The sequence below is a fragment of the Streptomyces sp. DS1-CR2 genome (assembly GCF_055760475.1).
In genome coordinates, this window is record NZ_CM147085.1 from 6,225,954 (window position 1) to 6,341,296 (window position 115,343).

97 protein-coding genes and 1 pseudogene (1 of these 98 only partly in view) are annotated in these 115,343 nt (G+C 70.2%); 61 read left to right on the forward strand and 37 right to left on the reverse strand.

Going from position 1 to position 115,343, the window contains the following annotated elements:
• Positions 1-90 precede the first annotated feature (90 nt).
• Positions 91-603, reverse strand: a pseudogene (locus ACY0PA_RS29700) (peptidoglycan DD-metalloendopeptidase family protein); the annotation flags it as partial.
• A gap of 284 nt (positions 604-887) precedes the next feature.
• On the opposite strand from ACY0PA_RS29700, the gene rpsB reads away from it, so the two are divergent.
• The 10 genes from rpsB to ACY0PA_RS29750 all read left to right on the forward strand — a co-directional run bounded on the left by rpsB (position 888) and on the right by ACY0PA_RS29750 (position 12,224).
• The gene (gene rpsB / locus ACY0PA_RS29705) at positions 888-1,814 is read left to right on the forward strand and encodes a 30S ribosomal protein S2 (RefSeq protein WP_473080592.1); all 927 of its coding nucleotides are present in this window, start codon (positions 888-890) and stop codon (positions 1,812-1,814) included.
• A gap of 92 nt (positions 1,815-1,906) precedes the next feature.
• Positions 1,907-2,743, forward strand: a complete 837-nt coding sequence (tsf, locus tag ACY0PA_RS29710) for a translation elongation factor Ts (RefSeq protein WP_100595085.1) — start codon at positions 1,907-1,909, stop codon at positions 2,741-2,743.
• 210 nt (positions 2,744-2,953) lie between these two features.
• Positions 2,954-3,727, forward strand: coding sequence for a UMP kinase (gene pyrH / locus ACY0PA_RS29715; RefSeq protein ID WP_473080593.1), 774 nt, complete (start codon positions 2,954-2,956; stop codon positions 3,725-3,727).
• A 123-nt stretch (positions 3,728-3,850) separates the two neighbouring features.
• Positions 3,851-4,408 carry a ribosome recycling factor gene (frr, locus tag ACY0PA_RS29720; RefSeq protein WP_473080594.1) on the forward strand — a complete coding sequence of 186 codons (558 nt, stop codon included), beginning with the start codon at positions 3,851-3,853 and terminating at the stop codon, positions 4,406-4,408.
• Between the two features lie 8 nt (positions 4,409-4,416).
• Positions 4,417-5,658, forward strand: coding sequence for a phosphatidate cytidylyltransferase (locus ACY0PA_RS29725; RefSeq protein WP_473080595.1), 1,242 nt, complete (start codon positions 4,417-4,419; stop codon positions 5,656-5,658).
• Positions 5,659-6,187: 529 nt separating this feature from the next.
• Positions 6,188-7,294: a dual-specificity RNA methyltransferase RlmN gene (rlmN, locus tag ACY0PA_RS29730; RefSeq protein WP_473080596.1), complete on the forward strand. Its 1,107-nt coding sequence runs from the start codon at positions 6,188-6,190 to the stop codon at positions 7,292-7,294.
• A 209-nt stretch (positions 7,295-7,503) separates the two neighbouring features.
• Positions 7,504-8,589 (forward strand): thiamine ABC transporter substrate-binding protein, encoded by a 1,086-nt coding sequence (locus tag ACY0PA_RS29735; RefSeq protein WP_473080597.1) that lies wholly within the window; start codon positions 7,504-7,506, stop codon positions 8,587-8,589.
• A 101-nt stretch (positions 8,590-8,690) separates the two neighbouring features.
• The gene (locus tag ACY0PA_RS29740; RefSeq protein ID WP_473086473.1) at positions 8,691-10,337 is read left to right on the forward strand and encodes an ABC transporter permease; all 1,647 of its coding nucleotides are present in this window, start codon (positions 8,691-8,693) and stop codon (positions 10,335-10,337) included.
• The gene (locus ACY0PA_RS29745; RefSeq protein ID WP_473080598.1) at positions 10,337-11,392 is read left to right on the forward strand and encodes an ABC transporter ATP-binding protein; all 1,056 of its coding nucleotides are present in this window, start codon (positions 10,337-10,339) and stop codon (positions 11,390-11,392) included. Before ACY0PA_RS29740 ends, ACY0PA_RS29745 begins: the two co-directional genes overlap by 1 nt.
• Positions 11,393-11,402: 10 nt before the next feature.
• Positions 11,403-12,224, forward strand: a complete 822-nt coding sequence (locus ACY0PA_RS29750; RefSeq protein WP_473080599.1) for a maleylpyruvate isomerase family mycothiol-dependent enzyme — start codon at positions 11,403-11,405, stop codon at positions 12,222-12,224.
• 21 nt (positions 12,225-12,245) lie between these two features.
• On the opposite strand, the gene ACY0PA_RS29755 is transcribed toward ACY0PA_RS29750, so the two are convergent.
• From ACY0PA_RS29755 to ACY0PA_RS29780, 6 genes are all read right to left on the reverse strand, one after another.
• Complete coding sequence (locus ACY0PA_RS29755; RefSeq protein WP_473080600.1) at positions 12,246-13,385, reverse strand: LOG family protein; 1,140 nt, start codon at positions 13,383-13,385, stop codon at positions 12,246-12,248.
• Between the two features lie 32 nt (positions 13,386-13,417).
• Positions 13,418-13,825, reverse strand: coding sequence for a VOC family protein (locus ACY0PA_RS29760; protein WP_405478225.1), 408 nt, complete (start codon positions 13,823-13,825; stop codon positions 13,418-13,420).
• Between the two features lie 152 nt (positions 13,826-13,977).
• Positions 13,978-15,144, reverse strand: coding sequence for a hypothetical protein (locus tag ACY0PA_RS29765; protein WP_473080601.1), 1,167 nt, complete (start codon positions 15,142-15,144; stop codon positions 13,978-13,980).
• Positions 15,126-15,872: an ABC transporter ATP-binding protein gene (locus tag ACY0PA_RS29770; protein WP_473080602.1), complete on the reverse strand. Its 747-nt coding sequence runs from the start codon at positions 15,870-15,872 to the stop codon at positions 15,126-15,128. The genes ACY0PA_RS29765 and ACY0PA_RS29770 overlap by 19 nt, the downstream gene beginning before the upstream one ends.
• Positions 15,873-16,066: 194 nt before the next feature.
• The gene (locus ACY0PA_RS29775; RefSeq protein WP_329569844.1) at positions 16,067-17,446 is read right to left on the reverse strand and encodes an aspartate aminotransferase family protein; all 1,380 of its coding nucleotides are present in this window, start codon (positions 17,444-17,446) and stop codon (positions 16,067-16,069) included.
• A complete protein-coding gene (locus tag ACY0PA_RS29780; protein ID WP_100595184.1) occupies positions 17,431-17,928 on the reverse strand; it encodes an Lrp/AsnC family transcriptional regulator in 498 nt (165 codons plus the stop codon). The genes ACY0PA_RS29775 and ACY0PA_RS29780 overlap by 16 nt, the downstream gene beginning before the upstream one ends.
• Positions 17,929-18,109: 181 nt before the next feature.
• Here ACY0PA_RS29780 and ACY0PA_RS29785 point away from each other — a divergent pair, with 181 nt between their 5' ends.
• On the forward strand, positions 18,110-19,549 hold the full coding sequence (locus ACY0PA_RS29785; RefSeq protein WP_473080603.1) for a gamma-aminobutyraldehyde dehydrogenase: 1,440 nt from the start codon (positions 18,110-18,112) through the stop codon (positions 19,547-19,549).
• A gap of 309 nt (positions 19,550-19,858) precedes the next feature.
• Here the strand turns inward: ACY0PA_RS29785 and ACY0PA_RS29790 are convergent, their stop codons facing one another.
• The 4 genes from ACY0PA_RS29790 to ACY0PA_RS29805 all read right to left on the reverse strand — a co-directional run bounded on the left by ACY0PA_RS29790 (position 19,859) and on the right by ACY0PA_RS29805 (position 22,399).
• Positions 19,859-20,248: a hypothetical protein gene (locus ACY0PA_RS29790; protein WP_473080604.1), complete on the reverse strand. Its 390-nt coding sequence runs from the start codon at positions 20,246-20,248 to the stop codon at positions 19,859-19,861.
• 153 nt (positions 20,249-20,401) lie between these two features.
• Positions 20,402-20,683: a hypothetical protein gene (locus ACY0PA_RS29795; protein WP_473080605.1), complete on the reverse strand. Its 282-nt coding sequence runs from the start codon at positions 20,681-20,683 to the stop codon at positions 20,402-20,404.
• Complete coding sequence (locus tag ACY0PA_RS29800; protein ID WP_473080606.1) at positions 20,662-21,342, reverse strand: glycerophosphodiester phosphodiesterase; 681 nt, start codon at positions 21,340-21,342, stop codon at positions 20,662-20,664. Before ACY0PA_RS29800 ends, ACY0PA_RS29795 begins: the two co-directional genes overlap by 22 nt.
• Before the next feature lie 13 nt (positions 21,343-21,355).
• A complete protein-coding gene (locus ACY0PA_RS29805) occupies positions 21,356-22,399 on the reverse strand; it encodes an adenosine deaminase (protein ID WP_473080607.1) in 1,044 nt (347 codons plus the stop codon).
• A 368-nt stretch (positions 22,400-22,767) separates the two neighbouring features.
• On the opposite strand from ACY0PA_RS29805, the gene ACY0PA_RS29810 reads away from it, so the two are divergent.
• Positions 22,768-23,520, forward strand: a complete 753-nt coding sequence (locus ACY0PA_RS29810) for a DUF4190 domain-containing protein (RefSeq protein ID WP_473080608.1) — start codon at positions 22,768-22,770, stop codon at positions 23,518-23,520.
• Between the two features lie 25 nt (positions 23,521-23,545).
• On the opposite strand, the gene ACY0PA_RS29815 is transcribed toward ACY0PA_RS29810, so the two are convergent.
• Positions 23,546-24,172, reverse strand: coding sequence for an NADAR family protein (locus ACY0PA_RS29815; RefSeq protein ID WP_473080609.1), 627 nt, complete (start codon positions 24,170-24,172; stop codon positions 23,546-23,548).
• Between the two features lie 206 nt (positions 24,173-24,378).
• On the opposite strand from ACY0PA_RS29815, the gene ACY0PA_RS29820 reads away from it, so the two are divergent.
• From ACY0PA_RS29820 to ACY0PA_RS29845, 6 genes are all read left to right on the forward strand, one after another.
• Complete coding sequence (locus ACY0PA_RS29820; protein ID WP_473080610.1) at positions 24,379-25,908, forward strand: gamma-aminobutyraldehyde dehydrogenase; 1,530 nt, start codon at positions 24,379-24,381, stop codon at positions 25,906-25,908.
• A 70-nt stretch (positions 25,909-25,978) separates the two neighbouring features.
• Complete coding sequence (locus tag ACY0PA_RS29825; RefSeq protein WP_473080611.1) at positions 25,979-27,226, forward strand: ABC transporter substrate-binding protein; 1,248 nt, start codon at positions 25,979-25,981, stop codon at positions 27,224-27,226.
• Positions 27,227-27,276: 50 nt separating this feature from the next.
• The gene (locus ACY0PA_RS29830; protein WP_473080612.1) at positions 27,277-28,449 is read left to right on the forward strand and encodes an ABC transporter ATP-binding protein; all 1,173 of its coding nucleotides are present in this window, start codon (positions 27,277-27,279) and stop codon (positions 28,447-28,449) included.
• Positions 28,446-29,378 (forward strand): ABC transporter permease, encoded by a 933-nt coding sequence (locus tag ACY0PA_RS29835; RefSeq protein ID WP_473080613.1) that lies wholly within the window; start codon positions 28,446-28,448, stop codon positions 29,376-29,378. The genes ACY0PA_RS29830 and ACY0PA_RS29835 overlap by 4 nt, the downstream gene beginning before the upstream one ends.
• The gene (locus ACY0PA_RS29840) at positions 29,378-30,175 is read left to right on the forward strand and encodes an ABC transporter permease (RefSeq protein ID WP_473080614.1); all 798 of its coding nucleotides are present in this window, start codon (positions 29,378-29,380) and stop codon (positions 30,173-30,175) included. Before ACY0PA_RS29835 ends, ACY0PA_RS29840 begins: the two co-directional genes overlap by 1 nt.
• 13 nt (positions 30,176-30,188) lie before the next feature.
• Positions 30,189-31,616: an NAD(P)/FAD-dependent oxidoreductase gene (locus tag ACY0PA_RS29845; RefSeq protein WP_473080615.1), complete on the forward strand. Its 1,428-nt coding sequence runs from the start codon at positions 30,189-30,191 to the stop codon at positions 31,614-31,616.
• Positions 31,617-32,212: 596 nt separating this feature from the next.
• On the opposite strand, the gene ACY0PA_RS29850 is transcribed toward ACY0PA_RS29845, so the two are convergent.
• The gene (locus ACY0PA_RS29850) at positions 32,213-32,893 is read right to left on the reverse strand and encodes a phosphatase PAP2 family protein (RefSeq protein ID WP_473080616.1); all 681 of its coding nucleotides are present in this window, start codon (positions 32,891-32,893) and stop codon (positions 32,213-32,215) included.
• A 273-nt stretch (positions 32,894-33,166) separates the two neighbouring features.
• On the reverse strand, positions 33,167-34,501 hold the full coding sequence (gene gabT / locus ACY0PA_RS29855) for a 4-aminobutyrate--2-oxoglutarate transaminase (protein WP_326773881.1): 1,335 nt from the start codon (positions 34,499-34,501) through the stop codon (positions 33,167-33,169).
• Between the two features lie 267 nt (positions 34,502-34,768).
• Here gabT and ACY0PA_RS29860 point away from each other — a divergent pair, with 267 nt between their 5' ends.
• The 18 genes from ACY0PA_RS29860 to ACY0PA_RS29945 all read left to right on the forward strand — a co-directional run bounded on the left by ACY0PA_RS29860 (position 34,769) and on the right by ACY0PA_RS29945 (position 59,474).
• On the forward strand, positions 34,769-37,171 hold the full coding sequence (locus tag ACY0PA_RS29860; RefSeq protein WP_473080617.1) for an ATP/GTP-binding protein: 2,403 nt from the start codon (positions 34,769-34,771) through the stop codon (positions 37,169-37,171).
• Positions 37,172-37,310: 139 nt separating this feature from the next.
• Positions 37,311-39,008, forward strand: a complete 1,698-nt coding sequence (locus ACY0PA_RS29865) for a PucR family transcriptional regulator (protein WP_473080618.1) — start codon at positions 37,311-37,313, stop codon at positions 39,006-39,008.
• 170 nt (positions 39,009-39,178) lie between these two features.
• Positions 39,179-40,624, forward strand: coding sequence for an aldehyde dehydrogenase family protein (locus ACY0PA_RS29870; protein ID WP_100595112.1), 1,446 nt, complete (start codon positions 39,179-39,181; stop codon positions 40,622-40,624).
• A gap of 279 nt (positions 40,625-40,903) precedes the next feature.
• Complete coding sequence (locus tag ACY0PA_RS29875) at positions 40,904-42,844, forward strand: acyl-CoA dehydrogenase family protein (RefSeq protein ID WP_473080619.1); 1,941 nt, start codon at positions 40,904-40,906, stop codon at positions 42,842-42,844.
• Positions 42,845-42,913: 69 nt separating this feature from the next.
• The gene (locus ACY0PA_RS29880) at positions 42,914-43,300 is read left to right on the forward strand and encodes a hypothetical protein (RefSeq protein WP_473080620.1); all 387 of its coding nucleotides are present in this window, start codon (positions 42,914-42,916) and stop codon (positions 43,298-43,300) included.
• Between the two features lie 103 nt (positions 43,301-43,403).
• A complete protein-coding gene (gene secA, locus ACY0PA_RS29885) occupies positions 43,404-46,103 on the forward strand; it encodes a preprotein translocase subunit SecA (protein ID WP_473086474.1) in 2,700 nt (899 codons plus the stop codon).
• Positions 46,104-46,191: 88 nt separating this feature from the next.
• On the forward strand, positions 46,192-47,463 hold the full coding sequence (dxr, locus tag ACY0PA_RS29890; RefSeq protein ID WP_473080621.1) for a 1-deoxy-D-xylulose-5-phosphate reductoisomerase: 1,272 nt from the start codon (positions 46,192-46,194) through the stop codon (positions 47,461-47,463).
• 8 nt (positions 47,464-47,471) lie between these two features.
• Positions 47,472-48,764: a M50 family metallopeptidase gene (locus tag ACY0PA_RS29895; protein ID WP_473086475.1), complete on the forward strand. Its 1,293-nt coding sequence runs from the start codon at positions 47,472-47,474 to the stop codon at positions 48,762-48,764.
• Positions 48,765-49,008: 244 nt separating this feature from the next.
• Positions 49,009-50,166, forward strand: coding sequence for a flavodoxin-dependent (E)-4-hydroxy-3-methylbut-2-enyl-diphosphate synthase (gene ispG / locus ACY0PA_RS29900; protein ID WP_473080622.1), 1,158 nt, complete (start codon positions 49,009-49,011; stop codon positions 50,164-50,166).
• 304 nt (positions 50,167-50,470) lie between these two features.
• The gene (locus ACY0PA_RS29905) at positions 50,471-51,319 is read left to right on the forward strand and encodes a GNAT family N-acetyltransferase (protein ID WP_473080623.1); all 849 of its coding nucleotides are present in this window, start codon (positions 50,471-50,473) and stop codon (positions 51,317-51,319) included.
• 161 nt (positions 51,320-51,480) lie between these two features.
• The gene (locus ACY0PA_RS29910) at positions 51,481-52,203 is read left to right on the forward strand and encodes a DUF1684 domain-containing protein (protein ID WP_473080624.1); all 723 of its coding nucleotides are present in this window, start codon (positions 51,481-51,483) and stop codon (positions 52,201-52,203) included.
• A 55-nt stretch (positions 52,204-52,258) separates the two neighbouring features.
• Entirely contained in the window at positions 52,259-53,779 is a 1,521-nt protein-coding gene (locus ACY0PA_RS29915) for an ABC transporter substrate-binding protein (protein WP_473080625.1), read from the forward strand.
• A complete protein-coding gene (locus ACY0PA_RS29920) occupies positions 53,779-54,744 on the forward strand; it encodes an ABC transporter permease (protein ID WP_473080626.1) in 966 nt (321 codons plus the stop codon). Before ACY0PA_RS29915 ends, ACY0PA_RS29920 begins: the two co-directional genes overlap by 1 nt.
• Positions 54,741-55,559, forward strand: a complete 819-nt coding sequence (locus ACY0PA_RS29925) for an ABC transporter permease (RefSeq protein ID WP_473080627.1) — start codon at positions 54,741-54,743, stop codon at positions 55,557-55,559. Before ACY0PA_RS29920 ends, ACY0PA_RS29925 begins: the two co-directional genes overlap by 4 nt.
• Positions 55,556-56,356 (forward strand): ATP-binding cassette domain-containing protein, encoded by an 801-nt coding sequence (locus ACY0PA_RS29930; protein WP_473080628.1) that lies wholly within the window; start codon positions 55,556-55,558, stop codon positions 56,354-56,356. The genes ACY0PA_RS29925 and ACY0PA_RS29930 overlap by 4 nt, the downstream gene beginning before the upstream one ends.
• Positions 56,353-57,117 (forward strand): ABC transporter ATP-binding protein, encoded by a 765-nt coding sequence (locus ACY0PA_RS29935; RefSeq protein WP_473080629.1) that lies wholly within the window; start codon positions 56,353-56,355, stop codon positions 57,115-57,117. The genes ACY0PA_RS29930 and ACY0PA_RS29935 overlap by 4 nt, the downstream gene beginning before the upstream one ends.
• 40 nt (positions 57,118-57,157) lie before the next feature.
• Positions 57,158-57,700, forward strand: coding sequence for a GNAT family N-acetyltransferase (locus ACY0PA_RS29940; RefSeq protein ID WP_473080630.1), 543 nt, complete (start codon positions 57,158-57,160; stop codon positions 57,698-57,700).
• Between the two features lie 79 nt (positions 57,701-57,779).
• The gene (locus tag ACY0PA_RS29945; RefSeq protein WP_473080631.1) at positions 57,780-59,474 is read left to right on the forward strand and encodes a proline--tRNA ligase; all 1,695 of its coding nucleotides are present in this window, start codon (positions 57,780-57,782) and stop codon (positions 59,472-59,474) included.
• A gap of 123 nt (positions 59,475-59,597) precedes the next feature.
• On the opposite strand, the gene ACY0PA_RS29950 is transcribed toward ACY0PA_RS29945, so the two are convergent.
• From ACY0PA_RS29950 to ACY0PA_RS29960, 3 genes are all read right to left on the reverse strand, one after another.
• Complete coding sequence (locus tag ACY0PA_RS29950; RefSeq protein WP_473080632.1) at positions 59,598-60,491, reverse strand: aminoglycoside phosphotransferase family protein; 894 nt, start codon at positions 60,489-60,491, stop codon at positions 59,598-59,600.
• A 65-nt stretch (positions 60,492-60,556) separates the two neighbouring features.
• A complete protein-coding gene (locus ACY0PA_RS29955; RefSeq protein ID WP_473080633.1) occupies positions 60,557-61,030 on the reverse strand; it encodes a ferritin-like domain-containing protein in 474 nt (157 codons plus the stop codon).
• A 1-nt stretch (position 61,031) separates the two neighbouring features.
• On the reverse strand, positions 61,032-61,544 hold the full coding sequence (locus tag ACY0PA_RS29960) for a hypothetical protein (RefSeq protein ID WP_473080634.1): 513 nt from the start codon (positions 61,542-61,544) through the stop codon (positions 61,032-61,034).
• Positions 61,545-61,727: 183 nt separating this feature from the next.
• Between ACY0PA_RS29960 and rimP the strand changes: the two genes are divergently transcribed.
• The 9 genes from rimP (at position 61,728) to ACY0PA_RS30005 (ending at position 73,450) form a co-directional block, all read left to right on the forward strand.
• Complete coding sequence (gene rimP, locus ACY0PA_RS29965; RefSeq protein ID WP_473080635.1) at positions 61,728-62,240, forward strand: ribosome maturation factor RimP; 513 nt, start codon at positions 61,728-61,730, stop codon at positions 62,238-62,240.
• Positions 62,241-62,242: 2 nt separating this feature from the next.
• Positions 62,243-63,232, forward strand: a complete 990-nt coding sequence (nusA, locus tag ACY0PA_RS29970; protein WP_399972238.1) for a transcription termination factor NusA — start codon at positions 62,243-62,245, stop codon at positions 63,230-63,232.
• 79 nt (positions 63,233-63,311) lie between these two features.
• The gene (locus tag ACY0PA_RS29975) at positions 63,312-63,590 is read left to right on the forward strand and encodes a YlxR family protein (protein ID WP_473080636.1); all 279 of its coding nucleotides are present in this window, start codon (positions 63,312-63,314) and stop codon (positions 63,588-63,590) included.
• A 146-nt stretch (positions 63,591-63,736) separates the two neighbouring features.
• Positions 63,737-66,847, forward strand: coding sequence for a translation initiation factor IF-2 (infB, locus tag ACY0PA_RS29980; RefSeq protein ID WP_473080637.1), 3,111 nt, complete (start codon positions 63,737-63,739; stop codon positions 66,845-66,847).
• A gap of 141 nt (positions 66,848-66,988) precedes the next feature.
• On the forward strand, positions 66,989-67,282 hold the full coding sequence (locus ACY0PA_RS29985) for a DUF503 domain-containing protein (protein WP_116509238.1): 294 nt from the start codon (positions 66,989-66,991) through the stop codon (positions 67,280-67,282).
• Positions 67,283-67,315: 33 nt separating this feature from the next.
• The gene (rbfA, locus tag ACY0PA_RS29990; RefSeq protein WP_473080638.1) at positions 67,316-67,783 is read left to right on the forward strand and encodes a 30S ribosome-binding factor RbfA; all 468 of its coding nucleotides are present in this window, start codon (positions 67,316-67,318) and stop codon (positions 67,781-67,783) included.
• On the forward strand, positions 67,780-68,688 hold the full coding sequence (gene truB, locus ACY0PA_RS29995; protein WP_473080639.1) for a tRNA pseudouridine(55) synthase TruB: 909 nt from the start codon (positions 67,780-67,782) through the stop codon (positions 68,686-68,688). Before rbfA ends, truB begins: the two co-directional genes overlap by 4 nt.
• Positions 68,689-68,914: 226 nt before the next feature.
• A complete protein-coding gene (locus ACY0PA_RS30000) occupies positions 68,915-72,373 on the forward strand; it encodes a serine protease (RefSeq protein ID WP_473080640.1) in 3,459 nt (1,152 codons plus the stop codon).
• 123 nt (positions 72,374-72,496) lie between these two features.
• The gene (locus ACY0PA_RS30005) at positions 72,497-73,450 is read left to right on the forward strand and encodes a bifunctional riboflavin kinase/FAD synthetase (protein ID WP_473080641.1); all 954 of its coding nucleotides are present in this window, start codon (positions 72,497-72,499) and stop codon (positions 73,448-73,450) included.
• 51 nt (positions 73,451-73,501) lie between these two features.
• On the opposite strand, the gene ACY0PA_RS30010 is transcribed toward ACY0PA_RS30005, so the two are convergent.
• The 8 genes from ACY0PA_RS30010 to eccE all read right to left on the reverse strand — a co-directional run bounded on the left by ACY0PA_RS30010 (position 73,502) and on the right by eccE (position 85,269).
• Positions 73,502-74,500, reverse strand: coding sequence for an oligopeptide/dipeptide ABC transporter ATP-binding protein (locus ACY0PA_RS30010; RefSeq protein WP_473080642.1), 999 nt, complete (start codon positions 74,498-74,500; stop codon positions 73,502-73,504).
• Complete coding sequence (locus tag ACY0PA_RS30015) at positions 74,497-75,498, reverse strand: ABC transporter ATP-binding protein (RefSeq protein ID WP_473080643.1); 1,002 nt, start codon at positions 75,496-75,498, stop codon at positions 74,497-74,499. The genes ACY0PA_RS30010 and ACY0PA_RS30015 overlap by 4 nt, the downstream gene beginning before the upstream one ends.
• Positions 75,495-76,442, reverse strand: a complete 948-nt coding sequence (locus ACY0PA_RS30020; protein WP_473080644.1) for an ABC transporter permease — start codon at positions 76,440-76,442, stop codon at positions 75,495-75,497. Before ACY0PA_RS30020 ends, ACY0PA_RS30015 begins: the two co-directional genes overlap by 4 nt.
• A complete protein-coding gene (locus tag ACY0PA_RS30025) occupies positions 76,439-77,515 on the reverse strand; it encodes an ABC transporter permease (protein WP_453777183.1) in 1,077 nt (358 codons plus the stop codon). The genes ACY0PA_RS30020 and ACY0PA_RS30025 overlap by 4 nt, the downstream gene beginning before the upstream one ends.
• Before the next feature lie 76 nt (positions 77,516-77,591).
• Positions 77,592-79,493, reverse strand: a complete 1,902-nt coding sequence (locus tag ACY0PA_RS30030) for an ABC transporter substrate-binding protein (protein ID WP_473080645.1) — start codon at positions 79,491-79,493, stop codon at positions 77,592-77,594.
• A 330-nt stretch (positions 79,494-79,823) separates the two neighbouring features.
• Positions 79,824-82,721, reverse strand: coding sequence for an SCO5717 family growth-regulating ATPase (locus ACY0PA_RS30035; RefSeq protein WP_473080646.1), 2,898 nt, complete (start codon positions 82,719-82,721; stop codon positions 79,824-79,826).
• A gap of 338 nt (positions 82,722-83,059) precedes the next feature.
• Positions 83,060-83,908, reverse strand: a complete 849-nt coding sequence (locus ACY0PA_RS30040) for a hypothetical protein (protein WP_473080647.1) — start codon at positions 83,906-83,908, stop codon at positions 83,060-83,062.
• Positions 83,908-85,269, reverse strand: a complete 1,362-nt coding sequence (gene eccE, locus ACY0PA_RS30045) for a type VII secretion protein EccE (RefSeq protein WP_473080648.1) — start codon at positions 85,267-85,269, stop codon at positions 83,908-83,910. Before eccE ends, ACY0PA_RS30040 begins: the two co-directional genes overlap by 1 nt.
• 179 nt (positions 85,270-85,448) lie before the next feature.
• Here eccE and eccB point away from each other — a divergent pair, with 179 nt between their 5' ends.
• The 3 genes from eccB to ACY0PA_RS30060 are packed head-to-tail and all read left to right on the forward strand — an operon-like array spanning position 85,449 to position 88,878.
• On the forward strand, positions 85,449-86,984 hold the full coding sequence (gene eccB / locus ACY0PA_RS30050; protein WP_473080649.1) for a type VII secretion protein EccB: 1,536 nt from the start codon (positions 85,449-85,451) through the stop codon (positions 86,982-86,984).
• Between the two features lie 14 nt (positions 86,985-86,998).
• Positions 86,999-88,279 carry a type VII secretion-associated serine protease mycosin gene (mycP, locus tag ACY0PA_RS30055; RefSeq protein ID WP_473080650.1) on the forward strand — a complete coding sequence of 427 codons (1,281 nt, stop codon included), beginning with the start codon at positions 86,999-87,001 and terminating at the stop codon, positions 88,277-88,279.
• Entirely contained in the window at positions 88,276-88,878 is a 603-nt protein-coding gene (locus ACY0PA_RS30060) for a hypothetical protein (protein ID WP_473080651.1), read from the forward strand. The genes mycP and ACY0PA_RS30060 overlap by 4 nt, the downstream gene beginning before the upstream one ends.
• 3 nt (positions 88,879-88,881) lie before the next feature.
• Here the strand turns inward: ACY0PA_RS30060 and ACY0PA_RS30065 are convergent, their stop codons facing one another.
• The 4 genes from ACY0PA_RS30065 to ACY0PA_RS30080 form a co-directional block, all read right to left on the reverse strand.
• On the reverse strand, positions 88,882-89,430 hold the full coding sequence (locus ACY0PA_RS30065) for a hypothetical protein (RefSeq protein WP_473080652.1): 549 nt from the start codon (positions 89,428-89,430) through the stop codon (positions 88,882-88,884).
• 38 nt (positions 89,431-89,468) lie between these two features.
• Positions 89,469-91,730, reverse strand: coding sequence for a hypothetical protein (locus ACY0PA_RS30070; RefSeq protein WP_473080653.1), 2,262 nt, complete (start codon positions 91,728-91,730; stop codon positions 89,469-89,471).
• On the reverse strand, positions 91,730-92,239 hold the full coding sequence (locus ACY0PA_RS30075; protein WP_473080654.1) for a hypothetical protein: 510 nt from the start codon (positions 92,237-92,239) through the stop codon (positions 91,730-91,732). The genes ACY0PA_RS30070 and ACY0PA_RS30075 overlap by 1 nt, the downstream gene beginning before the upstream one ends.
• 167 nt (positions 92,240-92,406) lie before the next feature.
• Complete coding sequence (locus tag ACY0PA_RS30080) at positions 92,407-93,123, reverse strand: hypothetical protein (protein WP_473080655.1); 717 nt, start codon at positions 93,121-93,123, stop codon at positions 92,407-92,409.
• Between the two features lie 277 nt (positions 93,124-93,400).
• Between ACY0PA_RS30080 and ACY0PA_RS30085 the strand changes: the two genes are divergently transcribed.
• The 7 genes from ACY0PA_RS30085 (at position 93,401) to ACY0PA_RS30115 (ending at position 99,734) form a co-directional block, all read left to right on the forward strand.
• Positions 93,401-93,562, forward strand: coding sequence for a hypothetical protein (locus ACY0PA_RS30085; RefSeq protein WP_473080656.1), 162 nt, complete (start codon positions 93,401-93,403; stop codon positions 93,560-93,562).
• A gap of 249 nt (positions 93,563-93,811) precedes the next feature.
• Positions 93,812-94,288, forward strand: coding sequence for a hypothetical protein (locus ACY0PA_RS30090; protein ID WP_473080657.1), 477 nt, complete (start codon positions 93,812-93,814; stop codon positions 94,286-94,288).
• The gene (locus ACY0PA_RS30095) at positions 94,285-96,036 is read left to right on the forward strand and encodes a hypothetical protein (RefSeq protein ID WP_473080658.1); all 1,752 of its coding nucleotides are present in this window, start codon (positions 94,285-94,287) and stop codon (positions 96,034-96,036) included. The genes ACY0PA_RS30090 and ACY0PA_RS30095 overlap by 4 nt, the downstream gene beginning before the upstream one ends.
• A 23-nt stretch (positions 96,037-96,059) precedes the next feature.
• The gene (locus ACY0PA_RS30100; RefSeq protein ID WP_473080659.1) at positions 96,060-97,340 is read left to right on the forward strand and encodes a S8 family serine peptidase; all 1,281 of its coding nucleotides are present in this window, start codon (positions 96,060-96,062) and stop codon (positions 97,338-97,340) included.
• A 99-nt stretch (positions 97,341-97,439) separates the two neighbouring features.
• On the forward strand, positions 97,440-97,778 hold the full coding sequence (locus ACY0PA_RS30105; protein ID WP_473080660.1) for a WXG100 family type VII secretion target: 339 nt from the start codon (positions 97,440-97,442) through the stop codon (positions 97,776-97,778).
• Positions 97,779-97,831: 53 nt separating this feature from the next.
• A complete protein-coding gene (locus ACY0PA_RS30110) occupies positions 97,832-98,131 on the forward strand; it encodes a WXG100 family type VII secretion target (RefSeq protein ID WP_473080661.1) in 300 nt (99 codons plus the stop codon).
• A 190-nt stretch (positions 98,132-98,321) separates the two neighbouring features.
• Positions 98,322-99,734, forward strand: coding sequence for an outer membrane protein assembly factor BamB family protein (locus ACY0PA_RS30115; RefSeq protein WP_473080662.1), 1,413 nt, complete (start codon positions 98,322-98,324; stop codon positions 99,732-99,734).
• Between the two features lie 132 nt (positions 99,735-99,866).
• On the opposite strand, the gene ACY0PA_RS30120 is transcribed toward ACY0PA_RS30115, so the two are convergent.
• From ACY0PA_RS30120 to eccCa, 6 genes are all read right to left on the reverse strand, one after another.
• Positions 99,867-100,187: a DUF397 domain-containing protein gene (locus ACY0PA_RS30120; protein WP_473080663.1), complete on the reverse strand. Its 321-nt coding sequence runs from the start codon at positions 100,185-100,187 to the stop codon at positions 99,867-99,869.
• 113 nt (positions 100,188-100,300) lie between these two features.
• Positions 100,301-100,840, reverse strand: a complete 540-nt coding sequence (locus tag ACY0PA_RS30125; RefSeq protein ID WP_473080664.1) for a hypothetical protein — start codon at positions 100,838-100,840, stop codon at positions 100,301-100,303.
• The gene (locus ACY0PA_RS30130; RefSeq protein ID WP_473080665.1) at positions 100,837-101,472 is read right to left on the reverse strand and encodes a hypothetical protein; all 636 of its coding nucleotides are present in this window, start codon (positions 101,470-101,472) and stop codon (positions 100,837-100,839) included. Before ACY0PA_RS30130 ends, ACY0PA_RS30125 begins: the two co-directional genes overlap by 4 nt.
• Entirely contained in the window at positions 101,442-102,602 is a 1,161-nt protein-coding gene (locus tag ACY0PA_RS30135; protein WP_473080666.1) for a DUF6571 family protein, read from the reverse strand. The genes ACY0PA_RS30130 and ACY0PA_RS30135 overlap by 31 nt, the downstream gene beginning before the upstream one ends.
• 41 nt (positions 102,603-102,643) lie before the next feature.
• Positions 102,644-102,769: a hypothetical protein gene (locus ACY0PA_RS30140; protein WP_473086621.1), complete on the reverse strand. Its 126-nt coding sequence runs from the start codon at positions 102,767-102,769 to the stop codon at positions 102,644-102,646.
• A gap of 158 nt (positions 102,770-102,927) precedes the next feature.
• Positions 102,928-106,896 carry a type VII secretion protein EccCa gene (gene eccCa / locus ACY0PA_RS30145; RefSeq protein WP_473080667.1) on the reverse strand — a complete coding sequence of 1,323 codons (3,969 nt, stop codon included), beginning with the start codon at positions 106,894-106,896 and terminating at the stop codon, positions 102,928-102,930.
• Between the two features lie 314 nt (positions 106,897-107,210).
• On the opposite strand from eccCa, the gene eccD reads away from it, so the two are divergent.
• From eccD to ACY0PA_RS30175, 6 genes are all read left to right on the forward strand, one after another.
• On the forward strand, positions 107,211-108,725 hold the full coding sequence (gene eccD, locus ACY0PA_RS30150; RefSeq protein WP_473080668.1) for a type VII secretion integral membrane protein EccD: 1,515 nt from the start codon (positions 107,211-107,213) through the stop codon (positions 108,723-108,725).
• Positions 108,726-108,952: 227 nt separating this feature from the next.
• Entirely contained in the window at positions 108,953-109,240 is a 288-nt protein-coding gene (rpsO, locus tag ACY0PA_RS30155) for a 30S ribosomal protein S15 (protein WP_116509164.1), read from the forward strand.
• 378 nt (positions 109,241-109,618) lie between these two features.
• A complete protein-coding gene (locus ACY0PA_RS30160; protein ID WP_473080669.1) occupies positions 109,619-111,835 on the forward strand; it encodes a polyribonucleotide nucleotidyltransferase in 2,217 nt (738 codons plus the stop codon).
• A complete protein-coding gene (locus ACY0PA_RS30165) occupies positions 111,832-113,211 on the forward strand; it encodes a M16 family metallopeptidase (protein WP_473080670.1) in 1,380 nt (459 codons plus the stop codon). The genes ACY0PA_RS30160 and ACY0PA_RS30165 overlap by 4 nt, the downstream gene beginning before the upstream one ends.
• Positions 113,212-113,247: 36 nt before the next feature.
• Positions 113,248-114,003, forward strand: a complete 756-nt coding sequence (dapB, locus tag ACY0PA_RS30170; protein WP_399972369.1) for a 4-hydroxy-tetrahydrodipicolinate reductase — start codon at positions 113,248-113,250, stop codon at positions 114,001-114,003.
• Positions 114,004-114,011: 8 nt separating this feature from the next.
• On the forward strand, positions 114,012-114,464 hold the full coding sequence (locus tag ACY0PA_RS30175) for a tetratricopeptide repeat protein (RefSeq protein WP_100595170.1): 453 nt from the start codon (positions 114,012-114,014) through the stop codon (positions 114,462-114,464).
• Between the two features lie 72 nt (positions 114,465-114,536).
• Here ACY0PA_RS30175 and ACY0PA_RS30180 read toward each other — a convergent pair whose 3' ends face one another.
• Together ACY0PA_RS30180 and ACY0PA_RS30185 are read right to left on the reverse strand one after the other, a co-directional pair.
• Entirely contained in the window at positions 114,537-115,097 is a 561-nt protein-coding gene (locus tag ACY0PA_RS30180; RefSeq protein ID WP_473080671.1) for a hypothetical protein, read from the reverse strand.
• A gap of 103 nt (positions 115,098-115,200) precedes the next feature.
• Positions 115,201-115,343, reverse strand: the 3' portion of a protein-coding gene (locus tag ACY0PA_RS30185; RefSeq protein ID WP_473080672.1) for a hypothetical protein. It continues 121 nt past the right edge of the window; 143 of the gene's 264 nt are visible here — the last part of the coding sequence; the start codon falls outside the window, past its right edge; it ends in the stop codon at positions 115,201-115,203.

Sequence of the window (115,343 nt, forward strand, 5' to 3'; positions counted from 1 at the left end):
CACGGCACCTGCGCGAACGGCCGACCGGACCGGCAGCAGCGGGACCAGCGACGGCGGGTCGGCCCAGGGCGCGCCGCCCGTCCCCGTCCCCGGGGCACCCGCCCCCGGCACCGGCAGCAGTCGCGACGGACCCTGGCGCAACAGCCGGGGTGGCAGTAGGGACAGTGGGTCGAGGTAGGTGTCACCCCGTAGCAAGCCCCAGTGCAGGCAGGACGTCGGGCCGCAATGGTCTGTCGCGGGCTCCAGCGCGCCCAGTACCTCGCCCGGCGCTACCCGGGCGCCCTTCTTCACCGATGGCGTCACCGGTTCATACGTAGTCCGTAGCGGTGGATCGCCCGTTCCTGACAGTTCCACCGCCACCACCCCTCTGCCCGCCACGCGGCCCGCGAACGACACCCGGCCCCGCGCCACCGCTCTGACCGGGGCGCCGACCGGCGCGGCCAGGTCCACGCCGCGGTGGCCCGCCCCGTACTCCGTCGCCGGCGGGGCCCAGCCCCGTACGATCGGGGGCCGCGTCCCCACCGGCCAGGTGGCGCCCACGGCCGGTACCGGCGGGGGCGGCACGAGGCCCGCCAGCGCCGCGGTCATCGTCAGCATCAGCATCAGTCGCATGCACTGAACGGTCCCGTCCCGACGCGATCCGCGGGGATCATGGACCGGAACTGTGGACTACCGACCGGTTGTGGACAGCGGCGTCACCCGGCACCTCGCGGGTCCCGTACACTTCTGATGGCGATCGGGGTCACCCGATCGACTTCGCACGCCCCAACACCAGGTCATTCGTGACGGTGTCCGCGCTCCTCGGTCCCTCGTGGCACAGCGCGCGGGGCGTCAGGCGCGACAGCAATCCTGCGGTCGCGGCAACCGAGAACCCAAGGAGTACGGCCATGGCCGTCGTCACGATGCGGGAGCTGCTGGAAAGCGGCGTCCACTTCGGTCACCAGACCCGTCGCTGGAACCCGAAGATGAAGCGCTTCATCTTCACCGAGCGCAACGGCATCTACATCATCGACCTGCTCCAGTCGCTGTCGTACATCGACCGCGCCTACGAGTTCGTCAAGGAGACCGTCGCCCACGGCGGCACGGTCATGTTCGTCGGTACGAAGAAGCAGGCGCAGGAGGCGATCGCCGAGCAGGCGACCCGCGTCGGCATGCCCTACGTCAACCAGCGCTGGCTGGGCGGCATGCTCACCAACTTCTCGACCGTCTACAAGCGTCTGCAGCGCCTCAAGGAGCTTGAGCAGATCGACTTCGAGGATGTGGCCGCGTCCGGCCTCACCAAGAAGGAGCTGCTCGTCCTCTCCCGCGAGAAGGCCAAGCTGGAGAAGACCCTCGGCGGTATCCGCGAGATGTCCAAGGTGCCCAGCGCCGTCTGGATCGTGGACACCAAGAAGGAGCACATCGCGGTCGGTGAGGCCCGGAAGCTCAACATCCCGGTCGTCGCCATCCTCGACACCAACTGCGACCCCGACGAGGTCGACTACAAGATTCCGGGCAACGACGACGCGATCCGCTCCGTCACCCTGCTCACCCGCGTGATCGCCGACGCCGTCGCCGAGGGCCTCATCGCCCGCTCCGGTGCCGCCACTGGCGACAAGAAGCCGGGCGAGAAGGCCGCGGGCGAGCCGCTCGCCGAGTGGGAGCGCGACCTGCTCGAGGGTGACAAGAAGGCCGACGAGCAGCCGGCCGCCGAGGCTGAGGTCCAGACCTCCGCCGAGACGGAGAAGGTCGCCGACGCCGAGGCCGAGGTCGTCACCGAGGTTGCCACCGAGGCTGTCGCCGAGGCTCCGGCCGCGGACGCCGAGCAGGCCTGAACCTCACCGGTTCGGTAGTTGACGGCGGGGGCCGAGTCGGCCCCCGCCGTTCACCCGTAGATCTTTCAGACTTCGAGAGAGAATTTCAGATCATGGCGAACTACACCGCCGCTGACGTCAAGAAGCTCCGCGAGCTCACGGGCGCCGGCATGATGGACTGCAAGAAGGCGCTCGACGAGGCCGACGGCAGCGTCGACAAGGCTGTCGAGGCCCTGCGCATCAAGGGCCAGAAGGGCGTCGCCAAGCGCGAGGGCCGCTCCGCCGAGAACGGCGCTGTCGTCTCCCTCATCGCCGACGACAACACCTCCGGTGTCATCCTCGAGCTGAAGTGCGAGACGGACTTCGTCGCCAAGGGTGAGAAGTTCCAGGCCGTCGCGAACTCCCTGGCCGCCCACGCCGCCAAGACGAACCCGGCCGACATCGCGGCGCTCCTCGCGTCCGAGATCGAGCCCGGCAAGACCGTCCAGGCGTACGTCGACGAGGCCAACGCCAACCTCGGCGAGAAGATCGTCCTCGACCGCTTCGCGCAGTTCTCCGGCGCCTACGTCACCGCGTACATGCACCGCACCATGCCCGACCTGCCCCCGCAGATCGGTGTTCTGGTCGAGCTGGACAAGGCCGACGCCGACCTCGCCAAGGGCATCGCGCAGCACATCGCCGCCTTCGCGCCGAAGTACCTCTCCCGTGAGGACGTCCCGGCCGAGGTCGTCGAGTCCGAGCGCCGTGTCGCCGAGGAGACCACGCGCGCCGAGGGCAAGCCCGAGGCCGCTCTCCCGAAGATCGTCGAGGGTCGCGTCAACGGCTTCTTCAAGGAGGCCACCCTCCTCGGCCAGCCGTACGCGCTGGACAACAAGAAGTCCGTGCAGAAGGTCCTGGACGAGGCCGGTGTCACCCTGAAGCGCTTCTCGCGCATCAAGGTCGGCATCTGAGTCCGTACCGCGACAGCCGGAAGACACCGCTAGGGTCGACGAGATCCCAGTAGGGTCGACAGCAGTCTCCCGCGTACGCCGCCACGCGCGCGTCCGCGCCGGGCGACCGCAGATGTGACGAGGAGGCCATTGCCGAGCATGGGATGCGAACAACACCCCACCGGCAATGGCCTTCTTTGTATGTGTGCCAAGTAAAGAGGCGAGATCACCATGACCACCACCACCAAGGCCGACAAGGGCGACAAGAGCGACGACGGCAAAGGCGCGGGGCGCTTTTTGCTGAAGCTGTCCGGCGAGGCGTTCGCCGGTGGCGGGGGTCTGGGCGTCGACCCCGACGTGGTGCACAAGATCGCCCGTGAGATCGCGGCCGTCGTGCGCGACGGCGCGCAGGTCGCCGTCGTCATCGGCGGCGGCAACTTCTTCCGCGGCGCCGAGCTCCAGCAGCGCGGCATGGACCGGGCCCGCTCCGACTACATGGGCATGCTCGGCACCGTCATGAACTGCCTCGCGCTCCAGGACTTCCTGGAGAAGGAGGGCATCGACAGCCGCGTGCAGACCGCCATCACCATGGGGCAGGTCGCCGAGCCGTACATCCCGCTGCGCGCCGTGCGCCACCTGGAGAAGGGCCGCGTCGTCATCTTCGGCGCCGGTATGGGCATGCCGTACTTCTCCACCGACACGACCGCCGCCCAGCGCGCCCTGGAGATCGACGCCGAGGCGCTGCTCATGGGCAAGAACGGGGTGGACGGGGTCTACGACTCCGACCCGAAGACCAACCCCGAGGCCGTGAAGTTCGACGCGCTCAGCTATGGCGAGGTCATCACCCGTGACCTCAAGGTCGCCGACATGACCGCGATCACCCTGTGCCGCGACAACAAGCTGCCCATCCTCGTCTTCGAACTGCTCGCCGAGGGCAATATCGCGCGAGCGGTCAAGGGTGAGAAGATCGGCACGCTCGTGGGCGACCACGGAACGCGGGCCTGACACGACCCCCTGCCAGGGGATGGACAATGTCCTGCCGGTCGGACACCGTGCAGGAAAGACACACGACGCAGCCGGCCGCCCTGGGGCATGCCGGGCCTCACTCAAGACACGCAGGAGCAAGTGGTGATCGAAGAGACCCTCCTCGAGGCCGAGGAGAAGATGGAGAAGGCCGTCGTGGTCGCCAAGGAGGACTTCGCCGCGATCCGCACCGGCCGTGCGCACCCGGCGATGTTCAACAAGATCGTGGCGGATTACTACGGCGCGCTGACCCCGATCAACCAGCTGGCCTCGTTCTCCGTGCCCGAGCCGCGGATGGCCGTGGTGACCCCGTTCGACAAGAGCGCGCTGCGCAACATCGAGCAGGCGATCCGCGACTCGGACCTCGGCGTCAACCCGAGCAACGACGGCAACATCATTCGTGTGACGTTCCCGGAGCTGACCCAGGACCGCCGCAAGGAGTACATCAAGGTCGCCAAGACCAAGGCCGAGGATTCCAAGATCTCGATCCGCTCCGTCCGCCGCAAGGCCAAGGAGACGATCGACAAGTTCGTCAAGGACGGCGAGGTCGGCGAGGACGAGGGCCGCCGCGCCGAGAAGGAGCTCGACGACACCACCGCGAAGTACGTCGCACAGGTGGACGAGCTGCTCAAGCACAAGGAAGCCGAGCTGCTCGAGGTCTGAGGAATTCCGTGAACGACTCTTCCTGGGGAGCGCCGACCGGAGCCGGGTACTGGGGGCTGCCCGACCAGGGGCCCTCCCAGGGGGCTTCCCCGGCGGGTCCCGCGTACGAACAGCATGCGGTTGAGGAGACTCGGCCGATGCCCATCGTGCCCGAAATGCCCGAGGTGCCCACCGGTGGTCGTGACCAGGACGACGATCGGGGGGCTGCTCGGCCGAGCGGTCCCCTGTTCCGCGACGAGTCGCAGGGCGGGAGCCGGCACGAGGACCCTCGCGGGGGCCAGCACGAACCGCAGCATCAGACACAGCACGAACCGCAGCATCAGACGCACCGCCCGACGCAGCACCAGACGCCGTATGTGACGCCGCACGAGGCGCAGCACGAGAGCCGGCAGGAGCCCATGCCAAGCGCCGCACAGCCCGCCCCCGCACCGAAGAAGAGCGCGGGCCGTGACCTCGGGGCCGCCATAGGAGTCGGGGTGGGGCTCGGCGCGGTGATCGTCGCCTCACTCTTCATCGTCAAGGCCGTGTTCATCGGCGTGATAGCGGTGGCCGTCGTCGTCGGCCTCTGGGAGCTCACCTCGCGGCTCGAGGAGCGCAAGGGCATCAAGGCGCCGCTCGTCCCGCTCGCGGTCGGCGGCGCGGCGATGGTCGTCGCCGGATACGTCCGCGGCACCGAGGGCGCCTGGGTGGCGATGGCGCTCACCGCGCTCGCGGTCCTGGTCTGGCGCATGACGGAGCCCCCCGAGGGTTACCTCAGGGACGTCACGGCGGGTGTCTTCGCCGCGTTCTACGTCCCGTTCCTGGCAACGTTCGTGGCACTCATGCTCACCGCGGACGACGGGCCGCGGCGCGTCCTGACGTTCCTGCTGCTGACGGTCGTCAGTGACACCGGCGCGTACGCGATCGGCTGGCGCTTCGGCAAGCACAAGCTCGCCCCGCGCATCAGCCCCGGCAAGACCCGCGAGGGCCTGGTCGGCGCGGTGACGTTCGCGATGGCCGCCGGCGCGCTGTGCATGCAGTTCCTGATCGACGACGGGGTCTGGTGGCAGGGCCTGCTACTCGGGCTCGCGGTTGCGGCCAGCGCCACGCTCGGCGACCTCGGCGAGTCGATGATCAAGCGCGACCTGGGGATCAAGGACATGGGCACGCTCCTCCCCGGGCACGGCGGGATCATGGACCGCCTCGACTCCCTGCTCCCGACGGCGCCGGTGGTCTGGCTGCTCCTGGTGATCTTCGTCGGTGCCGGCTGACCGGCCCGATCATCCAGGCTGACCTGCGCGGATTCAGGTGACGGGCTCGTTGTCCACAGGGCGGCGGGCCCGTTGTCGTACGTCTGTGGCACTGGAAGGGCTATGCCTGAGGCCGGAGAACTGGCAGCGATGCGGCGGGATTTGGCCCCCGACCTAACTCCAGCAGCTGCGTGAAGACGTACGAGAGCCGGTGCATCGTCGAAGGCACGCTCCCGCCGGCCGGGACGACCTGCCGGCAGGACGAGCCCCCTTCCCCGCGCCCAAGCCGGCCGGCGACGGCGGCGCCACCGGCGGCGGGACGGCCGGCACCGTCCACTGAGTCGGGTGGCCAGTAGAGCGCCAACCTGCATGGATGCTGCGCGAGAGCCGGGAGCCAGGAGTCGGGAGCCGAGAAGCCGGGAGGCCGGGACCGGGAGCCGAGAGGCCGGGCCGTGTGTCGTCCGAGGGTGGCCGATGACGCCCGGCGACGACCGCCCCGCACTTCCTGTGCCCCAGGTCACGCAAATGGATCTGCGACACTGGAAGCGTTATGCCTGCACCCGGAGAACTCACTTTCGTTGCCCCGCGCGGAGCCAAGAAGCCGCCGCGGCACCTCGCCGACCTCTCGCCCGCCGAGCGGAAGGAGGCCGTTGCCGCGATCGGTGAGAAGCCGTTCCGCGCCAAGCAGCTGTCGCAGCACTACTTCTCGCGGTTCGCGCACGACCCCGCGGAGTGGACCGACATCCCCGCCGGTTCGCGCGGCAAACTGCAGGAGGCGCTGCTTCCGGAGCTGATGACGGTCGTCCGGCATCTGTCGACGGACCAGGACACCACCCGCAAGACCCTGTGGCGGCTCTTCGACGGCACGCTCGTCGAGTCCGTCCTGATGCGCTACCCGGACCGGGTCACCATGTGCATCAGCTCGCAGGCGGGCTGCGGAATGAACTGCCCGTTCTGCGCCACGGGACAGGCCGGCCTCGACCGGAACCTGTCGACGGGTGAGATCGTGCACCAGATCGTCGACGGCATGCGCGCGCTGCGCGACGGCGAGATCCCGGGCGGCCCGGCCCGCCTGAGCAACATCGTCTTCATGGGCATGGGCGAGCCCCTCGCCAACTACAAGCGGGTCGTCGGCGCCATCCGCGCGCTCACCGACCCCGAGCCCGACGGCGTCGGCCTCTCGCAGCGCGGGATCACCGTCTCGACCGTCGGTCTGGTCCCCGCCATGCACCGGCTCGCCGACGAGGGCCTCAAGTGCCGTCTCGCCGTCTCGCTGCACGCCCCCGACGACGAGCTGCGCGACACCCTCGTCCCGGTCAACACGCGCTGGAAGGTCCGCGAGGTCCTCGACGCGGCGTGGGAGTACTCCGAGAAGTCGGGCCGTCGCATCTCCATCGAGTACGCGCTCATCCGCGACATCAACGACCAGGCCTGGCGTGGTGACAGGCTCGGCCGCCTGCTCAAGGGCAAGCGGGTCCACGTCAACCTGATCCCGCTGAACCCGACGCCGGGCTCGAAGTGGACGGCCTCGCGCCCCGAGGACGAGAAGGCCTTCGTCGAGGCCATCGCGGCCCACGGCGTCCCGGTCACCGTCCGCGACACCCGTGGCCAGGAGATCGACGGGGCGTGCGGCCAGCTCGCCGCCACCGAGCGGTAACCTGACTGGCGTACGTACATCTTCATATTCCGACAGGGGAGCGCCACAGCGCTGAGAGTGCGGCATCGGCCGCAGACCCTCTGAACCTTGCCCAGGTCATTCTGGGTAGGAAGTTCGGTCGCCACTCAAGCTGTTGTGCCCTGCCCGGGAATCGTCCGCGATCCTGGGCAGGGCCGCGTCTCTTCCTGGTCACCCAGGAGGGAACTTAAGTGAGCACCACCATCAAGGCCACGGCCGTCGCCGTGGCGGCCGGTCTCGGACTCGTCACGCTCTCCGCGTGCGGGGGATCCGGGTCCGGCAAGGACTCTGCGGACTCCAAGACCGTCACCCTCGTCAGCCATGACTCGTGGGCCGTCTCCAAGAGCGTGCTCAAGGACTTCGAGAAGCACTCCGGCTACAAGGTCACGGTCCTGAAGGACGGTGACGCGGGCGAGGCCGTCAACAAGGCCATCCTGTCCAAGGACAATCCGCAGGGCGACGTCCTCTTCGGCGTCGACAACACGCTCCTGTCGCGCGCCCTCGACAACGGCCTCTTCCAGCCGTACGAGGCCACGGGCCTGGACCAGGTGGGGACCGAGTACCAGCTCGACAAGGACAAGCACCGCGTCACCCCGATCGACACCGGCGACATCTGCGTCAACTACGACAAGAAGTACTTCGCCGATCACAAGCTGACGCCGCCCGCCTCGTTCGACGACCTCGCCAAGCCGGCGTACAAGAACCTGCTCGTCACGGAGAACGTGTCGACGTCGTCGCCCGGTCTCGGCTTCCTGCTCGGCAGCGCCGCGCAGTACGGCGACGAGGGCTGGCAGGGCTACTGGAAGAAGCTCAAGGCCAACGGCGTGAAGGTCGTCGACGGCTGGGAGCAGGCGTACAACGAGGAGTTCTCGGGCTCCGCCGGTGGCAGGAAGGCGGGCGGTGACCGGCCACTCGTCGTGTCGTACGCGTCGTCGCCGCCGGCCGAGGCGATCTACTCGGACCCGCAGCCGAAGACCGCCCCGACCGGGGTCGCGGCCGGCACCTGCTTCCGCCAGACCGAGTTCGCCGGCCTGCTGAGCAACGCGAGGAACGAGAAGGGCGGCAAGGCGCTCCTCGACTTCCTGATAGCGAAGGAGTTCCAGCAGGACATGCCGCTGAACATGTTCGTGGACCCGGTGACGAAGGACGCGGCCCTGCCCGCCGACTACGCGAAGTACGACGTCAAGGTCGACGCCCCGAAGACCATGGCGCCGAAGAAGATCGCCGACAACCGTGACGCCTGGGTCAAGTCGTGGACCTCACTCGTACTCAAGTGACGCCGCCCGCACGGCCTCCGATAAAGCAACCGGTAAAGCCCCCGGTGGAGCGCTCGGCGAAGTCCCTTAAGGGGCGCGGGAGCGCGGCGCGGCTCGGCCTGATGGCCGTGCCCGTCGCGTTCTTCGCGCTGTTCTTCGCCTATCCGGTCGCGGCGATCGTCTCCCGCGGCCTGAAGGCAGGCGGCCACTGGCAGTTGGGGCGGATCGCCGATGTGCTGGGGCAGCCCGACATCCGGCACGTCCTGTGGTTCACGACCTGGCAGGCGCTCGCGTCGACGGTGCTCACGCTGCTGATCGCGCTCCCCGGCGCGTACGTCTTCGCGCGCTTCGAGTTCAGGGGCAAGCAGGTCCTGAGGGCCGCCGTCACCGTGCCGTTCGTGCTGCCGACCGTCGTCGTCGGCACGGCGTTCCTGGCGCTGGTCGGCCGCGGCGGGCTGCTCGACAGCCTGTGGGGCGTACGCCTCGACACCACCGTGTGGGCCATCCTGCTCGCCCATGTCTTCTTCAACTACGCCGTGGTCGTCCGCACCGTCGGCGGACTGTGGTCACAGCTCGACCCGCGGCAGGAGGAGGCCGCCCGGATGCTGGGCGCCTCCCGCTGGACGGCCTGGCGGAAGGTGACGCTGCCCGCGCTCGGACCCGCCGTCGCGGCCGCCGCACTGATGGTCTTCCTCTTCACGTTCACGTCGTTCGGCGTGGTCCAGATCCTCGGCGGGCCGACCTTCTCCACCCTCGAAGTGGAGATCTACCGGCAGACCGCGCAGATCTTCGACCTCTCCTCGGCGGCCGTCCTCACGATCGTGCAGTTCGCCGCCGTCGGGATCATCCTCGCCGTGCACGCCTGGAGCGTGCGCCGCCAGGAGAGCGCGCTGCGCCTCGTCGACGCGGCGCACACCGCCCGGCGCCCGCGCGGCGCGAGCCAGTGGGCGCTGCTCGCCGGGGTGGTCGCCACGGTCGCGGTGCTGATCCTGCTGCCGCTCGGCGTGCTCATCCAGCGCTCGTTCGACGGTCCCGACGGCTTCGGGTTCGCCTACTACAAGGCACTGACCTCGTCCGACAGCGGCGTGTTCCTGGTGCCGCCGATCGAGGCGATCGGCAACTCCCTCACATACGCGCTCGCCGCGACCGCCATCGCCGTCGTGATCGGCGGACTCGCCGCCGCGGCCCTGACGCTCCCCCGCTCTCGGCTCCGCTCGAGCGGGGGGACCCCCATGGCCGGCCGTCTCGTACGGGGCTTCGACGCGCTCCTCATGCTGCCGCTCGGCGTCTCCGCCGTCACCGTCGGCTTCGGATTCCTGATCACCCTGGACAAGCCGCCCCTCGACCTGCGCGGCGCGTGGATCCTGGTGCCGCTGGCCCAGGCCCTGGTCGGGGTGCCCTTCGTCGTCCGCACCATGCTGCCGGTCCTGCGCGCGGTCGACGGGCGGCTGCGCGAGGCCGCCGCCGTCCTCGGCGCCTCGCCGCTGCGGGCCTGGCGCGAGGTCGATCTGCCGATGGTACGCAGGGCGCTGCTGATCGCCGCCGGGTTCGCGTTCGCCGTGTCGCTCGGCGAGTTCGGGGCGACCGTGTTCATCGCCCGCCCGGACAACCCGACCCTGCCCGTCGCCGTGGCGCGGCTCCTCGGGCGCGCCGGTGACCTCAACTACGGCCAGGCGATGGCCCTTTCGACGATTCTCATGGTGGTGTGCGCGGTGTCGCTGCTGCTGCTCGAACGCATCCGCACGGACCGTACGACGGGGGAGTTCTGATGGCCCTGCTGACTCTGGACGACGCGACCGTGCGGTTCGGTGGCCCGTCCAAAACGGCGCATGCGGCGCTCGACCGGGTCGGTCTGGAGGTCGCCGAGCACGAGATCGTCTGCGTGCTCGGCCCCAGCGGCAGCGGCAAGTCGACGCTGCTGCGGGTCGTGGCCGGGCTCCAGGGGCTCGACGGGGGCCGCGTGTTCCTCGACGGCCGCGACCAGGCGGGTGTGCCCGCGCACCGGCGGGGCGTCGGCCTCATGTTCCAGGACCACCAGCTGTTCCCGCAGCGCGACGTGGGCGGCAACGTCGCCTTCGGGCTGCGGATGCACGGCGCCTCCCGCTCCGGACAGCAGGACCGTGTGCGGGAGTTGCTGGAGCTTGTCGGGCTGCCCGGAGCCGGGCGGCGCGCCGTCGCCTCGCTGTCCGGTGGCGAGCAGCAGCGCGTCGCTCTCGCCAGAGCGCTCGCTCCCCGCCCTCGTCTGCTCATGCTCGACGAGCCGCTCGGTCAGCTCGACCGCTCGCTGCGGGAGCGCCTGGTCGTCGAACTCAGGGAACTCTTCGGCGAGTTGGGCACGACCGTGCTCGCCGTGACGCACGACCAGGGCGAGGCCTTCGCGCTCGCCGACCGCGTCGTGGTGATGCGCGACGGACGGATCGCCCAGTCCGGTACGCCACTTGAGGTGTGGCGCCACCCTGCCGACGAGTTCGTGGCGCGCTTCCTCGGCTTCGACAACGTGGTCGAGGCCACGGTCGCCGGTGAGGCCGCGGACACGCCGTGGGGCAAGGTCCCCGTCCCCGCGGGCTCCCCGCAGGGCCGGGGCCGGATTCTGGTCAGGCCCGCGGGCGTACGCCTTGTGCCCGCCGCCGAGGCCCAGTTGACGTGCACGGTCACCGCGCGCACCTTCCGCGGCACGCATGTCGCCGTACACCTCCAGGCCAGGGAAGCGCCCCGCCTCGAAGCGGCCTGCGCGCTGCGGGACGCGCCGGAGCCGGGGGGCGAGGTCGGGGTGGCGTTCGACGCGGGCGAAATCGTGGTGCTGGACGGTGCCGCTCCCGCATAGGGTCCGGCACATGACCGACACCCCTGCACTCGCGCCCTCACCCGCCCCAGGACTCCTGACGCATGACCGCTACTGCGACGAAATCATCGCCCAGACCGCCCTGTTGACGGACCACCTGGCGGGCGCCGACCTCTCGGTGACGGTGCCGACGTGTCCTGACTGGACCCTGCGCGACCTCGCCCTCCATGTGGGCCGCGCCCACCGCTGGGTCGAGACGATCGTACGGACCAGGTCCGCCGGTCCGGTCTCGGAGGAGCAGGTGCCGCACTTCACCGGCGGCGACGACCCGGCCGCCCTCGCCGACTGGCTCACGGAGGGAGCCGCGCTGACCGCCGGCGCGCTGCGCGCCGCGGGTGCGGACACAGCCGTATGGACCTGGGCCTGGGAGCATTCCACCGGATTCTGGGCCCGCCGCATGACCCATGAGACCGTCATCCACCGCGCGGACGCGGCGCTCGCGGCGAAGACCGACTACGACGTGGTGCCCGAGATCGCGGCCGACGCGGTCGACGAATGGCTGCAGATCGTCCAGTACTTCCAGCGGGCCGACCCGTCGGACAACGCGGCGGAGCTGCGCGGCGCCGGCCGCAGCCTGCACCTCCACGCCACCGACACTCCGGCGGGCCTCGACGCCGAGTGGCTGATCGACCTTGGCGAGGGCGGCTTCACATGGCGCCGCGGCCACGAGAAGGCGACCGTCGCGCTGCGGGGGCCGCTGACCGACGTGCTGCTCGCCTTCTACCGGCGCGCGCCCCTCGACGGCGGACGCGTGGAGGTCCTGGGGGAGCGGGAGCTGCTGGAGTTCTGGCTGGAGCGGGCGACCTTCGGATAGGGCCGCCCAGCTGAGTCCGGCTCAGCCCAGCTTCGCGAGCGCGTCCGCCGCTTCCTCCACCGTGTCCACCAGCGCGATCCGCGCGTCCATCGAGCGTTCCCGGGCCAGGGCCGTGAGCAGCGGCCAGGCCGGCAGGTGCTCCGTCCAGTGGGCGCGGCCGACGAGGATCATCGGGGTGGGCTCGCCCCGGGACTCGTAGTAGTTCGGCGTCGCGTTGTCGAATATCTCCTGGACGGTGCCGGCCGCGCCCGGCAGGAAGACCACGCCCGCGTTCGAGCGGGCCAGGAGACCGTCCTCGCGGGTGGCGTTCGCGAAGTACTTCGCGATGTGCCCGGCGAAGGCGTTCGGCGGCTCGTGGCCGTAGAACCAGGTCGGGATGCCGACCGAGTCGCCGCCGCCGGGCCAGCGCGAGCGCACCGCGAAGGCGGCCGACGCCCACGCCGTGACCGACGGGGTGAACGAGGGTGCGGCGGACAGGAGCTGGAGCGCCTCGGTCAGCATTCCGTCGTCGAACCGTGCCGCGTACGCGCCCAGGTTCGCCGCCTCCATCGCGCCCGGACCGCCGCCCGTGGCAACGGTGACCCCGGACCGCGCGAGCGTCCTGCCGAGCCGCGCCGCGCCCGCGTACCCGTCCGTGCCGCGCGCCATCGCGTGACCGCCCATGACCCCCACCACCCTTGCGCCGGCGAGGAATTCGTCGAGGGCGTCGGAGACGGAGTCGTCGTGCACGGCCCGCAGCATCGACGCGAAGACATCGCGGTCGGCCTTGGTCTGCTGGAACCAGTCGTACGCGCGGGCGTCCGGCGTCGACTCGTAGCCGCCCTCCGCGAGACCCGCGAACAGCTCGTCGGGGGAGTAGAGACGGCCCCGGTACGGGTCGAAGGGGAGGCCGGGGACCGGCGGGAAGACGAGTGCGCCGGTGGCGCGGACCCGGGCCGCGGCGTCGGGCCCCATCGGACAGCCGAGGAAGACGGCGCCCTCGGCGTCCAGGGTGAGCAGCTCGTCCGTACGCTCCGTCAGGTCGACGGCCTGCACGCGGCGCCCGGCGAGCGAGCCGTGCGCGGCCACGACCTCGTCGAACTCGTCGAGCGTCTCGATCTCACGGCCGGCGTCCGTGTGCGGGATCGCGGGCCTGCGCGGGGCGGGTTCAGGGGTCTGCACCCGCCCATGCTAGGCGGCGGTACTTCCGGGCATCAGCCCTGGACGGCCGCCGGGTCCATCCACATGATCTCCCAGGTGTGGCCGTCCGGGTCGTCGAAGGCGCGGCCGTACATGAAGCCGTGGTCCTGCTTCTCGCCGGTCTCGGTGCCGCCCGCGGCGATCGCCTTGTCGACGAGCTCGTCGACCTTCTCGCGGCTCTCGGCGCTCAGACACAGCAGCACCTCGGTGTTCTTGGTCGGGTCGACGATCGTCTTCTTGGTGAAGCCGGCGTACTTCTCCTTGGTGAGGAGCATCACCACGATGTGCTCGCTGACCACCACGGCGGCGCCGGTCTCGTCGGAGAACTGCGGGTTGATCGAGTACCCGAGCTCGGTGAAGAACTTCTTCGACGCGTCGAGGTCGTTCACGGCGAGGTTCGGGAAGATCATCTGCTGGTACATGGCGGGTCCGTCTCTTTCGTTCGCTGGTGTCGGTGCGGCGTCCGCTGTGCCGTACGCAGTGTTAGACGGGCGGCCCGCCCGTAACTCATCGCCCGCCGCGCACTTTCCTTCGATCTCCTTCGGGGGCCCGCTGGAGGTGGTGCGGGCCGCGCTCAGGCGGCGAGCGGGAGCGCCGCCAGTTCCGCGACCATCCACGTCAGCGGGCCGAACACGGCGAGCAGTGCCGCCGCGCGCAGCCCGGCCGCACCCCGCAGGAGACTCACGGGGGCGCCGAGCCGGAGCAGGGCGGCCATGGTGTCGGAGCGGGCGTGCTTGGCCTCGATCGCGGCCGTCAGGAGCGTGGCGACCGTACAGCCCATGACGAGGACGGCGCCGAGCGCGGACAGCGGACCGAGGTCGGGCTGACGTCCCGACCAGAGGGTGAGCCCCGCGTACGCACCGGAGGCCACGGCGCAGACCACGCCCAGGGGGCGGCCGATGCGTCGGGCCTCCTCCTGGAGCACCCGGCCCGCCAGGAGCCGCGCCGCTCCGGGCCGCACCGCCTGAAGGGCCCGGCCGCACTGGTACGTGAGCCCGGGACCCGCGAGAGCGAGGCCGAGGGCCGTCAGCGTCCAGCCGGCCAGCACGCCTGCCGGGCTGCCGCCCAGGCCGCCCGGCATGGGGAACCCCGCGGTGGCCTGCGCGCGGGAGGCGTACGTCTCCACGGCGAGGCCCGTAGCCAGCAGGGCCACGCCCCAGGGCAGACCGGTCGGCGCGGGCACCGGGGCGGCGGGATCGCGCGGATCCGGCTGCGGCTCGCCGGCCTTGGCGGCGCGCGGGCGCAGCACGACGGCGGAGGCGGCGGACGCGGCGAGCGGGACCAGGGCGAGCAGGGTCAGGGTGGCGCCCAGGGGCAGGGAGCGGTCGGCGGCGAGGAGGCCGCGGGCGGCGCCGTCGAAGGGCAGTCCGGAGAGGTCGCCGCGCAGGTGCAGGAAGAACAGCAGCGCCAGCATCGAGCCGAGCGTGCAGGAGACCGCGGTGGAGATCGCCGAGATGAGGGTGAGGCGCGCAGGCCCCAGGCCGACCGCGGACAGGCCGGGACGCGGCCGGGTGCCCGGGTCGGTGCGGGCGACGGCGACCGCGAGGTGGACGGTCGCGGCGATCGGCACCAGGCACCAGGCGAGGCGCAGTACGGATCCGGTGGAGGCGTCGGGGTGGCCCAGCGCGTAGCCGAGCGTGCACAGCAGGAGGAAACCGGTGCCGGCGGAGGCGGCCGCGACCAGGAGCCTGCGGAGCTGGACGACGGGCCGGCCCCCACGGGCTAGACGGAGAGCGAGCACGCGGCCCGGCCTTCCGCGTCGGTGCTGCCGGGTACCCCGGGCAGATGGACCGTGTTCACGCGGCGCCCGTCGAGGAGCGACATCGAGCGGTCGGCCAGGGCGGCCACCTCGGTGTCGTGCGTGGCGAGGACGACGGTGATGCCGTGCGAGCGGGCCGCGGCCATCAGGGTGCGCAGGACGTGGGCGCGGTCGGCGCGGTGCAGGGGCGCCGTGGGCTCGTCGGCGAAGAGCACGGAGGGCGCGGTGACCAGGGCGCGGGCGATGGCTACGCGCTGGCGCTCCGACTGGATCAGGGCGTGCGGGCGCTTGCGGGCGCACATCCCGATGTCGAGCCGCTCCAGCCACTCCAGGGCGGAGGCCTTGGCGGCGCGGCGGCTGCCGCCGCGCATCATCAGGGCGAGCGCCGTGTTCTCCCAGGCGTTCAGCTCGGGCACGAGGTGCGGCTCGGGGTCGATCCAGGCGAAGCGGTCGCGGCGCAGCCGTTCCCGGACGAGCGAGCCCATGGTGTGCACGGGGGTGCTGTTGAACCAGACCTCGCCCTGCTGCGGCAGGAGCTGGCCGGAGAGGCACTGCAGGAGCGTTGTCTTGCCGCTGCCGCGCGGTCCTGTGACGGCGAGGATCTCGCTCTCGCGGACACCGAGCGAAACGCCGGTCAGCGCGGGCGAGCCGTTGTGGGAGAAGTGCAGGGCGCGTGCCCAGAGCACGTCGTTGTCCGGCGGGGCCACCATGGCGAACACCTCGTTCAGAGACTGCAGATCAGAAATGCCGTAAGACGAGCCGTCCCCCTTACGGGGGAACGAAGGCAGGGCCGATCGGTCACTGGGCACGCTAGGTATTCGCCGGCGCGGGTCGGGAAATGACGCGGCCCGGCCGCACCCATCTCACTCGGATGGGGGCAGCCGGGCCGCGGGAGCCGTCAGGCTCAGATCTTGCTCCAGGCCTCCGTGAGGACCTGGCGGATGATGCCCTCGATCTCGTCGAACGTGGACTGGTCCGAGATCAGCGGCGGCGACAGCTGGATGACCGGGTCACCACGGTCGTCGGCGCGGCAGTACAGGCCGTACTCGTAGAGCTTCTTGGACACGAAGCCGTAGAGCACGCGCTCCGACTCCTCGTCCGTGAAGGACTCCTTGGTGTCCTTGTCCTTGACGAGCTCGATGCCGTAGAAGAAGCCGTTGCCGCGGACGTCGCCGACGATCGGCAGGTCGTGCAGCTTCTGCAGCGTCTTGAGGAAGCTGGCCTCGTTGTCGAGCACGTGCTGGTTGAGGCCCTCGCGCTCGAACAGGTCGAGGTTGGCGAGCGCCACGGCCGACGAGACCGGGTGGCCACCGAAGGTGTAGCCGTGCAGGAAGGTGTTGTCACCCTTGTAGAACGGCGCGGCGATCCGGTCGGAGACGATGGTCGCGCCGATCGGGGAGTAGCCCGAGGTCATGCCCTTGGCGCAGGTGATGATGTCCGGGATGTAGCCGAACTTGTCACAGGCGAACATCGTGCCGAGGCGGCCGAAGGCGCAGATGACCTCGTCCGACACGAGCAGCACGTCGTACTGGTCGCAGATCTCGCGCACGCGCTGGAAGTAGCCGGGCGGCGGCGGGAAGCAGCCACCGGCGTTCTGCACGGGCTCGAGGAAGACCGCGGCGACGGTCTCGGGGCCCTCGAAGAGGATCTCCTGCTCGATCTGGTCGGCGGCCCAGCGGCCGAAGGCCTCGGGGTCGTCGCCGTGGATCGGGGCGCGGTAGATGTTGGTGTTCGGCACCTTGTGCGCGCCGGGGACCAGCGGCTCGAAGGGGGCCTTCAGAGCCGGCAGGCCGGTGATCGACAGGGCGCCCTGCGGGGTGCCGTGGTAGGCGACCGCGCGGGAGATGACCTTGTACTTGGTGTGGTTGCCGTTGAGCTTGTGGTACTGCTTCGCAAGCTTCCAGGCGGTCTCGACGGCCTCGCCACCACCGGTGGAGAAGAAGACCTTGTTGAGGTCACCCGGGGCGTAGTGGGCGAGGCGCTCGGCCAGCTCCACAGCCTTCGGGTGGGCGTACGACCACACGGGGAAGAAGGCCAGCTCGGTCGCCTGCTTGGCGGCGACCTCGGCAAGCTCCCTGCGTCCGTGGCCGGCCTGCACCACGAACAGGCCGGAGAGCCCGTCGAGGTACTTCTTGCCCTGGTCGTCGTAGATGTAGGTGCCCTCGCCACGCACGATGGTGGGAACGGGCGCGTTCTCGTACGACGACATGCGGGTGAAGTGCATCCACAGGTGGTCGTACGCGGTTCGGCTGAGGTCCTTGCTCACGGCTATCGGGTTCCCCACATATAGGTCTGCTTCTTGAGCTTGAGGTAGACGAAGCTCTCGGTGGAGCGCACGCCGGGAAGGGTCCGGATGCGTTTGTTGATGACGTCCAGGAGCTGGTCGTCGTCCTCACACACGACCTCCGCGAGGAGGTCGAACGAGCCCGCGGTCATGACCACGTACTCGACTTCCGGCATGGCCGTCAGCGCCTCGGCGACGGGATCGAGGTCACCCTCCGCGTTGATGCCGACCATCGCCTGGCGTCGGAAGCCCACGGTGAGCGGGTCCGTGACGGCGACGATCTGCATCACGCCCTGGTCGAGCAGCTTCTGGACGCGCTGTCGCACGGCCGCTTCGGAGAGGCCGACGGCCTTGCCGATAGCTGCGTACGGCCTACGGCCGTCTTCCTGGAGCTGTTCGATGATGGCGAGGGAAACGGCGTCGAGCGGCGGGGTGCCGGTGCCGTTCCTCGATCCTTTTGGGTCTGCGCTGCGACTGGCCACGTCCCCCACCATGCACGAGGAGTCGACAGTTCCGCAAGCCTGGATCGATGAAATTCGTTGTTTGAGAGCTCGAAGTTCACGGATTTCGCAGATCTGGCGTGCTGGGGGGTGTTGAAAGCGTGGGGCTACGGATTAGGGTGGTATCTCATCCAATGGACATCCGACCAGGAGGGCCGCCTCAGTGACCAGCGAGCTGCGTCGTCTGCGCAATTACATCGACGGTGAGTTCCGGGACGCCGCCGACGGACGGACCACCGAGGTGGTCAACCCGGCCAACGGTGAGGCGTACGCGACCGCCCCGCTGTCCGGCGACGCCGATGTGGACGCCGCCATGGCCGCCGCCGAGGCCGCGTTCCCGGCCTGGCGCGACCTCACGCCCAGCGAGCGCCAGAAGGCCCTCCTCAAGATCGCGGACGCGTTCGAGGAGCGGGCCGAGGAGCTCATCGCCGCCGAGGTCGAGAACACCGGCAAGCCGACCGGCCTGACCCGGTCCGAGGAAATCCCGCCCATGGTCGACCAGATCCGCTTCTTCGCGGGTGCGGCGCGCATGCTCGAGGGCCGCTCGGCCGGCGAGTACATGGAGGGCCTGACCTCGATCGTCCGCCGCGAGCCCATCGGCGTCTGCGCCCAGGTCGCGCCGTGGAACTACCCGATGATGATGGCCGTTTGGAAGTTCGCCCCGGCGCTCGCCGCGGGCAACACGGTCGTCCTGAAGCCGTCGGACACCACCCCGGCGTCCACGGTCCTGATCGCCGAGATCATCGGCTCCATCGTCCCCAAGGGCGTCTTCAACGTCATCTGCGGTGACCGCGAGACCGGCCGCGCGATGGTCGAGCACAAGACTCCGGCGATGGCCTCCATCACCGGCTCCGTGCGCGCCGGCATCTCGGTCGCCGAGTCCGCCGCCAAGGACGTCAAGCGCGTCCACCTGGAGCTCGGTGGCAAGGCGCCGGTCGTCGTCTTCGAGGACACCGACATCGCCAAGGCCGTCGAGGACATCTCGGTGGCGGGCTTCTTCAACGCGGGCCAGGACTGCACCGCAGCCACCCGCGTCCTCGTCCACGAGTCCATCCACGACGAGTTCGTCCAGGCCCTCGCCAAGGCGGCGGCCGACACGAAGACCGGCCAGCCGGACGACGAGGACGTGCTCTACGGGCCCCTCAACAACCCGAACCAGCTCGCCCAGGTCACCGGCTTCATCGAGCGCCTCCCGGCGCACGCCAAGGTCGAGGCCGGCGGCCACCGCGTCGGCGACAAGGGCTACTTCTACGCCCCGACCGTTGTCTCGGGCGTCAAGCAGGACGACGAGATCATCCAGAACGAGGTCTTCGGCCCGGTCATCACCGTCCAGTCCTTCGCGGACGAGGCGCAGGCCGTCGAGTGGGCGAACGGCGTGGAGTACGCGCTGGCCTCGTCGGTCTGGACGAAGGACCACGCGCGCGCGATGCGCATGTCCAAGATCCTCGACTTCGGCTGTGTGTGGATCAACACCCACATCCCGCTGGTCGCCGAGATGCCCCATGGCGGCTTCAAGAAGTCCGGCTACGGCAAGGACCTGTCGTCGTACGGCTTCGACGACTACACGCGCATCAAGCACGTCATGACGTCGATCGAGGGCTGATCGGCGGCACCGAACTGCTCCGTCCGCCCCCGCGTGGCTCCGGCCGCGCGGGGGCGGTGGCGTGTCCGGGGAACGCTGCCGCACGGCGGTCGCGGGTGATCGACAGTGCGTCGGCTCTCACCCCGTCGGCTTGACGCGGCGTCCATTGTCCGGGCCCGCTGGGCGCGGGCATCCTGCACAAGTGCGAGCGACACGATGCGCGCGCGGCTCGCCATCGCGCGCGACATCACGTCGAAGGAACGCCCGGAACTCGCCAAGCGGTGGAACGCGATCGCGGGGCTGTGAGGGGGCCGGCCGGTTCCGGCCCGGTCAGTTCCACAGTGGCGTGGTCACGACCCGGTGGAACGCGTCCGGGTGGCCCTGCGGATAGGTGAGCGTGATGCGCGCGTAGTGCCGGCGGTCCTGGTGCTTGGTCCAGTACTCCGGCCGGTCGAGGCGGACCGTGACGCGGTACGAGCGGAACTTGCCCGCCGCGCAGTACGGCTTGCAGTCGTTGACCACGCTCGTGCCCGTGGCCGTCGCCGTGGACGTGCCCCAATGCGACCACTTGAGCGAGGTGAGGAGGCTGTTGCCGTCCCCGCACGCGAGCATGAAGTCGGTGGGCCGCACCTGTGGGTGCCAGGTGCAGTCGACGAGCACGGTGTCGGTGTTCTTCTGCTGCGGCTTCGGCGGCGCGGTGGAGGCGGAGGCCGGAACCATGGCTGCTGCGAGGGACCCGGCTGCACAGAGTGTGAGCGCCGTCTTCAGTGTTTTGCTCCTCAAAGTACCCTCCCGGCAGATCGGGGGGCCCTGGGCCCCGTGGTGCTCGTTCCGACGCTAGAGGGGTCCCGTGAGATGCGCCACTCGAACGGGTTAGCACCGCACGGACGGGGTACCGGCGGGCCGGTCAGCCCTTGACGCCGCCATGATGATGCGCTCGGCGACGGGATTCATCGCGTCGCCCTTGGCGTCCGTCGCGCCGACGGAGTAGACCACGGTCCGTGACAGTTCGCGGGTCGCGGCGACCCCGGTCACGTACCCGTAGCGGGATCCGGACTTGCCCCAGTACACCGAGCCGCCGGCCTCGAGGCGCTGGAGGCACGCGCCCGCCTGAGGGGCGGCGGGTCGGGCGGTCAGTTGCCGCGCAGCCCGCACAGCACGTCGATGCGGTTCGTCGTGATCGAGTCGACGCCGAGGCCGAGGAGGCGGCGCATCGCCGACTTCGTGTCCGGGGTCCACGCGGAGACCAGCAGGCCCTGGCGGTGCACATGGGCCACCAGCTCCCGACTGACCAGCGGGAAACGGTAGTTGAGCCAGGCCGGCCTGACCGCTTCGAGCACCCCGGGCCGCGGCGGGGCCAGCGTCGTCCACGTCAGCGCGATCTCGGCGGCCGGGTCCGCGCGCCGCACCGCCAGCATCGTCTCCGCGCCCGCGCAGTAGTAGGCACGCTCGTCGGCGCCGCAGTCCCGGATGACCCCGATGACCGTACGGACCACGCGCGCGTCCGCGCCCGGCAGGTCCACCATCACCCGTCGCTCGGCGAGTATCTCCATGGCCTGTTCGAGGGTGGGCACGGCGCCCGCGGTGAGGCCGCGCACCTCGTCGTACGAGAGCGCGGAGAGCGGGCGGTCGTGGTCCCACAGCCGCTTGAGAGTGGAGTCGTGCAGCAGCACGGGCACGCCGTCGCGGGTCAGACGGACGTCGATCTCGACCACGTCCGCCCCCTGCTCCAGCGCGGAGCGCAAGGAGGTGAGGGTGTTCTCACGGACGCGGTAGGGGTCGCCCCGGTGGGCCACGGCAGTCACGGTACGCATGGCCCCATTGTGGTCAGCCGGTCAGGCCCCCGGCGAGCCACGTGTCCGTGTACGTGTCGATCTCCGCGGCGATACGGGCCTTGCCCGGCTCGTCGAGGAACGACGCGTCCACCGCGTTCCTGGCGAGCGCGGCCACGCCCCGCTCGTCGAGGCCGAGGAGGCGGGCGGCGACGGCGTACTCGGTGTTGAGGTCCGTGCCGAACATCGGCGGGTCGTCGGAGTTGACCGTGACGACGACCCCGGCGTCGACGAACTGCTTGATGGGATGCTCCTCCAGGGTCTTCACGGCGCGCGTCGCGATGTTCGACGTCGGGCAGACCTCGAGCGGGATGCGGTGCTCGGCGAGGTGGGCGAGGAGCTCCGGGTCCTGGGCGGACGTCGTGCCGTGGCCGATGCGTTCGGCGCCGAGGTGGACCAGGGCGTCCCAGACCGTGCCGGGGCCCGTGGTCTCGCCGGCGTGCGGCACGGAGTGCAGGCCGGCGGCGATCGCCCGGTCGAAGTACGGCTTGAACTGGGGGCGCGGCACGCCGATTTCGGGCCCCCCGAGCCCGAAGGAGACGAGGCCCTCCGGACGGAGCGTGTCGGTGGTCGAGAGCCGCACGGTCTCCTCGGCGGACTCGAGCCCCGCCTCGCCGGGGATGTCGAAGCACCAGCGCAGGATGGTGCCGAACTCGGCCTCTGCCGCCTTGCGGGCGTCCTCGATCGCCTCCATGAAGCCGTACTCGTCGATGCCGCGGCGGACGGAGGAGTACGGGGTGATGGTCAGCTCGGCGTACCGCACGTTCTGCCGGGCCATGTCCCGCGCGACCTCGAACGTGAGGAGGCGGACGTCCTCCGGCGTGCGCACGAGGTCGACGACCGAGAGGTATACGTCGATGAAGTGCGCGAAGTCCGTGAACGTGAAGTAGTCGGCCAGCGCCTCGGGGTCCGTCGGGACCTTGGAGTCCGCGTGGCGGGCCGCGAGCGTGGAGACGATCCGGGGGGACGCCGAGCCGACATGGTGCACATGCAGCTCTGCCTTTGGCAGTCCGGCGATGAAGGCATGCAGATCGGTCACGGATTCCTCCCCAGGAACTTGGATGATCGGCTGATCGGGTGAGTCGCAGTCATCGTAGGCGTGCCACGGCCGCGACCCGGCGGCGGCCGTAGCATGACGGGACGTCCGGGTGGGAGAAGAAGGGGGACGAGCGAGCGATGTCCGAGGACACAGGGGACACAGAGGGCAGAGAGGGCGCCGAGAGCGCTGAGGGTGGCTACGGTTCGGCGGCTGCGCCGGAGCGGGGGCCGGGGGATCAGCCTGGGGGCGGGGTGTCCCTGGGGAAGCGGGAACCGGACCCGTGGGCGGCTCCGGCGGAGACGGGCCCGCGGGACGCCGTGCCGGGGGAGGTGGCACAGGGGGAGGCCGGGCCGGTTGCGCCGGGGCCGGTGAACCCGTTCGTGCCGCCGTCCCACGCCGAAACGCAGGTGGACCCCTTCGCCGCGCCCTCCGCACCCATCTCGCCCGGCGAGCCGTACAACCCGTTCGCCCCGCCCTCCCCGGGCGCCGCGACGGCCCCCGGCCGCTGGTCACAACAGCCGCAACAGCCACACCAGTCGCAATACCCGCACCCGCACGCCCAGCCGCCGGGTGCCCCGTACGGCATGCCCCCCGGCTATCCGGCGGCGCAGGCCGGGGCCCCCTGGGCGCCGGGGGCCAACCCCTTCGCGCCGCCCGGTGGGCCCGTGCCCCCGCCGCCCGTCTCGCCCGACGGGCCGGGACAGATGCAGTACGGCTACCCGGCGGCCCCGTACGGCTACGGATACGGCCAGCACGCGGCGACCGGCCCTGCCTCGATGGTCCACGGCGTCCCCGGCTACGGCTGGCCCGGGATGCAGCCGCAACCCGCCAACGGCATGGGCGTCGCCGCTCTGACGCTCGGGATCATCTCGGCCGCCGCCTTCATCCTGTGGCCGATCGCGATCATCGTCGGCATCCTCGCCATCATCTTCGGCGCGATCGGCCGCGCGAAGGCGAGCCGCGGCGAGGCCACCAACCGTGGCCAGGCCCTGGCCGGACTGATCTGCGGCATCGGCGGTCTGGTGCTCGCGCTGGTCACGATGTTCTTCGTCATCGCCTACAGCGACTCGTCGAGCGGCAGCGACAGCAGCGACGACAGCGGCTACTCCGCCACCCTGTAGGACACCGCCAACGGGGACCGGGCCGTCAGGCCCGGTCCGCCAGCCGCTCACGCGCCGCCATCAGCGCGAACCCCAGCAGATTGAGGCCACGCCACCGTCTCGGATCGGCGGCCGCCTCCGCGTCGGCCGCGAGGCCGATGCCCCACACGAGGTCGAGCGGGCTGGCCTCAACGAGGACCCTCCCCCAGCCTTCGGCCGGGGGGACCCCCACCTCGCTTCGCTCGCCCGTCCCGAGCAGGAACTCCCGCAGATCCGCGTGCGCCGCGAACTTGTGCACGCTGCCCTCGACGACGATCCCGAACCGCTCGCGCGCCCAGACGTCCTCGTCGAAGCCGCGCACGAGGCGCCCCGCTTTCTTGGCCTGCGAGGGATGCGCCGCCCCGACGGCTCTGCGCTCGGCCTCGGCGTCACCGAACAGCCGGGCCTTAGCGGCCATCATCCAGTGCTCGGCCGTCGTGTACTCGACCCCGTCCACCGTGAACGGCGCGACCCACCACTGACTGAGGCAGCTCGCCCCGACCGTGCCGTCGGCCCGCGGGGCGTGCCCCCAGAAGTGCAGGTACTTGACCCGTACACCCGCTTCCACCGCCCTGACCAGCGAGTCCTGATCGTGGATGGACGCGGCCCCCTCAAGCTTTTCGATCTTCCCCATGCACGCGAGTCTGGCACGCACCACGGACACTCCGTCCTTGGTTTTTCTGGGGAACTCGACACCTGGTCGACAGATTCCGTCGCGTAACCAAAAGGCAACAACGGAATCACTTGTTGCAGTACATCGCCTCTGTCAGGATCGGCACTCAAATCGAGCTGGAGCTACGCCGGCCCCGCGGGACGGGGCTCTGGCGGAGGAGAGCGATAATGCACAACCCTGGCAACAGCACCCGCTTCCAGGCCCAGGACCGGTTCGCCGAAGGCGCCCAGTACATCGCGGGCCGCCTCACCAAGGGCACATCGGGCCGCACCCACGCAGTCGTCGACCCGGCCACGGGCCAGGACGTCTACACGTACGAGCTGGCCGGCGCCGAAGACGTCGACGCCGCGGTGGCCGCGGCCCGCGAGGCCTTCCCCGGCTGGGCCGGCGCCACGCCGGGCGAGCGTTCCGACGCGATGCACCGCTTCGCGGGCGTCCTGGCCGAGCGCGCCGAGGACCTCGCACAGGCCGAGTCCCTGCAGTGCGGCAAGCCCCTCAAGCTGAGCCGCGAGTTCGACGTCCCCGGGACCGTCGACAACACCGCGTTCTTCGCGGGCGCCGCCCGGCACCTCCAGGGCCAGTCCGCCGGCGAGTACAGCGGCGACCACACCTCGTACGTGCGGCGCGAGCCCATCGGTGCCGTCGGGTCCATCGCTCCCTGGAACTACCCGCTCCAGATGGCCGCCTGGAAGGTCCTTCCGGCGATCGCCGCGGGCAACACCATCGTGCTCAAGCCCGCCGAGCTGACCCCGCTCACCTCCCTCCTGTTCGCGCAGGCCGCGACCGAGGCGGGCATCCCCGACGGCGTCGTCAACATCGTCACGGGCGCGGGCAGGGACGCCGGCGAGCACCTTGTCGGACACCCCGACGTCGCCATGACCTCCTTCACGGGGTCGACGGGCGTCGGCAAGCGCGTCGCCGAGATCGCCACCTCCACCGTGAAGCGGCTGCATCTGGAGCTCGGTGGAAAGGCGCCGTTCGTCGTCTTCGACGACGCCGACCTGGAGGCCGCCGTGCACGGTGCGGTCGCGGGCGCCCTGATCAACACGGGCCAGGACTGCACCGCCGCCACGCGCGCGTACGTGCAGCGCCCCCTCTACGACGCCTTCGTGCAGGGCGTGGCCGACCTGATGGAGAGCATCCGGGTCGGCGACCCGTTCGCGCCGGACACCGACCTCGGCCCGCTGATCTCACACGCCCAGCGCGACCGCGTCGCCGGATTCGTCGACCGGGCCCGCTCCTACGCGCGCGTGGTCGCCGGCGGCGTCATCCCCCAGGGCGACCTCGAGCAGGGCGCGTACTACCGGCCGACCCTCGTCGCGGACGCCGCCCAGGACAGCGAGATCGTCCAGGCCGAGATCTTCGGCCCCGTGCTCGTCGTGCTGCCCTTCGACAGCGACGACGAGGGCATCCGCCTCGCCAACGACACGCCCTACGGCCTGGCCGCCTCCGCCTGGACCAAGGACGTGTTCCGGGCGAACCGCGCCACCCGCGAGATCAAGGCGGGCTGTGTCTGGGTCAACGACCACATCCCGATCCTCAGTGAGATGCCGCACGGCGGCTACAAGGCGTCCGGCTTCGGCAAGGACATGTCTGCCTACTCCTTCGAGGAGTACACGCAGATCAAGCACGTCATGTTCGACAACACGGCGGTCGCCCGGAAGGACTGGCACCGCACGATCTTCGGGGACCGATAGTCGTCAGGCCGCCCTCGGGGCGGCCGCACCCTCTCCCGTAAGGGACCCTCCCGAAAGGGCAATCAAGCGCATGGAGCAGTACGAGCCCGACAGCCTGTCCCCGGTACAACTCGCCGCCATGCGGCGCAGTTTCCGCAGCGGCAGGGCGGCCATGACCCGCCGTTCCCTGCTGCGCGCCTCCGCGGGCGGCGCGCTCGCCGTCGGCGGGATCGGGTCGCTGAGCGCCTGCGGCATCCCCGCGGCGAGCAAGAGCCAGGGCGGCGTCTCGTCCGAGGACCACTCTGCCGACGAGAAGGTGGTCAACTTCTCCAACTGGACCGAGTACATCGACCTCAGCGACGACGAGAAGCACCGGCCCTCCCTGGACGCGTTCACGAAGCGCACCGGGATCAGGGTCAAGTACACCGAGGACATCAACGACAACGTCGAGTTCTTCGGCAAGATCAAGCCGCAGCTCGCGGCGGGCCAGGACACCGGCCGGGACATCATCGTCCTGACCGACTGGCTGGCCGCCCGGCTGATCCGCTTCGGCTGGGTCCAGAAACTGGACGCGGCCAACCTGCCCCACGCGTACGCGAATCTGTCCGCCCAGTTCCGCAGCCCCGACTGGGACCCGGGCCGTGCCTACTCGTACCCGTGGCAGGGCATCGCCACGGTCATCGCGTACAACTCCAAGGCCACGAACGGCAAGGAGATCACCTCGGTCTCCCAGCTGCTCGACGACCCCAAGCTCAAGGGCAAGGTCGGCCTGCTCTCCGAGATGCGCGACAGCGTCGGCATGACCCTGCTCGACATGGGCAAGGACCCGGGCACCTTCACGTCCGACGACTTCGACGCGGCGATAGCCCGGATGCAGAAGGCCGTCGACAGCAGGCAGGTCCGCCGCTTCACCGGCAACGACTACATCGCGGACCTGAGCAAGGGCGACCTCGCGGCCTGTCTCGCCTGGGCGGGCGACATCGTCCAGCTCCAGGCGGACAACCCGGACGTCAAGTTCCATATCCCCGACGCCGGTTACATCTCGTCGACCGACAACATGCTGATCCCCAACAAGGCCCGTCACAAGACGAACGCCGAGAAGCTCATGGACTACTACTACGAGCTGCCGGTCGCCGCCGAACTCGCCGCCTGGATCAACTACGTGACGCCCGTCGAAGGCGTGAAGCCCGAACTGGCCAAGATCGACAAGAGCATCGCGAACGACCCGCTGATCGTTCCCGACAAGACCATGGGTGCCAAGGCACACGGTTTCCGCTCTCTCACCTCCAAGGAAGAGACGGCGTTCGAAGAGAAGTTCGCCCAGCTCACCGGCGCGTGAGACCCGCAGCACCGAGCCCCCTTGCCCCCTCGACTCCTTGGACTGCACCCATGACGACAGAAAACGGCGGCGACGTCCGCCTTGCCGGGATCAGCAAGACCTACGGCTCCTTCACCGCCGTCCAGCCGTTGGACCTGACCGTGCCGCAGGGCTCCTTCTTCGCCCTCCTCGGCGCCTCGGGCTGCGGCAAGACCACGACCCTGCGGATGATCGCCGGGCTCGAGGAGCCCAGCTCCGGCACGGTCATGCTCGGCGACCAGGACGTCACCGCACTGCCCCCCTACAAGCGCCCGGTGAACACCGTCTTCCAGTCGTACGCGCTCTTCCCGCACCTCGACATCTTCGAGAACGTCGCCTTCGGCCTTCGCCGTCGCGGCATCAAGTCCGTGAAGAAGCAGGTCGGGGAGATGCTCGACCTGGTCCAGCTCGGCGAGCAGGCCCGCAAGAAGCCGCACCAGCTCTCCGGCGGCCAGCAGCAGCGCGTCGCCGTGGCGCGCGCCCTGATCAACCACCCCAAGGTGCTGCTCCTCGACGAGCCGCTCGGCGCCCTCGATCTCAAGCTGCGCCGACAGATGCAGCTCGAACTCAAGCGCATCCAGACCGAGGTGGGCATCACGTTCATCCACGTCACGCACGACCAGGAGGAGGCCATGACCATGGCCGACACGGTCGCCGTGATGAACGCGGGCCGCGTCGAACAGCTGGGCGCCCCGGCCGACCTGTACGAGAACCCGGGATCCACGTTCGTCGCGAACTTCCTCGGCACGTCCAACTTCATCGAGGCCGAGGTCGCCGGCCGCAGCGGCGAGGACCTCACCCTGAAGGCCGGCGACGGCAAGCTCGTACTGCCCGCCGCCCGCTGTACGGCCGCCGCCACCACGGGCGGGAAGGTCCTCGTCGGGGTGCGCCCCGAGAAGATCTCCCTCACCCACGCCGATGACGCGGGCTCCATACCCGACGGCCGCAACCGCATCACCGGCCGCGTCGCCGACAGCAGCTTCATCGGTGTCTCCACGCAGTACGTCGTCGACAGCCCGCTCTGTGACGCCTTCGAGGTGTACTCCCAGAACATCGAGCGCGACATCCGGCTCACGCCCGGTGCCGAGGTCGTCCTGCACTGGAACCCCGCCCACACCTTCGGCCTCGACGCCGCCCAGTCCATGCTTGCTGGAACAACGGGCTCGGCGGGCGCCGCGAAGGTCGAGGAGGACGCCGCCGCATGACGACCGTCACCGAAACGCCCGCGGCGCCGGTCGCCACCCCGGGCAAAGAGACCCGCAAGCCACGCAAGCGCGGCCGCCTCGTCCCCTACTGGCTGCTGCTGCCGGGACTGCTCTGGCTGGTCGTCTTCTTCGCCCTGCCGATGGTCTACCAGGCGTCCACGTCGATCCAGACGGGTTCCCTGGAGGACGGCTTCAAGGTCACCTGGCACTTCGCGACCTACTGGGACGCGCTCGCCGACTACTGGCCGCAGTTCCTGCGCTCGGTGCTCTACGCGGGCGCCGCCACGATCCTGTGCCTCGCGCTCGGCTACCCACTGGCCTACCTCATCGCCTTCCGCGCAGGACGCTGGCGCAACGTCGTCCTCATCCTCGTCATCGCGCCGTTCTTCACCAGCTTCCTGATCCGCACGCTGGCCTGGAAGACGATCCTCTCCGACAGCAGCCCCGTCGTCAGCACGCTGAACACCCTGCACGTCCTCGACGTCACCAGCTGGCTCGGCATGACCGACGGCAACCGCGTCCTCGCGACCCCGCTCGCCGTGATCTGCGGACTCACGTACAACTTCCTGCCGTTCATGATCCTGCCGCTCTACACCTCGCTGGAGCGCATCGACGGCCGGCTGCACGAGGCGGCGGGCGACCTGTACGCCAGGCCCTCCACCACCTTCCGCAAGGTGACGTTCCCGCTCTCGATGCCGGGTGTCGTCTCCGGCACGCTGCTCACCTTCATCCCCGCCGCCGGTGACTACGTCAACGCGGACCTGCTCGGCTCCACCGACACCCGCATGGTCGGCAACGTCATCCAGACGCAGTTCCTGCGCATCCTGGACTACCCGACGGCGGCGGCGCTCTCCTTCATCCTGATGGCCGCGATCCTGATCATGGTCACCGTCTATATCCGCCGGTCCGGAACGGAGGACTTGGTCTGATGCCCTTCGTACGCTGGCTGCGCCGTAATCTCGTCGTCATCGCAGGTCTGGTCACCCTCGGCTATCTGCTCCTGCCCAACATCGTCGTGACGGTGTTCTCCTTCAACAAGCCGAAGGGGCGCTTCAACTACGAGTGGCAGGCGTTCTCGCTCGACGCGTGGACGAACCCCTGCGGCGTCGCCGACATGTGTGGCTCACTGTCGCTGAGCCTCCAGATCGCCTTCTGGGCGACCATCGGCGCCACGATCCTCGGCACGCTGATCGCCTTCGCCCTGGTGCGCTACCGCTTCCGGGCCCGCGGCGCCGTGAACTCGCTGATCTTCCTGCCGATGGCCATGCCCGAGGTCGTCATGGCCGCCTCGCTGCTCACGCTCTTCCTCAACATGGGCGCGCAGCTCGGCTTCTGGACGATCCTCATCGCCCACATCATGTTCTGCCTCAGCTTCGTCGTGACGGCCGTCAAGGCGCGCGTCATGTCGATGGACCCACGCCTCGAACAGGCCGCCCAGGACCTCTACGCCGGTCCCGTCCAGACCTTCGTACGGGTCACCCTGCCGATCGCCGCGCCGGGCATCGCCGCGGGCGCCCTGCTCGCCTTCGCGCTCTCCTTCGACGACTTCATCATCACCAACTTCAACGCGGGCTCGACCGTCACCTTCCCCATGTTCGTCTGGGGATCGGCGCAGCGCGGTACGCCCGTTCAGATCAATGTCATCGGTACGGCGATGTTCATCGTCGCCGTGCTGCTGGTCCTTGCCGCAATGCTGATCGGCAAGCGAAAGAACAAGGCAGTTTGAGGGAGTTGACATCATGGCCGCACGAGCCATGAACCGTGGTACCGACTGGATCAAGTCACTGGCGGACGCCAAGCCGCTGTCCTACTGGCTGGACGACCCGGGCAAGCCGCAGGCCCAGCCGGCACTCACCGGCGACGAACGCTGCGACCTGCTCGTCGTCGGCGGCGGCTACAGCGGCCTGTGGACCGCGCTCCTCGCCAAGGAGCGCGACCCCGGGCGCGACGTGGTCCTGCTCGAAGGGCAGGAGGTGGGCTGGGCGGCGTCCGGCCGCAACGGAGGATTCTGCGCCGCCTCCCTGACGCACGGCGTCGCGAACGGGCTGGCCCGCTGGCCCGGCGAGATCGCGAAGCTGGAGGAACTCGGCCATCGCAACCTCGACGCGATCGAGGAGGCGGTCGCCCGCTACTCCATCGACTGCGACTTCGAGCGCACCGGCGAGCTGGACGTGGCCACCGAGCCGCATCAGGTCACCGAACTCCAGGAATTCCACCAGGAGTTGACCGAGTCGGGCCTCGCCGACGGCACCGAGCTGCTCGACGCCGACGCGACCCGCGAACAGGTCGACTCGCCGACCTTCCTCGGCGGCCTGTACGACCGGCGCGGTGTCGCGATGCTGCACCCCGCCAAGCTCGCCTGGGGCCTCAAGCAGGCCTGCCTCGACCTCGGCGTGCGCTTCTACGAGCACACCCCGGCGCTCGAACTCTCCTCGTCCGGCGCCGGGACCGCGGTCCGCACCCCCTACGGGCGCGTCTTCGCCCAGCACGTCGCGCTCGGCACGAACGTCTTCCCGTCCCTGGTCAAGCGCGTGCGCTCGTACACCGTCCCGGTCTACGACTACGCGCTGATGACCGAGCCCCTTGACCATGACCAGCTGGCCTCCATCGGCTGGAAGAACCGCCAGGGCCTCGGCGACTCGGCCAACCAGTTCCACTACTTCCGGCTCTCCGCGGACAACCGGATCCTGTGGGGCGGCTACGACGCGATCTATCCGTACGGCGGCCGGGTGCGCGCCGAGCACGACCACAGGCCCGAGACGTACGCGAAGCTCGCCGGCCAGTTCTTCACCTGCTTCCCGCAGCTGGAGGGGGTGCGTTTCAGTCACGCGTGGGGCGGGGCCATCGATACCTGCTCACGCTTCTCGGCGTTCTTCGGCACGGCCCACAAGGGCCGCGTCGCGTACGCCGCCGGGTACACCGGCCTCGGCGTGGGCGCGACCCGCTTCGGCGCGGACGTGATGCTCGACCTGCTCTCCGGTGAGCGCACGGAGCGTACGGAGCTGGAGATGGTCCGCACGAAGCCGCTGCCCTTCCCGCCCGAGCCGTTCGCCTACACCGGGATCGCGCTCACCAAGTGGTCCCTGGCGCGCGCCGACGCCAACGGCGGCCGGCGCAACCTGTGGCTGAAGGCCATGGACAAGGCGGGCCTCGGCTTCGACAGCTGACAAGTCCCGAGCCACCGGTCCGGATCGACAAGTCCGGAACAACTCGTGGGCAGAACCCGCGTCATGCTCGCGGCCCGGCCTCCTCTCCCTGGTGACACGCACAGCTTTCGGCAACTGCGTACCAGGGAGAGGAGGCCGGGCCATGACTGGCTCGGGGGCGAAGCCGGCGGTCGAGTGGCTGGCGGCGGTGGCACCCGATCCCGACGCTGGGAATGGGAGCGCAACCGTTCCTGAAGACTGAGCAGGAGTGATTCGCTCAGCCGCGCGCCCCGAACGGTCTTGGGCGTACTGGTCTCCGGCGTACTCGGCCCCGGGGCGGCGACACGCATCCGGTGCATGGTCCGTGCCCGGGAGGCCAGTTCCCTGTGCGACCTGGCCATGTGGGTACGGCCAGAGGCGACGGGGAGGCCCCGGACCATCTCTCTGGTGGAGCGGGGGCCCCGCACACTGGCGCCGTACCCGGCGTCCCAGATCGCACGATCACGTTAACCCGATCGGCCCAGGGCGCTGCAAGCCCGCGACCGGACCATCACACGATCGAGTTAACGGGTCCGCTGGCTGATCCCACGACGAACGGGAGTAGCCCGAAGGGCCGGTCAGTCCCGTGCTGCCCGGCCCGCCCACACCGCGCACATCGCGTACAGCAGGACCACTGAGAGGCACCAGCTCGCGACGACGTCCAGTGGCCAGTGGTAGCCGTGGCGCACCAGACCGAGGCCGACGCCCGCGTTCAGGACCAGGTAGCCGATGGCGAGTTCGCGGCGCGCGTAGGCGCCGCGCACGTACGGCAGCAGGAGGAGCAGACAGGCGCCGTACGCGACCGCCGCCGTCGCCGTGTGTCCCGAGGGGTAGAAGCCGGTGCCGGGGCCCATCGTGACCGGGCCGGGCCGGGCGATCGTCTGTTTGAGGGGGACGATCAGGGCCGGGACGACGGCCATGGTGAGCGCGGCGACGAGGGGCCGTAGCCACCAGCGGGGCAGGCCGTGGCGGTGGCCGCGCCAGGCGGTGTACGCGAGGACGACGGCGAGGACCGGGAGCGCGACGGTGACGTTGCCGAGGTCGGTGAGGAGCTGCGACACCCCGTTCGGCGGGTGGCCGGCGGCGATCGCGTAGCCGAGGCGTTCGTCCGCGCGGCTCAGCCGGCCACCGGCGGCGATCTGCCAGGTGAGGAAGAGGAGGAGCAGGGCGCTCAGAACGGCGGCCCAGCGGAAAATGGTCGGCCGCCCCGGAACAGGGGGGGTAGTTCCGAGGCGGCCGACCTGACCGGTTTGCCGCACGCCCCGGGGGGTTTGGGGCGGGCAGCCATCCGATCGGTGAGGAGTTCCGGAGCCCGAAGCTCCGGGTGTGTGCGCGAGGGCACGACCAGGGCGGGGCTGGGGAGGCTCCGTCCCGGTTTCGCCCACAGTCCCCTGTGGGCGGGGTGTTTCTCTCATCTGCAGAAACCGTACGGCAGGGCGTGGGTGTCCGACAGCGGGAACAGCAACCCGTCATCGGCCCCGCACACGTTCTTCACACGCCCTGACCGTTACCTGAAGTCAGGCGCAAGCGGCTCAGACGCCCGCGAACGCGGTCTCGATGATGTCCAGGCCCTCGTTGAGTAGGTCGTCACCGATGACGAGCGGGGGAAGGAAGCGCAGCACGTTGCCGTAGGTGCCACAGGTGAGGACCAGCAGACCCTCGGCGTGGCAGGCCTTGGCGAGCGCGGCAGCGGCGGCCGGGTGCGGCTCCTTGGTGGCCTTGTCCTTGACGAGCTCGATGGCGATCATCGCGCCGCGGCCACGGATGTCGCCGATGATGTCGAACTTCTCGGCCATGGTGGCGAGGCGGGCCTTCATGATGGCCTCGATGTTCTTCGCCTTGGCGTTGAGGTCGAGCTCCTTCATGGTCTCGATGGCGCCGAGCGCACCGGCGCAGGCCACCGGGTTGCCGCCGTAGGTGCCGCCGAGGCCGCCCGCGTGCGCGGCGTCCATGATCTCGGCGCGGCCCGTCACGGCGGCGAGGGGCAGACCGCCCGCGATGCCCTTGGCGGTCGTGATCAGGTCGGGGACGATGCCCTCGTCCTCGCACGCGAACCACTGGCCGGTGCGGCAGAAGCCGGACTGGATCTCGTCCGCGACGAAGACGATGCCGTTGTCCGCGGCGAACTGGCGGATCGCGGGCAGGAAGCCCTTCGCCGGCTCGATGAAGCCGCCCTCGCCGAGGACCGGCTCGATGATGATCGCGGCGACGTTGTCGGCGCCGATCTGCTTGGTGATCTGGTCGATCGCCTGGGCGGAGGCCTCGGCGCCCGCGTTCTCCGCGCCGGTCAGCCAGCGGTAGCCGTAGGCCACCGGCACGCGGTAGACCTCGGGCGCGAACGGGCCGAAGCCGTTCTTGTACGGCATGTTCTTGCTGGTCAGCGCCATCGTCAGGTTCGTACGGCCGTGGTAGCCGTGGTCGAAGACGACGACGGCCTGGCGTTTGGTGTACGCACGGGCGATCTTGACGGCGTTCTCGACGGCCTCGGCGCCCGAGTTGAACAGCGCGGACTTCTTGGCGTGGTCACCCGGCGTGAGCTCGGCCAGCGCCTCGGCGACGGCCACGTAGCCCTCGTACGGCGTGACCATGAAACAGGTGTGGGTGAAGTCCTGCAGCTGGGCGGAGGCGCGGCGCACGACGGCCTCGGCGGAGGCGCCGACCGAGGTCACGGCGATGCCGGAACCGAAGTCGATCAGGCGGTTGCCGTCGACGTCCTCGATGATGCCGCCGCCGGCGCGGGCGGTGAAGACCGGCAGCGTGGAGCCCACGCCGGCCGCGACCACGGCGGTACGTCGGGCCTGCAGCTCCTGCGACTTCGGACCGGGGATGGCGGTGACGACGCGGCGCTCCTGCGGGACTGCGCTCATGCGGGGCTCCTGGTTCTGTGTTCGGGCCCGGTTTCGCCGGGTTGATGCGGGGGTTCTCTCGCAGGTTAGGTGCGGGGTCGGGGGGTGGTCATACTCCATCGGGGTGGTGTCCGGGAGGGATGTTGTCCACAGTGGACACTTGGGTGCGCCTCCACGTACGAGCCCGCGGGGCGCGTAATCGGTGAACTCCCTTGGTCCTGCGACTAGATTGAGGCCGGACCGAGGCGCTGAGCACGGACGGACCGGCAGGTCAGGGGGCACAGGCAGATGGACAGCGAGGGAACGCACGAGGCACGCGAGGGACAGCGGGCCCCCGCACCGGTGCCGCGCCCCGCACAGCCTCCGGCCACAGCGCCCGCCGCCCTGGCCCCGCCGATGCCTCGGCAGCCGCCCGCCGCCCGCGCCGCGTCCGTCGCCGACTGGCTGGCCACCCCCCGGCCCGAGACGGCGCCCGGCGTCTGGCGGTTCGGGTACCGGCCGCCGGCGCCCGAGCCGGACCTTGAGGGCGACCGGCGCAGGCGCGTCCTCGGACTCGTTGTCTCGACCGTGTTCGGCCTGCTGTTCTGGTCGCTGTGGCGGCACGGCAGCATCCCCTACCAGTGGGCCCTGCTGAGGCTGTTCACGCCGGGCGACTGGTGGTGGGGCGGCAGCGCCCAGCCCAAGCAGTGGCAGGGCAACGACGCCCTCGCGCTCTACGACGGACTGGTCTTCGGCGCGCTCGTCTACGCCGTCGGCCGGCTCGGCGCCTGGCCGGAGGCGATCCGGCACTTCGTGGTGCGCCGACCGCAGCCCTCCCGCGCTCTGATCGCCTCGTTCGGCGCCGTCGCGGTCCTCGTCTTCGTGTGGCCGAGCTCCCTCGGCCTTGACTGGCGGCCACTGCCCGTCGTCAATCCGGTCCTCTCCCTGGTCGCGCTCGTCGCGGGCGGCTACGACGTGTTCGCTTCCGCGATCGTCACCGACGTCATCTACACCGTGATCACGGTCGCCGTGCTGTGGCCCTTCGCCCGGCTCGGCGGCTGGTGGGAGGCGCTGCGCTCCGCCCGCCGCGGCACGACCCCCGCCCGTCCGCCCCGCAGGCCCACGACCCCGCCTCCGCCCGCCGCGGAGACCGGCCGGGCGCACTGGCCCGCGCTGCGCGCCGCAGGACAGGACGAGGCGGCCGACCTGCTCTCCGCCGAACTGCTCGGCGGGCGCATGAACGACGTCGACTGCGCCCGCGTCAGCCATGTCTGGCAGGCCACCACCGGACCGGCCGCCCGCGACTCGTTCGCCGACACCGTCGCCCGCCACGGGGCCGCGGCCTGGGCCCACCCCTCGGGGCGGCGCGATCTGCCCGCCCGCAGCGCCGTCCACGACCTCCTCGTCGGCCAGGTCAGGATCGGCCGCTACGCCAAGGACAAACGCAACCCGTACCCGGTCCGCGGCGCCTACGCCGCCCTCGAACCCGCCCTGCTCGGCACGTCGCTGCTGGCCGTCGGCCCCTCCGGATCCGGCAAGACCGGCCGCCTCATGCGCCCTGTCGTCGAGGCGCTCACCCTGCAGTCCCTCACCGGGCGGGCTGCGGTCGTCGCCGTCTGCGCGGCGGGCACGGACCTCGGACCCGACGACGCGTACGACGTCGTCGTCAAGCCCGGCGACCCGGCATCGGCGTACGACCTGGACCTGTACGCGAGCTGCACCGACCCGGACGAGGCGGCCGCCTTCCTCGCCGAGGGACTGGTCGGCGACCTCGAAGCCGTCGACACCCGGCGCGCGGCGACCGGGCTCGCCCAGCTGCTCGGCCCCTACCGCAGCGCCCACGGCCGCTTCCCGTCCGTCCCCGTGCTGCGTGAACTCCTCGAAGGGGAGCCCGCCGCGCTCGGCGCCCTCAGGACGAGCCTGGCGGACGGCGACGCCGCCATGCGCCGTGAACTCGACGCCCGGATGCGCCAGTCGGGCACCGCGGGCGACCCCGGTGCCGCGCTCGCCGACCGGCTCGTGGTGCTCGACCGCCCCGCCTTCGCCGAGTTCTTCGACACGAGCGGCGAGGGACGCCCCTTCTCGCTGCGGGCCGTAGCCCACCATCCGGTCAGCGTCCGCGTCGACCTGCCCGAGCAGGGCCACGAGGAGGCGTCACGGCTCCTCGCCCGATTGCTGCTCGCCCAGTTCTCGTACGTCGTACGCGGCGGCGCGAGCCGGAAGCACTTCGCCTGCCTGGTCCTCGACGACGCGGCCCGCACCCTGACCGCCGAGAGCGTGCGCGCCGTGCAGCGGCTGCGGTCGCTGAACGCGGGCGTCGTGCTCGGCCTGCGCACGATCGGCGAGGTGCCCGAGCCGCTGCAGGGACCGCTGTACGCGGCGGCCGGCTGCCGGATGGCGTTCGCGGGGGTCACGACATGGGACGGGCGGCGGTTCGCCGAGGCCTGGGGCACCGAGTGGGTGGAGACGACGGAGGTCGCCCAGCACACCGTCTTCGCCGACCAGCCGATGACCCGCGCCCTGCACTCGCTGCGCAAGTTCGTCACCGGCAAGGCCGTCACCACCGACGCCGTCACAGTCCGCAAGGTCGAGCGCGAGCGCTGGTCCGCCTCCGATCTGGCGCACGCCGTGCCGCCCGGTCACGCCGTCCTGTCCGTGACGACGGTGCGGGGCGAGCACGCGCCCCCGCTCCTGGTGGACCTGCGCGACTGAGGCGGCCCGGTGTGCGGGGAGGCCGCAGACGTACGTACGGTGAGGCAGAATCGACACCGGTCGTTCATACGTACCGGCCAAAAGTTCCACAGGATCCACCCCTCACCCGAGCATCATCTGTCGCACACCTGAAGGCCTCATGCCGCCCACGCTCGCCTCCCTCGTCCATCACTCCGCGCTCAAGCTGACCGTGCGCGCCGGGGAGGAACGGCTGGACACCGCCGTGCGCTGGGCCCACGTCAGTGAGCTCGCCGACCCCGTGCCGTACATGGAGGGGGGCGAGCTGCTCCTGTTCACCGCGCTCAAGCTGGACGCGGAGGACCCGGAGACGATGCGCCGCTATCTGAAGCGGCTCGCGGGCGCCGGAGTCGTCGGGCTCGGCTTCGCCGTCGGCGTCAACTACGACGCCGTCCCGCAGGCCCTCGTCGACGCGGCGCGGGAGGAGGAGTTCCCGCTCCTCGAAGTGCCGCGCCGCACCCCCTTCATCGCCATCAGCAAGGCCGTCTCCGCCGCCATCGCCGCCGACCAGTACCGCGCCGTCACTGCCGGGTTCGCCGCCCAGCGCGAGCTGACGAAGCAGGCGCTGAGCGGCGGGCCCGAGGGGCTGCTCGGCGCGCTCGCCGGCCAGGTCGACGGCTGGGCCGCGCTGTACGACGCCTCGGGCGCCGTGGTCGCCGCCGCGCCGGAGTGGGCCGGGCGCCGGGCGGCTCGGCTGGTCGGCGACGTCGAGCGGCTGCGTGAGCGGCCCGCCCCGGCCAGCGCCGTCGTCGGCGGCAGCGAGCAGCCGGGCGGCGGCGACGAGGACCGCGTAGAACTGCACTCCCTCGGCACCGGACGCAGGCCCCGCGCCGCCCTCGCCGTGGGCACCGCCGCGGCCCTCGGCACCGCCGAGCGTTACGCGCTGCACTCCGCCATCGCCCTGCTCACCCTCACCACCGAGCGCTCCCGCTCGCTGCACGCGGCCGAGCAGCGCATCGGCGCGGCGGTCCTGCGGATGCTGCTCGCGGGGGAGCCCGAGCACGCCAGGACCGTCGCCGGTGACCTGTACGGAGTGCTGCTCGACGCGCCCTTCCGGATGATCGTCGCCGAGGTCGCGTCCGCGTCGGCGGGCCGCGCGCACGCCGACGGGCACGCGCGCGTGGCCCCCGACAAGCCGGAGCGGCCCGCGCCGGGCACGGGGGCGGCGGCCGTCGCCGCCTCCGGGGACCCGCTCACCGGGCTCGCCGACGTCGTGGAGGCCGCCGCGGCCCGCTCCGGGGAGGCCGTCCTCGTGGTGCCCGACGGAGACCGGCTCGTGCTGCTCGCCGCCGACGGCGGCGCCGCGACGGGCGCCTGCACCCAGTACGCCGAGGCCCTGGAGGCAGCCCGCCTGACGCAGCGCGAGCAGGGCGGCGCGGGCGAGGACGACGAACTCGTGGTGGGCCTGTCCGCACCGGCCGGGCCGATCGCCGCCGCGACCGCCTACAAGCAGGCCGAACAGGCCCTCTCCGTCGCCCGGCGGCGCGGGCGCGCCCTCGTCGAGCACGAGGAGGTCGCGGCGGGCTCCGTCGTGCCGCTGCTCGCCGACGACGCAGTTCGCGCCTTCGCCGACGGTCTCCTGCGGGCCCTGAAGGACCACGACGCGACCGGCCGCGGCGACCTCGTGGCGTCGCTGCGCGCCTGGCTCTCGCGGCACGGCCAGTGGGACGCGGCCGCCGCCGACCTCGGTGTACACCGGCACACCCTGCGTTACCGGATGCGGCGCGTCGAGGAGATCCTCGGCCGCTCGCTGGACGATCCGGACGTGCGCATGGAGCTGTGGCTGGCCCTCAAGGCGACGGGCGCGGGCGGCGAATAGGCCCGCCGGGCCCGCCCTTCAGGAGCGAACCCGTGCCCGCCTCTGCCAAAGCGGCGCGCCGCGCTCGCGGACTCCGACACGTCGGACAAACACGGCTCCGCCCTCGCCCGCCTACCGTTGGTCCGGAAAGACCCCAGTACACACCCACTGCGGAAGGGCCGGGACCGACTATGACCGCCACTCACGCCTTCTGGCTCGCGGGCCGCGAGGCCACCGGTGACGCCACCTTCGACGTCACCAACTCCTACGACGGTCGGCTGGTCGGCAAGGTCAGCGTGCCCACGGACGCGCAGGTCGAGGAGGCCGTCGCCGCCGCGTACGCCGTCCGCGACGAGTTCGCCGCCACCCCCGCCCACGTACGGGCCAAGGCCCTCAACCACGTGGCCGACCGGCTGACCGAGCGCACCGAGGAGATCGCCCAGCTGATCTCCGCCGAGAACGGCAAGCCCATCAAGTGGGCGCGCGGCGAGGTCGGCCGTGCCGTCTCCGTCTTCCGCTTCTCCGCCGAAGAGGCCCGCCGCTTCAACGGCGGCGAGGCCCAGCGCCTCGACACCGACGCGGGCGGCACCGGCCGGCTCGCCCTGACCCGCCGCATTCCGCACGGCGTGGTCCTCGGCATCGCGCCGTTCAACTTCCCGCTGAACCTCAGCGCCCACAAGGTCGCACCGGCCATCGCCGTCGGCGCCCCGATCATCCTGAAGCCGGCCCCGGCCACGCCGATCTCCTCGCTGATCCTCGGCGAGCTGCTCGCCGAGACCGACCTCCCGGCCGGCTCCTGGTCCGTCCTCACGGTCCCGAACGACCGCATGCCCGCCCTGGTCCAGGACGAGCGCCTGCCGGTCATCTCCTTCACCGGCTCGGGCCCCGTCGGCTACGCGATCATGGACAGCGTGCCGCGCAAGCACTGCACGCTGGAGCTCGGCGGCAACGGCGCGGCCGTCGTCCTCGGCGACTGGGCCTCGGACGAGGACCTGGACTGGGCGGCGACCCGTATCGCCACCTTCTCCAACTACCAGGGCGGCCAGTCCTGCATCTCGGTGCAGCGCGTCATCGCCGACGCCTCCCTGTACGAGCGGCTCCTGCCGAAGATCGTCGCGGCCGTCGAGGCGCAGGTCACCGGTGACCCCGCGGACGACGCCACCGACGTCGGCCCGCTGGTCAGTGAGGACGCCGCCAAGCGCGTGGAGTCCTGGGTCGACGAGGCCGTCGCCGCGGGCGCCTCGCTGCTCGCGGGCGGCAAGCGCGAGGGCGCCACGTACGCCCCGACCGTCCTCGCCGACGTGCCGGCCGACGTGACGATCTCCTGCGAGGAGGTCTTCGGACCGGTCCTCACGGTCAAGAAGGTCGACGGCGAGGCCGAGGCCTTCGCCGCGGTCAACGACTCCAAGTACGGCCTCCAGGCGGGCGTGTTCACGCACGACCTGCAGACCGCCTTCCGCGCCCACCGCGCCCTCGAGGTCGGCGGCGTGGTCATCGGCGACGTCCCGTCCTACCGCGCGGACCAGATGCCGTACGGCGGCGCCAAGCAGTCCGGCGTGGGCCGCGAGGGCGTGCGCTACGCGATGGACGACTACACGTACGAGCGCGTTCTCGTCCTGACGGGCCTCGCCCTCTAAGGGCCTGTCCAGGACCAGCAAGACCCCGGCGTACGCCTGATCCGTACGCCGGCCATGGACGGCCGGAGCCCACTGTGCGGGGGCTCCGGCCCTCCGCGTTTTTGGGCTCGCCATTTGACGGCAGGCCCGGTGGACCCTTGTCCCCCGAATGCCGGTACGGGCGACCCGATCGGTGCGCGAGGGGTGGTCGGGTTGCCGGTTTTCGGGTACATACGACCGAGTAGCACCCGTCGGTAAGCCGATGCCGAACGGCCCCTACTCGCGTCGAGGTGAGCCCCCATGGCGGCCCCAACTTCCCAGCAGCCATCCGTATCGGAACGCGAGGCCCGGCAGGTCGCCGAGGCCGCGCGCGAACAGGGCTGGCGCAAGCCGAGCTTCGCCAAGGAGCTCTTCCTCGGGCGCTTCAGGCTGGACCTGATCCACCCGCATCCCCAGCCGGCGGGCGAGGACGTCCGGCGCGGCGAGGAGTTCCTCGCCAAGTTGCGCGACTTCTGCGAGACACGCATCGACCCGGCCCGCATCGAGCGCGAGGCGCAGATCCCCGACGAGGTGATCAACGGGCTCAAGGAGCTCGGCGCCCTCGGTATGAAGATCGACACCAAGTACGGCGGCCTCGGCCTCACGCAGGTCTACTACAACAAAGCCCTCGCCCTGGTCGGCTCCGTGAACCCCGCGATCGGCGCCCTCCTGTCGGCCCACCAGTCCATCGGTGTGCCGCAGCCGCTGAAGATCTTCGGGACGCAGGAGCAGAAGGACACCTTCCTGCCGCGCTGCGCCAGCACCGACATCACCGCGTTCCTGCTGACCGAACCCGACGTCGGCTCGGACCCGGCGCGCCTCGCCACGACCGCGGTGCCCGACGGGGACTCGTACATCCTCGACGGCGTGAAGCTGTGGACGACGAACGGCGTCGTCGCCGATCTGCTCGTCGTCATGGCGCGGGTGCCGAAGGCGGAGGGGCGCAAGGGCGGCATCACGGCCTTCGTCGTGGAGGCCGACTCCGAAGGGATCACGGTCGAGAACCGCAACGCCTTCATGGGCCTGCGCGGCCTGGAGAACGGCGTGACCCGCTTCCACCAGGTCAGGGTCCCGGCCGCGAACCGCATCGGCCCCGAGGGCGCCGGCCTCAAGATCGCCCTCACCACCCTCAATACGGGCCGGCTCTCGCTGCCCGCGATGTGCGTGGGCGCGGGCAAGTGGTGCCTGAAGATCGCGCGAGAGTGGTCGGGCGCCCGCGAGCAGTGGGGCAAGCCGGTCGCGTTCCACGAGGCGGTCGGCCAGAAGATCTCGTTCATCGCGGCGACGACCTTCGCGCTCGAAGCCGTCGTCGACCTGTCCTCGCAGATGGCCGACGAGGACCGCAACGACATCCGCATCGAGGCCGCCCTCGCCAAGCTCTTCGGCTCCGAGATGGGCTGTCTGATGGCGGACGAGCTGGTCCAGATCCGCGGCGGCCGCGGCTTCGAGACCGCCGAGTCCCTCGCCGCGCGCGGCGAACGCGCCGTCCCCGCCGAGCAGCTCCTGCGCGATCTGCGCATCAACCGCATCTTCGAGGGCTCGACGGAGATCATGCACCTCCTCATCGCCCGCGAGGCCGTGGACGCGCACCTGTCCGTCGCCGGTGACCTGATCGACCCCGACAAGTCCCTGTCCGACAAGGCGAAGGCGGGCGCGAAGGCCGGCGGCTTCTACGCGCGCTGGCTGCCGAAGCTCGTCGCCGGACCCGGCCAACTCCCCAATTCCTTCAGCGAGTTCCACCCCGCGGGCCACGCCGACCTCTCCGGCCATCTGCGCTACGCGGAGCGCTCGGCGCGCAAGCTGGCCCGCTCCACCTTCTACGCCATGTCGCGCTGGCAGGGAAAGATGGAGACCAAGCAGGGTTTCCTCGGCCGGATCGTCGACATCGGCGCCGAACTCTTCGCGATGAGCGCGGCCTGCGTACGGGCCGAGCACCTGCGCGGCAGCGGCGAACACGGCCGCGAGGCCTACCAGCTCGCCGACGTGTTCTGCAGCCAGTCCCGCGTCCGCGTCGACGAACTCTTCGGGCGCCTGTGGCACAACACCGACGAACTGGACCGCAAGGTCACCAAGGGCGTCCTCGGCGGTTCCTACACCTGGCTGGAGGAGGGCGTCATCGACCCCAGCGGCGACGGCGCGTGGATCGCGGACGCGACCCCCGGCCCCTCGAAGCGGGAGAACGTCCGCCGCCCCATCCGCTGAACCGCGCCCCGGGGCCCGCGGGTATCTTGCTCACCGCAAGTCCCACAGGCCCCGGGGGAGATGGCAGCCATGCGCGACGAGCGCAAGTACCGCAACGACCTGGAACGACGGTTCCGCGACCACGCGCTGAAGATGCGCACCCGCGGCTTCCGGCTGCTCGTCCTCGCCGCGCTGCTGTGGCTGTACGTCCTGGCCCGGCTCCTGCTGCCGCCGGGCGCCCTCCTCGCGTCCGGCGGCGGACACGGCGCCGGCTGCGACGACCCGCTCCTCTTCGAGGAGATCCGCAGGAGCTACGACGACGGCATCTCCAACACCTGCGTCCTGGAGCCCTGGCCGATGATCTTCGCAGTCCTCGCGCTCTCGCTCCCCATCGGGATGGCCGGAGCGATCCTCTACGTGCGCGGCGTCCTCAGCGCCAACCTCAGTCATTACGTCCGGTCCATGACCGGACAGTGAACGGGCCCGCCTCCTTGCCTCAAAGGGCGACGAGGCGGACATTAGGTACAGGGGGGAGGCTCCTGTGCCGGGTACCGGATTCGACCGCATCACCTCCAGGATCATGCGCGCAGGCGAAGGCAGGATCCTGCACAAGCTCCAGCGCGTCGCCGACCAGATCAACTCGGTCGAGGAAGACTTCGTCGCGCTCACCGACGCCGAGCTCCAGGCCCTCACGGCCGAGTTCCGGCAGCGCCTCACCGAGGGTGAGAACCTCGACGACCTGATGCCCGAGGCCTTCGCCGCGATCCGCGAGGCCGCGCGCCGCACGCTCGGCATGCGCCACTTCGACGTACAGCTGATGGGCGGCGCCGCCCTCCACCTCGGCAACATCGCCGAGATGCAGACCGGCGAGGGCAAGACCCTGGCCGCGACCCTGCCCGTCTATCTCAACGCGCTGGCCGGGAAAGGCGTCCACCTCGTCACCGTCAACGACTACCTGGCCGAGCGCGACGCCGCCTGGATGGGCCGGGCCTACCGGTTCATGGGCCTCACCGTCGGCGTCGTCAGGACCGACATGGACCCGGCCGAACGGCGCGCCGCGTACGCCTGCGACATCACGTACGGCACCAACACCGAGTTCGGCTTCGACTACCTGCGCGACAACATGGCCTGGTCGAAGGACGAACTGGTGCAGCGCGGCCACCACTTCGCGATCGTCGACGAGGCGGACTCGATCCTCATCGACGAGGCCCGCACGCCGCTGATCATCTCCGGCCCGGCCGAGCAGCCCACCCATTGGTACCGCGTCTTCGCGGGACTGGTCCGGAACATGAAGGGCGTCCCGGTCCAGGACGAGCATTTCACCACCCAGGCCGACAAGGACCGGCTCGCCGAGCTGCGGGCCACGTACGACTACGAGTACGACCTGAAGAAGCGGACCGTGGCGATCCTGGACCGTGGGGTCGCCTACCTGGAGGACCAGCTCGGCATCGAGAACTTCTACGAGGCGGCCCACACCCCGCTCATCGGGCACCTGAACAACGCGCTCAAGGCCAAGGAGCACTTCAGGAACGACAAGGACTACGTCGTCATCGACGGCGAGGTCCTCATCGTCGACGAGCACACCGGCCGCATCCTCGCGGGCCGCCGCTACAACGAGGGCCTCCACCAGGCCATCGAGGCCAAGGAAGGGGTGGACATCAAGGAGGAGAACCAGACGCTTGCCACGATCACCCTGCAGAACTTCTTCCGCCTCTACACCAAGCTCGGCGGCATGACCGGCACCGCCATGACCGAGGCCGCCGAGTTCCACCAGATCTACAAGCTGCACGTCGTGCCCATCGCCACCAACCGGCCGATGATCCGCCGCGACGACCCCGACCTGATCTACCGCACCGAGAGCGCCAAGTTCGACGCGATCGTCGAGGACATCGCCGAGAGGCACGCCGCCGGCCAGCCCGTCCTCGTAGGCACCACCTCCGTGGAGAAGTCCGAGCTCCTGTCCGAACAGCTCCGCAGGCACGGCATCCGGCACGAGGTCCTCAACGCCAAGAACCACCGCCGCGAGGCCCAGATCGTCGCCCAGGCGGGCCGCAAGGGCGCCGTCACCGTCGCGACGAACATGGCGGGCCGCGGCACCGACATCATGCTCGGCGGCAACCCCGAGGCGATGACCGCCGCCGCACTGGAAGAACGCGGCCCCGCCGAGGACGACGACCCCGACCGGCGCCGCGCCGTCGAGGAGCGCGTCACCACGTCCGCCGCCGCCGAGCACGACGAGGTGAAGGAGCTCGGCGGGCTCTACGTCCTCGGCACCGAACGGCACGAGTCCCGGCGCATCGACAACCAGCTGCGTGGCCGCTCGGGACGCCAGGGCGACCCCGGGGCGTCCCGCTTCTACCTGTCCCTTGAGGACGACCTGATGCGCCTGTTCCGCGCCCAGGCCGTCGACCGGGTCATGGCCATGGCGAACGTCCCCGCGTCCGTGCCCATCGAGAACAAGATGGTCACCCGCGCCATCGCCTCCGCCCAGTCCCAGGTCGAGCAGCAGCACTTCGAGTCCCGCAAGGACGTCCTCAAGTTCGACGAGGTGCTCAACCGGCAGCGCACCCTCATCTACCGCGAACGCCGCCGCGTCCTGGAGGGCGAGGACCTGCGCGCCCAGATCCTCCGCTTCATGGACGACACCGTCGAGGCGTACATCACCCATGAGACCGCCGAGGGCTACCCGGAGGAGTGGGACCTCGACGTGCTCTGGGCCGCCTTCCGCGAGCTCTACCCGTGCGGCGTCACCGCCGACGAGCTCGACGAGGCGGCCGGCGGGCGCGCCGAGCTGACCGCCGGCCTCCTCGTCGAGGCCGTCACCGAGGACATCCACGCCCGCTACGAGGAGCGCGAGAGCGAGCTCGGGGCCGACGCCCTGCGCGACCTGGAACGACTCGTCGTCCTCGCCGTCCTCGACCGCAAATGGCGCGAACACCTCTACGAGATGGACTACCTCCGCGACGGCATCGGCCTGCGCTACACCCTGGGCCGCGAGCCGATCTTCGAGTACGAACGCGAGGGGTTCGACCTGTTCACGGCCATGATGGACGCCATCAAGGAGGAGTCGGTCGGCTACGTCTTCAACCTCGCCACCACTGCCGACGCGCCGCCCTCCGACGCCCTCGACGCGGCCCGGCGCCCCGACCGTCTCCACTTCAGCGCGCCCACCCTGGACACCGCCGGGGGCCAACAGGAAGGCGACTTCAACACCGTCCCCGACGAGGACGCACCGCGCGACGCGGAGCCGCCCGGACCCTCCCCGCGGCCGTCCGCCTGAGCGAAGGGCCGCCGCCGGCGCAGGCGATGACGAACCGCCGGGGGACGCGCTGTCCGAGGCACCCGGAGGCCACGCCACAATGGGGGGCATGAGCGACAGCGCATCCCCCCTCGCGGACCCGCACCTCGTCTACGACCCCGTCGGCACGGACGGCCCGCGGGACGTCGTCATCCTCGGCTCCACGGGCTCGATCGGCACCCAGGCCATCGACCTGGTGCTGCGCAACCCCGACCGCTTCACGGTCACGGCGCTGTCCGCCGCGGGCGGCCGGGTCGGCCTGCTCGCCGAACAGGCCAGGCAGCTGCGCGTACGGACCGTCGCGGTCGCCCGCGAGGACGTCGTGCCCGCCCTGCGCGAGGCCCTGAGCGCGCAGTACGCCGACGGCGAGCCGCTCCCCGAGATCCTTGCCGGACCCGACGCGGCCACCCAGCTCGCCGCCTCCCCCTGCCACACGGTGCTCAACGGCATCACCGGATCCATCGGCCTCGCCCCGACGCTCGCTGCTCTGGAGGCCGGGCGCACCCTCGCCCTCGCCAACAAGGAGTCGCTCATCGTCGGCGGCCCCCTCGTCAAGGCGCTCGCGAAGCCGGGCCAGATCATCCCGGTCGACTCCGAGCACGCGGCGCTCTTCCAGGCCCTCGCGGCGGGCAAGCGCGCGGACATCCGCAAGCTCGTCGTCACCGCGTCCGGCGGCCCCTTCCGGGGACGGACGAAGGCGGACCTCGCACACGTCACACCCGAGGACGCGCTCGCGCACCCGACCTGGGCGATGGGCCCGGTCATCACCGTCAACTCCGCGACCCTCGTCAACAAGGGCCTGGAGGTGATCGAGGCGCATCTCCTCTACGACATCCCGTTCGAGCGGATCGAGGTCGTCGTGCACCCGCAGTCGTACGTGCACTCCATGGTCGAGTTCACGGACGGCTCCACCCTCGCCCAGGCCACGCCGCCCGACATGCGCGGACCCATCGCCATCGGCCTGGGCTGGCCCGAGCGGATCCCCGACGCGGCGCCCGCGTTCGACTGGACGAAGGCGTCGAGCTGGGAGTTCTTCCCCCTCGACACCGAGGCCTTCCCCTCGGTCGGGCTCGCCCGGCACGTGGGCAAGCTCGCGGGGACGGCCCCGGCAGTGTTCAATGCCGCAAACGAGGAGTGCGTGGACGCGTTCCTGAACGGCGCGCTGCCGTTCAACGGCATCATGGACACCGTTACGAAGGTCGTCGGGGAACACGGCGCGCCTTCGGCAGCGGCGGGAACGTCCCTGACCGTCGCGGACGTCCTCGAAGCGGAGACCTGGGCACGCGCCCGGACCCGTGAACTGACGGCACAGGCGACATCGACCGCGGAGGCTCGTGCATGACGACCCTGATGATGATCCTCGGCATAGTCGTCTTCGCGATCGGACTGCTCGTCTCGATCGCCTGGCACGAGCTGGGGCATCTCTCGACCGCGAAGCTCTTCAAGATCCGCGTGCCGCAGTACATGGTCGGCTTCGGCCCGACCGTCTGGTCGCGCAGGAAGGGCGATACGGAGTACGGCGTCAAGGCGATCCCGCTGGGCGGCTACATCCGCATGATCGGCATGTTCCCGCCCGGCCCGGACGGGAAGATCCAGTCCCGCTCCACCTCCCCGTTCCGCAGCATGGTCGAGGACGCCCGGGCGGCGGCCTTCGAGGAGCTCCAGCCCGGCGACGAGACACGCCTCTTCTACACGCGCAAGCCGTGGAAGAGGGTCATCGTGATGTTCGCGGGCCCCTTCATGAACCTGATCCTCGCGGTCGGCCTGTTCTTCACCGTCCTGATGGGCTTCGGCATCACGCAGCAGACCACCACGGTCAGCTCGGTCCAGCAGTGCGTGGTCAAGCAGAGTGAGAACCGCGACACATGCAAGAAGTCCGACCCCGCCTCCCCGGCCGCCGCGGCCGGACTGCGGGCCAAGGACAAGATCGTCTCGTTCAACGGCGTGAAGACCGACAAGTGGAACACCCTCTCCGACGAAATCCGCGCCAACCCCGGCAGGACGGTCGACATCGTCGTCCGGCGCGACGGCCAGGAGAAGGTCCTGCATGCCAAGATCGCCACCAACCAGGTGGCGAAGAAGGACGGCAGCGGCCAGATCGTCCAGGGCGAGTACATCAACGCCGGATTCCTCGGCTTCAGCGCCTCGACCGGTGTCGTGCGCCAGGACTTCGGCGACTCCGTGACCTGGATGGGAGACCGGGTCGGCGACGCCGTGAACTCGCTCGCCGCCCTGCCCGGCAAGATCCCGGCACTGTGGGACGCCGCCTTCGGGGACGGCCCGCGTGAGCCGGACTCGCCGATGGGTGTGGTCGGCGCGGCCCGCGTCGGCGGGGAGATCTTCAACCTGGACATCCCGGCGACCCAGCAGCTCGGTATGGCCCTGATGCTCGTCGCCGGGTTCAACCTGTCGCTGTTCCTCTTCAACATGCTGCCGCTGCTGCCCCTGGACGGCGGGCATATCGCCGGCGCCCTGTGGGAGTCGCTGCGACGGAATGTGGCGAAGGTCTTCAAGCGGCCCGACCCCGGCCCGTTCGATGTGGCGAAGCTGATGCCGGTCGCCTACGTCGTGGCCGGAATCTTCGTCTGCTTCACCGTCCTCGTACTGATCGCGGACGTCGTCAACCCCGTCAAAATCACGTAGTTACCGACTGTTCAGAGATAAACGGGGCCGCGTGCAATGCGTCGAGCAGGGCGGTGGCGGGAGACGGGAGGGCGGCCGGGCATGCTCTGTGCCCGGCCGCCTGCCTTTGGGTGGACTTCCGGACGTGATGTGCTCGGCGCCGGGCCGGTGCCGTAATCTCGAAGCCTGGAGCCCGCTCACCACGGGACCCCGATCCGTGTCTTCTTCTCGGGTCTCGATTCCACACCTTGGGGTTGCACAGCAGATGACTGCGATTTCTCTCGGCATGCCGTCCGTTCCGACCAAGCTCGCCGAGCGCCGCAGGAGCCGGCAGATCCAGGTCGGCACCGTGGCGGTCGGCGGAGACGCACCGGTGTCGGTGCAGTCCATGACGACGACCCGTACGTCCGACATCGGCGCCACGCTGCAGCAGATCGCCGAGCTCACCGCGTCCGGCTGCCAGATCGTGCGGGTGGCGTGTCCCACGCAGGACGATGCGGACGCGCTCGCGACGATCGCGAGGAAGTCACAGATCCCGGTCATCGCGGACATCCACTTCCAGCCGAAGTACGTCTTCGCCGCCATCGAGGCGGGCTGCGCCGCGGTCCGGGTGAACCCGGGCAACATCAAGCAGTTCGACGACAAGGTCAAGGAGATCGCGCAGGCGGCCAAGGACCACGGCACCCCGATCCGCATCGGCGTGAACGCGGGCTCGCTCGACGCCCGGCTCCTGAAGAAGTACGGCAAGGCCACCCCCGAGGCGCTCGTCGAGTCCGCCCTGTGGGAGGCGTCTCTCTTCGAGGAGCACGGCTTCCGCGACATCAAGATCTCGGTCAAGCACAACGACCCGGTCGTGATGGTGAACGCCTACCGCCAGCTCGCCGCCCAGTGCGACTACCCGCTGCACCTCGGCGTCACCGAGGCGGGCCCGGCCTTCCAGGGCACCATCAAGTCCGCCGTCGCGTTCGGCGCGCTGCTCTCCGAGGGCATCGGCGACACCATCCGCGTCTCCCTCTCGGCCCCGCCGGTCGAGGAGATCAAGGTGGGCAACCAGATCCTGGAGTCGCTGGGCCTCAAGCCGCGCCGCCTGGAGATCGTCTCCTGCCCGTCCTGCGGCCGCGCCCAGGTCGACGTCTACAAGCTCGCCGAAGAGGTCACCGCGGGCCTCGACGGCATGGAGGTCCCGCTGCGCGTCGCCGTCATGGGCTGCGTGGTGAACGGACCGGGCGAGGCCCGCGAGGCCGACCTCGGCGTCGCCTCCGGCAACGGCAAGGGCCAGATCTTCGTGAAGGGCGAGGTCATCAAGACCGTCCCCGAGTCGAAGATCGTCGAGACCCTCATCGAAGAGGCGCTGAAGATCGCGGAGCAGATGGAGAAGGACGGCGTCGCCTCCGGCGAGCCCACGGTGGCCGTCGCCGGCTGACCCCTGTCATGACCTCGAGGCCCGCCGCCCCTTCGGGGACGACGGGCCTTGTCGTTGTGGGGATGCGGCGCCGTCGGGGCTGATCGCGCAGTTCCCCGCGCCCCTACCTGAGGGGCGCGGGGAACTGCGCGAGCAATCACACATCACCCGCAGCCGCCCGACAACAGCACCGGGCAGACGAGAAAGCGCGAGGCCGCCGCAGGCAGGCCCCCTGAAACAGCCGCCGCCGCAGAGGCAGAGGCGCCGCACAATTCCGGCAGGTATGGTGCGGAGACCAGCAGACCGGATGGTGAGGCCCCCGCACGTGTTGACTCAGACCACCACCCGGGTCCTCGAACCGAGTGACCTCGACGCCGCGCTCGCCGTGCTCGACCGCGAGCCGGTTGCCAATGCCTTCGTCGCGTCCCGCGTCCAGGTCGCGGGCCTCGACCCGTGGCGCTTGGGCGGCGAGATGTGGGGCTGGTACGAGGACGGGATGCTCGAGTCCCTCTGTTACGCGGGCGCGAACCTGGTCCCGATCTGTGCCACCCCGAGGGCCGTGCGCGGGTTCGCCGACCGGGCCCGCCGGGCCGGGCGCCGCTGCTCCTCCATAGTCGGCCCGGCCGAGCCCACCGCCCAGCTGTGGCGGCTGCTCGAACCGAACTGGGGCCCGGCCAGGGACGTACGCGCCCAGCAGCCCCTCATGGTCACCGACCGGCTCCCGGACGACATCGCCCCCGATCCGTACGTCCGCCGCGTCCGCAAGGGCGAGATGGAGACGATCATGCCGGCGTGCGTGGCGATGTTCACGGAGGAGGTCGGCGTCTCTCCGCTGGCCGGTGACGGGGGCCTGCTGTATCAGGCGCGGGTGGCCGAGCTGGTCGGCTCCGGGCGCTCGTTCGCCCGGCTCGACGAGCACGGCAAGGTGATCTTCAAGGCCGAGATCGGCGCCGTGACGTCGCGGGCCTGCCAGATCCAGGGCGTGTGGATCGCCCCCGAACACCGCGGCCGCGGCCTCGCCGCCCCCGGCATGGCGGCCGTCCTGCGCTATGCGCTCGCGGATATCGCGCCGCTGGTCAGCCTGTACGTGAACGACTTCAACACCCCGGCGCGGGCCGCGTACCGCCGGGTGGGATTCGAGGAAGTCGGCGCGTTCATGAGCGTCCTGTTCTGACGCATCGGCGTGCTTCCTGTGGCACCTGTCTCACATTTCTGGCGCCATTTGACATTAGCGCTCCTTATGGAAGATAAAGAAGCTCCTTTGGTTCAAGCTTCACCCAGTGTGAGCAACCTCCGTGTGCACACCGGCGTGGACGCTGATGAGTTTCTACGCGAATGAGTGCCGCCATGCCCGACCGTGCCAGTGACCCCTCCCAGGCCTGGGAGGCGTGGCGTGCCGGGCGGCACCGCTCCGTCACCGGCCCCACCGGGAACCTCGCCCTCGTCGAGACCCGTTGGTTGCCCGCGGGTGAGCGCCCCGACCTCACGGCGGCCCGCGCCGGACAGCGCGACGGTGTGACCGTCACGACCGTCGAGCGCACCGACCTGGCGACCGGCGAGCCCGAATACGCGCTGCGCTTCTGGGACGCCGAGTCCCCCGCGATCCGGAACTTCGAGCGCACCGACGCCTTCCCGTTCGACCCGGCCTGGGTCCTGGACGCCACGTACACCCCCGTCGAGGACGCCCGCCGGGTCGCCTTCGAGCACATCCGGGACAACGGCGGCACCCGCGATCTCGCCGTCCCCGGCGACATCGCGCTCACCGTCGACGGCACCGACTACACGCTCAGCGCCTTCGACGACGACGGCACCCTGCTGCTCGTCTTCGGCGACCCGACCAACGGGACGGCCACCTACGGCGCGGGCCGGTTCCTCTTCGTCGAGCACACCGGTGAGGGGCGGGTGCGGCTCGACTTCAACCGAGCGTTCGTCCCGCCCTGCGGGTTCTCCGATCAGTACAACTGTCCGATGCCGCCGCGGCAGAACCGCTTCCACCTGCCCGTAGAGGCGGGCGAGAAGCTTCCGGTCTTCCGCGACGGCTTCGCCGACCAGCACTGATCCCCGCGCTCTCCTCCCCGCGCCCCCTCTCCGCGCCCGCACGAAGGCAGCCCCCATGAACCTCCCCAAGAAGCCCCTGTCCGCCGGTGTGCTCACCGTCGCCCTCGCCGTGACGCTCGCCGCGTGCGGTGGCTCCGGCGACAACAACAGCAGCGGCGGCAACGGCGCGTACGACAAGAACGCCACGGTCAACATCGGCTCCCTGTACGAGCCGCAGAACCTGGACAACACCGGGGGCGGCGGCCAGGGCGTCACCGAGGCGCTCAACGGCAATGTCTACGAGGGCCTGTTCAAGCTCACCGACGACGGCAAGGTCGAGAACCTCCTCGCCAAGGACTACAAGGTCTCCGGCGACGGGCTCACCTACACCTTCACCCTGCGCGACGGCGTGAAGTTCCACAGTGGCAAGGCGCTGACCAGCAAGGACGTCAAGTACAGCCTGGAGAAGGTGATCGCGCCGGACTCGCAGTCCGCGCGCAAGAGCAACCTTGAGGTCATCAAGTCGGTCGACACCCCCGACGCGAAGACCGTGAAGGTCACGCTGAAGCAGAAGTCGATCTCCTTCGTCTACAACCTGTCCTACGTCTGGATCATCAACGACCAGGCCAAGAACCTGAAGACGGCCGAGGACGGCACGGGCCCGTACAAGCTCGGCAAGTGGACGCGCGGTTCCGCGCTCAGCCTCGACCGTTTCCCCGGCTACTGGGGCACCGCCGCCACGAACAAGCAGGTCGTCCTCCACTACTACAAGGACGCGACCGCGCTGAACAACGCGCTTCTGACGAACGCCGTGGACGTCGTCACCAGCGAGCAGTCGCCCGACGCCCTCGACCAGTTCAAGTCCAACCAGAACTACAAGGTCAACGACGGCGACTCGACGACCAAGCTCCTGCTCGCCTTCAACGACAAGGCCAAGCCCTTCACGGACGTCAAGGTCCGCAGAGCCGTCTCGTCCGCGATCGACGACAAGAAGCTCCTCGAGTCCGTCTGGGGCGGCTACGGCAAGGAGATCGGGTCGATGGTGCCGCCCACCGACCCCTGGTACGAGGACCTGACCAAGGTCAACGCCTACGACCCGGCCGAGGCCAAGAAGCTGCTCAAGGAGGCCGGTTACGCGAAGGGCTTCAGCTTCACGCTGGACACCCCGAACTACGACCCGCACCCGACGGCCGCCACCTTCATCAAGTCGCAGCTCGCCAAGGTCGGCATCACCGTCAAGATCAACACGATCACGCCCGACGAGTGGTACACGAAGGTCTACAAGAACCACGACTTCTCGGCCACGCTCCAGGAGCACGTGAACGACCGTGACGTCGTCTGGTACGGCAACCCCGACTTCTACTGGGGCTACGACGACAAGCAGGTCACCAAGTGGGTCGAGGACGCCGAGAAGGCGTCGTCGACCCAGCAGCAGACCGACCTCCTCAAGAAGGTCAACCGCAAGACCGCCGAGGACGCCGCCAGCGACTGGCTGTACCTGTACCCGCAGATCGTGGTGGCGAGCAGCAAGCTGTCCGGCTACCCGGTCAACGGCCTGAACTCGCAGTTCTTCGCGTACGACATCAAGAAGGGCTGATGACCGGCTATCTGCTGCGCCGCCTCGCCTTCCTCGTCGTCTCCCTGGCCCTCGCGAGCGTCGTCCTTTTCGTGCTTCTGAGGATGCTGCCCGGCGACCCGGCGAACGCGCTCACCTCCGTGGGCGCCTCGCCGGAGCAGATCGCGGCGGCGCGGCACTCCATAGGCTCCGACAAGCCGCTGCCCGAGCAGTTCACCCAGTGGATGGGCCGGCTAGTGACCGGCGACCTCGGCACGTCCTTCGTCAGCTCGCTGCCCGTCGGACCCGAGGTCACCCAGCGCCTGAGCGTCACCGTGCCGCTGACCCTGTCCGCGTTCGCGCTCGCCGTGCTGATCGCGGTCCCGGCCGGCTTCGCCGCCGCGTACAAGCGCCGGACCTGGTACGGCGCCCTGCTCAGCGCAGTGTCCCAACTGGGCATCGCCGTCCCGGTGTTCTGGCTCGGCATGATCCTCATCGCCGTGTTCGCGCTCAACGCGGGCTGGCTGCCGTCCGGCGGCTTCCCGCCGGACGGCTGGTCCGACCCCGCACAGGCGATCCGCTCCCTCGTGCTCCCCGTCGTCACCATCGCCCTGGTCATGTCGGCGTCCCTGATCCGCTACGTCAGATCGGCGACGCTCGACGTCCTCGACAGCGACTTCCTGCGCACCTCGCGCGCCCTCGGCTCCTCCTTCGGAGGGGCCATGTGGCGCCACGGACTGCGCAACGCCTCCGTACCGGTCATCTCGATCCTCGGCATCGAACTGGCGTCGACCCTGCTCGGCGCGGTCGTCGTCGAGTCCGTGTTCGCGCTGCCGGGACTCGGCTCCCTGCTCGCCACCGGCATCGCCCAGCACGACTACCCCGTCATCCAGGGCGTCCTGTTCGTCTCCACCCTCGCCGTGCTGCTCATCGGCTTCGCCGCCGACCTCGTGCAGCGGATCATCGACCCACGGCTGCGCAACCGGCTCTCGGGAGGCGCCCGATGAAGCGTTCCGCAACCCTGTGGACGGGGTGCGTCCTCGCCGGACTCATCGCCCTCATGGCGCTCGTCTCCCTCTTCTGGCTGCCGTACGACCCCTCGGACACCTCCGGCGGACGGCTCGCCGGGCCGGGCGACGGACACCTGATCGGCACCGACAAGCTCGGCCGCGACCTGCTGACGCAGCTCATGACCGGGTCCAGGATCGCGATCGCGGCCGGGCTCGGGTCCGTCCTGATCGCGGCCGTCGTCGGCATCACGCTCGGCCTCATAGCGGCGTTCGCGCAGGGCTGGTTCGACGACACCGTCTCGGCCCTGCTCGACATCCTCATCGCGTTCCCGACGCTGCTGCTCGCCATGCTGATCGTCTCCGCCCGCTCGGCGACCCTCACCTCGGCCGTCCTCGCGATCGGAATCGCGCAGAGCGCGATCGTCGCGCGGCTGACCCGGATCCTGGTCAAACGGGTCCTCGCGCAGGACTACATCACCGCGTCCCGCACCTCCGGCACCTCCTGGCCGCGGATCGTCGGCGCGCACGTGCTGCCCAACATCTGGCCGACGCTCGTGGTCAACCTGGCGCTCCAGTTCGGCCTCGCCGTCCTCGCCGAGGCGAGCCTGTCCTACCTCGGCCTCGGCGCCCCGCCGCCCAACGCCTCATGGGGACGCATGCTCCAGGAGGCCCAGGCGACGTTCACGACGGCCCCGGCGGGCGCGCTCGCCCCCGGCATCCTCCTCGTCCTGCTCGTCATCGGCGTCAACCTCGTCGCCGACGGCCTGCGCGACACCTTCGACCCGGCCCGGCGCAGGAGGACAGCGGCATGAGCCTGCTCGAGGTACGCGACCTCACCATCCGCACCGGCGACGGCCGCGACCTCGTCTCCGGCCTCAGCTTCTCCGTCGACCGGGGCGAACGGCTCGGCCTCATCGGCGAGTCAGGGTCCGGCAAGTCACTCACCACCCTCGCCGTGCTCGGCCTGCTCCCCGACGGGATGACCGCCACGGGCAGCGTCGAACTCGACGGCACCCAGATCGTCGGCGCGAGCGAGAAGCGGCTCGTCGGCGTCCGCGGCAGCGCCGCCGCGATCGTCTTCCAGGAGCCGCTGACCGCGCTCGACCCGCTGATGCGCGTGGGCAGACAGCTCGCCGAACCGCTGCGCCGCCGCCGCGGCCTCAAGGGCGACGCGCTCCGCAAGGCCGTCGCCGAAGCCCTCGAACAGGTCAGGCTGCCCGAACCCGGGCGCATCGCCCGCGCGTTCCCGCACGAGATCTCCGGCGGCCAGCGCCAGCGCGTGGCCCTCGCCATGGCGCTCGCCTGCGACCCTGACCTGCTCATCGCCGACGAGCCGACCACAGCCCTCGACGTCACCGTGCAGTCCGAGATGCTCGTCCTGCTCGACACCCTCGTCGGCGAGCGCGGCATGGCCGTCCTCTTCGTCAGCCACGACCTGGCCGTCGTCTCACGCGTCACCGACCGCGTCCTCGTGATGAAGGACGGGCGCGCCGTCGAGGACGGGACGGTACGCGACCTGGTGCGCGCGCCACAGCGGGCGTACACGAAGGCGCTCGTCGACAGCGCGCGGAAGCTCGAATCCGCCCTGGACCTGGGAGAGCCCCGATGACCGCCGTACTCGAACTCGACTCGGTCGGACACACCTACCGGGGGGCCGCGGCGCCCGTCGTCGAGGACGTCTCCCTCACCGTCGACGCGGGCCACAGCCTCGCGCTCGTCGGCGAGTCCGGGGCCGGCAAGACGACCCTGCTCCGGCTGCTCCTCGGCCTCGCCCGACCCACCACCGGAACCGTCCGCTTCGACGGGGACCCGCTGCGGCTCGGCGACCGGGCGCAGATGCGGCGCTTCCGACGCTCCGTGCAGTGCGTCTTCCAGGACCCGTACGCCTCCCTCGACCCGCGCCAGCGCGTCAGCCGCATCGTCGCGGAGCCGCTGCGCTCGCTCGGCGTGGCCACCGGCGCCGCCGTGCACGCGAAGGTCGCCGAGGCCCTCGAACAGGTCGGACTCCCGGCGGACGCGGCGTCGCGCTACCCGCACGAGTTCTCCGGCGGCCAGCGCCAGCGCATCGCCATCGCCCGGGCCACCGTGTGCGACCCACGTGTCCTGCTCGCCGACGAACCCGTCAGCGCGCTCGACGTCACCACCCGCGTCAAGGTCGTCGACCTGCTCGGCGAGCTCAAGCAGGAGCGGGGCCTGACCATCGTCATGGTCTCCCACGACCTGTCTGTGGTGGCCGCCCTGTGCGAACGGACCGCCGTACTCGAACGCGGACGCGTCGTCGAGCAGGGCCAGACCCGTGACGTGCTCGGATCGCCCGAACACCCCTACACGCGGCGGCTGCTCGACAGCGTTCCCAGGCTGCCCGTTTGATCAGCTGAGCGCCGCCGGACGGCCCTGTAGTCTCCCCGTCATGACCCAGGACGATGTCGTCACCATCGGGCCTCTCGACCTCGCGGAACACGTGGACGAGGCACTGGCCGTGCAGGCGTACGCCTTCGGCCTGAGCGACGACGAGATCGCCGTGCGCCGCCAGATCGTGCTGCGGCACATCACCTATCCCGGAGCGCGCGCCCTCGGCGCCTACACCCCCGGCGGCCGCCTCGTCGGGTTCGTGTACGGCATGCCGAACGACCGGGCCCACTGGTGGTCCACGGTGGTGGAGCCCTATCTGCGCCCGCGCGCGCTGGACTGGTGGCTCGACGACTCCTTCGTGATCACCGAGTTGCACGTCCACCCGCGCTACCAGAACCGCGGGATCGGACGGTCCCTCATCACGACCATCACGGACAGAGCCGCCGAGCCCAGGTCGATCCTGTCCGCCATCGACTACGACAGCCCGGCCCGCGGCCTGTACCGCTCGCTCGGCTACGAGGACCTCGCCCGGCAGGTGCTCTTCCCCAGCGCTCCCCGGCCCTACGCGGTCATGGGCGCACCGCTTCCGCTGCGTCGCTGAAGGCAGCCGATTTCCGGGCGCGGGACGGACCCGGCTAACCTCCTGGGCATCCCTATCTTTCGCAGCAGGAGTCAAAATCATGGCCCAGGTCCAGCGCATGTCCAAGTTGATGGTCAAGACACTGCGTGACGACCCGGCCGACGCCGAGACGCTCAACCACAAGCTGCTCGTCCGGGCCGGGTACGTGCGCCGCACGGCCGCCGGCATCTGGTCCTGGCTGCCGCTGGGCAAGAAGGTCCTCGAGAACGTCGCCCGCGTGGTCCGCGAGGAGATGGACGACATGGGCGGCCAGGAGGTCCTGCTCCCGGCCCTGCTGCCCAAGGAGCCCTACGAGGCGACGGGACGCTGGGAGGAGTACGGCCCCGAGCTGTTCCGCCTCAAGGACCGCAAGGGCGCGGAGTACCTCCTCGGCCCGACCCACGAGGAGATCTTCACGCAGCTGGTCAAGGACCAGTGTTCGTCCTACAAGGACCTGCCCGTGATCCTCTACCAGATCCAGGCGAAGTACCGCGACGAGGCCCGCCCGCGCGCCGGCATCCTGCGCGGCCGCGAGTTCCTCATGAAGGACTCGTACTCCTTCGACACCACCGACGAGGGCCTGGCCGAGTCGTACGCCCTGCACCGCGAGGCGTACATCAAGATCTTCGAGCGCCTCGGCCTCGACCACCGCATCGTCTCCGCCGTCTCCGGCGCGATGGGCGGCTCGGCCTCCGAGGAGTTCCTCGCCCCGGCCCCGGCCGGCGAGGACACCTTCGTCGACTGCCCGGCCTGCGACTACGCCGCCAACACCGAGGCCGTCACCTTCGCCGCCCCGGCCCCCGCGAGCGCCGAGCACCCGGCTGTCGAGGAGCTCGACACCCCCGACACCCCGACCATCGAGACCCTCGCCGCCCACCTGGGCGTCGAGGCCTCCGCGACGCTGAAGAACCTCCTCGTCAAGGTCGACGGCGAGATCGTCGCCGTGGGCGTGCCCGGCCACCGCGAGGTGGACCTCGGCAAGCTCGGCGAGCACCTCTCCCCGGCCGTCGTCGAGCTCGTCACGGCCGAGGACTTCGTGGGCCGCGACGACCTCGTACGCGGCTACGTGGGCCCGCAGGGACTGGAGAAGGTCCGCTACATCGCCGACCCGCGCATCGCCGCCGGCACCGCGTGGATCACGGGCGCCAACAAGCCCGGCAAGCACGCGAAGAACGTCGTCGCGGGCCGCGACTTCGAGGTCGACGACTACCTCGACGTCGTCGTGGTCGAGGCGGGCGACCCCTGCCCCAAGTGCGGCACCGGCCTGCGCCTCGACCGCGCCATCGAGATCGGCCACATCTTCCAGCTCGGACGCAAGTACGCCGACGCCTTCCAGCTCGACGTCCTCGGCAACCAGGGCAAGCCGGTCCGCGTGACCATGGGCTCGTACGGCATCGGCGTCTCCCGCGCCGTGGCCGCCCTCGCCGAGCAGACCGCGGACGACAAGGGCCTGTGCTGGCCCAAGGAGATCGCCCCGGCCGACGTCCACGTGGTCGCCGCCGGCAAGGCCCTCCAGACGGAGCTGGCGCTCGACGTCTCCCAGAAGCTGGGCGCCGCCGGTGTCCGCGTCCTGGTCGACGACCGCGCCGGTGTCTCGCCGGGCGTGAAGTTCACCGACGCCGAACTGATCGGTGTCCCGCAGATCCTCGTCGCCGGCCGTCGCTCGGCCGAGGGCATCGTGGAACTGAAGGACCGCAAGACGGGCGAGCGCGAGGAAGTGACGGTCGAAGAGGCCATCGCGCGCCTCACGGCGTAATCAGATCGCCGGACGGGCTGAAATCTTCAGCCCGTCCGGCGATTGAGGACCGGGGTCTGGGGCGGAGCCCCAGTTCGGGAAGGGGCGGGCTGGGGGAGAAGAAACGCCCCTACGGCCGGGCCGCTACAGCCACCCCGCGAATTCCAGCAAAAGCTCCGCATCCCGCTCACGCCCCACGCGCAGTGCCCGTACGCCGGACTCCACCGCCCGGAACAGCGTCCACCCGCGCAGCCGCTCCTGGTCCACATCGAGGGACTCCGCGAGCCTTTTCACGCGCCGCCGCGTCGTCGCCGCACCGGACGGCGACGCGATCAGGTCCTCCACCCGGTCCCTGACGAGCCGAGCGAGGTCGAAGGCGCACTCGCCGACCACCGGGTCGGGACCGACCGCGAGCCACGGCGTGCGCTCCCCGGCCAGCACCTTGCTCTGCCGGAACGTCCCGTGCAGCAGCCGTAGTTCAGGCGGCGCGACGAGCAGCTCGTCCCGCGCCGTGAGCGCCGCGTCGACCAGCGGCACGATATCCGGCTCCGCGGCGGCGGTGGCGCGCATGGCCTCAGCCTGACGGCCCGTCCGGTCGGCGACCGTCTCGCAGGAACGCCACGGCGGCGGTTCCACCCACAGCCTGCGCAGCGTGCCGGCCGCCTCGAGGAGCGCCTTCGCCTCGGGCAGCGAGCGCACCGACACCTCGGGGTGCAGCCGTTCCAGGAGCAGGTCACCGCCATCGCCGAGGAGTTGCACCGCCCCGAACCCGTTCCAGTGCGTGAGAGCCGCGTGCTCGGCCTCCGGGCGGAAGCGCTCCGGCGCCAGTTTGAGGACTGCGGGTGTTCCGTCGGCCCGCCGCACCAGGACGACGAGACTGCTGCGCCCGCCCGGCACATGCACCCGCTCGACCATCAACTCAAGCCGTTCCACGGCCTCCTGAAGAATCTCCGGCACCCTCGCCAGCCACGCGGACGCGCCGTCGTCCCGCACCTCGCCGAGCGCGTTGACCAGCCGCTTCGGCGGTTCGAAAGACATGTGCGAGTAACTCCCTTCCCCGTGGCCGTCCCCGTGACGGCGGACGGTACGTGTGACCGTGGCGGCTACGCCTGCGGTGTCGCGGACGCTCGGGGCGCCGCGGACCGCTCGGCGAGACCAGGGAAGGCTACGCTGCCGCCGCGCCACCGCACCGCGCGCACCGCCGCCTCCCGCAGCGCGTCCGCCGCGCCCCTGCGCCGCGCGCCCTCGGAGGCCCGCACCAGGTCCGAGTAGACGCCGGCGACGCGGTCCTCTATGTCCGCCGCGAGCCGCGCCGCCGCCGCCGAGTCCGGCACGGGGAAGGGCAGTGCGTAGGCACCTGCCGACGGCTCGGGCTCGCCGTCGAGGTCGCGGACCGCACGCCGAAGGCCGTCACGGCGCGCCCGGTGGGAGTCGTACGCGGTGCGCGCCTCGGGCCTGCGGCTCTCGCTGATCCGGCCGCCGACGACGCCGTATCCGTAAACAGCCGCGTGCTCGGCGGCCAGTGCCGCCTGGACCGCGGAGAGAAGCTGCTTGTCGCTGTCGTCCTTGTCGGCCATGTCAGTCCTTCGTCAGCAGATACGCGTGTCCGGCGCCCGCGGCGGCCACCGAGGCGAGCAGGCGCGCGAGTTCGGCGGGGGCGTCGACCAGGGCCGCCGCACGGCGGTCGGCGAGTTGCCGCTCGGCCTCGGCCAGCGCCCGCACGGTGTCCTTCTCGGAGGCCGGTGAGGCGGACGGCGAGGGCGACGGGGAGGCCGAGGCCGGTGCGGCCGGGCGCGCCGGCGCACCGAAGCTCTTCGCGTGCCGGGCCACTTCGTCGCGCAGCGGGCCGAGCCGCGCGGCCAGCGCCGGATGGGCCGCGAGCGCGGCCTCGTACCGGTCGAGCAGGTCGCCGCTGTCGCGGGCCGCGCGCGCCTTGATCCGCTGCGCGGCGGACACGCTGCGCGCGCCCCTTGCACCGTCCGAAGCGGGGTCCTCGCCGTCGGAACAGCCCGTCAGGAGCGCGGCCCCGGCCACCGAGGCCAGCAGGCTCCTTCTACGCGGCCCCGCGGGGGCCCCAGTGGTCAACGGCACGGCAGACGTCCTCGGCAGGAAGGATGGCAGGAAGGATTCAGCAGGAGCGGCGGGCGGCAGGCCCGGTGATCACCGTACCTTCGGCCCATGTCGGGTGGACGGCAACACCCCCCTGGACCGGATACCCTTTGACCTGACACACGACGAGACCACAACAGCACACGCGGCCGAGGAGTCACCCGGATGAGCACCACCCAGAGCGAGAGGCTGCGGTCACTACTGGAACCGCTCGTGAGCTCTCAGGGCCTCGATCTCGAAGAGATCGAAGTGGCATCGGTCGGACGTAAGCGAGTGCTGCGAGTCGTCGTCGACTCCGATTCCGGAGCCGATCTGGACCAGGTCGCCGATGTGAGCCGCGCGCTCTCGGCGAAGCTCGACGAGACGGACGCCATGGGTGAGGGCGAGTACGACCTCGAGGTGGGCACCCCCGGCGCCGAGCGGCCGCTGACCGAGCACCGGCACTACGTGCGCGCGGTCGACCGCCTGGTGAAGTTCCAGCTGGCCGACGGCGCCGACACCGAGCTCGTCGCGCGAATCCTGAAGGTGGACGACAAGGGCCTGGACCTCGAGGTGCCCGGCGTGAAGGGGCGCAAGCCCACCGCCCGCAGGCTCACCTTCGACGACATCGCCAAGGCGCGTGTCCAGGTCGAGTTCAACCGTAAGAACAAGAACGAACAGAATGCAGAGGAGGCGTAGCCGTGGACATCGACATGAGTGCCCTGCGGGGTCTGGTGCGAGAGAAGGAGATCTCCTTCTCCCTGCTGGTCGAAGCGATCGAGTCGGCCCTCCTCATCGCCTACCACCGCACCGAGGGAAGCCGTCGCCACGCGCGCGTGCGCCTCGACCGTGAGAGCGGACATGTGACGGTGTGGGCGAAGGAGGACCCGGCGGACCTCGAAGAGGGCCAGGAGGCCCGGGAGTTCGACGACACCCCGTCCGACTTCGGCCGTATCGCCGCGACGACCGCGAAGCAGGTCATCCTCCAGCGGCTGCGCGACGCCGAGGACGACGCGACGCTCGGCGAGTACGCCGGCCGCGAGGGCGACATCGTGACGGGCGTGGTCCAGCAGGGCCGCGACCCGAAGAACGTGCTCGTCGACATCGGCAAGCTCGAGGCCATCCTGCCGGTGCAGGAGCAGGTCCCGGGCGAGGAGTACCAGCACGGCATGCGGCTTCGCTCGTACGTGGTGCGCGTCGCGAAGGGTGTGCGCGGTCCTTCCGTGACCCTGTCGCGCACGCACCCGAACCTGGTGAAGAAGCTGTTCGCGCTCGAGGTCCCCGAGATCGCCGACGGCTCCGTCGAGATCTCCGCCATCGCGCGCGAGGCCGGGCACCGCACGAAGATCGCGGTCCGCTCGACCCGCTCCGGCCTGAACGCCAAGGGCGCCTGCATCGGCCCGATGGGCGGCCGTGTGCGCAATGTCATGGCCGAGCTCAACGGCGAGAAGATCGACATCGTCGACTGGTCCGACGACCCGGCGGACATGGTGGCCAACGCCCTGTCCCCGGCGCGCGTGTCCAAGGTCGAGGTCGTGGACATGGCCGCCCGCTCCGCGCGGGTGATCGTGCCGGACTACCAGCTGTCGCTCGCCATCGGCAAGGAGGGCCAGAACGCCCGCCTCGCCGCGCGCCTCACCGGCTGGCGGATCGACATCCGTCCGGACACCGAGCAGCAGCCGGCGGAGTAGCCACCGCAAAGATCACGACAACAACCGTTCGATTTTTGCCCCGAAGGGGTGAGGTCGGTACGGGGAGGTAGACTTAAGCGTGTCTGGCCGGACGCAAGCCTGTGCATGCCCAGAGCGCACGTGTGTGGGGTGCCGGGAGCGAACGGCCAAGAGCGATCTGCTGCGCATCGTGGTAATCGAGGGTGAATGTGTCCCCGATCATCGCGGTACGCTGCCCGGCCGGGGTGCGTATGTGCACCCCGCCCTGGTCTGTCTCGACCTGGCGGTCCGCCGCCGGGCGTTCCAGCGGGCGTTCAAAGCCCCTGGACCGTTCGATACGGAGGCCCTGCGCCACCGCGTCGAGCAGGTAACACCGTAGAACGTGCCGTACGGGACCCCGTGCGGTCCTGGTACCCCCGCGAGTTGGAAGTAGGTCGAGATTGCGATGAGCACTCGATGAGCACGCGATGAGTACGCCCATGAAGTAGCGACGGTCCGGCGTAACCCGGACCTAAAAGGAGCGAAGTGGCTAAGGTCCGGGTATACGAGCTCGCCAAGGAGTTCGGAGTGGAGAGCAAGGTCGTCATGGCCAAGCTCCAAGAACTCGGTGAATTTGTCCGTTCGGCGTCCTCGACGATCGAGGCGCCTGTAGTACGCAAGCTGACTGACGCCCTCCAGCAGGGCAGTGGCGGCGGCAAGCCCGCCGCCCGCAAGGCCGCGCCCGCGAAGCCCTCGCCGGCCCGTCCGTCTCCGGCGCAGGCCGCAAAGCCTGCTGCTCCGCGCCCGCCGGCTGCGCCTTCTCCTCGGCCGGCCGCCGCGGAGAAGCCCGCTGCCGCCGCCCCGGTGACCCCGGCCGCCGGTCAGCGTCCGACGCCCGGCCCGAAGCCGGCTCCGCGTCCCGCGGCTCCGGCCCCGGCCGCGCCCGAGTTCACGGCGCCGCCCGCGGCTCCGGCCGCTCCCGCTGCCCAGGCCCCCGCGGCCTCCCCGGCAGCCGGTCCGCGTCCGGGTGCCCGTCCCGGTGCCCCCAAGCCCGGTGGCGCCCGTCCGGCCGGTCCCGGCCAGGGTGCTCAGGGTCAGGGCCGTGGCGAGCGCGGCGACCGTGGCGACCGTCAGGGTGCCCAGCGCCCCGGCGGCCAGGGCCAGCGTCCCGGCGGTCGTCCCGCCGGCCCGCGTCCCGGTAACAACCCGTTCACCTCTGGTGGCTCCACCGGCATGGCGCGCCCCCAGGCGCCCCGTCCCGGCGGTGCCCCGCGTCCCGGCGGCGGCCAGGGCGGCCCCGGCGGCCCGCGTCCGCAGGGCGGCCCCGGTGGCGCCCCGCGTCCGCAGGGTGGTCAGGGCGGCGCCCGTCCGACCCCGGGCGGCATGCCCCGTCCGCAGGCCGGCGCTCCGCGTCCGGGTGGTGCCCCCGGTGGTAACCGTCCGAACCCGGGCATGATGCCGCAGCGTCCCGCTGCCGGCAGCCCCCGTCCCGGTGGTGGCCCCGGCGGTGGCCGTGGTCCCGGCGGCGGCGGTCGCCCGGGTGGCGGCGGCGGTCGTCCCGGTGGCGGCGGCTTCGCCGGTCGTCCGGCCGGTCCCGGTGGCGGCGGTGGCGGTTTCGCCGGTCGTCCCGGTGGCGGCGGTGGCGGTTTCGCCGGTCGTCCCGGTGGCGGTGGCGGTTTCGCCGGTCGTCCCGGTGGCGGTCGTCCCGGTGGTCCCGGTGCCCGTGGTGGCACGCAGGGTGCGTTCGGCCGTCCCGGCGGCCCCGCCCGTCGTGGCCGCAAGTCGAAGCGGCAGAGGCGCCAGGAGTACGAGGCCATGCAGGCCCCGTCGGTCGGCGGCGTCATGCTGCCTCGCGGCAACGGACAGTCCGTCCGTCTGTCGCGCGGTGCCTCCCTCACCGACTTCGCGGAGAAGATCAACGCCAACCCGGCGTCGCTCGTCGCCGTGATGATGAACCTCGGCGAGATGGTCACTGCCACGCAGTCCGTCTCCGACGAGACGCTGAAGCTCCTCGCGGATGAGATGAACTACATCCTTGAGATCGTCAGCCCCGAGGAGGAGGACCGCGAGCTGCTCGAGTCCTTCGACATCGAGTTCGGCGAGGACGAGGGTGGCGAGGAGTTCCTCGTCGCGCGTCCGCCGGTCGTGACCGTCATGGGTCACGTCGACCACGGTAAGACTCGACTGCTCGACACCATCCGCAAGACGAACGTCGTCGCGGGTGAGGCCGGCGGTATCACGCAGCACATCGGTGCGTACCAGGTCTCCACCGAGGTCAACGAAGAAGAGCGCCGCATCACCTTCATCGACACCCCGGGTCACGAGGCGTTCACCGCCATGCGTGCCCGTGGTGCGAAGTCGACCGACATCGCGATCCTCGTGGTGGCGGCCAACGACGGCGTCATGCCCCAGACGATCGAGGCGCTCAACCACGCGAAGGCGGCCGGCGTGCCGATCGTCGTCGCGGTCAACAAGATCGACGTCGAGGGTGCCGACCCGACCAAGGTGCGCGGTCAGCTCACCGAGTTCGGTCTGGTGGCCGAGGAGTACGGCGGCGACACGATGTTCGTCGACATCTCCGCCAAGCAGGGTCTGAACATCGACTCCCTGCTCGAGGCCGTGGTCCTGACCGCGGACGCCTCGCTCGACCTGCGAGCCAACCCCGAGCAGGACGCGCAGGGTATTGCGATCGAGTCGCACCTCGACCGTGGCCGCGGTGCCGTGTCGACCGTCCTCGTCCAGCGCGGCACGCTGCGCATCGGCGACACGATGGTCGTCGGCGACGCGTACGGCCGTGTCCGCGCGATGCTCGACGACAACGGCAACAACGTCGAGGAAGCGGGTCCCTCGACCCCCGTCCTCGTGCTCGGTCTCACCAACGTCCCGGGTGCGGGCGACAACTTCCTGGTGGTCGACGAGGACCGTACGGCCCGTCAGATCGCCGAGAAGCGTGCCGCTCGCGAGCGCAACGCCAACTTCGCGCGGCGTGGCGTCAGGTTCTCCCTGGAGAATCTGGACGAGGCCCTCAAGGCCGGTCTGGTGCAGGAACTCAACCTCATCATCAAGGGCGACGCGTCCGGTTCGGTGGAGGCTCTCGAGTCCTCGCTGCTCCAGCTCGACGTCGGCGAAGAGGTCGACATCCGCGTCCTGCACCGCGGCGTGGGTGCCGTCACCGAGTCGGACATCGACCTGGCGACCGGCTCCGACGCGATCGTCATCGGCTTCAACGTCCGCGCTGCGGGCCGCGCGGCCCAGATGGCGGACCGCGAGGGCGTCGACGTCCGCTACTACTCGGTGATCTACCAGGCCATCGAGGAGATCGAGGCGGCCCTCAAGGGCATGCTCAAGCCGGAGTACGAAGAGGTCGAGCTCGGCACGGCGGAGATCCGCGAGATCTTCCGCTCGTCCAAGCTGGGCAACATCGCCGGTGTGCTCGTCCGGTCCGGCGAGGTCAAGCGCAACACCAAGGCGCGCCTGCTGCGCGATGGCAAGGTCATCGCGGAGAACCTCAACATCTCCGGTCTGCGTCGCTTCAAGGACGACGTCACCGAGATCCGCGAAGGCTTCGAGGGCGGTATCAACCTCGGAAACTTCAACGACATCAAGATCGACGACGTCATCGCGACGTACGAGATGCGCGAGAAGCCGCGCGTCTGATCCGCGCACGGTGAAGGTCGGGGCCGGTCGGCGGGACGAAATCCCGTCGATCGGCCCCGGCCGTTCCGTGTACGGTTCTGGTGTCGCTGCCAAGTGGTTGGCGGGGCCACGAACCCGAACCGGCGGGACATCCGGACACACATGTATGTGGGGACTCTGTCCTTTGATCTGCTCCTCGGCGACGTTCACTCGCTGAAGGAGAAACGCTCCGTGATCCGCCCGATAGTCGCCGAACTCCAGCGCAAGTACGCGGTGAGTGCGGCGGAGACCGGGAACCAGGAACTTCACCGCAGGGCCGAGATCGGCCTGGCGATGGTCTCCGGGGACACGGGGCACCTCACCGACGTACTGGACCGGTGCGAGCGTCTGATCGCCGCCCGTCCCGAGGTGGAGCTGCTTTCCGTTCGACGCAGGCTCCACGGCGACGAAGACTGACTTTAAGAGCAAGGCGAAGAAGGAGACGGCGCAGTGGCCGACAACGCGCGGGCGAAAAGGCTGGCGGACCTCATCCGAGAGGTGGTGGCCAAGAAGCTCCAGCGGGGGATCAAGGACCCGCGGCTCGGTACGCATGTGACCATCACGGACACCCGGGTGACGGGTGACCTGCGGGAGGCGACCGTCTTCTACACGGTCTACGGCGACGACGAGGAGCGTGCCGCTGCCGCGGCCGGCCTCGAGAGCGCCAAGGGTGTGCTCCGTTCCGCGGTGGGCCAGGCGGCCGGTGTGAAGTTCACGCCGACCCTGGCCTTCGTGGCGGACGCCCTGCCGGACAACGCCAAGGCCATCGATGACCTCCTCGACAAGGCCAGGATCTCGGACGAGAAGGTCCGGGAGGCGTCCGCCGGTGCCGAGTTCGCCGGGGGCGCGGACCCGTACCGCAAGCCCGAAGACGACGACGCCGCCGGCGCGGACGAGGACGGCGAAGCCCCGGAATGACGCAGAAGAACACCCCGACGCCCGACGGTCTTGTCATTGTCGACAAGCCGTCGGGCTTCACTTCGCACGACGTGGTGGCCAAGATGCGCGGGATCGCGAAGACCCGCCGCGTCGGCCACGCGGGCACGCTCGACCCCATGGCGACCGGTGTCCTGGTCCTCGGTGTGGAGCGGGCGACCAAGCTGCTCGGCCATCTCGCGCTGACCGAGAAGGAGTACCTGGGCACGATCCGGCTCGGCCAGACCACGCTGACCGACGACGCCGAGGGCGACCTCACGTCGTCCACCGACGCGTCCGGCGTGGCCCGCGACGCGATCGACGCCGGGGTCGCCAAGCTGACCGGCGCCATCATGCAGATCCCGTCCAAGGTCAGCGCCATCAAGATCAACGGCGTGCGTTCCTACAAGCGGGCCCGCGAGGGCGAGGAGTTCGAGATCCCGGCGCGGCCGGTCACCGTCTCGTCCTTCACCGTCTACGACATCAGGGACGCGGTCGCCGAGGACGGCACCCCGGTCCTGGACCTGGTCGTCTCGGTGGTCTGCTCGTCCGGGACGTACATCCGGGCCCTCGCCAGGGACCTGGGCGCCGACCTCGGCGTCGGCGGTCACCTCACGGCGCTGCGGCGCACGCGGGTCGGCCCTTACAAGCTGGACTCCGCGCGCACCCTCGACCAGCTCCAGGAGGAGCTGAGCGTGATGCCCGTCGCGGACGCCGCGACCGCCGCGTTCCCCCGCTGGGACGTGGACGCACACCGCGCCAAGCTGTTGCTCAACGGGGTCCGTCTGGAGGTGCCCGGCGAGTACGCGGGCGCCGGGCCCGTCGCCGTGTTCGACCCCGAGGGCGTGTTCCTCGCGCTCGTGGAGGAGTCGAAGGGCAAGGCGAAGAGCCTCGCCGTCTTCGGCTGATCTCTTCGCCGGCCCCCCGCCGTGGAGCGGCGCGCAGTCAGCCGCGTGCCGCTCCACGATCCCCCTCCCCAAGGATCTATCCATCACCCCCGATCTGTTCACCCCTTCGGGCGGGCGCTCGGAGTGAACCGAGGGAGTGGAAGGGGGCGCGTTCGCTCCGGCGCCTGTTCCGCTGATCACCGCGCGCCTACCGTCGGTCCTACGGGGCGTGGCGGGAGGTTCGACGATGGCGGGACTGGGCCCCCGGGCCGGAGACGGGGACGCGACGGGTCCCGGGGCCGGTCCGCCCCTCGTCCATGTCTTCGATCTGGCCGGACGCCCGCGCGGCGCCGGCTTCGTCGCCGACGACCACGGGACCGTCGTCACGAGCCATGAAGTCGTGGACGGACTCGGCCGCGTCGTACTGCGCGCGCCCGGCGGGATCACCCGTGTCGTGGGCGCCGCCGATGTCGTACCACTGCCCGAGTCGGCCCTCGCGCTCATCCGCACCGACGCGACGGAGGGCCTCGGTATGCGCCCGCTGCCGGTCGCCGTCCGGGGCCCGGCCGGGGCCGGGGCGTATGTGCGGATCGCCGCCGGGGGCTGGCGCGAGGCGCGCGTCCTCGGCCGTGCCGACGTCACGTACACCGCGACCGACGGCTTCCATCTCGTCCCCGGGGCCATGGAGCTGGCCATCGGTACGGACGGCCGCGACGCGCTGCGGCTCGGGGGAGGGGCCGCCGGGGGACCCGTCGTCGACGCCGCTTCAGGCTCCGTCCTCGCCGTTCTCGGCACGGCGCTCGAGGCCGGACACCGCGCCGCCGGGTTCGCCGTGCCGCTGCGGGAGGCCGCTGCCGCCGACCCGGACGGGCCGCTCGCCGCACTCCTCGCGCGCAACGCGGCCACCGTGCCGGTGTACGGGGACGCACTCAATCTGGCGGGCGCACTCCAGCTGACGGCCACGTCGGTCGGGTCCGACGGGCCGGGCGCGGTCCTCGACCCGGAGCCGGTCGAACGGCCCGAAGTGGCAAGGGAGTTCACCGAGTTCGAGGTGTCCGGCGCGGCCGTCCTCGCCCTCGTGGGAGCGCCGGGCAGCGGCCGTACGACGGAACTCGCCGCGTATGCCGCGCGACGCGGACGGGGCGCCCACCCCGCCCCCACCCTCTGGCTGCGCGGCGCGGATCTGCACGGTGATGACCGGAGCGTGGCGGATGCCGCGCGGCGGGCGCTGGTCAGGGCCGGGCGCATCGTCGCGGCGTCACTGCCCGGGACCGTCGCGGGACAGACCGGGGAGCCCGGGGGCCTGGAGCCCGTCGGCGCCGGCGTCGGTGATGTGTCGCCGGAGCGGATCGCGGCGCCCGCACGCGACGCCGGCCGGCCCCTCGTGCTGCTGCTCGACGGGCCCGAGGAGATGCCGCCCGCACTGGCGCACCGTCTGGCGGAGTGGACCGAGGGCACGGCGCGCTGGCTGCAAGAGACCGGCGTGCGGCTCGTCGTGGCGTGCCGGGGGGAGTACTGGGAGCGCGCGGGCGAGCTGTTCCCGGCTCGTGTGCTGTACGGGCGGACGGGGCGGCTGCCCGCCTGTGTCCCGCTGGGGGAGCTGACCGGGGACCAGGCCCGCGTGGCGTGGGAGCGGTACGGGCTGCCCGAGGACGCGCTCGCCGGCCGTGACGCACGGCATCCGCTCGCGCTGCGGCTCCTCGCCGAAGTACGGGCTGCGCTGCCCGGGCCCGTGCCGGGCAGCGCCGACCGGGACGCCGTCTTCGCCGCGTATCTCGACCTCATGTGCCTGCGCGTGGCGGTGCGCCTCGCCGCGGTGAACGGGCTGCGCGGCACGGCCGTGCGCAGGCTCGCGGCCCGGGTGTCGGGGCAGGTCCACGAGGCGGCGCGGCGCTGCCTGGGGCCGGGGCAGGGGGAGTTGGACCGCGAGGCGTTCGAGGAGGTGTTCCCCTGGGGTGCGCTGCCGGGGCCGCGCGGCGGGGGCGTCACGGCGTGGGCCCCCGCCGTCCTCACCGAAGGCGTACTCGTCCCTGCGGGGCGCGGCTACCGGTTCGCGCACGAGGAGGTCGCCGACTGGATCCAGGGCATGCACCTGGACCTGGACGAGGCGCTGCGGGCGCTTGTGTACCGCGACCGGGAAGCCGGCCGGGCCGCGCGCGCGGTGCCCGTTCCCCGGCACCGCGCGGGCCCCGTCGTCCAGGCCCTCCTCCTCGTCGAGCGGCAGCAGGGTCCGGCCCAACTCGGTGGGCTTCTGGCCGAGTTGGTGCTCAGGTCCCTCACGCCCGGCGACGCCGACGCCTCCTGGTGGGCGGCCCACCTCGTCGAGGAGGCGCTCCTGCGCGTGCCCGACGCCACTCCCTATCTCGGGGTGCTCGAACCGCTCGCCGACCGCGGACGCCTCGAACCCTCGTTCTGGCGCCGGATCCCCGTCACGGACGCCGTCCGCCTCGGCCTCCTGCGCCGCCTCGTCGTGCACGATCCGCCGCCCGGGAGCCACGACCGCCACCTGGACACCGTCGCCGACCTGCTCACCGCAGACCCGGCCGGCGTCCAGGTCCACCTCACCCGCTGGTTCGACGACGCGCGGCCGCTGCCCGCCCTGCCCGACGCGACCGTCGCCACCGCGGCCCAGGCGCTCCTGCACACCCACCGGCACCGCGCCGTCGACGACCTCACCGAGGCCCTCGTCGACTGTGCGCACCCGCACGCCGACGAACTCCTCGCCGTGCTCGCCGACGAGGAACCGTCCGCGCTGTGCCGCGCCGTCGACCGCTGGGCCCACGACGAGCGCCCCGCCCGCCGCGCGTCTGCCGTGGCCTACGCCCTGCGGGTCGCCCCGCACGTCACCACCGACGCCGACCGCAGCCTGCTGCGCTACGCCGCGCTCGCCCTGCTCGCCCGCACCTCCGACGGCGCCCGGCACGGTGCCGCGCTCGCCCTCCTCGTACGCGACCCGCAGACGCGCGGCACCTATCTGGCGCGCGCCCTGGAGCGGTTCGCGGACGGCGATCCGCAGCTGCCCGTGAGCGCGCTCGCCGCCGCCCTGGCCACGCACCCGGAGCCGGTTCTCCGCGCCTTCCGGGACCGCGCGCGGGAGCCGGGCGGCGCGGGCGACGTGCTGGAGACCCTCGCCGACGTGACCGCGCCCGCACTCGCGCGGCGGGCGGCCGCCCTCGTCGAGGACCTCTCGGCGGACCGGCCCGACGCCGCTGAGGACATCGCCGCGTACGTCGACCGGTGCCTGGAGCACGGGCCGGCGGGGCGCGCTGTCCTCTTCCCTCTCGTCACGGGGCTGCTCCGCACCTGTCCGGCCCCCGGGCGGGCCGCGCTCGCGCCCGTCCTCGCCGCACCCGGCACCGGCGCCTCACGCGCCCTGCGCGGCGAGCTCCTCGACGTACTGCTCGCCCACGAGGACGACCCGGACGTGCTCGACGCCGTCCTGCGGACCGCCGCCCGCGGCGCCGGGGGAGCCGGGGCGACCCGCACCCGTGACCTGGTGCGGCGCACCGGACAGCGACTCGTCCGCACCCCGGAGGGAGCCGCGCGCTTCGACCGCGGGCTCGTCGAGGTCGCCGACTCGGTGCCCGGGTTCGCCGCGCTTCTCGTCCAGTGGCTGGAGGGAGCGCCGCGCGAGTGGGCCGCCCTCGTCGGGCCGAGCGCCCGCCGCGTGATCGAGGCCCTGGCCGGGGTACGCGTACCCGCCTGACCAGCCCTGGCCGGTACGGCGCCTCCCGATGCGGGGCACGGGCACTCGGCATGGCACTCTTAGACCTGCGTATTCGGCAAAGAGACGTAACAGTCGTACACAGGTTCGCGAGGAGCAATCACCGTGCAGCGCTGGCGTGGCTTGGAGGACATCCCCCAGGACTGGGGGCGCAGCGTCGTCACCATCGGCTCCTACGACGGAGTGCACCGCGGCCATCAGCTGATCATCGGCCGGGCCGTCGAACGGGCCCGTGAGCTCGGTGTGCCCGCCGTCGTGGTCACCTTCGACCCGCACCCCAGCGAGGTCGTGCGCCCCGGCAGCCACCCTCCGCTGCTCGCCCCGCACCACCGGCGGGCGGAGCTGATGGCCGAGCTCGGCGTCGACGCCCTGCTGATCCTTCCGTTCACCACCGAGTTCTCGAAGCTGTCGCCGGCCGAGTTCGTCGCGAAGGTCCTGGTCGACAAGCTGCACGCGCGCCTCGTCGTCGAGGGGCCGAACTTCCGCTTCGGCCACCGCGCCGCGGGCGATGTCGCGTTCCTCGCCGAGCAGGGGACGACGTACGACTTCGAGGTCGAGGTCGTCGATCTGTACGTGAGCGGCTCGGCGGGCGGCGGCGAGCCCTTTTCGTCCACGCTGACCCGGCGGCTCGTCGCCGAAGGTGACATGGAGGGCGCGCGCGAGATCCTCGGCCGCCCGCACCGCGTCGAGGGCGTGGTCGTGCGCGGCGCCCAGCGCGGCCGCGAGCTGGGCTTCCCGACCGCCAACGTCGAGACGCTCCCGCACACCGCGATCCCGGCGGACGGCGTCTACGCGGGCTGGCTGCACGTGGGGCACGAGGCGATGCCCGCCGCGATCTCCGTGGGCACCAACCCGCAGTTCGACGGCACCGAGCGCACGGTCGAGGCCTACGCCATCGACCGCGTGGACCTCGACCTGTACGGGCTGCACGTCGCCGTCGACTTCCTCGCCTATGTGCGCGGCATGGCGAAGTTCGACTCGATCGAGTCGCTCCTTGTCGCCATCGCGGACGACGTGAAGCGGTCGCGGGAATTGGTCGAGGCGTACGAGGGGGAGTAGGCGGAGTGTGGGTGGGGGGCCTCGGGGGCGCTGCCCCCGGACCCCCGGTCCTCAAACGCCGGACGGGCCGGCTTTTGCCGACGCCCAGTGGCAGGCCACCTGGGTCGTGCTTGCGCCCGACAGCACCGGCAGGTCCTCCCCGCGGCAGCGGTCCGCCACGCCCGACCGTTCCGCCTCGCCCGACGCCAGGATCTGGCAGCGGGCGTGGAAGCGGCAGCCGGACGGGATGCGCGACGGGTCCGGCGGCTCGCCCGTCAGGACGACCGGATCACCCGGCGCTTCCGGCAGAACCGACAACAGGGCCTGTGTGTACGGGTGTTGAGGCGTCGTCAGGACCTCCTCCACCGTTCCGGTCTCCACGATCCGGCCCAGATACATCACCGCCACCCGGTCCGCGATGTTCCAGGCGAGACCCAGGTCGTGCGTCACCACGAGGGCGGACAGGCCCAGTTCGTCGCGCAGCCTGAGCAGCAGCGCGAGGATCTCCCCGCGCACCGACGCGTCGAGGGACGCCACGGGCTCGTCCGCGACGATCAGTTCGGGGTCGAGGACGAGCGCGCCCGCGATCACGACACGCTGCCGCTGGCCGCCCGACAGCTCGTGCGGGTAGCGCAGGAAGAAACGCTCCGGGGGGCGGAGTCCGGCTCGCGACAGGGCGTTCGCCACCGCCTCGCGCTCGTCGCCCGCGTACCCGTGGATGCGCAGGCCCTCGGCCACCGCGTCGTACACCGTGTGCCGCGGGTTCAGTGAGCCGCTGGGGTCCTGGAGGACCAGCTGCGCGCGCTTGCGGTACGCCTTGAGGGCGCGCGAGGAGTAGTCGAGGGGCTTCCCGTCGAACGTGACCCGGCCGGATGTCGGCGGTACCAGGCCGAGCAGAGAGCGGGCGAGCGTGGTCTTGCCGCAGCCCGATTCGCCCACCAGCGCCACGATCTCGCCGGGCGCGATGTCGAGGTCGACGCCGTCCACGGCCCGCGCGGGGTCCGCGCCACGGCGGCCGGGGAAGGTGACGTGCAGCGCGCCGGCCGTGAGCAGGGGGGACGTACTGGTCATGCTGTGGTGCTCCTTGCCTCGGCGCCGGCGGCGTCGTCCGGATCGATGGCGCCGCCCACGTGCACACAGGCCGCCAGCCGGGCCGTGCCCGCGTCCCGCAGCTCCTGGTCCTCAACTGTGCAGCTGTCGAGCGCCACCGGGCAGCGCGGGTGGAACGTGCAGCCCGTGGGCAGCGCCGACGGGTCGGGCGGGTCGCCGGGCAGACCGCGCGGCGCGAACCGGGACGCGATGTCGCCGATCCGCGGGAACGCCGCCGACAGGGCCTTCCCGTAGGGGTGTTGCGCGTTCTCGTAGACCTCGGAGGCGGGGCCCTCCTCGACGACGCGGCCCGCGTACATCACCGCGAGGCGGTCGCAGGTGTCCGAGAGGACGGCGAGGTCGTGGCTGATCATGATGAGGCCGAGGTCCTGGTCGGAGACGAGCTGCTCGATCAGGCGGAGGATCTGCGCCTGGATCATCACGTCGAGGGCCGTCGTCGGCTCGTCCGCGATGATCAGGCCCGGGTCGCAGGCGAGCGCCATCGCGATCATCACGCGCTGGCGCTGGCCGCCGGACAGCTCGTGCGGATACGCGTCCGCGCGGGCGGCGGGCAGGCCGACGTGCTCCAGGAGCTCCGCGACCTTCTTCTTCGCTCCCGCCGGCGTCGCCTTCTTGTGCAGCAGGACCGGCTCGGCGATCTGGTCGCCGATGCGGTGCACGGCGTTGAGCGAGTGCATCGCGCCTTGGAACACGATCGAGGCACCGGCCCAGCGCACGGCCCTGACCTGGCCCCACTTCATCGTGAGGACGTCCTCGCCGTTCAGCAGGATCTCGCCGGAGACCTTCGTGCCGGCCGGCAGGAGACGCAGCAGCGCGAGGGCGAGCGTCGACTTGCCGCAGCCGGACTCGCCGGCGATGCCGAGCTTCTGGCCCGCGTCGACACTGAGGTTCACACCGCGGACGGCCCGCGCCCCGCCCGCGTACGTCACTTCGAGGTTTCTGACATCGAGAAGGCTCACCTGGCCACCCCCAGCTTCGGATTGAGGACCGCTTCGATGGCACGGCCGCACAGCGTGAACGCGAGAGCGACCAGGGCGATGGCGAGTCCGGGAGGCGCGAGGTACCACCAGTCGCCCGCGCTGACCGCGCCCGCCTCGCGCGCGTCCTGGAGCATGCCGCCCCACGACGTGATCGTCGGGTCGCCGAGGCCGAGGAACGCGAGCGTGGCCTCGGTGAGGATCGCGCTGGAGATCACGAGGGTGGTCTGAGCGAGGACGAGCGGCATCACGTTCGGCAGGACGTGGCGCAGCATGATGTGCCCGTGCCCGCCGCCGAGCGCGCGGGCCCGCTCGATGTACGGCCGTGACTCCACGGCGAGCGTCTGGGCGCGGACCAGGCGGGCCGTCGTCGGCCAGGTCGTCACGCCGATCGCCAGGATGACCGTCCAGATGGAACGGGACATCACGGTGGCGAGCGCGATCGCGAGGACCAGCGTCGGCATCACCAGGAACCAGTCGGTGACCCGCATCAGGACCGTCGCATACCAGCCGCGGAAGTGGCCGGCGACGATGCCGACGACCGTGCCGATCGCCACACAGAGGAACGCGGCAAGCAGCCCCACGGTGAGGGACACACGCGCTCCCCACACCAGCAGAGCGAGCACACTGCGGCCGAACTGGTCGGTGCCGAGCGGGAATTCACCGCTGGGAGCTTCGAGCGCGCCGCCGGGTGCGTCGGTGACGCTCTGTGAGTCCGCGCCGGCCAGCAGAGGCGCGCAGAGCGCGATGAGCGCGATGAGGATCAGCCCGGCGAGACCCCACAGCCCGCTCCGGTGGGCGCGGTACTCGCGCCAGAAGCGGGCGGCGGAGCGGCGCTTGCGGGCGCGCGCCAGGGCCCGCGCGCTCTTCTCGGCCGGCGGCGGGAGCTGCGCGGTGTCGAGATCGGTGTTCATGTCGGCAGTCATCGGCCCACCCGGGGATCGAGCAGCGGATACAGCACGTCGGCGAGGGTGTTCGCCAGGATCACCGCGGTGGCGAAGACGAAGAACAGCCCTTGGACGAGCGGCAGGTCGGGCACGCTGAGTGCCGAGTAGAACAGGCCGCCGAGCCCGGGCCAGGAGAAGACCGTCTCGACGAGGATCTGCCCGGCCACGACATGCCCGAGGTTCACGAACATCAGCGTGAACGTGGGCAGCATCGCGTTCGGGACGGCGTGCTTGCGGCGTACGACGTCGTCGCGCAGGCCCTTCGCGCGCGCCGTCGTCAGATAGTCGCTGCCCATCTCGTCGAGCAGCGAGGAGCGCATCACGAGGAGCGTCTGCGCGTAGCCGACCGCCACCAGCGTGATCACCGGCAGGACCAGATGGTGCGCGACGTCCATGACGTACGCGAACCCGCTCTCGCCGCCCGACTCGAGACCGCCCGTCGGGAACAGACCCGGGATCGGGCCGAGCCCCACCGAGAACACGATGATGAGGAGCAGACCGAGCCAGAACGACGGGATCGAGTAGAGCGTGAGCGCGAACGCGGTGTTGAAGCGGTCGCTGCGCGATCCGTTGCGCCAGGCGGTGCGCGTGCCGAGCCAGATGCCGAGCGCGGTGTAGAGGACGTACGCCGTGCCGGTCAGGAGCAGCGTCGCCGGGAGCGCCTCGGTGATCTTGTCGATGACCGGGGCGTGGAACTGGTACGACGTGCCGAAGTCGCCGGTCAGCGCGTCACCGATGTAGTTGGTGAACTGCTGCCACATCGGCAGGTCGAGGCCGAACTGGTGGCGGAGCGTTTCGAGCTGCTGCGCCGAGACGCGGCGGCCGCCGGTCATCTGTTTCACCGGATCGCTGGGGATCAGGCGGAACAGGAAGAAGCTGGTGACCAGGACCGCGAAGAGCGAGACGACCGCCCCCGCGATCTTGCCCGCCACGTACTGGAGATAGGCCTTGGTGTTGCGCGCACGTGGACCGCGGGCCGCCGACGGCCCGGCTTGTGCCGGGCCGTCGGTGTCCGCACTCTGCACGAGCGCCGGAGTGCTCTCTGCTGTCATGTGGAACTCTCGTTACTCGTGCGGTACTTGCGACGCCTGCGGACGGACGTGACGCGTTTCTCCTGACCGGGTGCTGCTACTCGCGGTCGTCCGCCGAGGTGCGGCGGCGCCGCGCGAGGAGCAGCCCGCCGCCGCCGAGGATGACGACGGCCGCGACGATACCGATGATCACGCCGGCCGAGCCGGAACTGCTTCCGCTGTTCTTCGCGTCGCTCGTGCCGCCCGCCGGAACGGCCGACCACCAGCTCCAGTACCCGTCCTGGCCGTAGATGTTGCCGGCCTCGGTGGGCATGGTCTGGATCGACTTGATCTGGTCGGTGCGGTACGCCTCGACGGCGTTCGGGTACGCGATGACGTTCATGTATCCGGAGTCGTACAGCCAGGACTCCATCTGCTTGACGATGTCCGCGCGCTTGGCCGGGTCGTACTCGGCGAGCTGCTTCTTGTACAGGTCGTCGTACGTCTTGTCACAGATGAAGTTGTCCGTCGCCGCGCTCTCCTTGGCCTTGACGGGCAGGGCGGCGCAGGTGTGGATGCCGAGGACGAAGTCCGGGTCGGGGTTGACCGACCAGCCGTCGAACGCGAGATCGTACTCACCGGCGTACCACGGCACCGAGACGTCGTCGAGGCAGTCGACCTTCAGGCCGATACCGAGCTTGCCCCACCACTCCTTGAGGTACTTGCCGATCGCCTTGTCGTTCGGGTCCGTGGCGTGGCACAGGATGCGGAAGTTGAGCGGCTTGCCGTCCTTGCCGACGCGCTCGCTGCCCTTCATCTTGTAACCGGCCTCGTCGAGCAGCTTGCCCGCCTTGTCCGGGTCGTACCCGAGGGCCTGGCTGCCGGACGGCTTCCAGAAGTAGTCGCCGAAGCGCGGCGGGATGTAGCCCTCGCCCTCGACGGCGTGGCCCTGGAAGACCTTGTCGACGATCGTCTTGCGGTCGATCGACAGGAACAGCGCCTGACGCACCTTCTGGTCGAGAAGGGCCTTGTTGCCGTTGCCGAACTTCTTGCGGTCCTTGGTCTGCGCGCCCGGGTTCGTGGCGAGCGCGAAGAAACGGCGGCCCGGGCCCTCGTTGACCTTGATGTTCTGCTCGCCCTTGAGCGACGCCGCCTGAGCGGGCGTCAGGGCGGGGGAGCCGGCCACGAAGGAGACCTCGCCCTTGCGCAGGGCGGCGACCGCGGCGTCCTGGTCCTTGTACGTCTTGAAGACGACCTCGTCGAACTTGGGCGCGCCGCGCCAGAAGTCCTTGTTGGCCTTCAGCTTCACGTACTGGTCGACCTTGTAGTCGGTCAGCACGAACGGGCCGTTGCCCACGAGCGGGAAGGTCTTGTCGTTGTTGAACTTCGAGAAGTCCTTGACGTTCTTCCAGATGTGCTCCGGCACGATCGGGACGTCGAGCGCGGCCATCGTGGCCTGCGGCTTCTTCAGCTCGATGACCAGCTGGGTGGCGCTGGGAGCGGTGACCTTCTTGAAGTTGGAGACGAAGCTGCCGTTCGCGGTAGCGGCGCCCTCGTCCGTCATCATCTTGTTGAAGGTGAAGGCGGCGTCGGCGGCGGTGGCCTGCTTGCCGTCGGACCACTTCGAGTCGGACCTGATGGTGTAGGTCCAGGTGAGCTTGTCCGCGGACGGCTTCCATGCAGTGGCGAAGCCCGGGACGGCGTGGTTGTCCTTGGGGTCGTAGTTGGTCAGGTACTCGTACATCATCCGGTGGATGCTCGTACTGACCAGTCGCTGGGCGAGGAACGGGCTCAGCGAGTCGACGCTCTGGGCGAGGGCGACGGTGAGGACCTTCTTGCCGCCGTCGGCCGCCTTGGCCTCTTGGGGCGCGGGGTTGAGCGGCGTGGCGAGGCCGGCCGTCAGGGTGAACGCCGCGGCGCCGGCGGCCAGGAGGACCCGCAGGGTCCGGCGGGGCGCGCGCCGTGGGGAACGGGAGAAGAGCGGAGCGTGTGCTCTCTTGGGCTGATCTTTTGTGTCCATGGGTCGGTGACCTCGCGTCGTTGCTCACGCAGGAGTGGCAGGTTGATCATGGGACGCCAGCTGGTTGATGTGTGTGTCTATCAGCGGCAGTCTGCGCACGTCAACGACACATGAACCCCATGTGGCCTGCGGAAATAACGAGTTGACCTGCATTTCACGCACATTGGTCGAGACCTCTGACGCCTTGCAGGCCAGGGCGTGATGCCCGTACCGCACAACAATGCGTATCCGGTGGGTGTTTGAGAGGTTTTCGGCTGCACGGGAAAGGCCCGCACCGAGGTGTCGGTGCGGGCCTTGTGCGTGCCCTGGAGGCCGCGATGACGGCAGTTGTTACTGCTGAGGCGGCTGGGGCTGTGCGGTGTACGGGGGGAGGGGGTGGCCGGGCTGACCGGGGGCGGCCTGGCCGGGGGCGGGCGGCTGACCGGGTGCGGGCTGGCCCGGCGCGGGGGGCTGCTGCTGCCACATCTGCGGGGGGCCGGGCTGGCTCGGCTGACCCGGCTGCGGGGGCTGGCCGGGGGCGCCGGACTGGGCCTGGCCGGGCTGCTGCGGATACGGCTGGCCGGGGTAGGGCTGGCCCGGGAACTGCTGGCCCGGCGCGGGCTGTTGACCCGGCGCGGGCGGCTGCCCCGGATACGGCTGGCCCGGGTAAGGCTGCTGCGCGGGGTAGGGCTGCTGCTGGTGACCCGGCACCGGGGGAGCCATGGTGGGCGGAGGGTTGCCGTCCGACGTCCACAGGCCCTGCTGCTGCTGAGCCCGCGGGAAGTCCTCCGCGACCATCGCCGAGAGGTTGAAGTACGCCTCGCGCACCTTGGGCCGCATCATGTCGAGGTCGACCTCGGCGCCGGCCGCCAGGTGCTCGTCGAACGGCACCACAACGACGCCGCGGCACCGCGTCTCGAAGTGCGACACGATGTCGTCCACCTTGATCATCTTGCCGGTCTCGCGGACCCCGGAGATGACCGTGATGGAACGCGACACCAGATCCGCGTACCCGTGCGCCGACAGCCAGTCGAGCGTCGTACTGGCGCTGCTCGCGCCGTCGACGGACGGCGTCGAGATGATGATCAACTGGTCGGCGAGGTCGAGGACGCCGCGCATCGCGGAGTACAGCAGACCGGTGCCGGAGTCGGTCAGGATGATCGGGTACTGCTTGCCGAGCACATCGATCGCGCTGCGGTAGTCCGTGTCGTTGAACGTCGTCGAGACCGCCGGGTCCACGTCGTTCGCGATGATCTCCAGGCCGGAGGGCGCCTGCGAGGTGAACCGGCGGATGTCCATGTACGAGTTGAGGTGCGGGATCGCCTGCACCAGGTCTCGGATGGTGGCGCCGGTCTCACGGCGCACACGGCGGCCGAGCGTGCCGGCGTCCGGGTTGGCGTCGATGGCGAGGATCTTGTCCTGGCGCTCCGTGGCGAGCGTCGAACCGAGCGCGGTCGTCGTGGTCGTCTTGCCCACGCCGCCCTTGAGGCTGATGACGGCGATCCGGTAGCAGGACAGGACCGGCGTGCGGATCAGGTCAAGCTTCCGCTGCCGGTCGGCCTCCTCCTTCTTGCCGCCGAGCTTGAAGCGCGAGTTGCCGCCGCCGGGGCGGGTGCTCTTCGCCTTCTGCTTCTTGTTGCTGAGGAGCCGGTCGGCCGACAGCTCCACGGCCGCCGTGTAGCCGAGCGGCGCACCGCCGACGTTCGTGGGCGTGCGCTGGTCGTGCTGAATGGGCTGCGGCCAGGCGCCACTGGCACGCGGGTCGGTGGGCGCCTGCCCCGGGAACGGCTGGCCGGGCTGGCCCTGGAACTGCTGATCGGGCTGCGGCTGGCCGGGGTGGCCGGGCTGCCCTTCGGGGTGCGGGGCCGGGGCCTGCGGCGCGGGCGGCTGCGGGTGCGGCTGCTGTCCGACGGGCGGCTGGGGGCCGGGCTGCTGGGTGTGCGGTGCCGGCGGCTGCTGGGGGTGCTGCTGCGCCGGGAGGTGCGGGGCGGGCGCGGCCGGGTGTCCCTGAGCCGGGGCTCCGGGCTGCGGCTGCGGGAACCCGTAGCCCGCGCCGGGCTGGGGCTGCTGCTGCGGGAACCCGTAACCGCCTTGCGGGGCGGGCTGGTTGGGCGCGCCGGGCTGGGGCTGCTGCGGGAATCCGTAACCGCCTTGCGGGGCGGGCTGGTCCGGTGCGGCGGGTGCGGGCGGCGTCGGCTGCGGGAACCCGTAGCCCTGCTGCTGCGGCGGTGCCGGAGGCGCGGGCTGCTGCGGGTCGCCGGGGGCCGCTTGCTGCGGGAAGCCGTAACCACCCTGCGGCGCGGGCGGGGTGTTCTGCGCGGGCCAGGCCGGGGGGGCGGGCGCGCCCTGGGCCGGAACCGGCGCGCCGGGCTGCGGCTGCTGCTGCGCCGGCCACTGCGGAGCCGCGGTGGGGGCGGCGGGCTGGAACGCCGGGGGGAGCGGCGGAATGCCGTCCTGCGGCACGGGCGGCGGGGCCCAGGCGGCGGTGGCGTTCTGCGCGTCGGCCGGTGCGTCAGAGCCGGCGCTGGTGCCGGTGTCCGCACTCGCGTCGGCCGGTGCTTCCGTAGAGGCGGTTTCGGAGCCGGTGTCGTCCGAACCGGTCGACCCCTCCGCCTCGGACGCGTCGTCAGAAGCGGCCTCGGAGCCGGTGTCATCGGTCGAGGCCTGAGCGGCGTCGGTGTTGGCGTCGGCATTGGTGTCGGTGTCCCCGTGATCCGCGGCGTCCGCGGCCTCCGCGGAAGGTCCGGCAGCGGCGACCACGGCGAAGTCGCCGGACTCACTGGAGTCGGCGTTCTCGCCGTCAGCACCCGCCTGCGCGTCGGCAGACGCGGCGTCCCCGCCCTGCTCCTCGGTTGTCGGCTCGGCCTTCTGCTCGCCCTGGGCGGCCAGCTCGGCGAACTCCCGCTTCAGCGCGGACGCGGAGAACCGCATCGTCGCGCCGCTCTCCAGATCCCCGTTCCCGGAACCCGCGTCCGGCTCGGCGGCCGAAGCGGCGGGCGTGTACGGCGTGTAGGGCGCGGGCGGCGCCTGGGGCGCCACCGGTGCAGGCGCGGGCACCGGCGGCGGAGGCGTGGCGGGGGTGGCCGAGGGGGTCTCGCCCGTGCCCGACGACGCGTTCTGCGTGTACCAGGCCGGTGGGGCGTAGTCGATGGTGAACTCGCCCGTCGTCTCAGTGGCGGACTCCGCGTCGGAGTGATCATCGACGGGTGTGTCCCAGCCCCCGCGGATCTCGTCCCGATCGCTGTTCACAATGCCTCCTGGTGTGGTCGAGCACCCTCGTGCCGTGGTGGGGGGCGACCGTTCCTGATCGTCCGATCCGCCGCGCTCTTCCCCTGGGACGCGTATGAGCCGTTGGTGGGTTCTCGCGCGCGTCCTTGTCCCAGCCTAATCACCAAAACCACGTGCACGGCAGGCCCGTCCGTCCCCCCGGCGCCGACCGAGGGGTCACACCCGGCCAACAAGTGATGCCCAAGCGATACGGAAGTGACGAACACCCCGTTGTCCGCGGTGAACAAACTGCCCGAATAAGCCGCAAAGGGGAACGAGTTCGATCGCCGGAACGGTCCGGGGCGGGTTCTGATCCCGCCTCAGTCCATCCGGCGTGCGTTACCCAACAATCCGGTCTCGGCGTCCGTCGCCTGGGTCATCACGTACTGCCGGTCGCGGTCGGTACACCACAGAGTGACGCCGTCCGCGAGCGTCGGCAGGGACTCCCACTCGCCGCGCGGAAGTCCGATGACGCGACCGATCTCCGCCGCTTCGTCCGGAGAGACCCGCTGGACGCCGACGAGCCGCGCCTGACGCATCAACCGGGGCGCCACCGGGCTCAGATAAGGCAGCAGCGTCAGCACGGACTGCCACGGCGCGGACGCCACGCGCCCGCGCGGCGGCCGCATCCCGCAGTCCCGCACCACGAGCACCGGGCCACCGGCGGACGCGCCCTGCGGCGGCACCCGTCCGACGTCGTGCACCGTCATCCCGGACTGACCGCCACCGACCGCCTGCACCAACTGCGCCCAGGCCTGCGCCCGCCCGGTCTCCACCGCGACCCGCGCGCCGGTGGCCGCGGCCCGCAGCGCCAGCACCTGAGCCGTCCACAGACCGCCGATGAGCACCATGTCGTACGGCGTCGGCCGGTTCACCCCGAGAACGGCGGGCTGGCCGTCGGCATCCACGCCGACGACGACACCGTCGTCCCCGATGGGCAGCGCGAGCGTGTCCAGCTGCTCGACGGAGAGCGTGTGGCGCTGGTGACGCGGTCCGAAGAGTCCGAACCCGGTACGGGGGCGTTCACCGGCCGCACGGCCGCCGGCCGGCGCGGGAGCCGCGCCTGCGTTCCCATAGCCGTTCCCGTTCCCGTTCCCGGTCCCGTTGCCGTTCCAAGAATTTCCGTCCCAGGATCCTGCCCCGGCCGGGGGAGATGACGTCATGGCCATCAGCGCGCACCTCCGAGCGGCAACGTGGCGAGAACTCCGGGCAGTTGTTCGCGGTCGAGCCGGACGAGACCCGTCTTGGCCTGTCGGGCCGCGGTCTCCAGGGACCGCCGCGCCGTGGTCAGCTCGCTCTCGCTGCGTCCCGTGATCCGCATGTGGCCGCAGAGCTGGACGTCCCGCTGGTCACCGCGGGACAGCGTCAGGCTGAACGTCGTGGCCAGCGCGGGCACCGTGGTCAAAAGCGCGACCAACTGGTGCAGAGCGGGCCCGGAACCACCGAGCTGGGGCCAGCGCCGCACCCAGTACGTGGTGTGCCTGCGGTTGTCGCAGCGCCAGCTGCGGCCGGACTCCTCGGTCCTGCGCTGCGGCAGCTCGCTCCGCCCGGCCTGTGCGGTCACCATCGGATTGGCGCACGCCGACGTGGCGACGGCGGCCGTGAGCTCCTCCTCCGTCAGCACGCTGGCGCGGAAACCCGCGCCGGTCAGCCGGCTCGCCAGATGTTGCGCCACGCGGGCCACGCACTTCTGCGCTCCCACGGTGCCGCCGCCGCGCGCGGCCACGGCCTCCGGGCACAGCTCCGGGTCGAGCTTCAGGGCGATCCATGTGATGCGGACCGCGGGGGAGCCGGTCTGGGCCTGCAGCGGCGCGTAGTTGCTCACTGCCACGGACTGCTGCGGCAGGTGCAGCGCGGGCGCGGGCTGCGTGTGCAGCACGATCTGCGCCGACTCGAGCTGGATCCCGTCGACATCCAGGGCGTCCCGCACGATCCCTATGGGCAGCGGCCGCCGGGAGCGCTCCGCACGCAGGGCGGTGGCGTCCGACTCGACCTGGAGCACGGCGGTCAGGAAGCCGCCGTCACCGACCATGCCGATGGGCCGCTGGTCGCGGTCGTCGCCGCGGCTGTAGCTGTACGTCCGCAGCGAGGGGTCGCACTCGACGGCGGGCGCGAGGCCCGGCTCCGTACCGGGCGGGACCGGCGTGCTCGCCGCGCGGCGCTTGCGCGCGCGCATCGCCAGGACGGTGCCGAGCCACTCCGGCAGCGACCGTCCCCTGCGGCGTACGAGGGCGAACAGGACGAGGATCACGGCGACGACGCCCGCGGGCACCAGCGCCAGCTTGTTGACGACCGCGGCACCGACGAGCAGCGCCGCGGCGAGCTCGATCATCACCATCTGCTGGAGCCGGAACGACCCGGCTCGCCCGGAACGCGACTTCAGATGAAGCGAGACCGGACCGGCGGGCGCCGCCGGAGAGCCGGCCCCACCGCCGGACCGAGCCGCCGGCGCACCGTCTCCAGGTCCCGGCCGACCGTCCGACCGCGACCGGGATTGCGACCGTGACCGGGTCCGCGTTGCGGAAGCCATCACTCCAAACCCCCCGAACTCTCCCGAAAATCCCTGACGCACAGGGCCTTTGAAGGCCCCAGCACCCTACCCGTCCCGCACGCACAACCACGCAACAGGCATAGTAGGGGCCGGGTCTGACAACGGAGGGCGGGGGACGCAGGTACCCCCGAGCGCTGCACGGGGAGAAGCGGTCACAGATGGCATCACGGCGGGACGAACTCAACGCCTACACCTTCGCGAAGCGTCGTACGCTCGCGTCCTTCCTCCAGCCCTCACCCTCCGGTTCGGAGGAGGGGGCACCGAAGCCGCTGCGTGCGGTGCTGCCGGGCGTCATCGTCGGCATCGTCGTCCTCGCGGTCTTCGGGGCATGGGGGATGTTCAAGCCGACAGCGCCGCCCAAATGGGACGATCTCCACAAGAACGTGATCGTCGCGAGCAAGTCGACGACGCGGTACGTGGTCCTGAAGACGGACGGCAAGAAACAGCTGCACCCCGTCCTCAACATGGCGTCGGCCAAGCTCCTCGTGGATCCGAGCGACAACCCCCCGGTGACGGTGTCCGAGGACGTGCTCGACAGCGGCAAGATCCCGCACGGCGCCACGATCGGCATCCCGTACGCCCCCGACCGCCTGCCGCCGGACTCCGAGGCGGAGTCCGCCAAGCGCTGGGCCGTCTGCGAGCGCCCGGGCGACGGCGGCCGCGCCATCCAGAAGGCCGCGTTCGTCCTCGCGAAGCGCGACCTGGCGAAGACCGAGGGCCGCGAGTCGAAACTGCGCGGCGGCGACCTGATGTACGTCGTCGGCCCGGACAAGGCCAAGACCGAGTACGTCGTCGACGCGCACGGCACCGCCTACCGCATCGACGCCCAGGGCCCCGACAAGGAACAGCTCCTGCGCGCCCTCGACATCAACGCCTCCGCCGACCAGAAGCCTGAGCGCGTCTCCCGGGACTGGCTCGACACCCTCCACCAGGGCTCGCCGGTCTCCTTCCCGACGCTCCCCGCCAAGCCCGGCACCCCCGCGGGCGCGAACAGCACGCTGGACGACTCCGCGAACCGCGTCGGCATGGTCCTCAAGACCCCGGACCAGTACTACGTCGTCCTGCCCGGCAAGGTCGCCCCGATCACCGACTTCACCGCCCACCTGCTCCTGTACAGCCCCGCCCTCGTGCCGCTCGCCCAGGGCGGCGAGCCCCTCAAGGTGGCCCCGGGCGCCATCGTCGCCGGCCAGAGCTTCGGCCCCGCCAACTGGCCCAAGTACCAGCCGCGCACGGTCAACGAGGCCACGACCACGGCCGGCAGCCGCAACACCGTCTGCAATGTGCTGAACAAGGTCGACAGGGGCAACGGCCGCACCACCCTCAGCACCTGGGCGGGCAAGAGCTTCCCCGCGCCCCTGCCCGCCGGTTCCTCCAGCGCCTACGTCACCGCCGGATCGGGCCAGCTCTACCGCCAATTCCAGGGCACCGAGACCGGCGCGGGCCCGGTCTTCCTGGTCACCGACACCGGCCTTCGGTACGCGATGCAGTCCAACAGCGACAGCGGCTCCGACGACGCGGGCATCGGCACCACGCCCAAGCAGCAGAAGGCGCAGCTCCAGGAGGCCAAGCAGGCGGTGACGCGGCTCGGCTACGACAAGGTCGACCCGGCGCCGATCCCGGTCGCCTGGTCGCAGTTCCTGCCCACAGGCCCGCGCCTGTCCACGACAGCGGCCCGCCAGCCGCAGGGCTCGTAGGGCCGGGGGCCACGATGGCGTACGCATCAGCATCGGGGAAGTCCGCGACAAAGTGGACGCGTAAGGCGGCACTTGTCGGCGCGCTGACCGTGACGGTCACGACCACCGCGCTCCTGCCGGCGACCCCTGCGGCAGCCGACGGCGAACAGTGCACCTTCGGCCCGAAGAACCCGAAGTACGCGGGCCGCCCCTGGTCGCTCCAGCGCGTCCTCCTGGACGACCTGTGGAGCGAGACCAAGGGCAAGGGCGTCAAGGTCGCCGTCATCGACACGGGCGTCGACGTCAAGAACCCGCAGCTCACCCGGGCCGTCGACACGTCCAAGGGCAAGAACCTGCTGCCCAAGGGCCTCAAGGACGACGACGGCAACAAGATCGAGCGCGGCAAGGAGAACGGCACCACCGACACCGTGGGCCACGGCACGCGCGTCGCCGGCATCATCGCCGCCCGCCCGGCCGCGAAGACCGGTTTCGTCGGTCTGGCGCCCGAGGCCACGATCATCCCGATCCAGCAGAACGACGCGGAGGGCCACGGCACGGCCGAGACCCTCGCGCAGGCCATCCTTTACGCGAAGTCGGCCGGCGCCCAGGTCATCAACATCTCCCAGGACACGGCGAACGCGGTCAAGCCCGCCCCGGAGCTGGAGGCGGCGGTCAACTCGGCCCTCGCCGCCAAGATCGTGGTCGTCGCCTCGGCGGGCAACGACGGCCTCGACGGCAAGGTGAAGCAGACGTACCCGGCCTCGTTCCGCGGCGTCCTCGCGGTCGCCGCGTCGGACCGCAACAATGAACGCGCCTCGTTCTCCCAGTCGGGCGAGTTCGTGGGCGTCGCGGCGCCGGGCGTGGACATGGTCTCCACGGTTCCCGGCGGTGGCCACTGCTCGGACAACGGCACCAGCTTCTCCGCCCCGTACGTGGCCGGGGTCGCCGCCCTCCTCAAGGCGAAGCACCCCGACTGGACGGCGGCCGAGGTCGTCGCCCAGATCGAACAGACGGCGGAACGCTCGACGGCCGGCCACGATCGGCTCGTGGGCTGGGGCGTCGTCGACCCGCTCCGTGCCGTCACGGAGGACCCGGATCACCCGATCGAGACCCCGTCGCCCCACGAGGGGGTCACCCGGGCGAAGGCTCCTGAGGCGGCGAAACTCCACTTCGGAGAGACGGCGGAACAGCGCGACACCCGCCTCGCCACGTACACCGTCGTGGGAACCGCCGTACTCGTCGCGGTCCTGGGTGGCGCGGCGGTGGCGGTACGGGACGCACGGCGACGGGGACGGAAGGCGGCCGGCGGGGCATGAACGCGATGATCGCGCTGAGCTTCGGCATCGCCGCCCTGCTCCTGCTGATGGCCTGCGTCAAGGCGGACCGCGTACGCGGCTGGCGCCACAGCCTCAACCCGTCGGCCCCCGAGGTCCCCGACACGGCCTTCGTGGTGGCCCGCGTGATCTTCCTGGTCCTGGCCGCCGTCATGGTGTTCGAGGGGTTCAACCTGCTCAAGGTCTCCGCCGACTCGGACTGGAGCGACGACGAACTCACCAGCGCGGTACACCAGGCCACGGACGACCTCGACGGCTGGATGTACCGCGACGACGGACTCACCACCGACTCCGCCTACTTCGACGACTACGAGTCCCTGCTTGAGGACAAGGTGATCCGCTACGGCGGCGGGGGCGCACCGGAATCAGGCATCGGCGCCTCCCCGGCCGCCACGAACACCGACACCGACGCGTACTTCACGGTGCAGGCGGACGGCGCGGACGCGGCCTTCTGCACTCACATCGAACGCACCCGCCGCCCGAAGGACGACTACACGCCGCCGGGCATCACGGGCGGCGAGGGAACACTCACCGAGCGGGCGTACCGCCTGGCGGTGACGACGAAGAACGGCGAGTGCTGAGCGTCAGCGCTCGTCACAATCCCCGCCCTGGCCAACGGAGTCGGCGTACTCCTTGACGACCTTGAGCATGTCCGCGGCGGTGGCGGGGTGCGTGGTCCGCGCCGTAACCCAGAGCGAACCGTCCGGCCGTGCGGAAGCCGGGCACTCCACCCGGCCGACGGCACCGGTCTTGGAGTAGACGAACCGCCCGTCGTCCGAAGCGCTGTCGGTGGGCTCGACGCCGATGGCCGACGTGGCCACGTCCTGCGCCGAGGCGCCGGCCGCCCGCTTCTCCACACTGCTGGAGAACGCGACCTCTCCGTCCACCTCCAGGCGGCAGCGCTTGGCGCCGACGCCCGACGTGGGCTGGGCGGTGATCTTCTTTCCGGGCGGCAGCAGGGGCTCCAGGGCCGCCGTGGAAACCTTGGCGCCGCACAGATCTCCGGGCGTCGCGTACTCCCGCTCGGGAGCTGACGACGAACACGCGGACACCGACACGGCCAGCAGGGCCGCGCCGAGTGCGAGGCGGATCAGACGTGCTCCGCGGAGTCCGCCGTGTGCGTGTCCTTGCATGTCGTCTTCGTCTTCCAGTGGCTCGGGTGAACGGAACATCAGTCGGGGATCTCGGTGTCGAGGTCCTTGGCCATCGCGTGGATGTCGGTGTTGGCGTCGTTGAAGCCCGTTGCGGTGCCTTCACTCACCCAGGTGTCGATCTTGTCCGCGTAGGGAGAGTGGTGCGCCTTGGCCGCTTCGCTGGCCGCCGCGTAGTTGACGTTCGTGGTGGAGTCCTTGATCGTCTCCCACCGCGTCGCGATGTCATGACCGGCTTCCGCGCGGTACTGGCCCGAGTCGTCCTTGAAGAACGCCTCCATCACCACCGACGTCACGGTGCCGGCGGCGCCGCCCGCGGCCGCCCCGACGACGGGGGAGGCGATGAAGCTCGTACCGATACCGACGCCGGTGCCGACGATGCCCGAGATGACGTTCTTCTTCTGGCTGACGGCGTAGTCGAAGTCGCCGTCCTTCGCGTTGGCCGGGCCGAGAACCGCCTCCTGCCGCCCCTGGGCGAGCAGGCCGCTGAACTCCCCGGACTTGCGCGACAGACTGGTGATCGTCTCCTGCGCGTCGTGCGGGTAGCGCTGGCCCTCGGGGAGATCCGGGTTCAGGTGGTAGTCCATCAGGTTGGTGGTGTACGCCTTCTCGCCGACGCTGAGCGCGCTGTACGCCTCGGGGTTCTGGCTCGCGGTGACCAGGAAGCGCGACACGGCGCTGTGGTCGAGCTTCGCGTCCGCGCCGTCGTTCGGGTACAGCAGGTTCCAGCCGGACTTGTCGCCGTCGCCGACCGTCGGTCCGTCGGCCATGGCCCGGTGGATGTCGGGCAGGTACTCGGACCCGATCTGCCCGATGCTGTCCGACATGTAGGAGTGGTCCTTGAGACGCCCCGGGTCCTCGGAGATGGAGTTGACGAGATCCCGCATCAGCGACGCCTGCTCGGGAGTGTGCGCGGGCGTGTCCGCCGTGGGCAGCTCGCCCGCCGGGTGCCCGGTCGTCCCCGCCTCGAGCGCGAGCGCGAGGTTGTTGCGGCCGGTGTTGTCCTCGTCGCCATGGGAGTTCGTCTCCTGCGGCCACTCCCGGTCCTCGAAGAGGTACTTGAAGTTGCTGGCCGCCGCCTTGTCGCCGTCCTTCGGCGTGTACTCCTCGTTGAAGAACGAGGTCGCCGCGTCCGGGCTGTTCGACAGGCCCTTCAGATAGCCCGTCAGCGGGTCGGAACCGCTGTCGTCGCCGATCCGGTTGAGCCATGGGTCCATGCCCATGTGCTGCCAGGCCATGTTGCGATGCTCGCCGTCACCGGTGAGCTTGCGCTCGGTCTCCATGAGCTTGGTGCCGTAGTCCTCGAGGAACCGGTCGTCGTAGTCGCCGGTCCGCATGAGGTTGCTCATGACCTGGAAGCCCATCGGGCCGCCACGATCGCCGTACAGCGGCTTGTCGCCGATGTCGATCATGTTGCGCTTCCACTCGTACATCGCGGTCGAGTCGCTCTGCGTCGCGTGGGCCAGGGTCAGACCGAGATTGCGCTGCAGGTCGTCGAACTGGTCGAGCCGCTCGTGGCCCAGCTCGTAGTTGCCGCGCGCCGGGTCGTTGATGCCGGTCCAGAACTCCAGCAGCTTCTGCGGGCCGATGTCGGTGGCGAACCGCTCGGAGAACAGCTCGTCGTTGGCGTACTTCTTGAGCCCGGCGTTGAGCCGGTCGAACTCCTCGATCGACAGGTCCTTCGGGTCCTTCTTCGCGAGCTTCGCCAGCTCGTCCGCTTCCTTGACGGCGGCGGCCGCGGAGTCGCGGTCCCCGTAGTCGGCGTCCGAGAAGCCCATGGTGGTCTGGTTGACGAGCATCGTCAGAACGGTGTTGGCGGAGTTGTCGCTCTCGCTCGCCCCGTCGATGATCTTCTGGATCCCGTCGCGTACCCCCGTGATGTCACCGTCTGTCGGCTTGGGGTCCTTGGCGTCGTCCTTGGCGCGGACGGTGAAGCCGCCGTCGCCTGACGCCGTGACGCTGATGTCCCGGTTGCTCGCGTTGTCTATCGCCGTCTTGAGGTTGCCGTGGTACGTCCTGAGTTCGCCCGCGGTGTCCCGGAGAATGTCGTAGATCGACTTCGCCTGGGTGTGGGCATCGTCGAATTCACCGACCGTCTTACCGATGAATTCTTTCGAGACGGTGGCATTCGCGCCGGCCCAGACGGCTTTGGCCGCCGACGCCTTCATACCGTCACGGGCTTCCTTGGCCAGCGCGTCGAGGTTCTTGACCATCGTGGACCAGTCCTCGACGGCGTCGTCGAGCAGCTTGAAGTTGGCGTGGAGGAGCGCCTCGAAATGCATCAGTCGTCCTTCTTGTCTTTCGGGGCGCCGTACACCGGATTCTTCTTGCCGGGCTCACCCACGCGCTCGTCGAAGCCGGCGTCCAGCGTGTCGATGCTGCTCATCAGGCGCTCGATGTAGCCGTCGTCACCCGCGTGGAGCTTCTTCGTGACGTGCATGTGGTTGGAGATCTGAGCGGTGGCGTCCATCAGTGACTTGAGCTGCTCCTCCCACCGGTTCGAGACCGTCTGCAGGCCCCCGCCCAGCGCGAAGCCCTGCTTCGTGAGGTCCGTGGCGGCGGAGTCACTGCTCGGAACGGCCACCCGGGCCTTGTCCCACATCTGGCTGTACAGCTTGTGGGCGTCCGAACCCACCTTCTCGAGGTCGCTGTGCCCGACCGCGAGGTCTCCGTACTGGGAGGGGGTGGCGTTGCCGCCGCCCTCGTCGTCCGGAAGCCGGTTCAGCTGCATGTGCGTCGACTGACGCTCCGCGGCCTCGGTCTTCAGTTGCTCCCACTCGTCCCACGCCATGAGTGAGCTCCTTCCCCCGTGTGCGCGTCAGTCGGCACCGATGGACGGCAGCCGTCCGGTTAAGTTAGCAACTCGGCCACAGGGAGCCACCACTCGGACCGACGTCGAATCGCGCGCGGACGTGAAGATGTTGTGGACTTTGCGGGAGTGGGGATGCCTGTGCCTGCTCAGGCGGATGCCCACGCATTCCCGGGAATCCGGTCGAGTACGTCGCACAGGTAGTTCAACCGGTCCTCGATGTTCTGCGGCGTCAAGGTGCCGGTGTACCAGGTGAACAGCTCGTCGTCGCGTACGCGGAGCGGGCTCTTCTCGCCGCGTGGATCCGAGAGCAGAAAGGCGCGTACATCGTCGGTCAGGACGTTCCGGACGAAATCCTCGTCACGCCTGTCGACTCGGAACTTCTCGTCGAACTCCGGAACGTCGAGCAGTTTCCTGGGCCCTCGCCCGAGCACCCGGTCGAACGTGCCCGGCCGCCCGATATGCATGTACGCCCCCGAGCCGGGCGCCGAGACGAGAAACACCGACTCGTATGAGATCTTCCTGTTGCCGCCCTCAGTGGTGGCGTCCAGGGGATTCGTGTAGCGGTACTCGAAGCACTTGAAGGAGCGTCCGCGGAACTCCCCTGTGGTGTAGTGCCACGCGGTCAGGTTCGAGCCCTTGCCCGGCATCGGGCCCACGCCGCAGTACTCGGTGGCGCGCCCGGGCGCACGACGCTCGTAGGTCCAGCCGCGTGCGGGGGCGGCCTCGACGAAGTCCGCCCAGTCTCTCCGGAGTCGCTCGTCCTCTCGGGTGCTGCGGCTGACCGACCTGATGGCGAGCCTGATCACTGCCCCGATGAATGCGGCCACCAAGACGTTGACCAAGATCTTAATCAGCAGTTCCATGGTCCGTGATTATTGCGGTCTCTGTGTGCACCCGAGAACCGTGGCGGGCCTCGTGACCGCCACCTGCGACAGCAACCGTGAAGATCGTTTGTGGGTGGCGAGGGGGATTCGTGCAGTGCTCCGAGCGGCCCGGCTTTCGGAGAAATGCGCTGCTCGTCGGCTGCTCGGGGTCGGTGAGCGTGGGGAAGTCCGACCCGAAGCTGTCCAAGGCCAAGCTGGCCGACACGGTCGCCGAAAAGCTCGCCGCCACCACGAGTCGGCCGAAGCCGGACGTCACGTGCCCCGAGGTCTTGTCGGGAAGGTCGGCATCACCGGCCGCTGCACGCTGACAGCGAGCGAGGGCAGCAAGCTGGGCGTGACGGTCAAGGTTTCTTCGGTCCAGGGCAGCAGCATCAACTTCGACATCAAGGCCGACGACACCGCGTCCCCCGCGAGCTGACCTGGGCTTGCCGAGCGGTCCTGCCCGCCCCGTCGACCTGCCTGACGCCGCCGAGGGGCGGGATGGGTAGTTTGCACCCGTAAGCCCCGTACGAGGAGCGCGTTTCGTAACTGACCTAGCACATAGGTCGGTTGGTTCCGTCGTACGGCGTGACTACAGTGGTAAAGGCGCGATGAGGGACCCTCGCGCCACCGCGCTGCGGGCGGCGCGAGCTGATGGACTGACGGGGAACGGGGAAGGGGACGCGTCGTGCTTCCTGCTGAGATGGGAACGGGCGGTATCTCTGCGGCGACGGCCGCCGACCTGAAGGTCGGCGCGGGAGTTCTCAAGTCGTTCAAGCAGCGCGTCGACACGCTCCTCACCGAATTCGAAGGCTCCGACGGGTCTCCTTCCAAGGTGGGCAACCAGCGCATCCAGCCGACGTCGTTGCGGGGCGCGGGGACGTCGTTCCCCGAAGCCGACGGCCTGTACCAGCAGTACAACGTCGTCCACGAGCGCCTCACCTCCCTGTCGAAGACGCTCAGCCTGCAGATCGAGGCGATGGGCATCGCCGCGCACGGCGCGGAGGTCGGCTACGACAACCTCGAGGACGACCAGCGGCGACGCTTCTGGGCCATCCAGGCCAAGATCGAGCACGACGAGCAGGCCGCGGAGCGCGAGAAGGCCGGCAAGCCCGCGCCGCAGCGCAACGACAAGAAGCACGCGGGTGGGGGGTACGGCCTGTGACCGGCAAAGACGACTCCGTGAAAGACGACTACGACGAGCTGACCGGCCAGCAGCAGAGCGATCTGCAGGTCGGTGTGACCGACTTGACCAACCGGATGTCCGAGGTCATGCACGACGCCTTCGGCTTCGGCAGGCTCCGCGCTCCCGGTCAGAAGTCGAACTTCGAGGACCACGAGCTCAACGACATGCTCGACATCGTCGAGCACACGAACCCCGCGGACCTCGAGAGTGCCGGTGAGGCCCTCTGGAAGGCGCAGAAGGCGATCTCGGACGCGGCAACCGAACTCCGCGGTCACCTGAAGGCCGCCGAGGACGACTGGCAGGGCGAGGCGGGCAGGGCCTTCCAGAAGTGGGGAGCCGGCCTGGCCGGGCACGCGGACGACTTGGCGGAGTACGCGAAGGCCGCCGGAGTGCAGATCACCTCCGCCGGGACGGGCCTGGCGTCGGTGCGCAGCGCGATGCCGCCGCGGGACACCCGGATGGTCCGGAAGTCGGTGCACGACATCCCTGTCGTCGCCCGCATGGACAGCAACGACGAATACGTCGCGGCCACCAAGGTCGAGGGCCATCGCCAAGAGGCGATCAACCAGATGAACAGGCTGTCGTCGTTCTACGTGGTTTCGGAGCAGTCCCTTAAGGGCCTGAAGCCGCCCACGTTCGAGGCGATGCCTAATGTGGGGGTTCCGCGGCCGGCTGGGGGTGGTGCTTCCCCGATCGACGATTCCAGGGAAACCCCGGGCAAGACGCAGCGCCCACTGGCAGTGGTCGAAGGCAGGCAGTTCGAGCCGACGGCCACCTCTCACACGGAGAGCACCGACGGCGTCACGCGCCCCATCATCGAGATCGACGGGGCGCTCACACCGCCTGATCGACCCATCGGCACGGACCTCGACAGCGTCGACACGCTCCCTCCGCGCACGACGCACCCTGTGATCAACACGCCTACTCCGACGCCACCGCCGACGACAACTGGTCCTCAAGTCCCGCTTCCTTTCGCGCAAGGCGTTCCGAACCCCTTGGCCAAGGGTCCGGTGGGACGGACGTTCGGCACGAGTGGCGGCCCGAGGAATCCGACGACAGCACAAGGACGAGCCGGGACCAGCGGACCCGGTACGGCTCGGAGTCTGGGGCAGAACGCCGCCAACCAGATCGGGCGTGCCACCTCGACCGGCCAGGCCGCTGCCAAGGGCGGTATACAGGGCGGCCGTCCGTCGGCCATGGGGCGTGGAGTCAGTGGCGGTATGCCCAAGCCCGGCGGAACGCCGGCCGGCCGCCCAGGAATGGGGCCGACCGGTGCGGGCCGGAGCAACGGCGGCGTCATAGGAGGAAAGCCCTCCACCACTGGCGGTGCGTCCGCCAAGACAGGGCCCAGAATCTCGAAGGGCACGGTCATCGGGGGCGAGGGCGCGGCCGGTTCGCGTACTTCGACCGGCGGGATCAGCCAGCGCGGGGTCGTGGGTGCGCCGAACACGACGAACGGCACCGGCAGGAGCCAGGCGCCGGGGCGTGGTTCCCTCGGCGGCTCCGATGGCGTGACCGGTACTCCGGCGGGACGCAACTCCGCGTCACGCGCCGGCAGGAACGGATTCACCGCCGGCGGTTCCGGCCTCGTACGAGGTTCCGAGGGCAATCGGAGTGCCGAGCAGCAAAAGAGCGATGGCGTACAGCGGCCCGACAACCCGGTCGACGACGAGCAGACGCATCTTCCGAAGAATCCGCACCGCGATGTGCCGCCAGTAATCGATTAAGCAGGAGCGAGGGCGTACGCAGCATGAAGTCAGGGAACAGCCGACGCGGCAGATGGACCGTGCCCTTCCTGGGGCGGGCCGGGAGACGCGCGTCCGTGGTGGGCGCGGCCCTCGGGGCTCTCGCCGTCATGTCCACAGGGCTGGCCCCCAGCGCCGTTGCCGACGACGTGCACGCCAAGCAGTGGTACCTGGACAAGATGCTCGCCGAGCGCCTTTGGAAGGTGAGTACCGGCAAGGGCATCAAGGTCGCGGTGGTCGACTCCGGAGTCAACCCCGGGACCTCATCCCTGAAGGGCAAGGTGCTGACGGGCGACGTCTCCGCCGCCGCATCGTACGGAGCCACGCGTGACTACGACGGTCACGGCACCACCATGGCTGAGCTCATCGCGGGTTCCGGCGCGGGCGGCGGACTTCAGGGCCTCGCTCCCAACGCGCGGATCATTCCTGTGCGCGCGCAGCTCACCACCTTGAAGGACAAGGCCGAGCGCAAGAAGACGCTGTCCGTCCCGGCCGCGATCAGGGCCGCCGCCGACAGCGACGCCCAGATCATCAACATGTCGATCGGGCAGGAGTACGGGGACGACGCCATGGAGAGCGCCGTCAAGTACGCCGCCAAGAAAGGCAAACTGATGTTTGCCGGCGTGGGGAACAACGGCGACAAGGACAACTTCATCGGATTCCCGGCCGCGTACCCGGAAGTGGTGGGAATCGGCGCCTCGGACGCATCCGGTACGGTCGGCGAGTTCTCCCAGTCCGGCGACTACATCGACCTCGCTGCTCCGGGCGTGGACGTGCCGGTCTGGTGTGACGCGACCTTCAAGCAGTACTGCCAGAGCAAGGGCACGAGCCAGGCGACGGCCATCGCCTCCGGGTCCGCCGCCCTCATCTGGTCCGCGCACCCCAAGTGGACGGCCAGCCAGGTCCTCCGGGTCCTGATCGACACGGCCGCCCGTGACTGGCCGAGGAACAAGCCGAGCAAGTACCTCGGCTACGGGCTGATCAGGCCCGCCCAGAACTTGATCGCGCACAAGGGGAGCCCGGGCGCTCCCGACGTCGATCCGATCACCAACGAGAAGACGTCAGTTGCCGGTTCCACGACCGGCGACGACGCCTCCACTTCCGTACCAGCATCGTCACAGCCCCCGAAATCCACTTCAGGCGGCGCGACCGCGGCGGCAGGATCGACTTCGAAGTCTTCTTCGGACGGCAACGACCAACTGTGGATCGTCCTCGGAGTCGCGGCTGCGGTGGTGGTGATCGGGGGCGGGGCGTTCGCGGTGGTGCGGGCTCGACGCTCAGGATGAGCGGCAGTGACACGACGTTTGTCGAGCGGGGAGAGATGCGTTCCCTGCGAGACAGCATCCGGAAAGTTCCAGTAGTAACTCAGGTGAGGAAGGCCGAACATGGCAGACGGACAGCGGCTCTCAGACGATCAGATGATTGCGCTCGAGCGCAAGATCGCCCATAAGTTCGACAACATCAAGTCCACGGTGCACCGCCTCCAGGGGACGATCGACAGCCTGGAAGGCAACTGGAAGGGCATCGGCGCCAACGCGTTCAACACGAAGCAGTACGAGATCAACGAGTCGATGAAGAACATCGGCAACATCCTCGTGAAGTTCCTCGACGCGATGACCGGTACTCGGAAGATCAAGGACGACTCCGAGGACCAGGTGCGTCAGTCGGTGAACGCCATCAACGTGTACGACGGCGCTCCGAAGTCCACGCTCAGCAGCTACTGAGCGAACCAGCCGCGCGCCAGTAGTAGGAAAACTCAGGGGAGATGGAGTAGATCATGGGTCTCAATCACGACGAGATGGTCGTCAAGTACGGCGCTCTCGACACCGCGGCCACCGAAATCGGGAACATGGCCAAGCAGCTCGAGGCCGACCTCGAGGAGATCAAGCAGTTGGTCGCCGGCACCGTCGCCTACTGGGAGGGCGAGACGCAGAGCACCTACGGGGACGAGCAGCGGAAGTGGGACAAGGAAGCCCACGACATCCACCTCGCGCTGCAGAGCATCGGTCACGTGGTGCATCAGGCCGGCGGTGACTACATGGGCGGCGACAAGAAGGCCGCCAGCTTCTTCCTGTAAAGCGAAGAGCATGGGATGCGGGGTGGGCGCGCGCGGGAGGCGTCCACCCCGTCCTATTGGTGCGACGGGTAGAACATGGTGCATTGGTTCGCGCTCGTCGCTGAAGGGAAAGCAGTTCATGTCATTCGGGCCGGCGCCCTCTCCGTTCACGCAGTCTCTGCGGGCAGCGGAGGATCGCAAAAAGCAGCGCGTGAAGCGGTGGCTGTCCATCTGCGGCGTACTCATCGTCGTGACCGGCGTTGGCTCATGGATTGTGTGGGGTGGAAGTCCAACGGCGAATGATGCCAAGTCGAGCAACCCGCCCAGTTCGGCCCGGCAAGCCCCGGACGAGGTGAGCGAGGCTGATGGGAAGACCCCGGTCAACCCTGAAGCCCGCATGGCAGTCGAGTACAACGACAAGAAGCTGAAGCCGGGCGAGAGCTCCTACCTGCCGGGCAGTTGGGCTACGGCCAAGACTTTCGCCATGGCGCAGGGAAGCACGCTCACGGGGTACCGATTCAGGCAATGGGACCCTGTCTGGAGCACCAGGTTGAGCGGTGCCATCTGCTCGACGACGCGGCATGTGACGGTCGATGGCCGAACTGCCGTCGTTGCTCAGTCTGGTCGTGGAGGCAAGGTAAACGCCAAGTCCGCATGTAACTTGCTCGTGGTATTCAACGTCGACACTGGCAAGAAGATGTGGGAAGTGACGCTGCCCCACTCCGACAATGCGTACGCGACCAATATGAATGTGACGCTGACGCGAGGCGTCGCCGTGACGGCGTGGGGATCGGGCTCGGCAGCGTACGACCTGCGTCAGGGCAAGAAGCTCTGGGAGACTCCAGGCAGGGAAGCCTGCAACGACAGCGGTTTCGCGGGCGGACGTGACTTGCTGGCGCTACAGACCTGCGGAAGCAGTAGTGACGACACCTCATACCGCGTCCAGAAGATTGACCGACGTACAGGAAAGCCCGAGTGGACGTACCAGGTGGCCCGGGGTGTCCGGGCAACCTACTTGGTGTCGTCGAATCCACCCGTAATCGCTGTCGCTGCAGGCGCGGACTCAGTGACGGACCTCATCGTTCTTGACGCGCACGGTAGGCACAGATCGACGATGGCGCTGGGAGTTGACCGCTACGTCACGGACTGTGGCGGCTCACTTTTCGGGACTGTAGAGTCCTGTCACTCGGTGATTCTGGGGAGTCGTCAGGTATTCGTGGGCGGAAAGGGAGCCATCGAGGACCTCTTCACCGACCGTCCCGCGAACTCGATTACTGCCTTTGACCTGGATTCGGGGAAGCCCGTGCGTAAGTTCAAGTCCAAGGCCCGCCGTCCTATGTATCCCATCCAGACGAGCGGTGACCAACTCCTGGCATTCAGGGCAAGTAACGACGGGCGAGCGCCAGCGGCGGTCGTGAGTATCAACCCGAAGACAGGCACAGCGCGTCCCTTTCTCCTGTTCGAGATGCCTTCCGCGCCGTTGGCACTCGGAGAGCCAGAGTCGGCAGACATGACCGTCAGCCACGGACGGGTCTTCTTCCGGCTCAAGGAGATTGACGGGTCGAGCGAGACCGACGATGCGGGTCTCCTTCCAGGCGCTGTCGGTTACGAAAGCGCCGGCTAGGAGCGGGGTACTCAGCTGTCATCTCCCTACGCTGAGGTGTAGGGAGATGCGGGAGATCAAGCGCGCAGAGAACCGGCAAAGCGGACCCCGCAGCCCGGATTCCTCGGCCCCCGCTTTAGCCGTAGGCCTCCTCTACCCCGCATCCGGCTTCGGCGCGTCCTCCAGGTCGAACTCCCCATCCCGAGCCCCCAGCACGAACGCCGTCCACTCCGCCTCCGTGTACCGCAGCACCGTCTCCGGTTCCACCGAAGACCGCATTGCCACGGCGCCGTCCGGCAGGTAGGCGATCTCTACGCGTTCCTCGTGGTCCTCGGTGCCGGGGGCGCTGTGCCATTCGGCGCCGGAGATGTCGAGCGCGTAGAGCTCGTTCTTCTCCCGCTCCTTGCGTGCCGCGATGTCCTCGGGGGACTCCCCAGCGGCGTTGGTTTCCACTCCCTGTACTGCCTCGGCCATGATCCGGGGCCCCTTCCCGATGTACGTACGTACCTGCCGTGCGGCAAGCCTACTTGGGGCAACCGGGGGTGCGCGGCGCGTCACACGACTTGCACCCCAAGACCTCGGCGTACTCAGCCGCAGCCCACGTCCTTCATTGCCGCAGGTAGGTACGCCTTCAGAAGTGAGCGGAGCGCATCGCGCCGCTTGGGCACGTCCTTGAGTGCCTGTTGCTTCAACTCGATGTTCGCGACGAACTGCTGCCGCTTCCCGCCGTACACGCACGTGTCCACGGCCAGGGCTCCGCGGTCCGCGATGCGGGCGGCCCTGCCGATGTCCGCGTCGGCGGGGTGGCCGAGGCCTCGCATGTCGCGCTCGTTCACCGCGATGACATCGGTGCCGGCCGGAACCACGTCGCCGGAGAAATACACGACGAGGTCCCCGTCGACCTTCAGCTGGCAACGCGGTTGCGTGGGGCCGAAGTCGTAGTCCCGTTCGGTCAGCTTCTTGCCGTCGGGGAGGACAGGGGACAGCAGGCTGGACCCGACCTGGACGCCACATGCGGCCTTGGGTACGGCGTAGTCCTTCCCCGATGAGCCGGTGCATGCCGTGGCGGTCACCATCACGACGATCGTGGCGGCACCCAGCGGTTTGGACAGGGCGCCCTGTCTCATTGGTCGCCTGCCAGTCCCCGAGCCCGCGCGTTGCCGTCAAAGGCAGCCGCGTTGATCTCGTTGGTCAATGTGTACGAGTTGTTCTCGGTCTGGCCGGGGTTGGCCGCGGCCCAGATCTTCGCCAGAGACTCCAGCTGGCCTTCGCGGCCCGTGAAGGTCTTGCCGTTCTGCTGGCGATTCTCGTCGTCGATGCGGCCTTGCTCGTCCTTTTGCCACTGGTAGGTCAGTGCGTCGACGCCCCGCTGTGCGGCGTCGCCGACCACCGGAATGAAGTTCACCGCGCCGCCGATGCCGTGGTAGGCCCACTTCGCCTTCCAGGACGGGTCTTCCTTGTCGGTGTCCAGCGCTTGATAGCGCGCCTCCTCCAGGAACCCGACGGTCGCACCGGCCCGCTGCAGCGTCTCTTTGGGATCGCTCGGGTGGGCGGTGTTGATGTCGTGGACGATTTCGCGGTTCAGCCCGTCGTTCAGCAGTCCGTAAGAGTCCTGATCACGGGAGATCTGCTTGGTCACTTCGAGGAGCTGGTGCCGGTCGAGCTGCCTGGGGTCGTCAGGATGGTCGGCCTGGGAACTCATCGTGTGGTGCGTTTCGTCCCCGTAGTTCACCAGGACCTTCGCCATGTCGTCGCGCATCTCGTGCGGGAAGTCGTCGCCGGTTTCGGAGAGGTACTTGAGTGACCGGTCGAGGGCCTGGCGGTTCTCCGGAGTGTGCTCCACGTACGTGGCCGTTGGGGTCGTTCGGATTCATGCCGCTCGTGGCCGCCAGGAGAGCCTTGCCGGTCGCGTCCCGTGACTGATTCCCGTCCCCGTCGTCGAGCGGGGTGTCGTCGAACGTGGGCCGCTCCTTCAGCACCCCACTCAGCGTTGTCCTGCGGATGCGTCTCGTTGAAGAACGCGGTCGCGGCGTCCGGGCTGTTGGAGAGGCTGGTCATGAAGCCCGTCATCGGATCACGGCCGAAGTCCTCACCAATGAAGTTCATCTTCGGCATCGGCGGCCCGCCGGCCCCCTGCCAGTAGTGGTCGGGGAGCTTCATCTTCTTCTCGGTCGCGACCAGCGCGTTGCCGTACTTGTTCATGAAGTCGTCGTCGTAGTTACCGGTCCGCATGATGTTGCTCATCAGCTGGAACCCGTAGACGTTGCTGCCCCTCGTGTGGACCGTCTGGCCCCCGAGGTCGACCATGCGGTCCTTCCAGGACTGCATGTCGGCCGAGTCGGACTGTGTCGCGCCGGCGAGCGTCATGCCGAGATTTTTCTGGAGGTCGCCGAGCTGATCATGGCGGGCACGCTGCAGAGCACCGCCGTCCGAGGGGTCGGAGAGGTCGGCCCAGAAGTCGAGGGTGCCCTTGGGGCCGAGCGTCTTGGCGAACTCCTCCTGGAACAGAGGGTCGTCCTTGTACTTGGCCATGGAGGCGTTGAGCCGGTCGAACTCCTCGGGAGACATGTCGTCCCCCTTGTTCTTCATCAGATTCGCCAGGTCATCGGCTTCCTTGATGGCCTTCGCAGCCGCGTCCCGGTCGCCGTAGTCAGCCCCGGAGAAGCCGTATGTTGCCTGGTCCACGATGAGATTGAGCGCCCTCGCGGCCGTGTTGTCGCTCTCCGTGGCGCCGCTCAGGATCCGCTGCACCTCGTCGCGGAGGTCGGTGACGTCCTGCACGGTGTGTTCGGGAACCGTGGTGCCTTTCGCGGCGCGGTCGGGGTGGATGTTCATGCTGACCGTGAATCCGCCGTTTCCGGTGTCCACCACCGTGAGGTTCCTCTTCATCCCGCGGTCTATCGCGTCGTTCAGCTGCTGTCGGTAGTCGATCAGTTCGCTGCGGGTGTCGCCGCGCCGCCACCGCCGCCGCCCGGATCGGCAAGTTGGTTCAACTGCATCTTGGCGTTCCTCTGCTGGGCGTTCGCCTTGAGCTGCTCCCACTCGTCCCAGGCCATCGACTGACCCCTTCCCCGTGTAGTGGACGCGCTTGCGAGTCACCGGCCCCCCTCGCCGAGTGGACGAGGGAGGGCCGGTGACTTCGCAGCGCATCCAACTGAGCAGAGAGACCCATTCAGTTCAAGCGGCCTTGCGGAACTTTGACGGTATGGATACTTCACTGCTGGGGCGGCATGAGTCCCGTCTGAACCAGCGGCTTCCCCCGCTTGCGCGAGACGAAGACGCCACGGCCCGCCGGCATCGGCCGCGGCCGCACGCCGCCGAGGAGCTCGCCCTCGCCCGGGTCGCCCGCGAGGACGAGGCCCTGGGCGCCGAGCTCCTTCATGCGCTGGATGAACGGCTCGTACGCGGCCCGGCCGCCGCCCGCCGAGGAGCGGGCGATGATGAAGCGGACGCCGACGTCCCGTGCGAACGGGAGCAGTTCGGTGAGGCCCGAGAGCGGGTTACCGCTCGACGTGGACACCAGGTCGTAGTCGTCGATGATCACGAAGACGTTCGGACCGCGCCACCAGCTGCGGTCCCGCAGCTGCTGCGCCGTCACCTCGGCCGTCGGCGTACGCCGCTGCATCAGGTCGGCGAGCGCGTCCATGTGATGCCCCATGGAGTTCGACATGGGGATGTACTCCGCCAGGTGCGAGGGCGGGGTCACGTCCAGCAGGGCGCGGCGGTTGTCGACGACGAAGAGCTTGCAGGAGTCGCCGTCGTAGCGCTCGGTGAGGCGCTTGATGAGCAGGCGCAGCAGGTTCGACTTGCCGGACTCGCTCTCTCCGAAGATGAGGAAGAACGGGTCCTGCTCGAAGTCGAGGAACACCGGCTCCAGGTTGTCCTCGTCGAGCGCGAAGGACACGCCGCGGTCCGGGAACACGTTCCCCGGGGGCAGCCGGTCCGCCGCGAACTCGCGGGGAAGCAGCCGCACTTCGGGGGCGCCCGGCGCCGTCCAGTGGCGGGTCACCTCGGCGGTCAGCGCCGCCGTGGCCTCGGCCAGGTCCGTGTCCGACGACAGGCCGTCGATCCGCGGGACCGCCGCCATGAAGTGCTGCTTCTGCGGCGACTGGCCGCGGCCTGGCACGCCCGTCGGCACGTTCGCCGCGACCTTGCGGTCGAACTCGGAGTCCATCGTGTCGCCGAGCCGCAGCTCGAGGCGGTTCATGAGGTGGTCCTTCATGTTCGCCCTGACCTCCATGGACCGCGAGGCCGTGAGCACCAGGTGGATGCCGTAGCCCAGGCCGCGGGCGGCGATGTCCAGGATCGCCGGCTCGAGGCCCTCGTAGTCCGTACGGAAGTTGCCCCAGCCGTCGATGACGAGGAACACGTCACCCCACGGCTGGTCGGTGACCGAGATGTCGCCGCGCGCCCTGCGTGCGCGGAAGTCGCCGATCGAGGCGATGCCGGAGGAGCGGAAGTACTCCTCGCGGCGCATCATCACGCCGTAGACCTCGGCGACCGTGCGCCGCACCTTCTCGGGGTCGAGGCGCGAGGCCACCCCGCCGACATGCGGCAGCCCGGCGACGGCCGACAGACCGCCACCACCGAAGTCGAGCCCGTAGAACTGCACTTCGTACGGGGTGTGCGTCAGGGCGAACGACGCGATGAGCGAACGCAGCAGCGTCGACTTGCCGGACTGCGGGCCGCCCAGGATCTGCATATGGCCGGCCGCACCGGAGAAGTCGCACCACAGCGGGTCGCGCCGCTGCTCGTACGGCTTGTCGACGAGGCCGGCCGGGACGATGAGCCGCCCCGCGCCCTCGTAGCCCGGCTGTGTGAGCCCGCGGCCCTGCACGGCGGCGAGGCCGGGAAGGAGGCTGTCGAGCGACGGCGGGCTGTCCAGGGGCGGCAGCCACACCTGGTGGGCCGCCGGACCCTGGGCCTCGAGGCGGCGCACGATCACGTCGAGCACGGTGTCCGACAGCGCGTCGTCGGTCGTGGTCGCGGCCTCGGGCCGCTGCTGGGGCACGGCCACGTACTGCACCGGCACCTCGGCCGCAGTGAACAGCACCGGCCGCCGGTCCACCGGAAGCGGCCCGCCGGCCACCGCGGCCTGCGCGGAACCGGTGCGGTACGTCCCGGACACGTACGCCGCCTTGAAGCGGACCATCTCGTCCGTGCCGTACTTCAGGAAGCCGGAACCCGGCACGTTCGGCAGCTCGTACGCGTCGGGCACGCCCAGCGCCGCGCGGGACTCGGCGGCAGAGAACGTCCGCAGACCGATCCGGTAGGAGAGGTACGTCTCCAGGCCGCGCAGGCGGCCCTCCTCCAGGCGCTGCGAGGCGAGCAGCAGATGCACGCCCAGCGAACGGCCGATGCGGCCGATCTGCACGAACATCTCGATGAAGTCGGGCTTGGCCGTCAACAGCTCGCTGAACTCGTCGATCACCAGGACGAGGGACGGGATCGGCTGGAGCGGGGCGCCCGCCGCGCGCGCCTTCTCGTAGTCGTGGATGTTCGCGTAGTTGCCTGCGTCGCGGAGCATCTCCTGGCGGCGGTTGAGCTCACCGCGGATGGAGTCGCCCATGCGGTCGACGAGCGTCAGGTCGTCAGCGAGGTTGGTGATGACCGCGGCGACGTGCGGCATCTGGGCCATGCCCGCGAACGTCGCACCGCCCTTGAAGTCGGCGAGTACGAAGTTCAGCGTCTCGGAGGAGTGCGTGACCGCGAGGCCGAGGACGAGGGTGCGCAGGAGCTCCGACTTTCCGGAACCCGTCGCACCGACACACAGGCCGTGCGGGCCCATGCCCTCCTGGGCCGCTTCCTTGAGGTCGAGCATGACGGGCCGGCCGTCCTCGCCCACGCCGATCGGCACGCGCAGCCGCTCCGCCTGCGAGCGCGGGCGCCACGTGCGCTTGGTGTCCACGGACGCGGCGTCGCCGAGGCTCAGCAGATCCGTGAAGTCCAGGTTCGCCAGCAGCGGTTCGTCGTCGTCGCCGCCCGAGGCCATGCGCAGCGGCGCCAACTGCCGCGCCAGCGCGTCCGCGGCCTCGTACGACAGCAGGTCGGGCGTGCCCTCGTAGACCATGCCATGCGCCGACTCCAGCGTCAGGGAGCGGGGCTGAACGACGATCGAGAGGTCGCCGCGGCCCGCCGTCAGGTCACCGGGAACGACCTCGACGACGGACACACCCTGCAGGCCCTCGGGGCTGGCCAGCATCGACACCGGCGGCAGGGACACGCCGTCGAGCACGACGACGAGGTGCGGCTGCTCGGGGACGGGCGCACCACCGGGGTGGAAGCGCGGACGGCCCTGGAGGCGCGTGGTCAGCATCGCCTCCAGCTCCATCGGGTCGGTGGTGATCAGACGGCGGCTGCCGGCGCCGTCCGTCTGGCCCGCGGCCTGGCTGTGCGGAAGCCACTTGGCCCACTCCCACTGCGGGGCGGCCTCCCGGCCCGTCACCACGGCAATCACCAGGTCTTGGGGGGAGTGCAGCGACGCGAGCGAGGCGACGAGGGCGCGGGCCGTGCCGCGCACCGTCTGCGGCTCACCGCTGACCGTCACGTGGTAAAAGGCCCGCAGCGAGACCGCCATCGGCAGGTCCTCGAGCGTGCCGTGCGCGGCGAGGAAGCGCTGCATGGCGCCCGCCGTCAGCGGCTCCAACTCGTCCACGGGCGCGGTCTGCGGGGGCACCAGCGGAGTGGCGAGCCCCTGCGGGCCGAGGCCGACGCGCACCTGCCCGAAGTCCTCGTCGCCCGTGCGCCGCTCCCAGACGCGGCTCCCCTCGGCGACGAGCGCCCACAACTGCTCGGGGGAGGGGTGCAGGTAGTACTGCGCGTCGCGTTGCTTCCTCGCGGTCTTCGTGGCGTCGCGCCGGGTTTGCGACAGATAACGCAGATAGTCGCGGCGCATGTCCGACATCTGGCCCTGCGAGCCGCGCCGGTAGCGCACCAGCATCGCGATGCCCATGCCCAGCGTCGACGCGATCATCACCATGCCCATGATCTTCATGAATGGCTGCGCGCTGGGATTGAAGAAGAACACGACGGATCCGCCCATGCCGAGCATCGGCAGGAGCTGCATCATCGCGCCTTCTTGCTGCCCGCGTGGCAGCTCGGGCGGAGGCTGCAGGACCACCTCTTCTGTGGGCACTTCGGACGGCAGCGCCCGAGGCGGGCGCTTCACGACGATGTGACTCACTTCGCACCAATTCCCTTGCCGGACCGAGGTGTTCCGTCCGCCGCCCCGTGTCAGGCGGACGTCGATCGTGATTTGCGATCCTACTGACGGTCACTGACAACGGTGGGCGGTAGGGTGCCGGAGGTGCAGTCGAGCACCGTGGATCGCCCGAGGAATCAGCGCATTTCACGCGGTCGGGAGCGAGGGGGACCGCCAACGCCGGTCCTGGAAGGCTCGTTGACGGGCAGCGGGGACGCGCGCGAGCGGCGTACACAACACCTCCACATCCGGCTGCATCACCGGACACACCAACCGAGGGGGAACAGCAGGTGAGCATGACGGCTTCCGCTTCCGCGACGGCCGGCGCGACCGGCGGAGCGGGCACCGGAGCCCCTTCGGGGGCCGGCACGGGCCTCGGCTTCTGCCGCGTCACCATCGTCGCGCCCGACAGCCGGATCGACGTGGCACTGCCCGACGACGTCCCGGTCGCCGACCTCAATCCGGAAATCCTGCGGCTCTCCCAGCAGAGCCCCGCCGAGGGCGCACCGGTCGGTTACCACCTCGTACGCCGCGACGGCACCGTCCTCGACAGCGCCCGGTCCTTCGCCGCGCAGCGCATCCTCGACGGCGAGCTGCTCACCCTGCGCCCGTTCTCCGAGTCGCTGCCGCCGGCCGTCTTCGACGACGTCTCCGAAGCGGTCGCCTCGGCCGTCACCCGCGACCGCACCTTGTGGAACGGCGACCTGACCCGCGGCGCCGGACTCATCGGCGGCGGCGTCCTGCCCGCGCTCCTGGCCTTCGTCACGTGGACGGCCGAGCCGCACCACGACATGCACAGCCTCCAGGGCGTCCTCGCCGCGGTGGCCGGCCTCCTCCTCGTCGTCCTCGCCTGCGTCCGCGCCAGGGTCTACGACGACCGCGGCTCGGCCATCGCGCTCGGCCTCGGCGCCCTGCCGAACGTGGCGGTGGCGGGCTCCGGCCTGCTGCCCCTCGCCGACCACCAGGAAATCGGCAGGCTCCAGTTCCTGCTGGCCTGCACGGCCGTACTGCTCGCCTCCGTGGTCCTCACCCTGGTCTCGCCGGGCGGCGACGGTCCCTTCGTGGCCTTCGTCTTCGCGTCGGCGGTCGGCGTACTCACGACCTTCATCGCCATCCTCACGGACCTGACGGCCGTGGAGACCGCCGGACTGTGCGCGCCGCTCTCCGTAGGGGCCCTCGCGTTCCTGCCGGGTCTGTCCATGCGCTTCGCCCGCCTGCCCATCGGCTTCGAACCACCGAGCATGGCCCGCGGCGAGTACGGCGACGACCCCGCGAACCAGGAGCCCGTCGAGGCCGACCGGATCGCGGCCCAGGCCCGCCGCGGCCACGAGCTGCTCGTCGGACTCGTCGGCGGCTGCGCCCTGGTGTCCGTCGGCGCCGCGGCCGTCCTCGGCTTCTCGGACAACGTGTGGGGCCAGCTCCTCGCCTTCGCCACCGGCGTCGCGATGCTGATGCGTGCCCAGCTCTTCCGCTACACCGCGCAGGTCGCCTCCCTCCTCGCCGCCGGCCTGGCCTCGCTCGTCCTGCTGGGGCTAGGCCTCTCGCTCCACCCGCCGCTGGACTACCTGGACGACTTCTTCAGGAAGGGCGACAGCACGGCCCTCGACATCCGCACGGTCTGGCTCGTCGCGGTGATCGCGGTGGCCACCGCGCTGATCACGTCGATCGGCCTGATCACGCCCCGCCGCGGGGTCTCCCCCTTCTGGGGACGCTTCATGGAGATCGCGGAGACGTTCGTCCTGCTCACGCTGGTGCCGCTGACCCTCGCCGTGTTCGACGTGTACACGCGGGCCCGCTCGATGACCGGCTGACCGACGGCCGAAAACGGGCACCGTGGGCCCGGTCGGGCCCACGGTCGGGTACACACGAAGTGGCTGGTACGCTGTGTGACGGCCGTTTGTGTACGCGCCCTCAGGTCTCCGGTTCTCCGGAATCTGAAGACTGCGCCCGGCGGACCTCGCCTCCCGAGTAACGGAAGCTCCCCTGAGATGTGGACCAGGGGCACTCGGTGGCCACGAAAAGACTACGAGGAGTACGCGTGTCGCTCGACGCCGCTACGAAGAAGCAGATCATCACCGAGTTCGGCCAGAAGGAGGGCGACACCGGCTCCCCCGAGGTCCAGGTCGCCATGCTGTCCCGCAGGATCTCGGACCTGACCGAGCACCTCAAGACGCACAAGCACGACCACCACTCCCGTCGTGGTCTGCTGATCCTGGTCGGCCAGCGTCGCCGCCTTCTGCAGTACCTGGCCAAGAAGGACATCCAGCGCTTCCGTACGCTGGTCGAGCGCCTCGGCATCCGCCGCGGTGCGGCCGGCGCCCGCTAAGACGCCGTGAAGGGAGCGGTTCCCACCGACAGGGGGCCGCTCCCTTTGCTGTACGTGCGAAGTGTCACAGGCGCTTTGTAGTCTGGACACACGAACAAAAGCACCACCGCACGCACCACGCACGCATCACCACATGCATGCACCGCTTCGATGCACCGCACCCAGTTGCACCGCATCACCGCGACGCATCACCGCACGAGGAGAAGCGCACCCTCGCCGCCGCCGGTCCTCGGTAGTGGCCCCCGGGAGACGCACGGCGTCCACCCCGGGTGCTTCGATCGAAGACCGGCCCGCACACAAGGCGCGCTTCTCCGGCCCCGTCCCTCCGCCACACGGGCGGAACAGGACAAAAGACGAAAAGTAACGGAGAAAACACTAGTGGAGAACGAGACCCACTACGCCGAGGCCGTCATCGACAACGGCACTTTCGGCACCCGCACCATCCGCTTCGAGACGGGCCGTCTGGCCCGTCAGGCCGCCGGCTCCGCCGTGGCGTACCTGGACGACGACACCATGGTGCTGTCGGCCACGAGCGCCGGGAAGAAGCCCAAGGACCAGCTCGACTTCTTCCCCCTGACGGTGGACGTCGAGGAGCGGATGTACTCAGCCGGCAAGATCCCCGGCTCCTTCTTCCGCCGTGAGGGCCGTCCCTCCGAGGACGCGGTGCTGACCTGCCGCCTCATTGACCGCCCGCTGCGTCCGTCCTTCAAGAAGGGCCTTCGCAACGAGATCCAGGTCGTCGAGACCGTCATGGCGCTCAACCCCGACCACCTGTACGACGTGGTCGCCATCAACGCCGCCTCCTGCTCCACGCAGCTGGCCGGCCTGCCCTTCTCCGGCCCGATCGGCGGCACCCGTGTCGCCCTGATCAAGGGCCAGTGGGTCGCGTTCCCGACGCACACCGAGCTCGAGGACGCCGTCTTCGACATGGTCGTCGCCGGTCGCGTCCTCGAGGACGGCGACGTCGCGATCATGATGGTCGAGGCCGAGGCCACCGAGAAGACCATCGAGCTCGTCAAGGGCGGCGCCCAGGCGCCGACCGAAGAGGTCGTCGCCGCCGGTCTCGAGGCCGCGAAGCCCTTCATCAAGGTCCTCTGCAAGGCCCAGTCGGAGCTGGCCGCCAAGGCCGCCAAGCCGACCGGCGAGTTCCCGATCTTCCTCGACTTCGAGGACGACGTGCTCGAGGCCCTCACGGCCGCCGTCAAGACCGAGCTCGCCCAGGCGCTCACAATCGCCGGCAAGCAGGACCGCGAGGCCGAGCTGGACCGCGTCAAGGATCTGGCCGCCGAGAAGCTGCTCCCGAAGTTCGAGGGCCGCGAGAAGGAGATCTCGGCGGCGTACCGCGCGCTGACGAAGTCCCTGGTCCGCGAGCGCGTCATCAAGGACAAGGTCCGCATCGACGGCCGTGGCGTCACGGACATCCGTACGCTCGCCGCCGAGGTCGAGGCCATCCCGCGCGTGCACGGCTCGGCGCTCTTCGAGCGTGGCGAGACCCAGATCCTGGGCGTCACCACCCTCAACATGCTCCGCATGGAGCAGCAGCTGGACACCCTCTCCCCGGTGACCCGCAAGCGCTACATGCACAACTACAACTTCCCGCCCTACTCGGTCGGCGAGACGGGCCGCGTCGGCGCCCCGAAGCGCCGCGAGATCGGCCACGGCGCGCTCGCCGAGCGCGCCATCGTGCCGGTCCTGCCGACGCGCGAGGAGTTCCCGTACGCGATCCGTCAGGTCTCCGAGGCCCTCGGTTCCAACGGCTCGACGTCCATGGGCTCGGTCTGCGCCTCCACCATGTCGCTGCTGAACGCCGGTGTGCCGCTGAAGGCCCCCGTCGCCGGTATCGCCATGGGCCTGATCTCCCAGGAGATCAAGGGCGAGACGCACTACGTCGCCCTCACCGACATCCTCGGTGCGGAGGACGCCTTCGGTGACATGGACTTCAAGGTCGCCGGCACCAAGGAATTCGTCACCGCTCTCCAGCTCGACACCAAGCTGGACGGCATCCCGGCCTCCGTCCTGGCCGCGGCCCTCAAGCAGGCCCGCGACGCCCGCCTCCACATCCTCGACGTGATGATGGAAGCGATCGACACGCCGGACGAGATGTCCCCGAACGCCCCGCGGATCATCACGGTCAAGATCCCCGTGGACAAGATCGGTGAGGTCATCGGCCCGAAGGGCAAGATGATCAACCAGATCCAGGAGGACACCGGCGCCGACATCACGATCGAGGACGACGGCACCATCTACATCGGTGCCCAGCAGGGTTCGCAGGCCGAGGCCGCGCGCGCCACGATCAACTCGATCGCCAACCCGACCATGCCGGAGGTCGGCGAGCGTTACCTGGGCACCGTCGTGAAGACGACGACCTTCGGTGCGTTCGTGTCCCTGCTCCCGGGCAAGGACGGCCTGCTGCACATCTCGCAGATCCGCAAGCTGGCCGGCGGCAAGCGCGTGGAGAACGTCGAGGACGTTCTCGGCGTGGGCGCCAAGGTCCAGGTCGAGATCGCCGAGATCGACTCCCGCGGCAAGCTCTCCCTCATCCCCGTCGTCGAGGGCGAAGAGGGCGACGAGACGAAGGACGACACCGACAAGTGACGTCCCGTAGCTCCAAGGCGACGGCCCGCACCTCCTCGGAGGCGCGGGCCGTCGCCCGTACCCAAACCCTGATCAAGGGCGAGAACGGCATCGGTACGGTCCGTAGGACCACCCTCCCCGGCGGCCTGCGTATCGTCACCGAGACGCTGCCCTCCGTACGCTCCGCGACCTTCGGTATCTGGGCGAACGTCGGCTCCCGCGACGAGACGCCCACGCTGAACGGCGCGACGCACTACCTCGAGCACCTCCTCTTCAAGGGCACCTCCCGCCGGAGCGCCCTCGACATCTCGTCCATGATCGACGCGGTCGGCGGCGAGATGAACGCCTTCACGGCGAAGGAGTACACGTGCTACTACGCGCGCGTGCTCGACACCGACCTTCCCCTCGCGATCGATGTCGTCTGCGACATGCTGACCGGCTCCCTCATCGAGGAGGCGGACGTCGACGCCGAGCGCGGCGTGATCCTCGAAGAGATCGCGATGACGGAGGACGACCCGGGCGACTGCGTGCACGACCTGTTCGCGCACACCATGCTCGGCGACACCCCGCTCGGCCGCCCGGTCCTCGGCACGGTCGACACGATCAACGCACTGAACCGCGGCCAGATCGCCCGCTTCTACAAGAAGCACTACGACCCGACGCACCTCGTCGTCGCCGCCGCGGGCAACGTCGACCACAACAAGGTCGTACGCCAGGTGCGCGCCGCCTTCGACAAGGCCGGCGCCCTCACCCGCACCGACGCCGTCCCCATGACCCCGCGCGAAGGCCGCAAGCCCGTGCGCGCGGCCGGCCGCATGGAGCTCCTCGGCCGCAAGACCGAGCAGGCCCACGTCATCCTCGGCATGCCGGGCCTCGCCCGCACCGACGAGCGCCGCTGGGCCATGGGCGTCCTCAACACCGCCCTGGGCGGCGGCATGTCGTCCCGCCTCTTCCAGGAGGTCAGGGAGAAGCGCGGCCTCGCCTACAGCGTGTACTCGTACACGTCGGGCTTCGCGGACTGCGGCCTCTTCGGGGTCTACGCGGGATGCCGGCCCAGCCAGGTCCACGACGTGCTCAAGATCTGCCGCGACGAACTCACCCACGTCGCGGAGCACGGCCTGTCCGACGACGAGATCGGCCGCGCCATCGGCCAGCTCTCCGGCTCCACCGTCCTCGGCCTCGAGGACACCGGCGCGCTCATGAACCGCATCGGCAAGAGCGAGCTCTGCTGGGGCGAGCAGATGTCCGTCAGCGACATGCTGGAGGAGATCGCCTCGGTCACCCCCGACGAGGTGCGCGCGGTGGCCCGCGACATCCTGGGGCAGCGCCCCTCGCTGTCGGTCATCGGCCCGCTCAAGGACAAGCAGGCGGCGCGCCTGCACGAAGCGGTGGCGTAGCCCACCCGTTCGCAACTCGCGTAAGGAACGAAGAAGATGAGCAAGCTGCGCGTGGCGGTCCTCGGCGCCGGGGGCCGCATCGGCTCCGAGGCCGTACGGGCCGTCGAGGCCGCCGACGACATGGAACTGGTCGCTGCCCTCGGCCGGGGCGACAAGCTGGAGACCCTCACGGAGTCCGGCGCCCAGGTCGCGGTCGAACTGACCACGCCTGACTCGGTGATGGACAACCTCGACTTCTGCGTACGCCACGGCATCCACGCCGTCGTCGGCACCACCGGCTGGACCGACGACCGTCTCGCCCGGCTCACCACCTGGCTCGCGGACTCCCCGCAGACCGGTGTGCTCATCGCCCCGAACTTCTCCATCGGGGCCGTCCTCACCATGAAGTTCGCCGAGGCCGCGGCGCCCTACTTCGAGTCTGTCGAGGTCATCGAGCTGCACCACCCGAAGAAGGTGGACGCGCCCAGCGGCACGGCCGCCCGTACGGCGCAGCTCATCGCGGCGGCCCGCGAGAAGGCCGGCAGCGCCCCGCAGCCGGACGCCACGGCCACCGCTCTCGACGGCGCCCGCGGCGCGGACGTCGACGGTGTCCCGGTCCACTCCGTGCGCATGCGCGGCCTCCTCGCCCACCAGGAGGTCCTCCTGGGCGGCGAGGGCGAGACGCTGACCATCCGCCACGACTCGCTGCACCACAGCAGCTTCATGCCGGGCATCCTGCTCGGCGCCCGCCGCGTCGTGACCACTCCCGGCCTCACCTTCGGCCTGGAACACTTCCTCGACCTGAACGTCTGACGGACCTCATGCGCGCAAAGCTCACCTACCTCGTCACCGCCCTCGTCCTGGTCTTCTACTTCGTCCTGGTCGGCAGCCGCGGCCTGCTCCTCATCGAGCAGGGCACCCTGCTCACCGTCACCTTCGGCGTGGCCGTGCTGATCCTGCCGGTGATCGGCCTGTGGTTCCTCTGGGCCAACACCCAGTTCGTCCGCAAGGCGAACCGCCTCGCCGATCTCCTGGAGGCCGAGGGCGGCCTGCCCGTGGACGAGCTGCGCCGCGACCAGTACGGCCGCATCGACCGCGACTCCGCCGACGAGGTCTTCGCCCGCCGCAAGGCGGAGACCGAGGACACCCCGGGGGACTGGCGCTGCTGGTTCCGCCTCGCGGTGGCCTACCGCGACGCCCGGGATACCCCGCGCGCCCGCAAGGCGATGCAGCGCGCCATCGCCCTCCAGGAGGGCAGGACGGTCAGCGTCTGAGGACGTGTGAGTCCCGAGTACACGTGAAGGGCCGCGCCGGTGTTCCGGCGCGGCCCTTCACGTATGCCTCGTTCAGGCGTGCTGCGGCCGGTACTCCTCGGCCCACACCTCGATCGTGTCCGACGCCCGGTCGAAGGCCTCGGGCCGCGCGAGGAAGTCCGCGCCGTGACTGGTGACCAGGGCCGAGCTCTCATCGGCCTTGTCCCGCCGTACGAGGAGCAGCGCCTGCCCCTGCACCGTGCGGGGGAGTCCGAGCCAGCGGACCGGCTGCTGGACCGTACGGACCGTCACGACCTGGGCCCATGGAACCGTCTGCGTCTGGACGAAGGCCACACGGCGCAGGCCGTGCGCGCTCACCCACGTCCCCATCCGCAGCAGCCGCAGGGCCGCCCCGATGATGAGCAGCGCGATGAGACCGCACACCGCGCCCCCGCCGAGACCACCCGTGAAGGCGATGATCACCGCGGCGAACATGACGTACGAGGCGAGCAGCAGGAGCAGCGCGGCGAATCCCACGCGCCACGGCCCCGGCCGGTAGGGACGGCGCCATTGGTTGCGATCGTCGAAAGGCAGCGCGACGTCGTCGGCCACCTCGTCAAAAGCGCGGTCGGCCGTCAGGAAGGGCAGGGGCACGACTGGTCCTCACTCAATCCACGCTGTATTCGGGCTGTGCCCGGTGAGGCTACCTAGGCGTGCGCCTGCCTTCCACCCCTGGGGGCCGGACGGAGCAGAGGCGTCAGCGGCCGTCGGACGCTTCGGACTGCTGCGTGTGCGCCGGTGCCTGACCGGACGACAGGGCGGGCATCCCCAGGAGCAGGGCGCCCACGAGCCCGGCGACGACGGTGAGACCGACGAGCGAGCGACCGGCGATCTGGCCGG

Bases quoted from the DNA above. Each gene is read 5' to 3' on its own strand.
- rpsB (WP_473080592.1), top strand. From the start codon at position 888: ATGGCCGTCGTCACGATGCGGGAGCTGCTGGAAAGCGGCGTCCACTTC.
- tsf (WP_100595085.1), top strand. From the start codon at position 1,907: ATGGCGAACTACACCGCCGCTGACGTCAAGAAGCTCCGCGAGCTCACG.
- pyrH (WP_473080593.1), top strand. From the start codon at position 2,954: ATGACCACCACCACCAAGGCCGACAAGGGCGACAAGAGCGACGACGGC.
- rlmN (WP_473080596.1), top strand. From the start codon at position 6,188: ATGCCTGCACCCGGAGAACTCACTTTCGTTGCCCCGCGCGGAGCCAAG.
- ACY0PA_RS29740 (WP_473086473.1), top strand. From the start codon at position 8,691: ATGGCCGTGCCCGTCGCGTTCTTCGCGCTGTTCTTCGCCTATCCGGTC.
- ACY0PA_RS29745 (WP_473080598.1), top strand. From the start codon at position 10,337: ATGGCCCTGCTGACTCTGGACGACGCGACCGTGCGGTTCGGTGGCCCG.
- ACY0PA_RS29750 (WP_473080599.1), top strand. From the start codon at position 11,403: ATGACCGACACCCCTGCACTCGCGCCCTCACCCGCCCCAGGACTCCTG.
- ACY0PA_RS29760 (WP_405478225.1), bottom strand. From the start codon at position 13,825: ATGTACCAGCAGATGATCTTCCCGAACCTCGCCGTGAACGACCTCGAC.
- ACY0PA_RS29770 (WP_473080602.1), bottom strand. From the start codon at position 15,872: ATGGTGGCCCCGCCGGACAACGACGTGCTCTGGGCACGCGCCCTGCAC.
- ACY0PA_RS29790 (WP_473080604.1), bottom strand. From the start codon at position 20,248: ATGGTTCCGGCCTCCGCCTCCACCGCGCCGCCGAAGCCGCAGCAGAAG.
- ACY0PA_RS29800 (WP_473080606.1), bottom strand. From the start codon at position 21,342: ATGCGTACCGTGACTGCCGTGGCCCACCGGGGCGACCCCTACCGCGTC.
- ACY0PA_RS29815 (WP_473080609.1), bottom strand. From the start codon at position 24,172: ATGGGGAAGATCGAAAAGCTTGAGGGGGCCGCGTCCATCCACGATCAG.
- ACY0PA_RS29820 (WP_473080610.1), top strand. From the start codon at position 24,379: ATGCACAACCCTGGCAACAGCACCCGCTTCCAGGCCCAGGACCGGTTC.
- ACY0PA_RS29825 (WP_473080611.1), top strand. From the start codon at position 25,979: ATGGAGCAGTACGAGCCCGACAGCCTGTCCCCGGTACAACTCGCCGCC.
- ACY0PA_RS29830 (WP_473080612.1), top strand. From the start codon at position 27,277: ATGACGACAGAAAACGGCGGCGACGTCCGCCTTGCCGGGATCAGCAAG.
- ACY0PA_RS29835 (WP_473080613.1), top strand. From the start codon at position 28,446: ATGACGACCGTCACCGAAACGCCCGCGGCGCCGGTCGCCACCCCGGGC.
- ACY0PA_RS29840 (WP_473080614.1), top strand. From the start codon at position 29,378: ATGCCCTTCGTACGCTGGCTGCGCCGTAATCTCGTCGTCATCGCAGGT.
- ACY0PA_RS29845 (WP_473080615.1), top strand. From the start codon at position 30,189: ATGGCCGCACGAGCCATGAACCGTGGTACCGACTGGATCAAGTCACTG.
- gabT (WP_326773881.1), bottom strand. From the start codon at position 34,501: ATGAGCGCAGTCCCGCAGGAGCGCCGCGTCGTCACCGCCATCCCCGGT.
- ACY0PA_RS29860 (WP_473080617.1), top strand. From the start codon at position 34,769: ATGGACAGCGAGGGAACGCACGAGGCACGCGAGGGACAGCGGGCCCCC.
- ACY0PA_RS29865 (WP_473080618.1), top strand. From the start codon at position 37,311: ATGCCGCCCACGCTCGCCTCCCTCGTCCATCACTCCGCGCTCAAGCTG.
- ACY0PA_RS29870 (WP_100595112.1), top strand. From the start codon at position 39,179: ATGACCGCCACTCACGCCTTCTGGCTCGCGGGCCGCGAGGCCACCGGT.
- ACY0PA_RS29875 (WP_473080619.1), top strand. From the start codon at position 40,904: ATGGCGGCCCCAACTTCCCAGCAGCCATCCGTATCGGAACGCGAGGCC.
- ACY0PA_RS29880 (WP_473080620.1), top strand. From the start codon at position 42,914: ATGCGCGACGAGCGCAAGTACCGCAACGACCTGGAACGACGGTTCCGC.
- secA (WP_473086474.1), top strand. From the start codon at position 43,404: ATGCGCGCAGGCGAAGGCAGGATCCTGCACAAGCTCCAGCGCGTCGCC.
- dxr (WP_473080621.1), top strand. From the start codon at position 46,192: ATGAGCGACAGCGCATCCCCCCTCGCGGACCCGCACCTCGTCTACGAC.
- ACY0PA_RS29895 (WP_473086475.1), top strand. From the start codon at position 47,472: ATGATGATCCTCGGCATAGTCGTCTTCGCGATCGGACTGCTCGTCTCG.
- ispG (WP_473080622.1), top strand. From the start codon at position 49,009: ATGACTGCGATTTCTCTCGGCATGCCGTCCGTTCCGACCAAGCTCGCC.
- ACY0PA_RS29910 (WP_473080624.1), top strand. From the start codon at position 51,481: ATGAGTGCCGCCATGCCCGACCGTGCCAGTGACCCCTCCCAGGCCTGG.
- ACY0PA_RS29915 (WP_473080625.1), top strand. From the start codon at position 52,259: ATGAACCTCCCCAAGAAGCCCCTGTCCGCCGGTGTGCTCACCGTCGCC.
- ACY0PA_RS29920 (WP_473080626.1), top strand. From the start codon at position 53,779: ATGACCGGCTATCTGCTGCGCCGCCTCGCCTTCCTCGTCGTCTCCCTG.
- ACY0PA_RS29925 (WP_473080627.1), top strand. From the start codon at position 54,741: ATGAAGCGTTCCGCAACCCTGTGGACGGGGTGCGTCCTCGCCGGACTC.
- ACY0PA_RS29930 (WP_473080628.1), top strand. From the start codon at position 55,556: ATGAGCCTGCTCGAGGTACGCGACCTCACCATCCGCACCGGCGACGGC.
- ACY0PA_RS29935 (WP_473080629.1), top strand. From the start codon at position 56,353: ATGACCGCCGTACTCGAACTCGACTCGGTCGGACACACCTACCGGGGG.
- ACY0PA_RS29940 (WP_473080630.1), top strand. From the start codon at position 57,158: ATGACCCAGGACGATGTCGTCACCATCGGGCCTCTCGACCTCGCGGAA.
- ACY0PA_RS29945 (WP_473080631.1), top strand. From the start codon at position 57,780: ATGGCCCAGGTCCAGCGCATGTCCAAGTTGATGGTCAAGACACTGCGT.
- ACY0PA_RS29950 (WP_473080632.1), bottom strand. From the start codon at position 60,491: ATGTCTTTCGAACCGCCGAAGCGGCTGGTCAACGCGCTCGGCGAGGTG.
- ACY0PA_RS29955 (WP_473080633.1), bottom strand. From the start codon at position 61,030: ATGGCCGACAAGGACGACAGCGACAAGCAGCTTCTCTCCGCGGTCCAG.
- rimP (WP_473080635.1), top strand. From the start codon at position 61,728: ATGAGCACCACCCAGAGCGAGAGGCTGCGGTCACTACTGGAACCGCTC.
- ACY0PA_RS29985 (WP_116509238.1), top strand. From the start codon at position 66,989: ATGTATGTGGGGACTCTGTCCTTTGATCTGCTCCTCGGCGACGTTCAC.
- truB (WP_473080639.1), top strand. From the start codon at position 67,780: ATGACGCAGAAGAACACCCCGACGCCCGACGGTCTTGTCATTGTCGAC.
- ACY0PA_RS30000 (WP_473080640.1), top strand. From the start codon at position 68,915: ATGGCGGGACTGGGCCCCCGGGCCGGAGACGGGGACGCGACGGGTCCC.
- ACY0PA_RS30010 (WP_473080642.1), bottom strand. From the start codon at position 74,500: ATGACCAGTACGTCCCCCCTGCTCACGGCCGGCGCGCTGCACGTCACC.
- ACY0PA_RS30020 (WP_473080644.1), bottom strand. From the start codon at position 76,442: ATGACTGCCGACATGAACACCGATCTCGACACCGCGCAGCTCCCGCCG.
- ACY0PA_RS30025 (WP_453777183.1), bottom strand. From the start codon at position 77,515: ATGACAGCAGAGAGCACTCCGGCGCTCGTGCAGAGTGCGGACACCGAC.
- ACY0PA_RS30030 (WP_473080645.1), bottom strand. From the start codon at position 79,493: ATGGACACAAAAGATCAGCCCAAGAGAGCACACGCTCCGCTCTTCTCC.
- ACY0PA_RS30040 (WP_473080647.1), bottom strand. From the start codon at position 83,908: ATGGCCATGACGTCATCTCCCCCGGCCGGGGCAGGATCCTGGGACGGA.
- eccE (WP_473080648.1), bottom strand. From the start codon at position 85,269: ATGGCTTCCGCAACGCGGACCCGGTCACGGTCGCAATCCCGGTCGCGG.
- eccB (WP_473080649.1), top strand. From the start codon at position 85,449: ATGGCATCACGGCGGGACGAACTCAACGCCTACACCTTCGCGAAGCGT.
- mycP (WP_473080650.1), top strand. From the start codon at position 86,999: ATGGCGTACGCATCAGCATCGGGGAAGTCCGCGACAAAGTGGACGCGT.
- ACY0PA_RS30060 (WP_473080651.1), top strand. From the start codon at position 88,276: ATGAACGCGATGATCGCGCTGAGCTTCGGCATCGCCGCCCTGCTCCTG.
- ACY0PA_RS30065 (WP_473080652.1), bottom strand. From the start codon at position 89,430: ATGCAAGGACACGCACACGGCGGACTCCGCGGAGCACGTCTGATCCGC.
- ACY0PA_RS30070 (WP_473080653.1), bottom strand. From the start codon at position 91,730: ATGCATTTCGAGGCGCTCCTCCACGCCAACTTCAAGCTGCTCGACGAC.
- ACY0PA_RS30075 (WP_473080654.1), bottom strand. From the start codon at position 92,239: ATGGCGTGGGACGAGTGGGAGCAACTGAAGACCGAGGCCGCGGAGCGT.
- ACY0PA_RS30080 (WP_473080655.1), bottom strand. From the start codon at position 93,123: ATGGAACTGCTGATTAAGATCTTGGTCAACGTCTTGGTGGCCGCATTC.
- ACY0PA_RS30100 (WP_473080659.1), top strand. From the start codon at position 96,060: ATGAAGTCAGGGAACAGCCGACGCGGCAGATGGACCGTGCCCTTCCTG.
- ACY0PA_RS30105 (WP_473080660.1), top strand. From the start codon at position 97,440: ATGGCAGACGGACAGCGGCTCTCAGACGATCAGATGATTGCGCTCGAG.
- ACY0PA_RS30110 (WP_473080661.1), top strand. From the start codon at position 97,832: ATGGGTCTCAATCACGACGAGATGGTCGTCAAGTACGGCGCTCTCGAC.
- ACY0PA_RS30120 (WP_473080663.1), bottom strand. From the start codon at position 100,187: ATGGCCGAGGCAGTACAGGGAGTGGAAACCAACGCCGCTGGGGAGTCC.
- ACY0PA_RS30125 (WP_473080664.1), bottom strand. From the start codon at position 100,840: ATGAGACAGGGCGCCCTGTCCAAACCGCTGGGTGCCGCCACGATCGTC.
- ACY0PA_RS30130 (WP_473080665.1), bottom strand. From the start codon at position 101,472: ATGCGCGACGACATGGCGAAGGTCCTGGTGAACTACGGGGACGAAACG.
- ACY0PA_RS30135 (WP_473080666.1), bottom strand. From the start codon at position 102,602: ATGAAGAGGAACCTCACGGTGGTGGACACCGGAAACGGCGGATTCACG.
- ACY0PA_RS30140 (WP_473086621.1), bottom strand. From the start codon at position 102,769: ATGGCCTGGGACGAGTGGGAGCAGCTCAAGGCGAACGCCCAGCAGAGG.
- eccD (WP_473080668.1), top strand. From the start codon at position 107,211: ATGACGGCTTCCGCTTCCGCGACGGCCGGCGCGACCGGCGGAGCGGGC.
- dapB (WP_399972369.1), top strand. From the start codon at position 113,248: ATGAGCAAGCTGCGCGTGGCGGTCCTCGGCGCCGGGGGCCGCATCGGC.
- ACY0PA_RS30175 (WP_100595170.1), top strand. From the start codon at position 114,012: ATGCGCGCAAAGCTCACCTACCTCGTCACCGCCCTCGTCCTGGTCTTC.